The 85,372-nt window shown below is 53.9% G+C and carries 71 protein-coding genes, 12 tRNA genes and 1 pseudogene (1 of these 84 running past the window's edge); 33 read left to right on the forward strand and 51 right to left on the reverse strand.

Annotated features, from left to right (window positions below; genetic code table 11):
• The 3 genes and pseudogenes from F1728_RS32510 to F1728_RS05880 all read right to left on the reverse strand — a co-directional run.
• Positions 1 to 195: pseudogene (locus F1728_RS32510) on the reverse strand (DUF1501 domain-containing protein); it reaches 149 nt to the left of the window's first position.
• Positions 165 to 1,322, reverse strand: a complete 1,158-nt coding sequence (locus tag F1728_RS05875; RefSeq protein WP_315853516.1) for a DUF1501 domain-containing protein — start codon at positions 1,320 to 1,322, stop codon at positions 165 to 167. Before F1728_RS05875 ends, F1728_RS32510 begins: the two are co-directional and overlap by 31 nt.
• A gap of 78 nt (positions 1,323 to 1,400) precedes the next feature.
• Positions 1,401 to 4,538, reverse strand: a complete 3,138-nt coding sequence (locus F1728_RS05880) for a DUF1553 domain-containing protein (protein ID WP_155363322.1) — start codon at positions 4,536 to 4,538, stop codon at positions 1,401 to 1,403.
• Between the two features lie 317 nt (positions 4,539 to 4,855).
• On the opposite strand from F1728_RS05880, the gene F1728_RS05885 reads away from it, so the two are divergent.
• A complete protein-coding gene (locus F1728_RS05885; protein WP_149336473.1) occupies positions 4,856 to 5,752 on the forward strand; it encodes a LysR family transcriptional regulator in 897 nt (298 codons plus the stop codon).
• Positions 5,753 to 5,934: 182 nt separating this feature from the next.
• A complete protein-coding gene (locus tag F1728_RS05890; RefSeq protein ID WP_155363323.1) occupies positions 5,935 to 7,374 on the forward strand; it encodes a catalase in 1,440 nt (479 codons plus the stop codon).
• A 67-nt stretch (positions 7,375 to 7,441) separates the two neighbouring features.
• Here F1728_RS05890 and F1728_RS05895 read toward each other — a convergent pair whose 3' ends face one another.
• The 3 genes from F1728_RS05895 to F1728_RS05905 all read right to left on the reverse strand — a co-directional run bounded on the left by F1728_RS05895 (position 7,442) and on the right by F1728_RS05905 (position 10,772).
• A complete protein-coding gene (locus F1728_RS05895; RefSeq protein ID WP_155363324.1) occupies positions 7,442 to 8,332 on the reverse strand; it encodes a slipin family protein in 891 nt (296 codons plus the stop codon).
• A gap of 290 nt (positions 8,333 to 8,622) precedes the next feature.
• Positions 8,623 to 9,186 (reverse strand): 2OG-Fe(II) oxygenase, encoded by a 564-nt coding sequence (locus F1728_RS05900; protein ID WP_155363325.1) that lies wholly within the window; start codon positions 9,184 to 9,186, stop codon positions 8,623 to 8,625.
• A 422-nt stretch (positions 9,187 to 9,608) separates the two neighbouring features.
• Positions 9,609 to 10,772: an AraC family transcriptional regulator gene (locus tag F1728_RS05905; RefSeq protein WP_155363326.1), complete on the reverse strand. Its 1,164-nt coding sequence runs from the start codon at positions 10,770 to 10,772 to the stop codon at positions 9,609 to 9,611.
• 193 nt (positions 10,773 to 10,965) lie between these two features.
• Between F1728_RS05905 and F1728_RS05910 the strand changes: the two genes are divergently transcribed.
• Both F1728_RS05910 and F1728_RS05915 read left to right on the forward strand, forming a co-directional pair.
• Entirely contained in the window at positions 10,966 to 12,054 is a 1,089-nt protein-coding gene (locus F1728_RS05910; RefSeq protein WP_194242700.1) for a peptidyl-alpha-hydroxyglycine alpha-amidating lyase family protein, read from the forward strand.
• Between the two features lie 21 nt (positions 12,055 to 12,075).
• Positions 12,076 to 14,589, forward strand: a complete 2,514-nt coding sequence (locus F1728_RS05915; protein ID WP_155363328.1) for a hypothetical protein — start codon at positions 12,076 to 12,078, stop codon at positions 14,587 to 14,589.
• A 3-nt stretch (positions 14,590 to 14,592) separates the two neighbouring features.
• Here F1728_RS05915 and F1728_RS05920 read toward each other — a convergent pair.
• The 13 genes from F1728_RS05920 to F1728_RS05980 all read right to left on the reverse strand — a co-directional run bounded on the left by F1728_RS05920 (position 14,593) and on the right by F1728_RS05980 (position 16,993).
• Positions 14,593 to 14,675: transfer RNA gene (locus F1728_RS05920), tRNA-Leu, on the reverse strand.
• Positions 14,676 to 14,690: 15 nt separating this feature from the next.
• Positions 14,691 to 14,771 (reverse strand) — tRNA-Tyr (locus F1728_RS05925).
• A 17-nt stretch (positions 14,772 to 14,788) separates the two neighbouring features.
• Positions 14,789 to 14,866, reverse strand: a tRNA-Leu gene (locus F1728_RS05930).
• A gap of 11 nt (positions 14,867 to 14,877) precedes the next feature.
• A tRNA-Asp gene (locus tag F1728_RS05935) sits at positions 14,878 to 14,950 on the reverse strand.
• A gap of 15 nt (positions 14,951 to 14,965) precedes the next feature.
• A tRNA-Leu gene (locus tag F1728_RS05940) sits at positions 14,966 to 15,039 on the reverse strand.
• A 13-nt stretch (positions 15,040 to 15,052) separates the two neighbouring features.
• Positions 15,053 to 15,123 (reverse strand) — tRNA-Trp (locus F1728_RS05945).
• A 19-nt stretch (positions 15,124 to 15,142) separates the two neighbouring features.
• A tRNA-Asn gene (locus tag F1728_RS05950) sits at positions 15,143 to 15,217 on the reverse strand.
• Positions 15,218 to 15,256: 39 nt separating this feature from the next.
• Positions 15,257 to 15,331, reverse strand: a tRNA-Pro gene (locus F1728_RS05955).
• A gap of 14 nt (positions 15,332 to 15,345) precedes the next feature.
• Positions 15,346 to 15,416: transfer RNA gene (locus F1728_RS05960), tRNA-Gly, on the reverse strand.
• A 41-nt stretch (positions 15,417 to 15,457) separates the two neighbouring features.
• Positions 15,458 to 15,530: transfer RNA gene (locus tag F1728_RS05965), tRNA-Thr, on the reverse strand.
• Between the two features lie 20 nt (positions 15,531 to 15,550).
• Positions 15,551 to 15,622: transfer RNA gene (locus tag F1728_RS05970), tRNA-Lys, on the reverse strand.
• A gap of 74 nt (positions 15,623 to 15,696) precedes the next feature.
• A tRNA-Glu gene (locus F1728_RS05975) sits at positions 15,697 to 15,769 on the reverse strand.
• 477 nt (positions 15,770 to 16,246) lie between these two features.
• The gene (locus F1728_RS05980) at positions 16,247 to 16,993 is read right to left on the reverse strand and encodes a creatininase family protein (RefSeq protein WP_194242701.1); all 747 of its coding nucleotides are present in this window, start codon (positions 16,991 to 16,993) and stop codon (positions 16,247 to 16,249) included.
• A gap of 203 nt (positions 16,994 to 17,196) precedes the next feature.
• Between F1728_RS05980 and F1728_RS05985 the strand changes: the two genes are divergently transcribed.
• From F1728_RS05985 to F1728_RS05995, 3 genes are all read left to right on the forward strand, one after another.
• The gene (locus F1728_RS05985; protein WP_155363330.1) at positions 17,197 to 18,549 is read left to right on the forward strand and encodes a right-handed parallel beta-helix repeat-containing protein; all 1,353 of its coding nucleotides are present in this window, start codon (positions 17,197 to 17,199) and stop codon (positions 18,547 to 18,549) included.
• Positions 18,550 to 18,627: 78 nt separating this feature from the next.
• On the forward strand, positions 18,628 to 19,215 hold the full coding sequence (locus F1728_RS05990; RefSeq protein WP_155363331.1) for a hypothetical protein: 588 nt from the start codon (positions 18,628 to 18,630) through the stop codon (positions 19,213 to 19,215).
• Between the two features lie 22 nt (positions 19,216 to 19,237).
• Positions 19,238 to 19,735 carry a hypothetical protein gene (locus F1728_RS05995; RefSeq protein ID WP_155363332.1) on the forward strand — a complete coding sequence of 166 codons (498 nt, stop codon included), beginning with the start codon at positions 19,238 to 19,240 and terminating at the stop codon, positions 19,733 to 19,735.
• Positions 19,736 to 19,776: 41 nt separating this feature from the next.
• On the opposite strand, the gene F1728_RS06000 is transcribed toward F1728_RS05995, so the two are convergent.
• Positions 19,777 to 20,868, reverse strand: coding sequence for a prenyltransferase/squalene oxidase repeat-containing protein (locus F1728_RS06000; protein ID WP_155363333.1), 1,092 nt, complete (start codon positions 20,866 to 20,868; stop codon positions 19,777 to 19,779).
• Between the two features lie 190 nt (positions 20,869 to 21,058).
• On the opposite strand from F1728_RS06000, the gene F1728_RS06005 reads away from it, so the two are divergent.
• The 4 genes from F1728_RS06005 (at position 21,059) to F1728_RS06020 (ending at position 24,101) form a co-directional block, all read left to right on the forward strand.
• Positions 21,059 to 22,096, forward strand: a complete 1,038-nt coding sequence (locus tag F1728_RS06005; protein ID WP_155363334.1) for an NHL repeat-containing protein — start codon at positions 21,059 to 21,061, stop codon at positions 22,094 to 22,096.
• A 102-nt stretch (positions 22,097 to 22,198) separates the two neighbouring features.
• Positions 22,199 to 22,978, forward strand: coding sequence for a hypothetical protein (locus F1728_RS06010; protein ID WP_155363335.1), 780 nt, complete (start codon positions 22,199 to 22,201; stop codon positions 22,976 to 22,978).
• A 71-nt stretch (positions 22,979 to 23,049) separates the two neighbouring features.
• Positions 23,050 to 23,322: a S24 family peptidase gene (locus F1728_RS06015; protein WP_228030803.1), complete on the forward strand. Its 273-nt coding sequence runs from the start codon at positions 23,050 to 23,052 to the stop codon at positions 23,320 to 23,322.
• Positions 23,323 to 23,345: 23 nt separating this feature from the next.
• Positions 23,346 to 24,101 (forward strand): hypothetical protein, encoded by a 756-nt coding sequence (locus tag F1728_RS06020; protein ID WP_155363336.1) that lies wholly within the window; start codon positions 23,346 to 23,348, stop codon positions 24,099 to 24,101.
• A 22-nt stretch (positions 24,102 to 24,123) separates the two neighbouring features.
• Here the strand turns inward: F1728_RS06020 and F1728_RS06025 are convergent, their stop codons facing one another.
• A complete protein-coding gene (locus F1728_RS06025) occupies positions 24,124 to 25,500 on the reverse strand; it encodes an aspartate kinase (RefSeq protein WP_155363337.1) in 1,377 nt (458 codons plus the stop codon).
• A gap of 337 nt (positions 25,501 to 25,837) precedes the next feature.
• Here F1728_RS06025 and F1728_RS06030 point away from each other — a divergent pair, with 337 nt between their 5' ends.
• The 4 genes from F1728_RS06030 (at position 25,838) to F1728_RS06045 (ending at position 33,535) form a co-directional block, all read left to right on the forward strand.
• Positions 25,838 to 26,365 carry a DUF6790 family protein gene (locus F1728_RS06030; protein WP_155363338.1) on the forward strand — a complete coding sequence of 176 codons (528 nt, stop codon included), beginning with the start codon at positions 25,838 to 25,840 and terminating at the stop codon, positions 26,363 to 26,365.
• Entirely contained in the window at positions 26,366 to 26,701 is a 336-nt protein-coding gene (locus F1728_RS06035; protein ID WP_155363339.1) for a hypothetical protein, read from the forward strand.
• A gap of 48 nt (positions 26,702 to 26,749) precedes the next feature.
• Positions 26,750 to 29,128, forward strand: a complete 2,379-nt coding sequence (locus tag F1728_RS06040) for a hypothetical protein (RefSeq protein ID WP_155363340.1) — start codon at positions 26,750 to 26,752, stop codon at positions 29,126 to 29,128.
• A gap of 291 nt (positions 29,129 to 29,419) precedes the next feature.
• Positions 29,420 to 33,535 (forward strand): PAS domain S-box protein, encoded by a 4,116-nt coding sequence (locus tag F1728_RS06045; protein WP_155363341.1) that lies wholly within the window; start codon positions 29,420 to 29,422, stop codon positions 33,533 to 33,535.
• A 10-nt stretch (positions 33,536 to 33,545) separates the two neighbouring features.
• Here F1728_RS06045 and F1728_RS06050 read toward each other — a convergent pair whose 3' ends face one another.
• The 7 genes from F1728_RS06050 to F1728_RS06080 are packed head-to-tail and all read right to left on the reverse strand — an operon-like array spanning position 33,546 to position 40,187.
• A complete protein-coding gene (locus tag F1728_RS06050) occupies positions 33,546 to 34,655 on the reverse strand; it encodes an SAM-dependent methyltransferase (protein WP_228030527.1) in 1,110 nt (369 codons plus the stop codon).
• Positions 34,652 to 35,446: a DUF1295 domain-containing protein gene (locus F1728_RS06055; RefSeq protein ID WP_155363342.1), complete on the reverse strand. Its 795-nt coding sequence runs from the start codon at positions 35,444 to 35,446 to the stop codon at positions 34,652 to 34,654. Before F1728_RS06055 ends, F1728_RS06050 begins: the two co-directional genes overlap by 4 nt.
• Positions 35,443 to 36,753: an SAM-dependent methyltransferase gene (locus F1728_RS06060; RefSeq protein WP_155363343.1), complete on the reverse strand. Its 1,311-nt coding sequence runs from the start codon at positions 36,751 to 36,753 to the stop codon at positions 35,443 to 35,445. The genes F1728_RS06055 and F1728_RS06060 overlap by 4 nt, the downstream gene beginning before the upstream one ends.
• Positions 36,750 to 37,547, reverse strand: coding sequence for a DUF1365 domain-containing protein (locus tag F1728_RS06065; RefSeq protein ID WP_155363344.1), 798 nt, complete (start codon positions 37,545 to 37,547; stop codon positions 36,750 to 36,752). Before F1728_RS06065 ends, F1728_RS06060 begins: the two co-directional genes overlap by 4 nt.
• Positions 37,463 to 38,797, reverse strand: coding sequence for an NAD(P)/FAD-dependent oxidoreductase (locus tag F1728_RS06070; RefSeq protein WP_155363345.1), 1,335 nt, complete (start codon positions 38,795 to 38,797; stop codon positions 37,463 to 37,465). The genes F1728_RS06065 and F1728_RS06070 overlap by 85 nt, the downstream gene beginning before the upstream one ends.
• On the reverse strand, positions 38,794 to 39,204 hold the full coding sequence (locus F1728_RS06075; RefSeq protein WP_155363346.1) for a thiol-disulfide oxidoreductase DCC family protein: 411 nt from the start codon (positions 39,202 to 39,204) through the stop codon (positions 38,794 to 38,796). The genes F1728_RS06070 and F1728_RS06075 overlap by 4 nt, the downstream gene beginning before the upstream one ends.
• 35 nt (positions 39,205 to 39,239) lie before the next feature.
• Positions 39,240 to 40,187 (reverse strand): sigma-70 family RNA polymerase sigma factor, encoded by a 948-nt coding sequence (locus F1728_RS06080; protein WP_155363347.1) that lies wholly within the window; start codon positions 40,185 to 40,187, stop codon positions 39,240 to 39,242.
• Between the two features lie 248 nt (positions 40,188 to 40,435).
• Here F1728_RS06080 and F1728_RS06085 point away from each other — a divergent pair, with 248 nt between their 5' ends.
• Positions 40,436 to 41,314: a MerR family transcriptional regulator gene (locus F1728_RS06085; protein ID WP_155363348.1), complete on the forward strand. Its 879-nt coding sequence runs from the start codon at positions 40,436 to 40,438 to the stop codon at positions 41,312 to 41,314.
• Positions 41,315 to 41,324: 10 nt separating this feature from the next.
• Here F1728_RS06085 and F1728_RS06090 read toward each other — a convergent pair whose 3' ends face one another.
• Positions 41,325 to 43,133 carry an arylsulfatase gene (locus F1728_RS06090; protein WP_155363349.1) on the reverse strand — a complete coding sequence of 603 codons (1,809 nt, stop codon included), beginning with the start codon at positions 43,131 to 43,133 and terminating at the stop codon, positions 41,325 to 41,327.
• A 212-nt stretch (positions 43,134 to 43,345) separates the two neighbouring features.
• Between F1728_RS06090 and F1728_RS06095 the strand changes: the two genes are divergently transcribed.
• Positions 43,346 to 43,801: a VOC family protein gene (locus tag F1728_RS06095; RefSeq protein WP_155363350.1), complete on the forward strand. Its 456-nt coding sequence runs from the start codon at positions 43,346 to 43,348 to the stop codon at positions 43,799 to 43,801.
• A 96-nt stretch (positions 43,802 to 43,897) separates the two neighbouring features.
• On the opposite strand, the gene F1728_RS06100 is transcribed toward F1728_RS06095, so the two are convergent.
• Positions 43,898 to 44,179 (reverse strand): cupin domain-containing protein, encoded by a 282-nt coding sequence (locus tag F1728_RS06100; RefSeq protein WP_228030528.1) that lies wholly within the window; start codon positions 44,177 to 44,179, stop codon positions 43,898 to 43,900.
• A 174-nt stretch (positions 44,180 to 44,353) separates the two neighbouring features.
• On the opposite strand from F1728_RS06100, the gene F1728_RS06105 reads away from it, so the two are divergent.
• A complete protein-coding gene (locus F1728_RS06105) occupies positions 44,354 to 44,977 on the forward strand; it encodes an FMN-binding negative transcriptional regulator (RefSeq protein WP_155363351.1) in 624 nt (207 codons plus the stop codon).
• On the opposite strand, the gene rny is transcribed toward F1728_RS06105, so the two are convergent.
• On the reverse strand, positions 44,974 to 46,521 hold the full coding sequence (gene rny / locus F1728_RS06110) for a ribonuclease Y (protein ID WP_145038508.1): 1,548 nt from the start codon (positions 46,519 to 46,521) through the stop codon (positions 44,974 to 44,976). The genes F1728_RS06105 and rny overlap by 4 nt on opposite strands.
• Positions 46,522 to 47,526: 1,005 nt before the next feature.
• Between rny and tilS the strand changes: the two genes are divergently transcribed.
• The 6 genes from tilS to F1728_RS06140 all read left to right on the forward strand — a co-directional run bounded on the left by tilS (position 47,527) and on the right by F1728_RS06140 (position 55,377).
• Positions 47,527 to 48,600 carry a tRNA lysidine(34) synthetase TilS gene (tilS, locus tag F1728_RS06115; protein WP_155363352.1) on the forward strand — a complete coding sequence of 358 codons (1,074 nt, stop codon included), beginning with the start codon at positions 47,527 to 47,529 and terminating at the stop codon, positions 48,598 to 48,600.
• Positions 48,601 to 48,919: 319 nt separating this feature from the next.
• On the forward strand, positions 48,920 to 50,473 hold the full coding sequence (locus F1728_RS06120) for an MFS transporter (RefSeq protein WP_155363353.1): 1,554 nt from the start codon (positions 48,920 to 48,922) through the stop codon (positions 50,471 to 50,473).
• Positions 50,474 to 50,757: 284 nt separating this feature from the next.
• Entirely contained in the window at positions 50,758 to 51,987 is a 1,230-nt protein-coding gene (locus F1728_RS06125; RefSeq protein WP_145182114.1) for a threonine synthase, read from the forward strand.
• A gap of 38 nt (positions 51,988 to 52,025) precedes the next feature.
• Complete coding sequence (locus F1728_RS06130) at positions 52,026 to 52,976, forward strand: hydroxyacid dehydrogenase (RefSeq protein ID WP_155363354.1); 951 nt, start codon at positions 52,026 to 52,028, stop codon at positions 52,974 to 52,976.
• 18 nt (positions 52,977 to 52,994) lie between these two features.
• Complete coding sequence (locus F1728_RS06135; RefSeq protein ID WP_155363355.1) at positions 52,995 to 54,446, forward strand: MFS transporter; 1,452 nt, start codon at positions 52,995 to 52,997, stop codon at positions 54,444 to 54,446.
• A 79-nt stretch (positions 54,447 to 54,525) separates the two neighbouring features.
• The gene (locus F1728_RS06140; protein WP_155363356.1) at positions 54,526 to 55,377 is read left to right on the forward strand and encodes a sulfite exporter TauE/SafE family protein; all 852 of its coding nucleotides are present in this window, start codon (positions 54,526 to 54,528) and stop codon (positions 55,375 to 55,377) included.
• Here the strand turns inward: F1728_RS06140 and F1728_RS06145 are convergent.
• Positions 55,347 to 56,045: a TIGR04282 family arsenosugar biosynthesis glycosyltransferase gene (locus F1728_RS06145; RefSeq protein ID WP_155363357.1), complete on the reverse strand. Its 699-nt coding sequence runs from the start codon at positions 56,043 to 56,045 to the stop codon at positions 55,347 to 55,349. The two genes, F1728_RS06140 and F1728_RS06145, sit on opposite strands and share 31 nt — an antisense overlap.
• Positions 56,009 to 56,752, reverse strand: a complete 744-nt coding sequence (locus tag F1728_RS06150) for a TIGR04283 family arsenosugar biosynthesis glycosyltransferase (RefSeq protein ID WP_155363358.1) — start codon at positions 56,750 to 56,752, stop codon at positions 56,009 to 56,011. Before F1728_RS06150 ends, F1728_RS06145 begins: the two co-directional genes overlap by 37 nt.
• 235 nt (positions 56,753 to 56,987) lie before the next feature.
• Between F1728_RS06150 and F1728_RS06155 the strand changes: the two genes are divergently transcribed.
• The 4 genes from F1728_RS06155 to F1728_RS06170 all read left to right on the forward strand — a co-directional run bounded on the left by F1728_RS06155 (position 56,988) and on the right by F1728_RS06170 (position 60,999).
• A complete protein-coding gene (locus F1728_RS06155; RefSeq protein WP_155363359.1) occupies positions 56,988 to 58,166 on the forward strand; it encodes a methyltransferase domain-containing protein in 1,179 nt (392 codons plus the stop codon).
• A gap of 61 nt (positions 58,167 to 58,227) precedes the next feature.
• On the forward strand, positions 58,228 to 59,274 hold the full coding sequence (gene arsS / locus F1728_RS06160; RefSeq protein ID WP_155363360.1) for an arsenosugar biosynthesis radical SAM (seleno)protein ArsS: 1,047 nt from the start codon (positions 58,228 to 58,230) through the stop codon (positions 59,272 to 59,274).
• A gap of 472 nt (positions 59,275 to 59,746) precedes the next feature.
• Positions 59,747 to 60,025 (forward strand): hypothetical protein, encoded by a 279-nt coding sequence (locus F1728_RS06165; protein ID WP_155363361.1) that lies wholly within the window; start codon positions 59,747 to 59,749, stop codon positions 60,023 to 60,025.
• Between the two features lie 152 nt (positions 60,026 to 60,177).
• A complete protein-coding gene (locus F1728_RS06170) occupies positions 60,178 to 60,999 on the forward strand; it encodes a purine-nucleoside phosphorylase (protein ID WP_155363362.1) in 822 nt (273 codons plus the stop codon).
• A 44-nt stretch (positions 61,000 to 61,043) separates the two neighbouring features.
• On the opposite strand, the gene F1728_RS06175 is transcribed toward F1728_RS06170, so the two are convergent.
• The 14 genes from F1728_RS06175 to asnB form a co-directional block, all read right to left on the reverse strand.
• Positions 61,044 to 62,069 (reverse strand): NAD-dependent epimerase/dehydratase family protein, encoded by a 1,026-nt coding sequence (locus tag F1728_RS06175; protein ID WP_155363363.1) that lies wholly within the window; start codon positions 62,067 to 62,069, stop codon positions 61,044 to 61,046.
• On the reverse strand, positions 62,066 to 63,010 hold the full coding sequence (locus tag F1728_RS06180) for a UDP-glucuronic acid decarboxylase family protein (RefSeq protein WP_155363364.1): 945 nt from the start codon (positions 63,008 to 63,010) through the stop codon (positions 62,066 to 62,068). The genes F1728_RS06175 and F1728_RS06180 overlap by 4 nt, the downstream gene beginning before the upstream one ends.
• Before the next feature lie 139 nt (positions 63,011 to 63,149).
• On the reverse strand, positions 63,150 to 63,983 hold the full coding sequence (locus F1728_RS06185) for an aldolase/citrate lyase family protein (RefSeq protein WP_155363365.1): 834 nt from the start codon (positions 63,981 to 63,983) through the stop codon (positions 63,150 to 63,152).
• A complete protein-coding gene (gene murJ / locus F1728_RS06190; RefSeq protein WP_194242702.1) occupies positions 63,983 to 65,497 on the reverse strand; it encodes a murein biosynthesis integral membrane protein MurJ in 1,515 nt (504 codons plus the stop codon). Before murJ ends, F1728_RS06185 begins: the two co-directional genes overlap by 1 nt.
• A gap of 29 nt (positions 65,498 to 65,526) precedes the next feature.
• Entirely contained in the window at positions 65,527 to 66,528 is a 1,002-nt protein-coding gene (locus F1728_RS06195) for an SDR family NAD(P)-dependent oxidoreductase (RefSeq protein WP_155363367.1), read from the reverse strand.
• A 40-nt stretch (positions 66,529 to 66,568) separates the two neighbouring features.
• Entirely contained in the window at positions 66,569 to 67,693 is a 1,125-nt protein-coding gene (locus tag F1728_RS06200) for a nucleotidyltransferase family protein (RefSeq protein ID WP_194242703.1), read from the reverse strand.
• 76 nt (positions 67,694 to 67,769) lie between these two features.
• A complete protein-coding gene (gene neuC, locus F1728_RS06205) occupies positions 67,770 to 68,930 on the reverse strand; it encodes a UDP-N-acetylglucosamine 2-epimerase (RefSeq protein WP_155363369.1) in 1,161 nt (386 codons plus the stop codon).
• On the reverse strand, positions 68,927 to 69,934 hold the full coding sequence (neuB, locus tag F1728_RS06210; protein WP_155363370.1) for an N-acetylneuraminate synthase: 1,008 nt from the start codon (positions 69,932 to 69,934) through the stop codon (positions 68,927 to 68,929). The genes neuC and neuB overlap by 4 nt, the downstream gene beginning before the upstream one ends.
• The gene (locus F1728_RS06215) at positions 69,931 to 70,569 is read right to left on the reverse strand and encodes an acetyltransferase (protein WP_194242704.1); all 639 of its coding nucleotides are present in this window, start codon (positions 70,567 to 70,569) and stop codon (positions 69,931 to 69,933) included. Before F1728_RS06215 ends, neuB begins: the two co-directional genes overlap by 4 nt.
• Positions 70,566 to 71,717: a LegC family aminotransferase gene (locus tag F1728_RS06220; RefSeq protein ID WP_155363372.1), complete on the reverse strand. Its 1,152-nt coding sequence runs from the start codon at positions 71,715 to 71,717 to the stop codon at positions 70,566 to 70,568. The genes F1728_RS06215 and F1728_RS06220 overlap by 4 nt, the downstream gene beginning before the upstream one ends.
• A gap of 44 nt (positions 71,718 to 71,761) precedes the next feature.
• Positions 71,762 to 72,490: an acylneuraminate cytidylyltransferase family protein gene (locus F1728_RS06225; protein ID WP_155363373.1), complete on the reverse strand. Its 729-nt coding sequence runs from the start codon at positions 72,488 to 72,490 to the stop codon at positions 71,762 to 71,764.
• Positions 72,491 to 72,683: 193 nt separating this feature from the next.
• Positions 72,684 to 74,006: an O-antigen ligase family protein gene (locus F1728_RS06230; RefSeq protein ID WP_155363374.1), complete on the reverse strand. Its 1,323-nt coding sequence runs from the start codon at positions 74,004 to 74,006 to the stop codon at positions 72,684 to 72,686.
• 205 nt (positions 74,007 to 74,211) lie between these two features.
• On the reverse strand, positions 74,212 to 74,901 hold the full coding sequence (locus F1728_RS06235) for a sugar transferase (RefSeq protein WP_228030529.1): 690 nt from the start codon (positions 74,899 to 74,901) through the stop codon (positions 74,212 to 74,214).
• Between the two features lie 42 nt (positions 74,902 to 74,943).
• Entirely contained in the window at positions 74,944 to 76,782 is a 1,839-nt protein-coding gene (gene asnB, locus F1728_RS06240; protein ID WP_155363375.1) for an asparagine synthase (glutamine-hydrolyzing), read from the reverse strand.
• Positions 76,783 to 77,158: 376 nt separating this feature from the next.
• Between asnB and F1728_RS06245 the strand changes: the two genes are divergently transcribed.
• Genes F1728_RS06245 through F1728_RS06255 form a run of 3 tightly spaced genes read left to right on the forward strand, consistent with a single transcriptional unit; the run spans position 77,159 to position 80,202 of the window.
• Positions 77,159 to 78,424, forward strand: coding sequence for a hypothetical protein (locus F1728_RS06245; protein ID WP_155363376.1), 1,266 nt, complete (start codon positions 77,159 to 77,161; stop codon positions 78,422 to 78,424).
• A 45-nt stretch (positions 78,425 to 78,469) separates the two neighbouring features.
• A complete protein-coding gene (locus tag F1728_RS06250) occupies positions 78,470 to 79,411 on the forward strand; it encodes a polysaccharide deacetylase family protein (RefSeq protein ID WP_155363377.1) in 942 nt (313 codons plus the stop codon).
• Positions 79,408 to 80,202, forward strand: coding sequence for a formyltransferase family protein (locus F1728_RS06255; protein WP_155363378.1), 795 nt, complete (start codon positions 79,408 to 79,410; stop codon positions 80,200 to 80,202). The genes F1728_RS06250 and F1728_RS06255 overlap by 4 nt, the downstream gene beginning before the upstream one ends.
• Positions 80,203 to 80,244: 42 nt before the next feature.
• Here the strand turns inward: F1728_RS06255 and F1728_RS06260 are convergent, their stop codons facing one another.
• From F1728_RS06260 to F1728_RS06270, 3 genes are all read right to left on the reverse strand, one after another.
• Complete coding sequence (locus tag F1728_RS06260) at positions 80,245 to 80,982, reverse strand: creatininase family protein (RefSeq protein WP_155363379.1); 738 nt, start codon at positions 80,980 to 80,982, stop codon at positions 80,245 to 80,247.
• Between the two features lie 6 nt (positions 80,983 to 80,988).
• On the reverse strand, positions 80,989 to 82,641 hold the full coding sequence (locus tag F1728_RS06265; protein ID WP_155363380.1) for a sodium:solute symporter family transporter: 1,653 nt from the start codon (positions 82,639 to 82,641) through the stop codon (positions 80,989 to 80,991).
• Positions 82,642 to 82,736: 95 nt separating this feature from the next.
• Positions 82,737 to 83,672: a hypothetical protein gene (locus F1728_RS06270; protein WP_228030530.1), complete on the reverse strand. Its 936-nt coding sequence runs from the start codon at positions 83,670 to 83,672 to the stop codon at positions 82,737 to 82,739.
• A 205-nt stretch (positions 83,673 to 83,877) separates the two neighbouring features.
• Between F1728_RS06270 and F1728_RS06275 the strand changes: the two genes are divergently transcribed.
• Together F1728_RS06275 and F1728_RS06280 are read left to right on the forward strand one after the other, a co-directional pair.
• Complete coding sequence (locus F1728_RS06275; RefSeq protein ID WP_155363381.1) at positions 83,878 to 84,168, forward strand: hypothetical protein; 291 nt, start codon at positions 83,878 to 83,880, stop codon at positions 84,166 to 84,168.
• 73 nt (positions 84,169 to 84,241) lie between these two features.
• Positions 84,242 to 84,874 carry a CDP-alcohol phosphatidyltransferase family protein gene (locus F1728_RS06280; protein WP_155363382.1) on the forward strand — a complete coding sequence of 211 codons (633 nt, stop codon included), beginning with the start codon at positions 84,242 to 84,244 and terminating at the stop codon, positions 84,872 to 84,874.
• A gap of 43 nt (positions 84,875 to 84,917) precedes the next feature.
• Here F1728_RS06280 and F1728_RS06285 read toward each other — a convergent pair whose 3' ends face one another.
• On the reverse strand, positions 84,918 to 85,322 hold the full coding sequence (locus F1728_RS06285) for a carboxypeptidase-like regulatory domain-containing protein (protein WP_155363383.1): 405 nt from the start codon (positions 85,320 to 85,322) through the stop codon (positions 84,918 to 84,920).
• Positions 85,323 to 85,372 lie beyond the last annotated feature (50 nt).

Here is an 85,372-nt window from a genome sequence, read left to right on the forward strand (position 1 = left end):
CCTGGAAGTCGTTGGGGGTGACCACATTCTCGACTGCTTTGTGGCCGAATTCGTCGGTTTTGCCGAAAGTCATCCCTTGTTTGATTCCGCCCCCGCCAGCCAGATGCTGAAGCCCTGCCCGTTGTGATCGCGGCCCGCCTTCTTGGGATCGCCATGGTCCTGTGTTACAGGCAGACGACCAATTTCTCCCCCCAGTGGACCAGTGTGGAATCCAGCATCCCGCGCTGTTTGAGGTCTTTAACGAGTGCCGCCGCCGGTTGATCGGTGCGACCACAGATCGCAGGCAGCCCCGTAATGATACTGCTGTGATTGTCCCACGGCTGACCTCCCAGGAACAGCTGCACGAACCGGACGCCCCGCTCTACCAGTCGCCGGGCAATCAGACAGCGGGTACCGTAGTCGCGTGTCTTGGGATTGTTCAAGCCGTACATTTCCTGAGTCGCCTGCGTTTCCTGTGACAGGTCGAGTGCTTCGCGGGCTGCGGTCTGCATCCGCGCTGCAAGTTCGTAGCTGGCGATACGTGCTTCAAGGTCAGACTCGTGCGGATGCTGCTCATAATGTTTGCGGTTCAATGACTGCAGCAGTTCCAGGTTCTGTGCCTGAAGATCTCCCTGCAGATGCGCGGGTGCATCCAGGTTCAGAATCCGCGGCTCTTTGGGCCGCAGTACGGTTCCCTGGAACAGCGAAGGCATGAACCCGTTGGACCAGTTGGTCACGCCGTCCACAGGCAGTCCACCGGGATCGGTGAGTACCATGTACGCCGGCAGGTTCTGCGATTCCGATCCGAGACCGTAAACCAGCCAGGAACCGAGATTCGGTCGTCCGACAACGCCGGGAATGCCACCGTGAAAATAACGGATGGAAACTTCGTGACCGTTGGCCCCGGTGTGCATCGAACGGATCAGGCAGATATCGTCGGCGACCTCCCCGAGGTGCGGCAGCAGTTCTGAAAGCTCGGTGCCACATTCACCATGTTTGCGAAATTTCCAGGGACTGCCCAGCAGTTTCTTACTGGCTTCATTCACGAAGCTGTATTGAATGTCCCCTTTGAAATCGGTGCCGCTGTACTTGGACAGCTCCGGCTTGGGATCGGTCAGATCCATGTGCGCCGGTCCGCCGTGCTGGAACAGCGAGATCATCGCTTTGGCCTGCGGTACCAGCGGTGCAGGTTTTGGCTTCAGGTCGAAGTGTTCCTGTTCCGCGGTCACGCTTTTGGGGCGTGCCTGGGCCTGCTCCTGGTTCAACAGCCAGGCCAGGGCAACCGAGCCAATCCCCATCGCATTTTCTGCCAGAAACTGTCGTCTGCTGAAAAACTGTGTCATCAGTAACTCACCTGATTGAAAGGAGTATCTGCACTGGCATCGCACGAACATTCTACACCGCGATGCAGCAGCAATTTACTAATCGATGTATAAAAACTCGTTGGAACTCATTAGAGTCTGGCAGAGATTGGTCATCGTCTGCCGAACCGGGGTAACCCCCTTGGGCAACTGATCGGGATGCTGCTGCAGCCAGGCCAGCTGGTTTCCAATGAAGCGGATCACCATCTGCAATTCGTCGTCCGTTGGTTTGCGACAATAAGCCAGTTCAAACGCGTACGAGGCCTGAGCGGGCAGACTTTTCTGCGGTGGTTCCGGCCCGCGAAACTCGGCTGCCGAATCCCATTTGAAAGTCGGACCGCCTTCTGCCTTGAGCGTCAGCTGCAGGCCCCAGGAGAAAGAATCGAAGCCGGTATCACCATTGCAGCCCGTAATAAAATCAATCGTGTCTCCCTGTTGCACAGCCAGTGAAGCCACGTTTGTATCAGCGGCACCGTGATGCACTTTCCACTCACCAGCCAGACCGGAACGACTGGAAAGAACCAGCGCCTGGACGCCGTCCCCGTTTTCGTTTCCATGCTGCAGCTTGCCTGTGACAGACAGCGTGCCCGATGCGGGCGCGGTCCAGCGACGGACTGCGGCATATTTCGTAGCGGGATGTCCCCCGCCGGCATTCAGAGTGACCCAGCCCAGCTGAGGATCGGGCAGTTTAGGACCTCCCTGCCAGCTGGATCCGGTCCAGTGCGGCAGTGGTGTAAATTCACTGGCCAGCGATTTCGTGTCGGCCAGACTGCGATAGCCATAACTCCAGACGGGCTTCGCCGTCGCGGGGAGTGCTGGCAGCTGGGCCAGAGTTTCCGGTTTCAGTTCGGGTGCTTCACTGGCCAGTTTTTCTGCCAGCTTGCCGGATTGTGACAGGATAAAGCTCCCGTTCATCAGCATCAGCGACTGAGTCGCCACGGTCGAACTGGAGCGACGCTCACAGTTGGTTTCCATCACAGGCGCATCGAAGGTCTGCAGCATGCCGACCGGCTGACTGCGGCGGGCCATGACATACAGGCTGCGGCGATGCTGCTCGCCCGACACCACGATCTGGCCGAAGTCGTCTTCTTTAATACTGACCGGTGCACCATACAGCTGCTCGTCGAGTTGACCGGTCACCTTCAACATCCGGTCGCGGATCGTTTCCGCTTCGAGTCGCAGGATCGGCTTCCGCCAGTAGTAATGGTTGTCCGGATCAATCGATTCCTTACTGGGATCGGGGGCTCCCTCCTGACGATACGCAGTGGAGAGCATGATGGTTTTATGCAGTTTCTTCAGATCCCAGCCCTGTGCCATGAACTCAGCAGCCAGCCAGTCCAGCAGTTTTTCATGGGTGGGGCTCGCTCCCAGTTTTCCGAACTCACCCGGGGTCGCCACGATGGCCCGTCCAAAGTGATGCATCCAGAAACGGTTAACCAGAACGCGGGCCACCAGGGGATGTTCGCCGTTGGTCAACCAGCGGGCAAAGGCCAGCCGCCGACCCGTCGTCGGAAGAGACGCATCGTTTTCCGGGAACAGCTGCTGTTGATCCGGCGGGGAGACCACTTTCAAACCTCCCGGTTTGATCTCCTGCTGAGGCTGACGGTAATCGCCCCGATGAAACAGCTTTGTCACCGGTACATGATTGGGAGGCTCAACGGCGACCCGCAGAAATTCTTCGACCGGTTTCTTCTGGCGAATCTCTGCGATCTTCTTGTCGAACTCCTGCATCTCTTCTCGGGATTTCGGAATATACTGATACAACACGCCGGGCGTGATATTCACACTCGGGTGTTTCTTGAGCAGCTCATTCTGTTCTGCGGTCCGCTTGGCCTTGGGCGTGTCGTAGGCAGCCTTCAACTGTTCGCGGAGCGGTGATTCATATTTCTTGAGCTCCGTCTCCAGCGCCTGTGCCATATACTTGGCCTGTACTTCATTTTTCTCAGCCAGCACCTTCTGTGCTTCCGCTTCGACCTTGGCTGCCTCTGCACGATCAGCTGCGGTATAGAGCGAAATCCGTCGCTGCTGCGGCGTCTGCCATTTCTGCCAGTCAAAGGTGGGTTCAAAGATCGCCCGCAACGCGAAGTAATCGGACTGCGGAATGGGATCGTAGCGGTGATCGTGACACTGCGCACATGCTACACTCAACCCCAGCAGTGAAGAGCCCACAATTTTCATCGTGTCGGCGATCACCTGGTTGCGTGCTTCCGGGTTATTACTGCCACTCCCGGTTCCGTCGGCGGCCATCCGCAGAAATCCGGTCGCACTGAGCAGTTCGATCTGCTGCGGAGTCAGGTCCCCTTCTCGCTTGCCCGCCAGTTCGTCTCCCGCCAGCTGTTCGGTGATAAACTGATTGAAGGGTTTGTTTTCATTGAATGATTTTATGACATAGTCGCGGTACTTCCAGGCCCAGGGACGGACATCATCTTTAACCGTGTAGCCTTCCGAGTCTGCATAGCCGGCGACATCCAGCCAGTGACGCGCCCAGCGTTCCCCGTAGTGAGGCGAAGCGAGCAGTTCATCCAGCAGACGTTCATACCAGCCCTCCGATTGATCCGCGAGTGCTTTCTGCATCTCCGCGGGACTGGGGGGCAGTCCCAGCAAGTCAAAGTAAGCCCGTTTGATCAGCGTGCGTCGATCGGTATCCGGCGAGAAAGTGAGTCCCTCGGGCATCGCCTGCAAGAGCAAAGCATCGATGGGAGTCCGCACTCGGCGATTCTCTTTTACTTCCTGAGAGAGCTCGGGACGTTTAATCGGCTGGAAGGCCCAGTAGGCACGTTCTTCAGGTGTGATGCCTAACCCGACCCCAATCGATTCGGGTTCGGGACGCGCGGTCTTCGCACCGGCGGCGATCCAGCGTTTGAGGATTTCAATTTCGTGTTTCGGAACGCGGGCTTCGCCGGGAGGCATATCGCCACTTTCAATACGCTCCATCAGATAACTCTCATCCGGTTTCCCGGGGATGATCGATTCTCCCGAATCGCCACCTTTGATCAGGAAACGGACCAGCCGCAGATCGAGTCCCCCTTTGAGGTCCTTGGTCGCGCCGTGACAGTCATAACAGTGGGCGCGGAAGATGGGTCGAATATGTTCTTCGTACGTCAGCTGCTCCGGCTGCGTTGTCTCTGCAGAAACGGTCGTCGCCAGAGCCGTCAGTAGTGGCAGAATGAGACAGATGCGTTTCAATCCAGTAGTCATCAAAAACTCCGTTGGAGTGAGCATGGTGGGAACTCGCTTACGCAAGGTGGGATCTCTCTATTAATGGTAATTCACAGACGGATAACATGCAATGATCTTGATATGTTCATCTGCTGCAGACCATCCATTAATATCGACGAACTTCCCCAGTGGAATCGAACCTCAACACACTATTATACCATGATTTATGCAGTTCCGTCCGGAAAGTTCGCCCGGTTTACCAGCGATAAAGATCCAGCCGGTTCTCCATGCATTTCATTCATGGTCGACACACCATACAATGCGAATATCACATTAACGTGCGGAGACATGCATCAATGGAAGTCGATCAGTTACGCTATTTTCTGAGGGTCGCAGAGCGGGGAAACTTTACCCGGGCGGCGGAAGAACTGAATATTTCTCAGCCGGCCCTGAGCCGCTCGATCCAGAAACTGGAAGAAGAACTGGGCCAGCCGGTCTTCGAACGCAAGACCCGCTCGGTCGCCCTCACCGACGCCGGCACCCTGCTCCAGTCACGAGCGCAGCAGATTCTGGCTTTGATTGAAGATACCAAAGCCGAGATCTCGGATGATGGCCGCAGTGGCCAGATTCGCATCGGGGCAATCCCGACTATCGCCCCGTTCTTTCTACCGGACCTGCTGCGACAGTTTTCCACCGAATTCCCGGCGGCCTCGATTATCGTGCAGGAGGACACCACAGACCATTTACTGAAGCGGTGTACCCAGGGAGAAATCGACCTGGCCATCCTGGCGTTGCCAGTACCAGCGAAATATCTGGAGGTTGAAGAGCTGTTTCAGGAAGAACTGCTGCTGGTTCTACCGCCCGATCATCCACTGGTCAACAAACCGCAGATTCGTCTGAACGATATTAAAGCGCTCCCGTTCGTGTTGCTCGATGAAGCGCACTGCCTGTCTGATAATATTGTCTCGTTCTGCCGTCAGCGTTCGTTTCATCCGGTGGCCGTCGAACAGACGAGCCAGCTGGCAATGGTGCAGGAACTGGTCTCGCTTTCGCATGGCATTTCGATGGTCCCACAGATGGCACGCAAGCTGGATCAGAGTGACCGCCGCGTTTATCGTTCCATGAGCGGTATCAAACCGGTGCGTAAAATCGCGATGGTCTGGAATCCGTATCGCTTTCAAAGTCGCCTGCTGCAGGCATTCCAGGAACGTCTCAGAACATACGCCAGGCAACAGGATGCCTGTCCCAGTTGAAGTCAGACAAGGTATTCACCTCAGACAACAGATCATGCACGCCGGTTATCGCAACTATACGTAGATTGTATTAGACACGCTGATCACAGCCCAATATAGTTCAGTAATGAGAGTTCTATTGAATCACTTTCATATTTTTCAGCAGACAATTCGCTATTAAAATCCTTTCAAGGAGTGACACGATGAATCAGAAGCCGACGCTGACTACCACCGGCGGTGCCCCTGTTCCCGATAATCAGAATTCCCTCACCGCAGGCCCGCGCGGACCAGTGCTGCTGCAGGACTACCAGCTGCTTGAAAAGCTCGCGCACCAGAACCGGGAGCGGATCGCCGAACGCGTTGTGCATGCGAAAGGCTGGGGCGCGTATGGCACACTGACCATCGAAGGCGACATCAGCAAATACACGAAAGCCAAAGCACTGCAGCCCGGCACCAAAACTGAAATGCTGGCCCGCTTCTCCACCGTGGCCGGCGAAGCGGGTGCCGCAGATGCAGAACGGGACGTCCGCGGCTTCGCCCTCAAGTTCTACACCGAAGAGGGCAACTGGGATATGGTCGGCAATAACACGCCGGTTTTCTTTGTACGCGATGCCTACAAGTTTCCCGATTTCATCCACACCCAGAAACGGCATCCCAAAACAAACCTGCGCTCTCCCACTGCAATGTGGGATTTCTGGTCACTCTCACCCGAATCACTGCACCAGGTGACGATTCTGTTTTCAGACCGGGGCCTGCCCACTGACGTACGGCACATGAACGGTTACGGCAGCCACACTTACAGTTTCATCAACGAGAAAAACGAACGCTTCTGGGTCAAGTTCCACTTCAAAACGCAGCAGGGACACAGGCACTGGACCAACGAGGAAGCGGAAGAGGTAGTCGGCAAAACCCGTGAAAGTACGCAGGAAGATTTGTTCTATTCCATTGAACAGGGTGAGTTCCCCAAATGGAATTTTCAGGTACAGATCATGCCTGAGACCGATGCGGATGAAACGCCTTACAACCCGTTTGACCTGACAAAAGTCTGGCCGCACGGCGATTACCCGCTGATACATGTCGGCACGCTGGAACTGAACCGCAATCCCGAAAACTATTTCGCGGAGATCGAACAGGCGGCCTTCTCTCCGTCGAACGTGGTGCCCGGCATTGGCTACTCCCCAGACAAGATGCTGCAGGCCCGCGTCTTCTCCTATGCCGACGCCCACCGGCACCGCCTGGGCACGCATTATGAAGCCCTGCCCGTCAACGAGCCGCGGTGCCCCGTGCATCACTACCACAAAGACGGCGCAATGCACTTCAAATCGAACGGCTGCCCCGTGGACGCCTATTACGAACCGAACTCCTTCAACGGACCGGTCGAACGTCCCGATGTCGCTGAGCCGCCTCTGCAGATTTCGGGAGATGCAGACCGCTACGATCACCGCGAAGGCAACGACGATTACTCACAACCCCGTGCCCTGTTCAATCTGTTCGACGACGGACAGAAATCGCGACTGTTCTCCAACATCGCCGCCGCCATGCAGGGCGTACCCCAGGAAATTGTCGACCGCCAGCTCAAACACTTCGAACTGGTCGACCCGGCGTATGCTGCCGGCGTGCGGGACGCGTTGAACGCTTCCTGATTGAGAACTGTCTAAAAAACAGAAACTCTCCTCCCGATGGTTTCTCGTCAGGAGGGGAGTTTTCAATTCAGGAACTGATCTCCCTGGTTTCCGCCTGCTGATAACTCAGACCATGGCGGTCAAAACCTAGATAGAGTCGCGCGTTGGCATTGACTGCCAGATCGCGTAACGTTTCCAGTTCGGCCAGTCGCAGCAGCGCCGGATGTCCTTCCAGCGTTGCGGCTGCTGTTGCCCGTTCTTCATATGCCCGGGCTTCCGCTTCGGACTGAATCCGGAGTGCTTCGGCTTCCGCCTGCTCTTTGAGCTTACGGGCTTCTGCTGCCGCCTCCGCTTCCCGACGGGTCGCTTCCGCCATTGACTGTGACTGGATCTGCTCGACTTCCGCCCGCGTACGGGCATCGACAAGCTGTGCCTGGCTGTTACGTTCTGCAGCCAGTACGCGATTCATGATTTCCTGCAGATTCCCCGGAAAGAGCAGGTCTTTCACATCCGCCCGCTTGATGCTTACACCATAGCCGCCGGCAGACTCGCTGACATCAGACAGGATCTCTTCACTCAACTGATTTCGGTTCGTGAGGATCTCCTCCAGCGTCATCGAAGCCAGCGAACGGCGTGCCGCCAGTTGGACGTCGGTATAAATCCGGTCTTCGTAATTGTCGACTGTATGCACGGCCGCCTGGGGATCGTTCACCCGATACTGCACCAGGATACTCACACGAATAGCCACTTTATCAGCCGTCAGAATTTCCTGTCCCTTGATCGTCAGTTCGCGCTCACGCACATCGACCAGCAGACATTCCACGATCGGCTGCTTCGTTCCCCAAAAGCGTTTCGGCGGAATTTCATAACGGCCCGCTTCGAGCACCTTGGTGAGTTTACCGTCTTCGTACCACAGGCCGCGATGTGTGTTCTTGATAATGAACTCACGACCTGCTTCATTAAAATATACCTGAAACATGACTTCTTCCTTTTTTTACTGTTGTCATTTGTATCAAAAGCCCCGGAGCGGCACCGATGTGGAGAACGACCTTCCAGATCTGGCAAATCTGAGCGTCTAGTCCGAGAGGATACGCAGGAACCATATGATTGTTCGCTCCTGATACCGCCGAGGCGAAATAGCCTGCCCAGAAATTGAACCTGGTCCACCAGCTTCAGAGGCTGACATGCACCCATCACACCCACAGGCTAAAAATTATTTGTATAGAATGGAATAGGACCGGTGGGGAGCCGGTCCCTTTTCCACCTTTATCATTTGTCAGGCACGGCAAAGATGACATCCGAACGCAGCGCGTACTTGATGCCCGTCTGCACCATGTTACCTGAATGATAAAGTTCGTGCGGAAAGATCACGGCCAGTCCGGTTTCCGGTACGACCTGATTGTGATCAAACGTGGTTTCCCCACCCGTATACTCGTTGTTGAGATAAAACAGCACCGTGTAAAACGTCCGGCGGGTTTCGCTCCATTCGTAGGCAAAGTCTTCATGCCGACGGAACTGTTCGCCCGGCAGATATTTGTAACAGCGCAGCACTTCATTCAGTCCGCTCGGCTGGAACTCAGCCAGGGGTGAACTCAGATGCGGATACGGGGCGAATCCATCCGTATAAACGTCTGTCAAAGCGGGAACATGCTGCTGCAGACGCTGCCAGTAAGTGTCTGCCAGTTCCTGATCCGTGAAGACGCAACGGGCGCGGACCACGCGGTCTCGATCGCCGGAGAGCTGTTCTTTAAAGCCCTGCTGTTCCAGACGTTCGATGAGCGCAGCACATTCTGTCGCGCTGAGGAAGTTTCTTACCTGGATAATGCGTCTCATCGGTCTCTCTCATTTTGCTTTCTCGATCGGCGAATTAGCTCTGATTATTTTAAAAGAATGGACCGGAGGGGAATCGAACCCATCACATAGACTTTGCAAAAGTCCATCGCCGCCCTTGGTACATGCCAGCCCTGAAAATAGAAATAGCAGAGCCCGGAATCGAACCGGGTATTCCAACCTTATGAGAGTCGGCCGGGCACCTGCCCCTCTGCGTCAATGTGCGTGATCATGATGAATCAGTCTCGATGAAGATCGCAACTCGCCAGAAGAGGACAGGAATTCGGAAGCGTGTGGCTCTCAGACCCCACAACGAACAACAGGCTGAAAATCAAAACAACACGCGGGTTGTTCAGAATCCAGCAGAAAGACGCAGTGACACCCTTTCAGGTTCGCAGACAGCGGCCGATTTTCAGAATTAAATATCAATCAGCGTGGGAACGTGACTGACGCCGGTACTGTGTGGGAGTCTGATCCCGTTCGCGACGGAAGACCTGATTCATGACCTCGGTACTGGAGAATCCTGCAGCCCGGGCGATGCGAGGCATGGGCCAGTCGGTATCACGCAACAAATCCTGCACGCGTATCAGCCGAATACGCCGGATCTCAGCGGCAGGCGTGCGTCCCAGATGACGTTGAAAACGCTGCTCCAGTGCACGTCGTGAGACAGGCACTTTTTTGAGTACGTCGGACACATCAATGGGAGTCGTCGCGGATTCCCGGATATAACGGACCGCTGCGGCCAGCAGTGGATCGTCGAAGGCCACCGTATCCGTCGATCTGCGTTCGACCACACCCAGTGCTGGAACCAGCCGGACCGAACGAGAGACGTTTTTTCCACTCAATAACAGATCAAGCTGCTCCGCGGCTTCATACCCCACTCGTCGAGGATCGGCATCGATACAGGAGAGTGGTGGATTCGAAATCTCAGCCAGCAGCGGATCGTCTTCGCCACAGAGTACTGCTACCGATTCAGGCACATTAAAACCGCACGACCAGCAGGCATCGGTCACTGCGTAGGCACTTTCGATATCGGCTGCAAAAATCCCGACCGGCAGCGGCAGCGAATTGAGCCAGTGTTTCATTTCAGAAAACGTCGGCTGTTTGCGTGCACGTCCGCCTGCACTGAGTGTGTGCAACATGGCACAGGTGTGTCCGTGTGAATTCAAGCGTTCCCTGAATCCCAGACCACAGGTATCGGTGTAATGCGGTTGTGTCACCAGTCCCAGGTAGGCGAAATGATTGAAGCCGCGTTCCAGCAGATAATCCGCGGCCCAGCCACCGACCAGATGCTCATCCGCAACGACCTGAGAAAAAGGAAAACCGGAAACCACACTTCGCGAGACGTTAATCACAGGCACACCCAGTTTCTGCAATTCACGGGCCTGGGAACGCTGTGTCACCCGCGCAATCACGCCGTCCGGCTTCCAGTGCTGTGGAATCCGCCAGCGTTCCCGCACGCCGCGTGGCTGGACGAGCAGACTCCAGCGTTGATGCTCCTGCGCGTATTGCACCACGCCTCGAATCAACTGAGAGCTGAAACCGGTCGAAGTATTAATTTGCAATGCCACGCGGGGAGCCGCACTCATGTCGTCACCTGTTGCTGACTGCGCATATCCTAAAGACTTTTGCGCATTTTATCATAGAGAACAGACAGTGCCATAGGCTAGTGTGAATAAAACCAGAGTGCAGGACTTTTTGATGTCTGTTCCTCGCTCCTGCAGTTTCAGGACCACTGAGTCTGCATTGATTCTAATTGATGAGAAAGGACCTTCATTCGCCATGTTCCAGCTTCGTCCTCGAACCGGTTTGCACTTCTTTTTTCTGAGTACGTTCATCCTCTACCTCGCTGTTGTCAGTCAGTCTGAACTGTTCGCTCAGAATCCCGGCTTTGCCAAAGAGCCGGTGATTGTCGAATATGATGTCGATCCCGCCTGGCCGCATTACCCCGAGCATGTCAGCAAAAAAGGCTGGGTATCAGGGCTGGCTGTCGATGATCAGGATCAGGTCTGGTTCTTCAAGAAAGGTCCGGATCCGGTGCAGGTCTATACCGCCGACGGCAAGTTTGTACGAACCTGGGGCAAAGACAATTTCGTTAACCCGCATCAGTTGCGCATTGATCATGCAGGAAATATCTGGGTCACCGACTTCGGTCTGCACATCGTGCAGAAATATACTCCGGAAGGAAAACTGCTGATGACGCTGGGTGTGCGGGGCGAGAAGGGACAGGATGAAACGCACTTCAACATGCCGACCGATATGGCTATCACCAGGTCGGGCGACATTTTCGTAACGGACGGCTACGGCAACCGGCGGATCGTGCATCTGGACAAAAACGGGAAGTTCATCAAAGCCTGGGGAGAGTATGGATCCCAACCAGGGCAATTTATTCTGCCTCATGCGATCGTCGTTGACTCCCAGGGAAAACTGTATGTCGCCGATCGTAACAGCGGCCGTATCCAGATTTTCGATCAAAAGGGTCAATTCCTCGACCAGTGGAGTGGCCTATTGATGCCCTGGGGACTTTCAGTGACTGCGGATGACGATCTCTGGATCTGTGGTTCATCACCGCACTGGTGGAAACGACATGGCAAATACCCGGAGTACAAGGACCAGCTCTTCCTGAAACTCGCAAACGACGGACACGTGAAAAGCCTGTGGACGATTCCCCTGGGAGATATCGGCGAGGACAAAAACAATCCCAAAGTCTCACGGCTCAAGCCCGGCGAAGCAGTCGGGGTGCACTGCATCGCCCAGGATTCGAAAGGCAACGTCTACGTCGGAGACATTTATGGCGAACGGGCACAGAAATTCATTCCGATTACCAAACGCTCTGAAGAAGCAGACAGTACCGATCCTGGACCACAGTAACGAGAGATGGAGAATCAGAGAATGCGTATCGCTACTGAATTAGTCCTGAAACTGATCTGCCTGCTTCTACTGATTGCCCCAGTCACAAATGTGGAAGCGGGAAAATCGGCGGCGTGGCTCTCTGAGCGGAACACTGAAGCTCCCTTCTGTTACCGGCCCGGCGGCCAGCGTACATGGCCACTGATCTCAGGTAAGCTGACCGCGAATAATCAGATCCTGCTCAAGGCAGAACAGAAAGGCAAACTTCTGGCGAAAGGCCCCCAACTGGACTTCGAGGGGTATGCGATCTCGGTCTCCATGGATGGCAGACTCCATATCACATCTGCAAACAAAACAGACAGCGACTCATTTCAGCTCATCGTCATACTGAAACAACAAGAAAAGATCGTGCAGACGCAGACGCTTCAGGTCTACCCTGCTCCGCCCGATCGCCCCATCAGTTATCTGTCCGATCAGCTGGATGATCTGATTCGCATCTTCTGGGACAATGAGACGAGTCAGTGGAAACCTGTCGATAAAAGTGCCTTTGATCAATACTTCCGCCGCCTGCAGGCACACGGAGTCTCTCGGCTGATTGTCTGGCTGGGTGCTTACCCCGTCATTGAAAACCCTGACAATTATCGAGCCGCTAACTGGGAGCTGTATGCGAAACAGGCACGGGCCATCCTGAACAGTGAAGCGTTAAATCGGGTCATGTATGGACGCCGTGGGCATCGGGTGGCGTATCAATGGCACGGTTTCATCATGCAGTTTCGGCTGCATCCCGAGTGGGGAAACTGGTATGCCCAGAGCGCTGCGGACCACGGGATCTCCCTGACCGCTACCTTCAGGCCCTTTGAGCAGGGACTCATGAAATATCTGGTCATCCCTGCCTTCGATGAGCAGGGCGCGTTTCTCTGGAACTTTCTGCCCTACGCGACACCGAACGCCAATTTCAGTCCCAAGACAACGGCATTCGCGCATTACCGCAAACTGTTTGAAGCGGCAGGGAATGCGGACAAAACTGAAGTCGTGAGCCTGACCTTCGAAAGTGTTCCCGAATCGAAGCCGCAGGAATTGACTAAAGACGATTTGAAAATTTATGCGACTGACGCGCCGCCGATCGCGAACGATTCGTTTGTGCTCGTGCGGAATACGAAAGATGAATTTCAATTGCAGACCTACGCCACCATCGCTGAGCGGGTGACAGCGCAACGGCGGGAGCTCAAGGGTTGGACACTGAACGTATTAAAAGATGGTGCGATTCAGATCGACGGCCTTCAGCGACCGCCGAGCAGCCGCTACCTGGTGATTGAGTCGGGGAGTCCGTTTTCCGGAAAGGTCCAGTTACCGGCAGAGTTACCGATCTCGGCGCATGCGAAAGCAGGCAACCGCGTGGGTCGTTTCAATGCGTACTGGGCACTGGAGGAAACCAGTCCGGAAAACGCGACGACCCGCATTGCCGGTATCACTCCCGCGGGCGGGTACCGCACTGACTTCCAGACGATCGAGAACAGCTTTCGCATTGTGGGTAAGGGACCTGCGGTGCGTCCCCTGGGCCAGGATCAAATTATCATCGACTTTGGACCGGACTGGCTCCCCGAGATTATGGACCTGAACCAGAGTGCGACGCGGGCGATGTTCGTCAAGCAGCTGCAGACGATTCTCCAGCAACCCGCCTTTGACGAAATCATGCTCAATACCCGTTCGCACACGCATCTGGCCGGGACTTCAGGCGATGGTGAGTCTGGCGTGCAGACCACTGGACACTATCGGCGGAAAGGCAAGTCGTTCCGGCGGCTCACACTCGATCGCGCCTATGCTCCCGTCTCAGCAGCACAGCTGGATGTTTTGCAATCATTACTTAAATCGGATGATCCAAAACTGGTTGAAAAGATTACCACCTGGCCAGCCGGTGAATGGACAGAGACCTGTCAGAGTCCCGATACGGAATATGTCTGGCGGTACGCCCGGAACGTTACTGTCGCCAAAGGACTTCGTGCCCTGTTGCAGGATCTGGAAAACACGTTTCCAGAAACACGAATCCGTGCCGTGATGCCTCCCAGGGCTGCCGTTGAACAGCAGGTAACCTCTGCTCTCCCCGGACTGAAACAACCGGAAGGGGAAGCTTATGATGCGAGCTACTACCGCTATCTGACCAGCGGGCTGAATCAGATCCCTTCCATTACAGAAGGTACTGCGCTGCTCGATTTACGTGGTTTGCGCGTAGAGCCGGCCCTGCTGGGATTTCGGCTGTTGCCTGACTCGGGGCCTGCGAAGCTGCAACTGGAGACGTATCTGGCAGATCAGTCCGACAATCATGGATCGACCTATCGGGGACCAAAGAGTTTTTTCTACGAAGCACAGGAATCGTTGCGTGCCCGGGATAAAACACAGGCCACACGTCGACGGGAAGAGATCATCGACGATTTACTCAAGCAGGAATCGATTAAAGAAGTGATTCTTTATGAAGCGGCCGACTGGATCTATTACCTGCCGGCTTATGATCCTCATCGTTACCTGAACTCGGATAAAGTGACGTCAGCAGAAAAGTAAAAGTGGCCAGAGCGAGAGTCGAACTCGCACTCCTTGAAGGAACGACTTTCTGAGAGTCGCGCGTCTACCAGTTCCGCCACCTGGCCGGGTGGTTCAATAAGTGCGTTGGGACGGAGTCGAACCGCCACAGCGAGAAGCGGGTGGGTTACAGCCACTTGGGCTCACCAATGCCCAGCCAACGCGTGTGTCTTCTATCCAGTAGCACGGGCGGGAGTCGAACCCGCAGACAATCACGAAATTTTAAGTTTCGTTGCTTTACCAGTTTGCATACCGTGCCTTGACTTAGGCCTCCCCGATGGGATTTGAACCCACGATCTCCTGCGTGACAGGCAGGTGAGCACTCCGGACTGCTCCGCGAGGACGTAATGAATTTCAGTAGCTCGGGTGGGATTCGAACCCACAGCATCTCTGGTTCTAAGCCAAAGTGGTCTGCCAGTTGCCTACCGAGCCAGATTGAATGAAGCACGCCCCCAGGGATTTGAACCCCGATCGACCGGGTTGGAACCGGTCATGCTGCCGTTACACCAGAGGCGTGAATGGTTGTGGTTTCAAGCTGCGGTGGCAGGAATCGAACCTGCGTCAAAGCGATTAACAGTCGCCCACCCGTACCAACACGAGTACCACCGCAGTAAATCAGTTTTCTAACACTGTGCCGCTCAAAGCGGAGTCAGGGTGACTGGATTCGAACCAGTGATCTCGTGCTTCCAAGGCACGCGGGTTAACCAGACTTCCCCACACCCTGTTCTGTTTTAAAAGAGCACCCAGCGGGAATCGAACCCGCACTTCCGCCATGGCAAGACAGTAGGCTACCGTTACATCATGGGCGCAAATTGGTGGTTGTTTCTGTTACTGTGATTTCCGTTCTGAGAGCACCAGGTGGGATTTGAACCCACATCACCGCGTTACAAAGGCAGCGTCTTGCCAGGTTAGACGACCGGTGCGTTTCATAATTCATTACTAATGGGGCCGGAGGGATTCGAACCCCCACCTGCAAGGTTAAAAGCCAGCAATGCAACCGTTACACCACGACCCCGGAAAGAAACAGGGGCCGTGCGTTTAGAACGAGTTAAACTCACCATGATGAAAGCTCCTTCAATATTAGATAAATGACCCGTGTGGGATTCGAACCCGACCTACCCGGTTAGAAAGACCGGTAACCTCACCAGAAGTTGAACGGGCCAAAGTAAAGTGCGTACCCTGAGCGCGAGGCCAACAGGACGGCACCTGACTGCAGTAAATTAATCATTGGATTTGGTGAAGACACAAAAAAAACCGCTGCCTGACGACACCGGGTGATTTCAGAGACCTGAGGATCAACCAGATGTCAACAGCGCAAATTCAGCGCGAGCGTATCTTCAGCCGGGAGGCCGGCTTCGAGATTGCCTGCGGGTTTGCCTTTGAAACTGATTGTCCACAAATAAGAAACCATCGGAGTAAATTTCCGTTTTTGAATGTGATTAATAATATGCCAACGTGTCTGTCAGTTGAACTGACTGTTAACTAAGAGACGTTTCCCTAAAAACGGTTCGCAGTTTTTTGAGAAATCTCTATATCTTTTCAGATGCGCCAGGAAAGAGATTTATTTCTTCTAATTATGAACTTTTTGAAATCATTTTGATTTTTTGAGAAATGTGACAAAGTCGAAGATCGATATCAATCAATACCCCGGATACTGCTGCGAAAGTTCCAGTAACTCCTGCAGATACTGCACCGAGTTATCAATAACCGCCTGCTTGAATATCTCCCCCTTAGCTGCAGTCGCCTGAGTCGGATGCCCTGTATGCCCTTCTCCGCCGGAAAGCGTTTTCATCGACCACATATCCTGCAACGGTGCCTTGAAGTGGGGTGTCGGATTATCCACCCGCTCTGCTTTGACTTGCTCCGGACAGAGCGCGAGCATTAACGATGTTTCCACATCGCCGCAGTGCACTTCGAAACCGTGTGCAAACTGATCGTAAATGGCAGCGGGTACCTGTTCCCAGGGATTGAGATAAAACAGGTGGCACTGCTGTTTCTCACAATTCAATTCCCGGATGATGGGTTTGAGAATAAAATTGCCGCCATGCCAGGGGCAGACAATCAACTTCTGAATGCCGACCCGTGTAAGTGAATCCCAGATATCTCGCACAATACTCCGCATGGTCAACGGGGTGAAACTGATGGTCCCGCGATAGCCGGTATTTTCTTCGGATGAAGAGACAGGCAATGTCGGCAGCAGGAAGACATGTCCGGGCCAGTTGAGCTGTTCCAGGATGGCCGTCGAAAGCTGATCGGCGAGGATCGTATCCGTGGCGAGCGGGAGGTGCCTTGAATGTTGTTCTGTCGCCCCGATGGGAAGAAACGCGATCTCCGGCTGGTGTGCTTCCAGTTCAAAAGCCGTGTGCTGATCAGATAATATTTTCATCGAGCGTGTTCTCGTATCAAGGAATGACGATGCCCCGGTCAAAAGTCTCACAGACACGTTTATCATACAGCATACCAGAACACCCCGGGCGTACAATTCAGGAACAGTTGATCGATTATTTGTTTGTATTCCTGACAAGGGGAGACTAATCTGAGAGTAAAGCCGTCACCCTCGCTGATTCCCTTCTCACAACAGGTTCTGCCGTGTATTCATTCGCTCGCTTACCGTCGATTGCCATCCTGCTGTTGATGCTGTCTGCCGGAAAGCTGACTGCTGCCGAATATTATGTCGCGCCAAATGGCATTGATCAGAACCCCGGCACGCTGAATCAGCCTTTTCGCAGTATCGCCCGTGGTCTGAACACTGCCCGCCAACCGGGGGACACTCTGATTCTCCGCGCAGGCAACTATCCGCAGTCCCGCCCTTTAAATCTGATTTCATCCGGGACTCAGAGGAACCCGATCACGGTGCGTGCGATGCAGGGTGAAACGGCAGTGATTGACGGTCGCGGTACTCCCGCTGACTCCAGTTTGATCAATGTCTTAGCGCATCATGTGCGGATTCAGGGACTGACAATCCGGAATGCACAGAAAATCGGTATCTCAATCTGGGGGCCAGGGAGCCGGATTCACCACGTCACAGTCTCGGGCAACCAGATTCAGAACTGTCAAAGCAGTGGGATCTACGCCGGTTATAACCGCCTGGATGATCCCGTTCATGATCTGCTGTTTGAAGACAACACCATCACCGATTGTGTGCTGTCGAATCAAAGAGAACCGCATCAGCGATGGAGTTTCGGCGTTGGTGCCGGGCTGTCGAAGAATGTGACGATCAGAAACAACACCGTTTCCCGCTGTTATGGAGAAGGCATCGGTCTTTATCTATCAGATATAGGGACCATTGAGGGGAACACCGTCTCAGACAATTTTTCTGTTAACGTCTATCTGGATAACACAACGCATACGCTCGTCAGTCGCAACCTGGTCTATTCTACCGGTAAGCGGGAATTTTATCGGTTCAATCAGCCTGCGTCTGGAATCCAGATCGCCAATGAAAATTATGGTGGTTATCAAAATCCCAGTGCTGATAATACCATCGTCGGCAATATCCTGGTGAATAATTACTATGCCATTTATTCCGGCAACTATCAGCGGGGAGGTGGACTGAAGCAGACCCTGATTGCCCACAACACGGCCTGTGGTTCGACCGGTCCCCTGCTCCACATTGATGCCGACAGCGGACATCGGCAGTCTCGAATTGTCAATAACATCTTTCAGCAGACCGGACGTGCCTCACTGACAGACGTCGCAGGCCCGGTGGACCAGATCGAGTTCGATCACAATCTCTGGTACGGCGGCGTTCCTGAACCAGCGGTCCGGGGAACGGGGGATATTCGTGCGAACCCGCAGTTCAAGAATGCAGGCCGGTTGCAGAGACAGGACTATGATCTGCGTCCGCTTTCCCCCGCAAACAATACGGGCATCAGACTGAATGAGTTAACCTCGTTTTATTCTGACCGGTCTTCCTCTTCGCCGGTGAATCTGGGCGCCCGCTAACTGTGGGCGGGAACCTTCTGGCTCCATGCACTGTCCTGAAATAAAAATCTACTTACCACTCTCTTAAAAAAGCCAAGCATGAATTCGAACCACTCGATGACACCGAATGAACTGAACGCGATCATTTCCCGACTGGCCGAGCACCTGCTCACGCAGGGAATCGATGACCGGTTTCGCGAACTGGCCCGCGAGGAGTCACAACAAGTCTTTGTTGCTCAACTAGATCAGCTCAGAACAATGTTTCATGATCCACCGCCACAGTCTGATGCCTACGACGTACAACAGCATGGCCTGGGTGGCTGGTTAAGTGCTTGTCAGTTCGCGATTTTCGAATTGATCTATAACCTGGGTGCAGACGCCCTTCCCTTCATTAGAGAAATCGCCTGGGGCGAATATGACTGGACGCAGGGAAATGCGATCGAACTCCTGCTCCGCTTTGCCGCAGAGGGCATCCGGACCGAAGAAATTCTCGCAGAAATCAAAACCAACTTCCCTCAGATCCGCTACGAGGCACAACTGTATTGCATGCAGCCCCTGCTACCCGAACTGGAACAGAATGCACAGCTCAAATCTATTTTTGACCAGTTGCGGAATAAGATCGAAGAGTTCCAGGAAGCGTATGCGGAGCTCACGGAGGAAGCGGAAGACGGCGATTCTCTCAATTGATTTTTTCCCAGCCTGACTGACCATGATCATCATCCAACACATCACGACTCTCTGGACGAAAAAATCGCGAGGGATGCCTGCCGCGGCGAAAAGGAACGCCGTTCCGCACAGGCTGCTCTTACCTGCTGAGCCGCGTCCCCTGCCCTCGATATTCGTGCATCAAGTCAGCGCTGAAGAACAAACTGACTTTCAATTGCAACAGACAACGCTGATCCCCACCTCAGAGGCCCAGTACTGGTCATTCCAGTTTCAACAGCAGGCGGATCAGCTGGAGGTCTGGTTTACTTTCAGCTGGACCGAGCATGGTGCGCCTGACCGGGGATCCTACACACGCCCGTTGTTTAATCTGAAGCAGAACCAGACCGGAGCGTTCTCAATCAATGGCCGCTTTTCTTCAGATCAGGGCCAGCATTATGCATCCCATTCTGTCAATCTGGGATTCGTCGATCGCTTTCACGATAACCTGTTTCTGACCCAGGCTCCGGAGCACAGCGTCAATCTGGGTGCCCATCTCTTTTAAAGATGGTTTCCTTTCGCACTGTGATCTCGAAATATTGTCATTCAGCGCATCGCCAGTAATGGAACATTACCAAAGGGGAACTGCAGTACGATCAGCGCCATCGCGGTCGCGTATTCATCGCCGATGTTGGCGTCGTGCCAGGCGCCGCTCGTTGACTGCTGCATGAGCAGCTCGTCGCGGACTGTGGGGTACCAGCGATCCCATTCCTTTTGTCCTACCTGCCAGGCGGCGTGCGTCGCGTAGAAACGTCCATAGAAATGGTATTCTGCCAGTTTCCCCGGGGAGAGTTCCAGCGGCGGATGCGGATGCTGTAAGTATTCCCGTCCGCGCTGCACCAGGGGATCCTGTCCCAGGCCGGCACAGGTGAGTGCCACCACCGCGGCCGCCGAGCGGGGGAACAGTGATTCCGGAGGATCGTCCAGGCGATATCGGAAACCGCCGTCCTCGTTCTGGGCCCGCCTGAGAAAATCGACGCTCCGCTCAATCGCTTCCCGAGGCACGCCGATACCCGCCTGTCGGGCCGAGAACAAAGCCAGCAACTGGCAGGTCGAGATCGAAACATCCGCGTCTTTGGGGTCGGACGTATAACACCAGCCCCCCTGCTCATTCTGTAGATTCAGAATCAGCTCTGTCGCCGCTTTCAACGTTTCGCGGACTCGTGGATCATATGATTCGCCGAAGACCTGTCCCAGGAACATGGTTGCGAATCCGTGACCATACAGCGTCGCATGCGTGCGGATCTCCGCTTCGACGATGAATCCATTCTCCTGTGCCCTTGCGAGCAGATAACGGATGCACTCCTGAATCGCGCGACGATACGGGCCGGTCATGCCGCGATGTGCCAGAAATGCGGTCCCCGCCAGTGCGCAGACTCCCACGTTCCGCGCATAGGAACCCCGGCTGCCAAATCCACCATCTGCCACCTGCCGGGAAGCGAGCCATTTCAAGCCGCCTTCAATGGCTACCTGTGTCTGCGGGGTGACATGCTCCGGGGCGGCAGGCAGCCCCGCGTGTAGCGGAGTTCCATGCCACCAGTGGCGCAACACCGCCATGGCGCTGCCCAGTGCTGCCCCCAGCACTCCGCGACGGGACCATTCGGATTCGGACGGTGATTCAGGTTCGCGCGTTGCCATTCGTGATGCTTACTTTCATGGAAATTCAGGTCTGTCTCTATTCTATACCAGCAGGCCACCTCGCTGCACAATTATTTGCAGGATATTCAGCAGTCCCCGAATCTCTTTGCCTGAGATCAGCAAGTCGGCTATGATCGAGTCCTGCCCCATCCCTTTCCTGATCTAAAAGGAATGTGAATTACCTGATTCAATGAAAAATCATGTTTTGAGAAACGGCCTGCTCTGTTGCCTGTGTCTTCTGGCAGCGCACGCTCTGATACATCCACCGATTATCAACGCCGCAGAACCCACTCCCATTCAGTTTCTGAAAACCTGGGGGCAGCAGGGAGACCAGCCGGGCGAGTTCCATTTTCCGATCGATATTGCGATCAATGCCAGCGATGAAATTTATGTGACCGATCACCTGAATGACCGCGTGCAGAAATTCGATCGCGCAGGCAAGCTGCTGGGGCAGTTTTCTGTACTTCCCAATCCGGGTGGGCTCGCGTTCGACAAGCAGGGGAATCTGGTGATCTCGCACATCGTAGCTTCGGGATCGAGCAAGCATAAAATCGGCGATCGGATTTCGATCTATTCTCCCCAGAGGAAGCTCATTCGCCAATGGGGGAAGCAGGGGAAAGGACCGGGAGAATTCAACTGCCCGGGAGGCATCGCGGTGGCGGACAACGGCCGCATCTATGTCGCCGACCAGACCAACCACCGGGTGCAGGTCTTTGATCCGACGGGCCAGTTCCTGTTTGAGTGGGGCAAGCACGGCAGTCAGCCGGGCGAATTCGGAGGCAAAGCGAATCCCAACTCACGGGTCGGCGGTCCGCAGTTCCTGGCCTTCGATTCTGAGGGGAACCTCTGGACGACCGAAGGCGCCAACTGCCGCGTCCAGCAGTTTACAGCGGAAGGAAAGCTGCTCCAGCACTGGGCGACCGACGCCGACACCCCGGGTGGACTGGGCGGTTATTTCAGCGGCTTTGGAGGTCAGCCGGTAAAAAGTCTCACCGGACCGATTGCGGTCTGTATTGATCAGAAAGATCGTCTTTGGATCTCCGCCGTCAGCGGCCGCGTGCAACAGTTTTCGTCAGCAGGAAAGTATCTCCGCGGCTGCGGCGAAAAACAGGGAACGGCTGCAGGCGAATTCTACGCCCCCCACGGGATGGCGTTTGACAGTCAGGGCAACCTGTATGTGGTCGATGCTTATAACCACCGCATTCAGAAGTTTGCCGTCGCACCGTGAAATGAGCCCGTAATTGCGTTGGTGGTATCAATTTGAATCATAAGCTGTATAATCAAAAACGTGCAGGCACATCGCACTCCTCTTTATAACAGGTTTAGTCCCATGAAACTGATGCTTTTCGTATTTATGTGCCTGATTCCCGTAACGGTCCCTGCAGCGGACTGGCAGCCCCCGCAGAATCCCAATCCGCAGGAGATTCTGCAAAGCATCCGCAGCGATGTGCGGGCGAAAGACTACCAGACCGCTCTCGCCAAACACGTCTGGTTCCATGAGAACGCTCTCAAATATAATTCCGCGCTCACAGGGGTTCGGCTCTCTTTTGCTCTGGCCTACTGGGATCAATTGGCTCAGATCTATCCCCCCGCACTGGAAAAACTGAAAGAGATACGTGACCAGACCACAAAACAGGTGCTGGATGGAAAGGATGTTGCGACTTCATTCCAGGAACTGGAAGCTCTGAACCGCACGCTCGACCAAAACAACATGACGGTCGATACGTTTTTACTGCTCCACAAAGAGCATCCCGAAAAGGCAAAACTTGCATACAGGCTGGCTCAGCCGGCGCTGCTCAAAGCGAAAGAATACAAAATCTGTGGCGAGTATCTGGAACCGGAAAAATCTTACCAGCTACTGGTTCGCACAAGAGAAGCCAATCAGCAGTTAGCTAAAAACCCACAGATCGGCCCTGGCATTCTGGAGTTCTCCGATAAGCATTTCTCGAACCAGACCGCCATCCTGATCGCCCTGCTGGTTGTCAATGACCGTCAGGAAGAAGCGCGGAGCATCGCAGACAAGGCCCGCAAAGAGTGGGATAATGCAGACTTCCATAAAGCCCTTGATTCCGCCCTGGCCGGAACAGTGCCACCTTCCTGGCCGTATTAATTTCCTTATTGCCAATCAATGCTGTATAGAACGAATCTCCCATCGGCTGGGCCACACACTACATTGAACAACTGCAGGCAGGTGAGACCGTCTCTTTCCGTCCACGGGGTAATTCCATGAAAGGGAAAATCGAATCCGGGCAGCTCTGCACGGTCGCCCCCGTTGAGGAAGATGAACTCCAGAAGGGAGACATTGTGCTCTGTAAAGTGAATGGCAGTCAGTACCTGCATCTGATCAAAGCCATCCAGGGCAAACGCTTTCAGATCGGCAATAACATCGGCCGGATCAACGGCTGGATTACGTTTCAGTCCATTTATGGTAAACTGATTCAGGTAGAACCCTGACCTGTATTGCGAGGAACTTGCTCATGTCTGATGCTTCCGCAGATGATTTCGAGAACTGGCAGCCTCCCGACGATTGGTCGTCGCGGGATGTTCTCAGGGAAGCCCAGGCAGACCGGCGTGCGGGTCGCTATGCGGCAGCACTGGCCAAGCATGTCTGGTATCATCAGAATGAATCGTTACCTGAGATTCGTCGATCATCCGTATTGAGAAAATGGATGGAACTCGGAGCCGAATATCCCCCTGCTCTGCAGAAGCTCAAGGATTTCCGTGATCTGGCAAAAGCAAAACTGCTGAACGGAGAGGGTGACGTTCACGAGTTTGCTGAGTTTAGCAATATCAATCAAAAGCTGGAGGAGGAGCAACAAACGGCCTCCCTGTTTCTCACGCTGGATGAGCAAGACCCGGATCTGGCTTTCAAATGTTATCCGGATGCCGAATCGTCTTTGATTCGTGCAGGTGAGTATCAGGTATGCGGGAAATATATTGATCCTGAACATACTCTGGAAATCCATTTATCAGCTCTGAATTTCCTGCACCAGCGGCCCTCTCATACGAATCTGCCTCAGCATCTTCGTCAACACTCCCGCTTCTGGTATAACAGCGACTTCAATCAATCCTTCTATCAGCACGCCGCTGTCCTGATCGCCCTGTTAATTCACAACGATCGCAGTCCCGAAGCGCGGGCGTTTGCAGGTCGTGTGCGCTACGAGTTTAACGATCAGGTGCTGAATGAACTGGTAGCGGAAGCCCTGGAGGGACAGTTCCCTCCGGGATATTGAAGCAGGCAGACCGCCCTCAGCCTCAGGCGCGGGTGTCGTTAATCAGGACCCGATACAGAATGTTTAAGGCATCGTCGGCGACGGCCTGACTGACGCCGATATGGAAACAGATCTGTGAGGGACTCTGATCGATCATTTCGATCGGAATATGGTGCTCACCCAGCGCGTTGATCGCATCGACCAGCGGATAGGAGTTGCGTTTGAGTCCCAGGCCGACCGGTGTGATGACTGACAGATTGTAGACCACGTCCATAAAATCGGGCTTGAGCTGTTTTTCAATGGCCCGCCGCAGGTCGTTGATGCTCCCTTTGAGGTCATCCTGCTTGACCAGAACGGCGATGTCGTCTTTATCGGTTGGATAATGGTAGGTGTTGATCCCGTAGCTCTGGAAGATCTTTAACAATGTCGCGGTGAAGCCAACCTCTTCGCAGAGCATGTCCTTTTCCAGGTAGATATAAGCCATGTTGTCCAGCCGGGCGATGCCGACCACGCCCTCTTCCGGTACGCGCTCGTTGAGAATCTGCGTACCGGCGGCTTCGGGGTGATTTGTATTGCGGACATGAATCGGAATTTTGCGTTTCCGGCAGTTGAGCATCGCGTCGAGGTGAAAGACATTCACTCCTTTGGAGGAGAGCAGACGGATCTCTTTGAACGTCAGCCGGGGAATCGCCCGGGCGGCAGAGATGATGCGGGGGTCGGATTCGAGCACACCGCTCACGTCGGTCCAGTTCTCGTACTTGTCGCCGTCGATCGCATAGGCAATCTCGCCTCCGGTCAGATCGGAACCGCCACGGGAAAAGACGGCGATCTCTCCCTGTGCGGTCACGCCGTAGAAACCGGGAATGACGGTGACCATGTCGGTCTCTTCCTCGTCCAGGACCGCAATGTTATCGTAGGCGGGCTCTTCGACTTTGGCATCGAGGTAACTGTCAGTGACCAGGAAGCCGAATTCTTCCGGCAGACACGCGCGGGCTTCCATGCCTTTTCTCTGAAAATACCGCGCGATGATCCGGGCATTGTAGTGCTCGCCCCGCGAAGCAAGGAATGCGATCCGTTTATCGCCATCCAGGTTGGGCTCCAGATCGGTTTTCAGCGACTCGATCAGGTCGTTGCCTTCGATCTCCAGGTCGGAGATGATGCCGCTGAAGCGATTGATGACCGCCTGTTTGCTCTCGGTTGCGGAGATCGACTTGCGGGAGTCGCGAAAGTGCTGCCCCCGGGTCGCAATGTTGAGCAGATGATCGGTGATCTTTTCTTCGTTTTTCTGGACTCGCCCCGGAGCCGAGACCACCACAAACCGTCGTTGGGGATTGTCGGCGACAATGCGACGGACTTTTTCGATTTGAGTAGCGTTCGCTACGGAACTTCCACCAAATTTACAGACTACACTGTTTGTCATATTGTATATTCCCCCCTGTTTTATGAGTTCTCACCCGGCGGGCTTCAATGCAGCCTGCACGCGGTTAACAAACTCGGGGGGCTTCCTCGTGGCTTCCTCTTCGTTTTTCAATCAGATTGAATAAATATTTCTTAAGTAACTGTGATCTTTATGCTTAGTTCGCATTATCAGTTACATTCCTCACTGCCTGATTCCTGTGAAATCGCTTTTGATTTCTCAAAAAACAAGCTGATGCTTAGCAACCCTAATAGAATAGCCGATAGATAACAACTGTATAAATGCTGAGACGATGTAAACTAATGTGATTATCACAACTTTCTCCAACAGAGAGTGACCTATGGGTAAGCTGATTCAATTTGTCATGGAAAATTTTACTCTCACCTTTCTGATCCTGGGACTGATCGTTTCCGGATTTTCTCTCTTGAGAAAACCGCGACCATTGTCACGAGCGAACATTGTTGAGTCCCTGTTTGCCTGGTTACTATTCTTTTCCATAGGCTGTTCTTTCTTCTATAACTTCATCATGCATTCGTTTTTTGGCGAGATGGCAGCCAGTTTCATCGGCTGGTCCCAGAGTCCGTTTCAGTTTGAAGTGGGGACCGCCAGTCTGGGTTATGCTGTGGTGGGCTTTCTGGCATTCCGTGGCAGTCTGGGCATGCGGGCCGCAGCGGTGGTTGGGCCGTCGATGTTTCTTCTGGGCGCTGCAGGCGGACACGTCTACCAGATGATCACAGCCCATAACTTTGCTCCCGGGAATGCCGGGCTGATCTTTTACACGGACATCGTGCTGCCCATCATCGGTTTTGTCCTGCTGGGCATGCAGTATCGATATCAGCGCAGGGAACAGACTGAAGTCCGGACTTAAATGGACTCTTCCAGGAAGGATGAAGCGATCCGAATGGAAATCGACATTGAACAGGAACTGGCCGGAAAGAACCCGGCACGACTGGCACCACAGGTCCGGAAGCAGATTCGCATTCAGCAACTACGCGTCCGCAGTCACCTGATCATGGCATTCGTGTCTGCAGGAATCTTCAGCCTGCATCTGTTTCCGGGTTGGGTTCCACTCTGGATGGCCGTCTGTGCTCTGATTGTGTTTCCCATTTCACTGCTCTGTCTGTATGGCGATGGACGTTTACTCAAATACCAGCAGCAGAAACTGACATTGATTGAAGAAATCCTGAAATCACGGGGAAAATAGTAAGAACCCGTTGATCCATTCTGCTATAACAGACGTTTGTCATTCCATATGCCAAGCGATTCAGTGGTAACAGACCGGCAAGGAAAATCAAAGTGGCCCCGGCTGATCTTGTGCCTGGTCATCGTGGTGCTCGGCCTGCGCCTGGTTATTGTCGTCAGCGGGTCCCCTTCAGGTTGGCATTCGCTGTGGCATGACTGGAAAGCGGAAGCCTGGCGTCTGCTGGGGCAAACGACGTCGGTCAGCGAGGAACTTCCCGAGGAACAGGCGCAATACTGGTTGCAGCAGGTTGAGCAAATCCCCGCAACCCGGACCGACGCCCAGGTCGCGCTGGGGGCAGCCTGGATGCTCACCGAGCCGCAGTATGAGTTTCTCAAGCGGGACATCTTAACGACTGAAGACGCGAGGGAACTTTCTGGAAACCTGTTTGAACTCAGAGATCGGGCAGAAGCAGAGTATCAGGCTCTGTGTCGCGCTGCCTGTCTGAAACAGGCAGCGATCACCACGCAACTTGCCCCGGAAGATGTCGATTTCTGGAGACAGCGCGCGTTACTGCTGTTTGTGCTGAGCGATGAATCAGAGTGGGAACCGTCCACCGAGGACTGGCTGTCGCTGCTGGATGAGTGTGCGGCCCATGATCCGGAGAATGCATTCTACGACTACCTGGCAGCGATCAGGTTCTATCAGCAGTCCGCCGAACCGGTCTGGGATGACGAATATCGTCTGACTCTGAAAATCACGAATCCCCCAATCTATGCACAGGCTGAGCAACGACTGGAGGCGGGACAGAAAAAACCAACCCTGGATATGGGGGCGATTACCTGGTCGGCGACCCTGGCCTTTTTAGAACAGACATCACTCCCGCGGGGCGAGCAGATCAAAGCTGCAGAAGGGCGGAATGCCATTTATCCCGCTGAAATGATTGTCATTCGACTGCTACGCTGGTTGGACAATTCCTGCAAATCCGATCTGCTGCAAAAAAAGTACGCCGCAGTGATACGGAATGCAGACCGTGAATTGCGAATCGTAGAGCAGTTGCAGGGCCGTGACAATCTGTATGAACTGACATTCTTTAAATACAGCTTCCGCACTTTGGGACTGGGACATTCATTCCAGGTGTTGCAGACACATCCGGAGTCTTTCACTCCTGAGGAAGCTGTTCAACTGAAGCAGGATCTGCATCAGGCCTGGCTGCAGCGGAAGCTCTTTATGGAAGCCCTGAACCGTTATCATGCTCAGCAGGACGCACAACCCGCATTTGAGGCGCCCCTCGCAACAACGCTGACTGAACTCAGCCAACCTTTTATTCTCTTGTTGTTTCTACTCTCACTGTTGCTGGTGTTGACTGCTCGTTGGGCTGGCTGGTGTGAAACAGGTACCGCGTCTCGACCGGGCTGGTGGCGAACCCTGGTTGCCTGGTTTTCTGGAGTGAGCCTGAGCCTGTTTCTCTGGGGAGTAATCCCGGCGGATGCCCTTCCGGAACGTGTCTGGAACATCCTGCTGCTGACTCTCGGTTGGGTCAGTCTGATTCTGATATTAACCTTTTCTCTGCGAATGATCCGTAAGCGAGGAAATATTACCTGGATCCCATTAATTTCGCTGCTGCTGGTTCTCTTGATTCCTGTCCTGATCTGTTTTCAATATAGACCCCTGCAGACAATTGTGGAACAGTCCTGGCTACACGCTTCCCTGGCATTGTTCATCCCGGTTTCACTGCTGCTCGCCGTTCTTTATGGAACGGCGGTCTTCATCGTGATTCGTTTTTTATGTTCCCCCGGGTGGTCTGCACGCCGCAAGCTGACTGTCTGGGGCCTCGTTTTCCTGGTCACTCTATTGATCGTTCCCACCGGTTCTATGGTCTTTCGAGGCTCACTGAATCCAGCAGAAATACAAACCTGGTTCGGCGGTGATATTTCCGTGGCTGATGAGAATCCATTTCTCGCGCTGGCCGCCCAGAACCGGCAACCGCAAAAACAGATCCCCACATGGATCTGGATTTATCCGCAGTGGACGTCACATCATGGAGAAGGACTCGCCGTCCTGCTGTCTCTGTCAATTCTACTCAGTTGGTCTCTCCTGCGCCGGTCACGTTCGTCGAATGCCTTGGATTCGCAGATCTGGCAAGAGGGAGTTCTCCTGCTGAGGCGTTCCAGCCTGGTCGTTCTGCTGGTTGTGACAATGGTTTACCTGGCTGCCCTGCCCTCTGTGATCAAGGCGGAAAACAAGGATTACCAGAAACGATCTCAGGCTCTACTCAACCTGCTGGAACCCCTGCAGGAAGTGGATCGTATCCAAGCGGAGATCAAAGAGGAACCAGAACAAATGCAGTCATTTGAGCTGCGCATCAAAGAGATTGAACAGCAGTTGATTGACGAGGTCGACCGCACTGTAAATCCGTCTCCACGAGGGGAGTTGAAACCACTCGAATAACAGCATTACTACTTGATCTCTGCTTTGATGTGACCGCTCAGGAACGAACCTTCTTTTTCTTATGGCTCATATCTCATTCAACGGTCATAAGGATTCTACCGCCTTCCACAGCGTGAGGAATATCCCTGCAACTTGTGGGAAGCCTGCGGTTTTTCACTCACCTGCAAACTTCCTGACCTAGATTTCAATGGTCGTTGATGCGTCCCGTGGGGATCCGATCACCTGCCTGCAGCGATTTTGTCTGGCACTTTAGAATCGCCGGCTCTTCTCTTTCCAGTATGAGATTAGATTATGCGTCTGGATACTGTACTCAAAGTTCGCGCCAGAAAACTCTGGACTATCTGCCTGTTGTGTGCACTGCTGCCGGGGATGATGGCCTCTGCAATCGCTGCCGAAACATCCGCACCCGCGACTGCAAAAAGTTGTGCTGGCGGTCATTGTGCGCAAGCAGCTGCCAAACCAGAGCTGCAAGCCGAAGGGCCGGTTACGTTTTTCTCGAAACTGTTCGACACCAACGATTACCCGCAGCGCTGGTATTGTGGTACCTGGTCGAGTGATGTGGGCTGGCTGCATATCCTGTCTGACATTGCCATCTTCGGTGCCTATTTCACCATTCCGGTGATGCTGCTCTACTTCCTGTTACAGCGCAAAGATCTCCCCTTCCCGCGAATTATCTGGCTGTTTGCCGCTTTCATTCTGTTCTGCGGTTTTGGACATCTGATTGAAGCGGGCATCTTCTGGTGGCCCGTTTACCGTTTTTCCGGGTTGATTAAGGCCAGTACCGCGATCGTCTCCTGGATTACGGTCTTCGTATTAATCCGTCTGATTCCCGAGGCACTCAAACTTCCTTCCGCGGCGCTGTTAGGTACGAAGCTGCAGGAGAGCCAGGAACGGTTGGATTATGCGCTGGAAGCTGGACAGATCGGCGTCTGGGAGCTCGATCTGAAAACCAACCTGCTCAACTGGGACCGGCAGACGCGGGAGATGTTCGATGTACCTGCCGAGGAAACGGAACTGCACTACGAAGATTTCAGCAAGCGACTGCATCCCGCTGACAGGGAACGTGTCGAAACCTGTTTCAATAACAGCGTCGATACCGGCACTCCTTACAGTTGTGAATATCGCGTGATTTACCGGGATGGCTCGGTACATTACATCTATGCTCAGGGGCATGCGGTCTTTGATGATATTGGTGAGCCGAAACTGTTTGTCGGCGTCTACCATGATTTCACAGAACAACAGATCCAGAGAAATGCCCTTTCCGAAAGTGAGCAGAACTATCGCAGCACCTTTGAGCAGGTTGCGATGGGAATCGCCCACGTGTCTCCCGATGGTCGCTGGCTGCGGTTCAATCAAGGGTTGTGCGATCTGCTGGGCTACACGGATCAGGAGCTGCTGGATCAGAACTGGCAGGACCTCACTCACCCGGACGATCTGGATGCAGACCTCGTCCAGGTCTCGAAATTACTGGCAGGTGAAATCGATTCCTACTCGGTTGAAAAACGATACCTTACACAGGATCAAGCGGTTGTCTGGACTAACATGACTGTTTCACTGGTCCGTCTGCCAACCGGAGAACCACGGCACTTCATCTTCCTGATCGAGAATATCCAGGGGCGCAAAGAAGCCGAAAAAGCATTACAGATGTATCACCAGAAAGTCAAAAAACTGTCCCTGGTCGCCAGTAAAACCAAGCATTCGGTTATCATCTCCGACGCCCGGGGTTATATAGAATGGGTTAATGATGCCTTTACCACGCTGAGTGGTTACACACTCAACGAGGTGATGGAACAGCACCTCTGTGATATATTACGGGGTCCGGAAGCAAACTCAGATACGATTGCCAGCATCAGAGACAGCCTGCAGAAAAAAGAGAGCATCGCGACGGAAATCGTGAATTATGATCGCGACGGACGTGAGTACTGGATCGAGCTCAAGATCGATCCAGTGTTTGATGACGATGACATCCTGCTGAACTTCATCGCCACCCAGGTCGATGTGACGGCCCGCAAACAGTCGGAGTTGGCCCTGCGCATGGCCAACTCACAGTTCAGTAAATTGCGACAGGCCGACATCCTGGGAATCATGACCTGTCGCTTTGACGGCAGTGTCGAACAGGCGAATGACGAACTGCTCCGCATTCTCGGCTATACGACCAACGACCTGGAAGCCGGGTTAATCAACTGCCAGGAGCTGACGCCGACAGAGTGGCAGCAGCGCGATCAGGAAGTGTTGCAGGAAATGCTGGAAACCGGCGCAGCAAAACCGATCGAAAAAGAATACTACCGTAAAGATGGCAGCCGCGTTCCCGTTGTACTGGGCATGACGCGCCTGGATGAAGCGGAGGACCTCTGTCTCTGTTTCGTACTGGATGCCACCGCGCAGAAAGAGACCGAAGAAAAACTGAAAGACGCCAAACAGGTCGCGGAAGAAGCGAGCCGGGCCAAGAGTGATTTCCTGGCCAATATGAGCCACGAACTGCGTACGCCACTCAATGGAGTGATCGGCATGACAGAATTACTGGCCGGTACAAACCTGAACCGACAGCAGCAGGACTTCGTCGATGCCTGCCGGAACAGTGGTGAATCGCTGCTGGGCCTGATCAATGATATTCTCGACTTCTCCAAAATCGAAGCCGGCAAACTGGACCTGGACCTGCATCAATTTGACATAGAAAAACTGCTGATGGACACCATGAGCACTATGGTCTGGCGAGCTGCTGAGAAAGATCTGGAGCTTCCCTGTTCTATTGATCCAGCCACGCGACTGATTCTTAAGGGAGACAGTTATCGACTGCGGCAGGTATTGGTGAACCTCGTCGGCAACGCGATTAAGTTTACCGAAACGGGTGAAGTTTCCGTGCGTGCGGAAGCCATCGAACAGGAGACCGATCAGATCACGATCCGCTTCACTGTGAGTGATACGGGCATTGGTATCTCTGAAGACAAACTGGACCGCTTGTTCCAGTCATTTACTCAAGTTGATGCTTCGACCACACGCAATTATGGAGGCAGCGGACTGGGGCTGGTCATCTCCCGGAACCTGGTCGAATTAATGGGGGGATCGATTGGTATCGAGAGCAAGGAGGGCGCAGGTTCGACCTTCTGGTTTGAGATTCCATTTGAAATCATCTCTCCCACTTCGGTGGCACTCCCGATCCGCTCACCGCTGGCTGGGAAACGGGCCCTGATTGTCGACGACAATCAGAAGTGTCTGCAGATCCTGCACGATTTCGCCAAAGAATGGGGACTGAAAACAGACCTCGCCGTATCTGTCGCGGAAGCCCTTTCGATTCTGGAACGGGCACACGACAACCAGGAGATCATTGACCTGGTGCTGACCGATCTGGAACTGCCGGACCTGAGTGGAAGGGTTCTGGCCCACGAACTCAAGGACGCAGATCCCAAGGTCATTCTGATCTCCCGTTCGCCTGAAACACATCTGAGCCAGAGCGAACTGCAGGAGAGTGGCGCTGCTGCCCTGTTGCATAAACCGCTGAATCGACACAAGCTGTATGAGGTGCTCTGCAACCTGTTTCAACAGGAGTCCAGCCTGCCTCGCATACAGGATCTCGATGCGTATCAGGAGGATGAAGAACACGCATTTCTGTCGGCAACGACGGTTCTGCTGGCAGAGGATAATAACATCAACCAGATGTACGTTACCGAGTTGATGAAACAGTTCGGCTGCATTTGTCATACAGCGGTCAATGGACTGGAGGCCATCGAAGCGGTTAAACGACACAATTACGATCTGGTACTGATGGACTGTCAGATGCCGGAACTGGACGGGCTGGAAGCCACCCGGCAGATTCGTGAACTGGAACAGACAGGGGAACTTGAGGGACATCTCCACATTGTGGCACTCACTGCGAATGCGATCAAAGGAGATCGGGAGCGCTGCCTGGAAGCCGGCATGGATGACTATATCAGTAAACCCGTACAGAAAGTGCAGATCAAAAAGCTGCTCGACCAGTTCCATGCCCGGAAAGCATCTCGCCAGCAATCAGTTTCTGTAAAAACAGAAACTGTCGTTTGCACAGATCGTACGATAGACACGGCTGCATTGATGGAGCTTTGTTGCGGTAATCTGGAACTTATTGAATCGCTGCTGGATGAACTGGAAAGCTCAGGCGAAACGCGTGTGGCACATATTCGCGAACATGCAGATCAGGGCAATGCCCGAGGGGTTGCTGAAGTAGCGCATTCACTCAAGGGAGCTACCAGTATTCTGTGTGCAGCCTCCCTGCAACAGTTATCACAGGAAATTGAGCAAACCGGCACTGAGGACCACTTGGAAACCATTGATGCATTGATCGATGAACTCTCTACCGAAATGCAACGTTGTCTGCGGGAACTTCCCCAAGTCAGAGAAGATCTGCAGGGTATGTCCGAAGAGGGCGAATAATCTCCCGGTTTTAATGCAGAGAGTGTTCCGTCACTTTGTCAGGAAGTGACGGGGCATCATGCTTCACTGTTGTTTTACTCAACAAATAGTGTGAGACGTACCACTCTTCCCCGGACTGGTAACCGAACAGTTCCGCGACCGCGAGGAAAAACAGACGCCAGCGCATCCACCAGCGGTGGGCCTGCTGTGTCCCATAAGTTTCTGCCAGGATCGGCAGGACTTGAGCGCTACGCTGGTCTAGATTATTCAGCCAGGCCTCGGACGTCAGCTGATAGTGACGACCGTTCCAGCGCCACTGCTGTTCGACCTGCATGTGTTGCTGGAAGTGTGAAAACCAGTTATCCGCGGGCATGATCCCCCCGGTAAAGAAATGCCGGGCCATCCAGTCGTCTGCATTTTGATCGCTGAATTCGTAGACATAGTTACGATGGCAGAAAATATGAACGAAGAGTTTCCCGTCGTCAACCAGCCAGTCGGAAATGCGATTTAACAGGCGGGCATAATTCCGCATGTGTTCGAACATTTCCACAGAGACCACGCGATCGAATTTTTGCTCGGGTTCGAAATCGTTCATGTCTGCAGTAATCACATTGACGCGGTCAGCATAGCCGCGTTCACGCGCCATTTGTTCGATCGCTGCCCGTTGAGAATGAGAGTTGGAAACAGCAGTGATGTGACATTGAGGATACTGTTCGGCGATCCAGAGCGTCAACGAGCCCCAGCCGCAGCCCAGTTCCAGGATCTGCATGCCATCTTCAAGTTGTGCATGCAGGCAGCTCTCTTTTAAAGCAGCGACTTCTGCATCGTCGAGTGTAGTCACCCCCTCCGGCCAGTAACAGCAGCTATACTTCCGCTGCGATCCAAGTACCTGCTCATAAAAAGCGGCAGGTACTTCGTAATGCTGTTCGTTGGCCTTCTCCGGAACCAGGGCAATCGGGCTCTTAAGGGCAGCCTCGACGAATGCACGTCGATTTTCAGCATCCGCGGCAGGACTCCCCCCATCCAGGCTATCGAGTCGTTTGCTACAGAGCCTGCGAATGGCACGCCGGACCAGACTGTCGGGGACCCAGCCCCGCTCCACACATTCAATGGCCAGATTCACCAGCATGTCAGTTTTCATGTTGTCACCTGTTTTGATTTAGGAGGCCAGGGAAAGAAGGCACTCGTGGTCCGCTGATATTCGCGATAGGCTTCGCCCCGGCTCTTGATGGCCTGGGCTTCCGTAGGAGGAATTCCCGTCACATTGAGGATGAAATGCAGCATCAGGAGCGGGCCGAGAATTGTCAGCCAACCCCAGGGAGCCTGGATGGCCAGACAGACGTAGGCCCACCAGTGCAGCCATTCAAAAAAGTAATTGGGGTGCCGTGAATAGTGCCAGAGTCCGCGTTGACAGACCTGCCCCGTCTGGTGCGGATCTGAACGAAATCGGGAGAGTTGCTGATCGGCGATCAGTTCCCCAGAGATAGCAGCAAACCAGATTGCGATTCCGAGATAATCAAGAAACCCCAGCGGTGCCGTACTTCGAGCTGCCAGCAACATCGGCAGAGCAAAGAGCAGACTTCCCACCGCCTGAAGCTGATAGAACCAGAAGAGTTTCCCCTGGGCGGCGGTGCCCCATTTTTCTTTGAGGGTCTGATAACGCCCGTCTTCGGGCATGGTCAATACGCGATAGAGAATGTAACCACTGAGTCTTAGAGACCAGAGCAGAGCCAACGTCGCGACGATGATCCGCCTGGTCAAATCGCCTTCCACACTTCCCCAGGCGAAAAACAGACTGAGCAAGCCGACTCCCATGCCCCAGGCAACATCAACAATGCCTGCATCCCCGGTCCGTTTCTGGAGCAACCAGAGCAGTCCCATGACAGCCGACATGCCTGCGCCGCCGATCAGAATCATCCACCAGGGATTCAAGCTATCACCTCCTCAGCCTGTTTGGTCAAGTCGCGAAGTGCATTGTGACGTACGAGATCGAAGCGACACGCCGGCCTGGCGAGCAGCATCTGCACCGTGTTACACTGCCGCTCCTCGAAAGCGGCTTCGCAGTAACAGAAATAATAATCCCACATGCGAATGAATGACTCGGAATAGCCTTGCGCGCGGACCGCGTCGATCCGCTCATGAAAGGCTTCCCGCCAGCAACGGAGTGTCTGGGCATAGTGGGGAGCGATGTCTTCCAGTTGCAGGAGGCGGAAATCGGTCACCCGTGACGTAGTTTCCAGGATCGCGGCCACCGAAGGGAGGCAGCCTCCCGGGAAGATGTAGCGGCGGATGAAATCCACGCTTTTGAGATATTCCTTGAAGCGCTGATCCTTGATTACGATTCCCTGCAGCAACATCATGCCGTCCGGCTTGAGCAGGTCTGAGCACTTCTGAAAGTAAGTCTCGAAGAATTCGGCTCCGACCGCTTCAATCATTTCGATCGAAACCAGTTTATCGTACTGTCCTTCCAGATCGCGGTAGTCTTTCAGCAGGAGTGTCACACGATCGGTCAGTCCGGCGGCGTCCACACGCTCGGCAGCCAGGTTGTATTGCTCCTGCGAAATGGTAGTGGTCGTCACCCGACAACCATAAAACTGGGCGGCATGCACGGCCAGCCCTCCCCAACCCGTGCCGATCTCCAGCAGATGATCGCCCGGTTTCAGATTGAGATTCCGGCAGACGCGGTCCAGCTTATTCAAAGAGGCTTCCTGCATGGTGTCGGTCTCCTGTTCGAAGACGCCGCAGGAATAGCTCATGGTTTCATCCAGGAAGAGGCGGTAAAAATCGTTCCCCAGATCATAGTGTGCATGAATGTTGCGGGCAGCGCCGAGGCGTGTATTCCGTCTGAGCCAGTGTCCGAGACGAGCGGCGCACTGTCGGAACCAGGCCATGCCCCCTTCAAAGCGATCGGTGACTTCCAGGTTGCGAATGAAGATCCGCACCAGTGCCGTCAGATTATGACAGGACCAGTCACCATCGATCAGTGATTGAGCAATGCCTAAGCCTCCCTCGAGGACAGCCCGACGGTAGAAGCGGGGATTCTGCACCAGGACAACGGCGCGTAAGCCGGCATCCGGATCGCCGAAATGCTGCTCCTGTTCTCCATCGATGAGGGTTATCCGACCGTGCTGCATCGACTGTAATTTCTTCAGTAACAGTTTGCGGCAGGTCGTGTCCATGAGACCGGCAGACGCAGTTGCGTTCCAGGTCAGCTCGGGGGATTCGTTGATGGTACTCATGAGGTCCTCGCGTTGGGCTCTGTGCCTGTAATTTGATTATCTGTGGTCGAGAGATGACTGGGATGGGGATAGAAGGGAACCTTCTTCCACCATAGGCGTAGTGCCTGCCAGTAGATCGCCGCGAACACGTACCAGGTCATCAGCGGATAAGTCAGCAGGACCTGCCACAGGTTGCGGGTTGTGATCTCCCGACGTTCCAGTTGCATCGTAACGTCAAATACTTTTTCACTTTCACGATAGTTATCGATATGCACGGTCAGCTTTTGATGGAGCTCTGTCAGTTTCCAGCCATACTGCATATCCAGAGGCATGAAAGGCGAAACATGAAAGACCTTCTGCATCAATTGATCGTCCCCGTTTGTTTCCAGTTGTTTCCGTGAAATCACATAACAGTGCCGTTCTCCCCAGGGCGTGTTGTTCACTTCCGCGACGACGGTTTCCCAGTCTGTGCCTGCACGATTAAAACAGTAGTAGAAAGAAACCGGGTTCATCACAAATCCAAAATACCGCAGATGCGTGAGCAGCCGAATCGGCCCCTCGGGTCGGGGATAGCCCTGCTCTACCACAAAGTCGCGAACGCATTCTCCCAGTGGTTGTCCCGGATCGCCCAGATGATCTGCTCTGCGAAACCGGGCCAGAGCCGGACGACGGGTAGACCAGCACCAGCGTCCCTCGAACACGGAATCGAGTTCATCCAGATCGAGGTACATCAGGTAGATTCGATTGCGAAAGCTGTGTTCGACGGGTTTAAGTCGTCTGTGTCGAACCCAGCCGGTGTAGATTCCGCTTTCCATATATCTTCAGTTTCCAGTAAATTTCGGCAGACCGCCAGGGCACTGTTAACACCATCCTCGTGAAATCCATTGCCCCAATAGGCACCACAAAACGAGGTTTTTCTCTGATTGATCACTTCCGCGTGACGCCGCTGAGTCTCAGCCCGCTCGATCGTAAAAATGGGATGGGCATATTCGATACGACGAATGACCTTGGAAGGATCGACCCGCTCCTCACCATTGAGTGTCACACAGAACGTATGCTGTGAGTCGAGGCTCTGCAGCTGATTCATGTTGTAAGTAATGGTCGCTTTGCGATTCTCTCCCCTGGGCATGAAGTAATTCCAGCAGGCCCAGGCACGTTCACTGCGTGGCAAAACGCCCGTGTCGGTATGCAGCTGGGCGATATTCGGTTCATAGGGGAATGCGGAGAGCAGTTCGCGTTCGACCGGGTGTACGTCGCTACCGAGAATTCTCAAAGCCTGATCGCTGTGACAGGCAAAAATCACGTGATCGAACTCTTCAGGAGCAGCATTGACCGGAGCCACTTCCACACCTTCCGTGAGACGCCTGACAGCTTTAATGGGGGTCTGCAGACGGATTGACTCTCGAAAGTCGGCGGTGATCGCTTTCACATACTGCTGTGAGCCGCCACAAACCACACGCCACTCAGGCAGTTCCCGGATCGCCAGGATGCCATGGTTGCGGTAGAACTCCACGATGAAGCGAATGGGAAACTGTTCGAAAGTGCCTACCGGGCAGGACCAGATCGCCGACCCCATGGGGAGAAAATACTGATCGATGAATTCGCGGGAGTAGTTCTCACGCTTGAGGTATTCGCCGACCGTCAGGGTATCGTTATCTGATTCCAGCAGGGCCAGCGAATGTTTGTTGAAACGAAAAATATCACTCAGGAGCTTGTAGAAGCGAGGGTTGAACAGATTCTTGCGTTGAGCGAAAAACCCATTCAGATCGGCACCCCGGTATTCCAGCCCGGTTCGTTCACACTTCATGCTGAAACTCATCCGGGTCGGCTGTGATGTGATTCCCAGTCGGTCCAGCATGCGGGTGAAGTTCGGGTAGGTCTGGTGGTTAAAAACGATGAACCCGGTGTCGACAGGATGTTGTTCGCCGTCCAGATTGACCTCTATCGTGTTGGTATGCCCGCCGATGTAATTATTTGCTTCGAAGATTGTGACGTCGTGCTTTCGGTGTAGAAACCAGGCAGCTGTCAGACCGGAAATGCCGCTACCAATGATGGCAATTTTCATGTATGTACCTTATCTTGAGGCGGCTTCACTGTACACTGCCCCTGCTGACAGCGCCCCGTCAATCTTAACCTGTGACGGGCAAAATGTCTGTAAAAATAATCGAGACTGTGTGAAATACCGGGCAGGCGGGTGGGAATCACGAGCCAACGGAGACCAATCGCAGAATAGAGTCGACGAAATACTTCCACACCGCTGACCCAGGAACCGTCGGGGAGACGCCCCTGCATCTCTTCCATAAATTCTGCCTGTGTTTTGCCATAGACCTCTGGATCAAAGTCTTGCGCGGCAATATCGGTGAAATGAATCTTGTGGCGGCGATCGAATCGCTTCAGCAGGTTGACCTCCCGCCGACAAAGCGGGCAGTCGCCATCATAGAAGGCTTCGATTTCGCAGTATTCACGATCCATACTTCACCGTTCTTGTCGTTAAATAAACGTTAAATTCAGCCGCCGACGAGTTCGCGAATCGCATCGAGACGCGATCCTTCTGCGAGTGCTCTCAGTTTGGCTACGGCCCGCTGTTCGAGCTGACGCACTCGTTCTTTGGAGATGCCGAGTTCGTCGGCCAGTTTCTGAAAGGTCTGAATCTTGCGATGTTTGCCGAGAGCAAAGCGGCTGCGAACAATAAACTGTTCCCGCTGATCGAGGGTGTCAATCGTCTGCTTGAGCAGGTCGGAGAGTTCATCCCAGACCGCGCGGACCATCATCGGATTCTTCTGCTCCTGTAACTCTTCCAGGGTGCGCTCTTCGCCCAGCTGCTTGAACTTATTGCGTTCCTTGCGGCGATTGGCAATTTTGCGATACGCGTAATTCGAAATGGAGTGGTATGCGTACGTACTGAAACGGAATCCCCGTGCATAATCGAACTTTTCGATGGCATTCATCAGCGTGAGGCAGCCATCACTCAGTAGCTCGTCAAAGCTCACGCCAGGAGTCACACATTTCTTGACGATCGAGACCACCAGTCGCATATTACTGCGAAAGATCTGGTCGCGAACCTGTTCTGCCTGCTGGAGCAGATTTTCGATTCGCTCCAGCTCGCAGGGCTCGACCTCCTCCGGGTCTAGTTTGCAACGATGCATATTGGCTTTGAACTTGAGGTAGTTCATCCTGCGGAACAGATCCTGCTCGTCAGCTGCAGACAGTACTTCTGAGCGGCAGAGACGGGCGATTTGAGTCGAGAGTGCCCGGCTGCCCGGTTTCGTGAAGGCAGCAGTTGGAATCTCTGATTTACTCTCAGGCAAGGGTTGCCCCAGAATTAGTTCGTCTGCGTCTGAATCCTGAAAGCTGGGATTCGGGATGAAGTCGATTTCAGCCTGCAGGATCTTACGAGCACGTTCTGCCAGCTGATGTGATGACTGCTTACAATGATCTTTTGAACATACTATCATTTTCGTATTCCTGAAAATCGAAATTCGTTCATTTCGTCTACATCATTTATACACATGCAGGAAAACAAAAACAACCACAAATTCGTTCAAAACGTTCATTTCGGAGAAACTAAATGTATCCTGTTACCATTGACCAACTTATAATTATGTGACTTGTCAGATTACACTTTCCAAACTAAGATAAGTCAACTCAATGTTTTTGTTCTTTTTCGATAACGACCATATCGTCCACATCAGAATCAAGTCTAATGCACGAATTTCTGACTTCTAAACAGGTAGCCCGCGCCATTCAGGCCAGTGAATCTTCCGTCAAACGCTGGTGCGACAAAGGAGTGATCCCCACCCAGTACACGGCTGGGGGACACCGTCGGATCGCCCTGCCAGATCTGATCGAATTTTTACGTTCCAGTAAGTACGACCTGGTACGTCCCGAAGTGCTGGGGCTCCCTGCCACGACTGGACAGACTAGTCGGGTCATTGACCGTGCTGAAGAGCAGCTGACCGAAGCGTTGTTAAAGGGTGAAGAAGATCTCTGCCGTAAGGTCGTGCTGGACCTTTACCTGGCGGAACACAGTATCAGCGCCATCTGCGATCTGGTAATCGCACGCTCCTTTATGACCATTGGTGATCGGTGGGAATGTGGAAACGCTGAGGTGTACCAGGAACGACGAGGTTGCGAGTTGGCCCTCCGCCTGCTGCATGAGTTACGGACACTGATTCCTAATCCCCCACTTGATGCTCCCGTGGCCTTCGGTGGTGCGGTGGAAGGGGATCTCTACAGCCTGGCGACCACTATGGTTGAACTGGTGCTTCGTGACATTAAGTGGAATGCGTCATCACTGGGAACCAACCTCCCCTTCTCCACTCTGGCCGCGGCAATTGAGCAACAGCGGCCGCGGATGTTCTGGCTAAGTGTGAGCTACATCCGTAACGAACAGGAATTCCTGCAGAACTACGCCGAACTCTACGATGAATTCGGTATGGATGTGGCCTTCGTCGTCGGCGGACGGGCTCTCAAAGAACCAATCCGGCAGCAGATGCAGTATGCCGCCTTCTGTGACAATATCCGCCACCTGGAATCATTTGCTCAAACACTGCTCAATGCCTCGGAAAAAGAGCCGAAGTAAGCACTCGCGTTTATTTCCGGTTCACATAGACATAGTAGGCACCACAGATTTCCCGCCCCTGCTCATCCAGTAGCCAGGTTGTGAGTTCCATTTGTCCGGGCTTCAAGGGAGTCTCAATCGTAATCGACTCCCCATCAGCATCCGGTTTGGCCGTCGCTTCGAAACTGCCAATCTTGAGACGGCCTTTCGCGACTGGCAGCGCCACTCCTTCGGCGAGCTGGCCATCGGTTACTTTGACAGCCGGCGTCCCCTCGTTCAGCTTCAACCCACTTTCGCGGGGCCAGCGGCGCAATTCGAATTCATAGTTGCCCGCCTCGGCAATCGACAACTGCCAGGTCCCGTTGCGGCGGATTCCACGACGCACCTGCCCCTGCTGATCGACAAAGACGTCCAGCCATTCACAGGCGGTGAGCATTGAAGGGTTCTCCGCCGCATGGCCAATAATCACGCGCTGCGGCTCGGCTACATGCGGTTGCAGTTCCTGCCACCATTGATCGAGGTGTGCCTGCATCCGGGCGACGACTTCCGGATGCTGCTCTGCCACGTTCTGTTTCTGCAGCGGATCGCTGGTGAGATCATACAGTTCCCGGTTCTCCAGCCAGCGCCAGCGTTTCCAGAGGACGGCGGCTCCTTCTTTTCGAGGCTTCGCGAGGAACATGTTTTTCTTATTGCCGACGATGGGCATGCGGCTGTAGTTGACGACCAGCATTCGGTCCGGCAGCGATTTGACTTCTCCCCGCAGACGCGGCGCCAGACTGATCCCGTCCAGTCGCTGCTCAGGCAGAGGGAGTTCACAAAGCTCGGCCAGGGTGGGGAGCAGATCCTGAACGTGGGCCAGATCATTCAGGTCACGTGCCGGGCCCAGGTTACCGTGTGGCCAGCGAATGAAACAGGGCACACGATGGCCTCCCTCCCAGAGCGTCACCTTTCTGCCACGCATGCCAGCGTTATAGTAATCAGGTCCCATCGTACTGCCGTTATCGGTGAGAAAAATGACGATCGTATCGTCGCGCAGTTTCGATTCGCTCAGAAACTGTTCCAGCTTGCCGATGTTTTCATCAATGTTAGCGCACATCGCGAGGTAACTGATGAGTGCTTTTTTACGCTGGGGTTTGAGATGTTGCACGACCTCGGGATGCTCCCGGAGTGCTGCTTCGACTGGTCGCCGATACTGATCGGGAACATACAGTGGTCCGTGGGGGGCATTCAAAGGCAGGTAGGCAAAAAACGGCTGGGACTCATCACGGGTACGGATCCAGTTCTGCATTTCACGAAAAAAGACATCCGTGCAATAACCGGTCTGCTTGACCCGGTGTCCGTTGTGCAGATAAGTATCATCAAAATAATCGTTGATCCAGTAGTCGGGCACCGCGCTGATGTGTGATGAGGGGAACCAGAGTGTCTCCTGAAAGCCACGATCCTGCGGACGATAGGGATAATTGTCTCCCAGATGCCATTTCCCGAACATGCCGGTGCGATAACCGGCCGCCTGAAACTGGTCGGCCATGGTCTGGAGTTCGGGTCTGAGCAGCGTCCGCCCGCTGCTGACATTCATGGCGGCATTGCGAAACGCGTCCTGCCCGGTCATCAGTTGCCCCCGGGTCGGGGTGCACATCGGGGCGACGTGAAAGTCGGTCAGACGGACACTCTCAGCGGCCAGCTGATCGAGGTGGGGAGTTTTGAGCAGGGGATTTCCGTGACAGGAAAGTTCACCGTAACCCTGGTCATCGCTCATAATCAGGATCACATTGGGTTGACCGGCAGCCAGAACCGGATTGAGCCCAGAAAACAGTAACAGAGTAATGAGCAGCAGTCGCATCGGATTTTCCCCGAAATTTCGCGTGAAGGTAAGAGTCCAACTGATAAAAAACGCTAGTTTTCAAGTGTTTCTGACAGGGGGAAAATAGTTTACATGAATTGCTATTCCTGAAACAGATTCCATTGTATAATGGTCACATAATCAGTTCAAATATGGTTTGTATTGCGGGTCCTGTTTCGCCTCCAGTCCCCAGCATTTCAGGAGAAATCAAGATGGCCCCCCACTACACCCCCGATGGCTACCACGCAGTCACTCCCTATCTGCTGGTAGAAGGGGCAGCGAGACTGATTGAATTTGTAACATTCGTCTTCGATGCGACAACTGAGTTAATCTCATACCACGATGACAAGATCGGCCATGCGACACTGAGAATCGGCGATTCCATGATTGAGCTGGCCGATGCCTGCGAGGAATGGGGGCCCACCTCCGCAGCTTTACACGTTTATGTACCGGATGTCGATTTCACCTATCAGAGAGCCCTGGAAGCCGGCGCCTTAAGCCAGCGGGGGCCGGCAGACCAGTTTTACGGTGAGCGGAGCGCCTCGGTGAAGGATCCTTTTGGAATCCAATGGCATATCGCAACCCAGACGGAAGTACTCTCCAAAGAACAGTTGCTCCGCAGGGCTGACGAATTCAAACAGCTGCAAAGCCAGCAGCAACACCAATAGAAAACTGACGCGATCAGTTTTCGTCTGACTCTGTCGGGATGTACTTGTTATACAGCTCCGCGTAGTCTTCGCGGACCGGGCTGAATACATCCAGGACTACCGCAGGCCCATCGACGGCAACCGCCTGATGCGGAGTGTTGGGGGAATAATGAACATCGCCCCTGCTTCGACAGTTCGCACTTCGTCCCCCATCGTCAGTTCCAGCCGGCCTTTGAGGAGCATTCCGCCCTGCTCGTGTGGATGATGGTGCATGGGCACAATGGCCCCTTCCTCCATTTCCAGGTAAGACAGCATCAGATTCTCCCCGAATGGGGTCCGCATTTTACAGCCAGGCAGGACTTCCAGGGGCTTGACGGAATCGATATCAATAAAGGGCATTATTTCGGAACTCCTTTGCATCAGAGTGGTTTCCGCCTCACGATGATGGCAGTCACTTCAAGTTAAAGAAATGATCTGAGAATTGATAGTCTGACGAACCTGCGAACCGAAACCGCTGTCAGAACTGAATGTACATTCCGCCCCCTGCTCTCTTCCCGAGGACCAGTTGATTCCATGTATGTCCCAGCCGCTTTTGCCGAAACCGACGTCAGCCGACTGCCCCCGTTCATCGAGCAACACAGCTTTGCCACACTGGTGAGCAATCAGGGAGAGGAGCCGTTTGCTTCCCACCTGCCTTTACTTTTGCAGCATGGGGTGGGACAGAATGGGTGCCTGCTGGGGCACTTTGCCCGAGCGAATCCGCAAGCGGAGACTCCAGACAATCAGAATGTGCTGGCTATCTTTCATGGTCCGCACGCTTACATCTCACCCACCTGGTATGCCTCACAAAATACAGTCCCCACCTGGAACTATCAGGCGGTGCATGTATACGGTCAGTATTCCCGGATCACTGATGACGCGGAGTTGAAAGCGATCATCGCAGAAACCGTGCGGTTTTATGAAGCCTCGCAGCCTGTGCCCTGGTCAATGCAGACTCCGGAAGCCGAGTTCACCGAGGGACTGCTCAAGGGAATCGTCGGCTTTCGGATTGAGATCGAACGCATCGAAGGGAAATTCAAACTGAGCCAGAACCATCCCGAAGAGCGGCGGAAGAAAGTGATCGATGCCTTAAAAAAACAGAGCAGCGACGACGCTCAGGCCATCGCTGCTCTGATGGAAGCAGATCTTCCCGCTTAGCGGGCGTATTCGACCGTGCGTGCCTCGCGCATCACGGTCACCCGGATTTCGCCCGGGTAGGTCAGGGTTTCTTCAATCGCCTTGGCGATGTCTTTGCACATCTTGGCTGCTTCGCGGTCGTTGACCTGATCGGAATCGACGATCACGCGAACTTCACGACCGGCCTGAATCGCATAGGTATGATCGACACCCGGGAAGCCGCAAACCAGCGTTTCCAGTTCTTCGAGGCGACGCACATATTTTTCCAGCGTATCGCGGCGGGCACCAGGACGCGAAGCAGAACAGGCGTCCGCTGCAGCAACCAGAACCGTGTAGATGTAATCGGGGCGGATGTCGTCGTGATGACCGGCGGCGGCATGCACGACTTCCTGACATTCGCCGTACCGCTTCAGCAATTGGGCACCGACAGCAGGGTGGCCCCCTTCCATTTCGTGGTCGGCTGCTTTACCGATGTCATGGAACAGACCACAGCGACGGGCAAGTGTCCCGTCCAGGCCGAGCTGTTCTGCCATGATGCCGGTCAGAGCGGAAACTTCGATTGAGTGCCGCAATACATTCTGACTGTAACTGGTGCGGAAATGCAGACGGCCCAGCAGGTCGATCAGCTTGGGATGCACCCCGGAAATATTGACTTCCTGACAGGCATTCTGCCCCATGGTCTGGATGTATTCTTCGAGTTCCTTCTGCGTCTCTTCGACGACTTCCTCGATGCGGGCCGGATGAATGCGCCCGTCGTTGACGAGTTTCTGCAGGGACATTTTACCGATCTGCCGACGCACGTTATCGAAGGCCGAGACGACAACCACTCCGGGTGTGTCGTCTACGATCACATCGACGCCGGTCGCTTTTTCGAAGGCGCGGATGTTACGACCTTCCCGACCGATGATCCGCCCTTTCATTTCTTCTTCGGGCAGTTCCACGGTGGAGACGGTGGTTTCAGCCACGTGTCCGGAGGCGAACCGTTGGACGGCCATGCCGATGGTTTCGCGGGCCAGCTTATCACAAGACTGCTTCAGTTCGTTCTGATACTTCAGGATCAGGGCACCGGTCTCACTCTTGAGATCGTTTTCCAGCCGGTCGAGCAGCATCTGGGATGCGGTTTCGCGATCCAGGCCACTGATTTTGAACAGCTCTTCCTGCTGCTTCTTCAGAGCCCGCTCCAGTTCCTGTTCGCGGGCTTCGACCGCTTTGGTGCGGGAGGCCAGCTTGGACTGGGTGGCCTGAATCATGGATTCCTTTTTGAGGAAATCGGCCTGCTGATCTTCGAGCGCGTTCTCACGCTTGCTGAGCTTTTTCTCAACGGACCAGAGCTCTTCGCGCTGCTTGTTGACTTCTTCTTCCAGAGATTCGCGGCGTTTGAGCAGCTCTTCTTTGGCTTCCAGCTTCTGGCTTTTGAGCAGGTTTTCGGCATCGAGTTCGGCCTGTTTCAGGATCTGCTGATAAGACTGATAGGCAGATCCACGGCGAATCCGGTCAATGAAATAACCGATGAAGGCCCCGACAATGAGCGCCAGAGTAGCTCCAATAGCGACTTCTGTTAACATATTCCAGGTGCTTCCTATGCGCCTTTGGTGAAAAGTCCCTTTCCTGCAGAATGCTATTTGGCGTTAACATACAACAGAGACAATACCGTACAAATCCTCAATCTCCAGTCCTGGAGATCAGGCCGGAAGTGTACGATGCAGGTTGTCAGGAATTTCTCAGAATGACAGGAGCGTCCGGGAGTTTCTGATCGATCTAAAGATGTCTGAATAAAGATATGAAATTCAAATAACAGCTTTAACTCAGCAGTAGTCTGGAACTTGGTGAATTTGAACAACAAACAGATGGCCCGTGCAGGTGCCTGCTAACGCCGTCGAAAGTATCTCCGGTCTGTGCGCACCGGGACGGGTACCTTCGACCGTAATTCGATCCCCAGATAAGACAGAATTTGACGCACCCACTCCTGCTGCCCCGTCAGTTGAGTCTGAACATGTGCAGGGGAAGAGCTTTCTTCCGTCCAGGAAGAGGATTTCCGTGAACGAATCAGCGTCGGCAATCGTTTCGCCACTTTTGTGAACAGAACATAAATTGCAAGGATTGTCTCATTGAGAATGCCAAACATTGTTGATTCTCCAATTCAACTGTACCTGATACTACTTTAGAAACTCGTACTGCACAGAGATTGTTTTGACACAGCAGCTGAAGCTCAGTTTCCGTGTCGTAAACAGTTCTGTGACAATGCTCCCGATCAAGCCAGGAAATGCCGAAAGGAAACTTAAAAATAAAATACAATGAAACTATTATGAAAAGCTCACTCCAGAACATCCAGAAAAAAACGGGAAACATCAGCCGATTCCCAAAGTTCGTTCCTTTTGGAATCGAAGAGATGAATCTGTCTGTAACTCGAATGACAGAGGAAACTTCTCGCAAATTTCCCAATTCATGGTAACAAGAGATTTCCGGATGCGATAGTATATTGCGAGAAATATTGGTTCAATTTCCCATCTCGCTCTCATGCGTCAGATCTGCCTGCGTGTCTCCCGTCAGTGAAAGAAACGATTGCCCTTATGAATGAGTTTGTCTCAGCAGTGAATCGCGGCTGGCGCGCCTGCGAGCAGCGGATTGCAGCCGAGCAAACGCATATACCAGACAAGAGTCCACCTGCAACACAAGCCGAGAGAACCCTGGTTGCGGTCTCAGGTGGTGCAGACAGCGTCGCGTTGCTGCGCGCCCTGATGGAACTGGTCTCAGCGACAGAGCACGACTGCCGCCCCGGTTCTCTGGTCGTAGCCCACCTGAATCACGGCCTGCGGGGCGCAGATTCCGACGCGGACGCAGACTGGCTGACCGAGACCTGCCGGGCATTGAATCTGCCTCTCGTATTGGAAAAACAGGAACTGGCACCGCAACAGACGGGACCCTCGACGGGCCTGGAAGAACTGAGTCGGTCCGCCCGCTATGAATTTCTGATCCGGACTGCGAACGCAGAACACTGCACGCGGATTGCGGTCGCGCACACGCGCGACGATCAGGCGGAAACCGTGTTGCATCACATCATCCGCGGCACTGGAATCTCCGGCCTGAAAGGCATCCCCCGTGTTCGTTTACTGGCGGAAAACCTCTATCTCGTACGTCCCTTGCTGGATCTCGGTCGTGAAGACGTCGTGCGATATCTGCAGGAGTGCGGCCAGGAATTTCGCACCGATGCGTCGAACACAGATCTGCGTTTTACCCGTAATCGCATTCGTCATCAGTTACTCCCCTACCTGAAAACAGAGTTCAATCCCGCTGTCGTGCAGGCCTTACAACGGCTCTCGCAACAGGCGGAAGAAGTCACTGAAGTGATTTCGGCAGATGTGACACAGATTCTAAATCGTGCGACCCTCGATCGGAACCGGGAGACCTGGCGGCTGGACTGTGATCAACTGTTCGATACTCCCGATTATCTGGTCAAACAGTGCTTTCTCAAGATCTGGCAGGAGATGCACTGGTCGCGGAAGCGGATGGGCTTCGATCACTGGCAGCGACTGCTCGAACTGACGCGGGAGGGCCAGAAAATTCACCTGCCCGACCAGATTGAAGCGGAACGGCGGGAACGCCTGCTGATTTTACGCAGGCTGCCTGACCGCACGGAGACTTAAGATTCAGGAATCTGACAAACATTCGCATTCCTGCATACGTCAGGAATCTGACAAACATTCGCATTCCTGCATACGTATTGTGGAAATCTCAATCGGGGTTGGTTAGAATCTGGCGTTGCTGATCAACCTGCAACCAGCGTCCGCTCGAAACATTGCCTTTCCGGCAGCCGGTTGTGCTAAGTCGTCGTCGTGTGCTCAAGACCTTTCGAAGTATCCATTCCTGATCAGCATCTTCCAGTTTCGCTTTGAAACGTTTGATACTTGAACCACACCTTGCACTTAATATTCTCGCCCTCAATCAAACAAAGAAGTCGCAACCATGAACAATAACAAACCGCTGTTTATTGCGAGTTTTATGACTCTCATCGCCGCCGGCGTCGGATTCGCCATCCGCGGCGGGATCCTCGCAGACTGGGGTGCCCAGTACGGATTCACCAAGTTCGACCTGGGAACGATTACCGGAGGCGGCCTCGTCGGTTTCGGTGTCGTGATTCTGCTGGCCAGTCTGATCACCGACAATGTCGGCTACAAACCGATCCTGCTGCTGGCATTCATTCTGCATGTGCTGTCAGCCCTGGTCACCTTTGCTGCGACACCCATCTTCAACAGCATGGGTAAAGATGCGACCTACTGGTGTCTCTACATCGGGATGTTCATGTTTGCAGTGGCGAACGGCTTGTGTGAAGCGGTCATCAATCCGCTGGTTGCGACACTTTATCCTCGACAGAAAACGCACTACCTCAACATTCTGCACGCCGGCTGGCCGGGCGGGCTGATTATCGGCGGGATCATCGCTACGATCTACACGAGCATCAAAGGCAATGTTGCCGGAATGCGATGGGAAATTCCAATGGCGGTCTTTCTCGTGCCGACCCTGATCTACGGTTTCATCGTGATCAAGCAGAAGTTTCCGCAATCGGAAGCCAAGTCGGCTGGTGTCAGCTTTGGCCAGATGTTGATGACGTTTGCCAGCCCGCTGTTGTTGTTCCTGCTCCTGCTGCATGCCTGTGTCGGTTATGTAGAACTGGGTACGGACAGCTGGATTGCCAACATCACAGAGTCCATCGTTACGGGACAGGGACTGTATCTGTTCATCTACGCTTCAGCGATCATGTTCGTCCTGCGTTTCTTCGCCGGTCCGATTGTAGAAAAAATCAATCCGCTGGGTCTGCTCTTCATGAGTGCCTGCTTCGGTTCCATCGGTCTGTACATGATCGGTTCTTCACAGGGAGTCGTCTGGGTCTGGATCGCCGTGACTGTTTACGGCCTGGGTAAAACCTTCCTCTGGCCGACCATGCTGGGTGTGGTTGGCGAACTGTTCCCCAAAGGGGGCGCGATCACCATGGGCGCCATGGGAGGCATCGGTATGCTCTCAGCCGGTCTGTTGGGTGGCCCCGGCATCGGTTACAACCAGGATTACTATGCGACTGAAAAGCTCGAGGAAATTGCTCCTCAAACTTACGAACGCTATTCCGTTGCGGAAGCGAACGGCTTCCTGTTTCTCCCCAAGATTAAAGGTCTCGATGGTTCGAAGGTCAGTGTCTTGAACAATGATGGCCAGGATCTGGAGAAAAAAGTAGAACAGCTTGATAAAGAGGGAAAATCGGATGCATACATTTCCAACCTCAATACCTGGTGGCAGGGAGCGGAAGCGTTTGCCCCTGAAGATATCGGCCCGGTAGAAGAAGCCGGCATCTACGGAGGTCGGATGGCACTGAAGTGCACGGCCCTGGTTCCGCTGGTCATGGCCATTGGTTACCTGATTCTGGTGATCTACTTCTACATGAAGGGTGGCTACAAGGCAGAAGTTCTGCACGGCGAAGAACCGGACGGCGAACACTACACCGGTGGTGTTGAAGGTCCCGTTGAGTAAGGCTTGCCCGGTGTCTGTTGAAGTTCACGAACGACCACTCATTAGGGGTGGTCGTTCTTTTTTTGGGTACCAGAAAGTTTCTCTCGGCAGGAACGTCGGAGTGGTACCAGACTTCATGCTTAGCCAGTGCTGTCAAGTGATCGCCAAAAAAACATTCAACAGTGCCGATGGGTTGACATTTTGACTGATAGCTGGATAACAGAACTATAAATACGCGTATTCCCCGCCTTGAAATCTAATACATCGTCTTACCGATTCTTCTTTCAAATAGCAGGTACGTCCCCATGCAAGACGCTTTCCCCGAGTCTCCCACGTTTGTCACCCACCTTGAATGTGGCATGGAGCATGATCACTACGAAGCCGACCAGTTACACGGCCTGTCCAAAGCGGGCAAGCCCCTGCTGGTGAAATACGATCTGGACGGCATCAAGCAGTCGGTCAGTAAGGCAGACCTGGCAGCCCGCCCCGCGACTCTCTGGCGGTATCGCGAATTTCTGCCGGTTCGCAAATCGGAAAACATCGTCAGCCTGGGCGAAATTCATACACCACTGATTCCCGTACCACGTCTGCAGGGAGGACAGGGTCAGGTCTGGATCAAAGATGAAGGTCGTCTGCCCACGGGTTCGTTCAAAGCCCGCGGTCTGTGCATGGCAGTCTCGATGGCCAAAGAACTGGGCGTCACCAAAGTCGCGATGCCCACTAACGGGAATGCAGGTGCCGCACTGGCCGCCTATGGTACCCGGGCCGGCATGAAGTCTTACATCTTCTGTCCCGGTGATACTCCAGAAATCAATGTCCGTGAAATCGCCGCCCAGGGAGCGAACGTCTGGCGGGTAAATGGACTGATCAACGACTGCGGAAAAATTGTGGGTGAAGGGAAAGAGAAAGTCGGCTGGTTCGACTTCTCCACACTCAAAGAACCGTACCGCATCGAAGGTAAAAAAACGATGGGCCTGGAACTGGCCGATCAGATGGGTTGGGAAGTCCCCGATGTCATCTTCTACCCGACCGGCGGTGGTACCGGTTTGATCGGCATGTGGAAAGCCTTTAACGAACTCAAAGAGATGGGCTGGCTCACCGGTAAACTGCCTCGCATGGTGGCTGTCCAGGCATCCGGCTGTGCCCCGATGGTGAAAGCCTATGAAGCGGGTGAAGAACACGCCCCACTCTGGGAGAATGCCCATACAATCGCTGCAGGAATCCGGGTTCCCATCGCCGTTGGTGACTTCCTGATTCTGCGTGCAGTCCGGGAAAGCAACGGGTTTGCGACTGCCGTCGATGATGACAAAATCTCGGCCGCCCTGGATGAATGTTCGCAGAAGGAAGGTTTCCTGATGTGTCCCGAAGGGGCCGCGACCTATGCCGCCTACAAACAGGAACTGGCATCGGGTCGTGTCAGCCCGGATGAGAGTGCAGTCCTGTTTAACTGTGCGACCGGATTGAAATACCCACTGCCTCCCGCAGACCAGTCAATCGATATCAACGAGCCCGTTGACTACTCGATGTTTGACTAATACCCACGCCACGAACTGAGAGCAGCAGGAAGTAAGCCATGAGCAATGTGCTGGTGACCGAAAATATTCAAGGGGCATCCATGAACGATCTGATGAAAGATCTGGATGTCGAGTTTGACGCCTACCTCTGGCAGAACGTCAATCTGCTGAAGCAGAAGCTTGCAGATGCCCAGGCACTGATTGTCAGGAATCAGACGAAAGTCAACCAGGAACTGATTGATGCAGCTCCCAACCTGAAAATCATTGCCCGCGCCGGTGCGGGTCTGGACAACGTCGATACCGCTTACGCGAAAGAGAAAGGCATCGTCGTCAGTTACACGCCCGATGCGAACTCACTCTCTGTGGCAGAGTTGACGCTGGGACTGATGCTGGCCCTGCTCCGCAAGATTCCCGAAGCACGACAGGACACACTGACCGGCGGCTGGAACCGCATTAAATTCACCGGCACCGAATTGAATGGCAAAACACTGGGCCTGATTGGCATGGGACGGATCGGTACACTGACCGCAACCCGAGCCCGGGCCTTCGGTATGAACATCATCGCCGCCGACCCGTATCTTGCTGCCGACGCACCGCATTTGAAAGAGCTCAACGGCAAACTGGTTTCGCTGGATGATCTGCTGGCACAGGCAGATGTGATTACCTGTCACAGCCCGCTGACACCGGACACGCGCGGGATGCTGACCTATCAGCATTTCAGCAAAATGAAACCGACGGCCTGTTTCATCAACACCTCGCGGGGAGAAGTCGTCGACGAACGGGGACTGACCCAGGCGTTGCTGGAACATAAGCTGGCCGGTGCTGCCCTGGACGTGCGGGAAGTCGAACCTCCTCACCAGAGCGCCCTGAATCAACTGGAGAACGTGATCTTAACACCGCATATCGCCGCCTTTACCCTGGAAGCCCAGGAGCGGGTGGTAGACGCGGTCTGCGAAGACGTCCGACTCGTGCTGAGCGGCAAACCGGCCGTCAATGTTTTTCAATCTTAAACTGAGAGTACCAGCCTGATGCAAGACGAACTCAAAGAAGACAAATGGTATCACGGCATTTCCCGTTACCAGTGGCTGGTGTTGATTATTGCCTCGCTGGGCTGGGTCTTCGATGTGTTCGAAGGCCAGATCTTCGTCGCCAGCATGAACGAGGCAATGCCTTCACTGATCCGGGTTGAGCCGCTGAGTGAGGAGGAACTCCAGAATCCCCAGAAAGTAGAGGCACACGAGAAAGAGATCTCGGGACGCAAGGCACTCTATAACAATATCGCACTCGGCGCCTTCCTGATCGGTGGTGCGCTGGGGGGGATTGCCTTTGGCGCTTTGAGCGACCGCATCGGCCGTAAAAAGACGATGTCGCTGACGATTCTATTCTATTCGTTCTTTACCTGTCTCTCGGCGTTGTCACAGGAATGGTGGCAGTTGGCCGGGTTCCGCTTTCTGGTGGCCCTCGGTGTGGGGGGCGAGTGGGCGGTGGCGAGTACCCTCGTTGCGGAAACCTTTCCCCCGAAAGCACGCGCCCGTGTGGGGAGTATCTTTCACGCCTCCAGTGTGCTGGGAACCTACCTCGCGATTCTGGCGGGGGCCTTTATCATCGGGAATGAAAGTATTCAGGCCTATGCCAAAGAAGCCGGCATGGAAAGCATGCCCTGGCGGATTGGCTTTGCACTCGGGGTCGTGCCTTCATTCCTGATCATCTGGATCCGTCGTTCGATGCACGAGCCGGAATCCTGGCAACAGGCCCAGGAGGCTTCCCGCGAAGGTGGTGGCAAAAAGATGGGCTCCATCACGGACCTGATGTTGCCCGAGTATGTTAAGGGAACCTGCATCGGCGTGTTACTGGCAGCGATCGGACTGGCTACATTCTGGGGCGTCCACATCTATGGAAAGAATGCATTTTTGAATGCCGTTCAGGCGGACTACCTGGCCGAACAGTTCCCCGGACAGGCCGAGGTCTCTCCCGATGAAAGTAAGGCGTACCTGGAAACGATCAAGGCCCCCCTCAAACGCTGGGAGATGCTGGGAATGTTCCTGGCCACCACCGGCGGTGGACTGGGGTTGCTGGCATTCGGACCGATCTGCGAATGGGTCGGACGCCGGGGGGCATTTTTTCTGTTTCACGTGGGGGGGCTGATCAGTTCCTTACTGCTGTTCCAGGTATTTCATAATGCAACCGTGATCGGCTGCTTTCTGCCCTTGTTTGGTTTTCTGACACTTGGCATGCACGCCGGTTATGCGATTTACTTCCCCGAACTTTATCCCACCCGTATGCGGGGCACCGGTACCGGCTTCTGCTTTAATGCCGGTCGTATCCTGGCTGCACCGATCCTGTTCATCGGGGGCTGGATGCAGAAGGACTGGGGCTATTCACTGGCACAGACAGCAACGATTCTGAGCATGCTGTATATCGTCGGTGCGATTCTGCCCTACTTTGCCCGTGAAACCAAAGGCAGCGAGCTGATGGAATAGTTCCGCTCGCTCCCTTGCGCTCACTCTTGCCTGACAGAGACATGCCGCCGGTGTGGCTCATTGATACGTGTATATAACAATGATGTTTTCTGATCCACAGTTGTGGTTATTCGTCCTCCTTGCTGTTTTCTGTTCTGCGTTGATCCAGGGAATTATCGGCTTCGGTTATGCCATCGTAGCGATGGCGGTGCTGCCTCTGTTACTCAATTTTCGCGAAGCCAATCTGCTCGTGGCATACAGCATTGTGCTGCCGGTAATCTGGACGTTCTGGGCTTACCGCAGGCATTCGAACCTGAAACTGCTGGCGGGAGCCATCATCGGTTCGCTGGTGGGACTCCCCCTGGGGCTGCTGACGTTCACCCTGATCGATCTGGATTACCTGGTACGGGGCACCGGGCTGGTGATCCTGCTGATCGTCGTCGACGGCTTCTTTCAGAAGCCGGTACATGTTGACGAAGGGCCGCAGAAAGCCTCTTCGGTGTGGAGCACATTCGCCGGGTTCTGCAGCGGCTTCCTGGCGGGATCGACGAGTATCGCGGGGCCGCCGATCGTGATCTATGCGATTCGCCAGCCCTGGACGCAGGAACAATACAAGGGCTTCATCTTCGGGTTCTTCATCATGATTTCCATTTCGCGGGCCATCGGTCTGGCTCTGATGGGCTTCGCCACACTCCCCGTGATGGTGACGACCGCGGTGATTGTTCCCTTTGTCTTTCTGGGAACCAAACTGGGCCTGATGCTGGGCCCTAAAATCAATCCGATATTGTTTAAGCGATGCCTGCTCTTGCTGCTGGCGGTCAGTTCGCTGTATATGCTGATCCAGGGCAAGCCGGCGGTTCCTACAGAAAATGAACCTCCGATGGTGGAAATCATCGAACCGGGCGATGGCCAACCGAAGATTCAGACCTTCCCGGAAAAATCATCTCCCTGAAGCCACTCCAGCAGCTGCTGCTGGGCAGGCAACCGGGTTTCCAGCTGCAGAAGTTCCTGAATGAGCGCAGGCAGGTCTGTAATCGTATCTACATCGGTCAACCGGGGCAGTTGATGCACGGCTCCCCAGGATTGCAGCCGTTCACAAAGAACTGACGCGGTCTCGCTTACACTGTAAGGCACACTGTTCCAGAGTTGTTTGTCCAGGCAAACACGCGTCCCAAACAGATAGAAGCCCCCATCTGCAGCAGGTCCCAGGACGAAACGGGGAGGTTTTCCAGGCTGGTCGAGAATCTCAATTGCTTCCAGCAGGATCTCGCGCGACAACTGCGGCGCATCTGCACCGAGAAAAATCACGAACGCGTGCTGTTCCAGTAATTGCTGATTGACGTGGGCCAGTCTGTCTCCGAGTCCCCCTGCTCCCTGCGGGATGGTTGTAAAATCGTTCCAGAGGGGCGCGTCGCAAGCCATCGGTTCCGCGACCGCCCAGTAGGGAACGACCTGTCTCTCCTTTGAGACGGCTGCTACCACTGCCTGCACCGCCGGGGCAGAACGTGTATGAAACTGCTCGGCTGACTGCTGTCCAATGTCGGCCGCCAGTCTTGTTTTTAACGGGGAATACCCCGGGGTCTTTACAAAGACGGCGATTGCGCCTTGCCGTGAAACCATACTCGAATCCGTGCTTTCATCAGTAAATAGAATTGGGGTGTCGCCTGGCAGGCCGTGAGCCAGAGGTGCTGGAGTGTGACCTTGAGCCAGCCCCGCTCCCGATATTTACGGGCGCTCGTGGCAATGTCTGCCCCCGTGCATTTCAGTCGCAGTCCCGCCTGACGGGCTTTCCAGACCAGCAGATGATCTTCGCCGTAAGCCGCTGATTCGTCAAATCCGCCCAGCGAATGAAAGGCATCCTTCTCCAGACAGAGCCCCTGATCTCCAAAGGGCATGCCCAGGAGATGCGAGCGAAGCCAGACACCCCAGCGATTGACGTGCATCAGAAAAAAACTCTGCTCTTCAAACCGCAGATTAAAATAATGCAGTGCCGCTGGGTCCGTTTGCAGGGACTCGAACAGTCTGGAAACGCTGTGTGCAGGCAGACGTGAATCGGCGTGCAGAAACAAAATAAAATGCTGCTGGGCCAGCACGGCTCCCTCGTTCATCTGCACTGCCCGGCCGATCGCAGTCTGCTGCCAGCGACATTGCTGCCGCAGCGGGGATGTCTGCAGCAGCGTCTCCCAGTCAGCGGGCGGAGGTCCGTTTGAGACGAACAGAAACTCGGTTGAATCCGGGAACGCACTCAAATCGGGCAGCAGTTTCATCCAGGATGCATCCCCCTGGAGGATCGGGATCACGACGGAGAGCGCTGCTGCAGAATCCATGGTGTGGAAGGAACTCTTTTTTGAAGAGGGAATCGGAAAATGTGAGGTGCTTCACAGCCTGGAACGTCATCATAGTCCATGCTGTAAACATCCAGAAGTCGCCTGTTGAGGGGAAAGGGAATGTTTATCGATTTCCCGCCGTCGATTATACTGTAGGAACCTGAGAAACAGGTACACCCCCTGATTGGAACTTCCTCTCGCTGTTTCAGCGAACCGGAAAGGAAAACGTAACGCTATGAACTCAGTCAATACACGACAGCAGTCAACCGAAGAGGCCTCGGTCTACAATCGCTATGCCAGTGCGGCACAGGAACGCGAGCAATCACTCTGCTGTCCGGTACAATACAACCCCGCCTACCTGTCGATCATCCCGGAAGAAATTCTCGAAAAAGATTACGGCTGCGGAGATCCGTCACCCTACATTTCTCCGGGAGACACGGTCCTCGACCTGGGATCGGGGGGCGGTAAGATCTGTTATATCGCTTCCCAGATTGTCGGCCCGGAGGGACGGGTGATCGGCGTGGACTGCAATGCAGAAATGCTGGCGCTGGCGAGAAAGTATCAGCAGCCGGTCGCTGAAGAACTGGGATATGCAAACGTGGAATTTCGCTGTGGTCTGATTCAGGATCTGCAGCTGGATCTCGACCTGCTCAACCAGGAACTGGCCCACAGCCCCATCGACAGTCAGGCACGCTGGCTGGAACTGCGTGACCTGGAACAGCGACTGCGCAGTGAATCGCCCCTGATCGCGGACGAGAGCGTCGACTGCGTCGTCTCCAACTGCGTGTTGAACCTGGTGCGGGAAGCGGACCGGGCGCAGTTGCTGCAGGAAGTCTTTCGGGTATTGAAGCGGGGCGGGAAAGCGGTCATCAGCGATATCGTCTGCGATGAAGATGTGCCCCAGGAGATGCGCGATGATCCGACGCTCTGGTCGGGTTGTATCTCGGGCGCGTTTCGCGAAGATGCGTTCCTGTCGGCTTTCGAAGCGGCCGGCTTCCACGGGATGGAAATTCTCAAACGCGAAGAGCAGCCCTGGCAGACCGTTAACGGGATTGAGTTCCGTTCGGTCACCGTCTCTGCTTACAAGGGGAAACAGGGACCCTGCCTGGAACGCAACCAGGCTTTGATTTATCGTGGTCCGTTCAAAAAAGTGGAAGACGACGACGGTCACCTCTACTTCCGCGGGCAGCGGATCGCGGTCTGTGACAAAACATTCAACCTGCTGCAGCAGGCCCCTTATGCGGGACAGTTCCTGCCGGTGGAACCGTACCAGGATATTCCACTTAAACAGGCGACCGAGATGGACTGTCGTCGGAATGCGATTCGAGATCCCCGGGAAACCAAGGGCAAGGGCTTTGATCTGACCACCCAGATTCTGGACTCCTGCTGTACCCCGGACGGTGGCTGCTGCTGACCTGATGACTTGTCCGCAGGCGATTTAACCCAAAGACGACAACGGAAGATCGGGAACGTTTATGCCTTCACTCACACTGCTGCGACAACAGAGCAAACTGGCTGATCCACGCGAGCAGTTAAAGATTCTCGCTGCTCAGGACCAGGTGCCGACGTTTGATGCGCAGCTTGAATCGCATCAACTCCCGCTGTTGCAGGCCCAGACACTGGAAACGCTGCAGGTCAACCTCGGGCGATTGTGCAACATGACGTGCGAGCACTGCCATGTGGACGCCGGTCCGGACCGCAGGGAGATTATGCAGATTGAGAACGTCGAGCACTGTCTGCGCGCCCTGGCCCATCCCGGCTTCCAGACTCTCGATCTGACGGGAGGCGCCCCGGAGATGAATCCCCATTTTCGGCTGATGGTCAGACGTGGTCGCGAGATGGGCAAAAAGATCATCGATCGCTGCAATCTGACCATTCTACTCGCTCCGGGCTATCGGGATCTGCCGGAATTCCTGGCGGAGCACGAAGTCGAGATTGTTGCCTCCCTGCCCTGCTACCTGGAAGAGAATACTGACGCCCAGCGGGGCGATGGTGCGTTTCAGAAATCGATCCAGGCCCTGAAACGACTCAATGAAGTGGGTTACGGGGCTCCCGAATCCCCCCTGAAACTCACGCTGGTCTATAACCCGGTCGGGCACTCCCTGCCCCCCGATCAGGGACAGCTCGAATCTGCCTATCGAGAGCAACTGCGATCGCGGTTTGGCATCGAGTTTACGAACCTGATTACGATCACCAACATGCCCATCAGCCGTTATTTAAGTGATCTGGTTGCGCAGAAGCGACTGGAAGAGTATATGTCTCGTCTGGTACAGGCATTTAACCCGGAGACAGTCCCGGGGGTCATGTGCCGCTCGCTGATCTCGGTCGACTGGGAGGGGTATCTCTACGACTGCGATTTCAACCAGATGCTCGCGCTCCCCGTCTCACAGCCCCGACAGAGACATATCCGTGATTTTGATTATGGATCCCTGCAGGAACGCCCCATCGTGACTCAGCGGCACTGTTTTGGCTGTACGGCCGGGGCGGGATCGAGCTGTGGCGGGGCTCTGAATCCGGGCTGAAACGGGGTTCTTCGAGACCTCCCCCGACCGATTTTGCCTGGCGAAAGCATGCGTTGAAACGGGTATGAAATTCATTTGAAGATTCAATGAATCCCGGCCCCCCTGACTGAGGGGCATCTCCTCCCGCTATTCATGTTATCACTACAGATTCCCCGCCCGGAAACTGGCAGTGTCCGGGCCATTTTTTTTAGTCTGAAGGTGCAAATCGATGATTTTTTCCTCATGTGATTCCACCACTCAGACGGAAATAATTCTATATATTTTCAGTTCATTTTTTTCGCACTTGACAAAGCAAAATAAATAAAATAAAGGGAATATTTGCGGCCGGCAGATTTCGTAGAATCGATGCCAGGTCAGCACTTCCGTGTGTTGACTTGCTCCCTGCGGGGGTAACTCACAACGGACCCCCAACCGTTAAATAATCGTTTAGAGACCTGGAAAGCACATACAACGAAATCACGAGGATGTAACTGTGTTATTAGCTGATTCCCTTCATACCGAATCCCCTGAAGAGCTTGAAACGTTCTCGGATAAGCTCCCCATCGTTTTCTTTTCGCTAGACGATGATGAAGAAAACATTGGCTTTGATGACCTCGAAGATATCGACGACGATGATTTCGATGACGATGATGAATTCGACGACGACGATGAAGAAGAGGAAGACGACGACTTCGATGATGAAGAAGACGATGATTTCGATGACGACGACTTCGAAGACGATGATTTCGATGATGACGATGATATGTTCTAAGTCGTTTCTGAATCAGCTGGGAGGCTCGTGGTTGATCCGCGAGCCTGGCTCTGCTACCTTCCAGAGAGCGGCACGCATTTGACTCTTCTATCAGCCTGCGAGTTTCGTCGCTTCAATCGGCCTCCTCAAGACCTTCACCGAAAGAACATGACATGCAGGGATTGGTTGAACAAGTCAACGATGCCATCGAATTTCTCAATACCCGGATCAATCAACAACCACGCATCGGTCTGATTCTGGGGACCGGCCTGGGCGACTTCACCAAACAGATCGAACAGGACGTCACCATTCCTTACCAGGAAATCCCACACTTCCCGCGTTCGACAGTTGAATCGCATGCCGGGCAGCTGGTGTTTGGAAGCCTGGATGGAAAACCGCTGGTGGCGATGGAAGGCCGCTTTCATTTCTATGAAGGCTACTCGATGAAGGAAGTCACCTTCCCGGTGCGCGTGATGCAGGCTCTGGGAGTGGACACACTGATCGTGACCAACGCATCCGGCGGAATGAATCCTCAGTACCGGCTGGCTGACATCATGATCATCGAAGATCAGATCAATCTGATGGGTGACAATCCTCTGCGGGGCGTGAACGACGACCGGCTGGGCATTCGCTTTCCGGACATGTCTGCCCCCTACGATCAGGAATTGATCAAGCTCGCCGAGCAGACAGCACTGGAACTACAGATCCGTACGCAGACCGGCGTCTTTGTCGCTGTCGCGGGGCCGAACCTGGAAACGCGGGCTGAATACCGGATGCTGCGGTTGATGGGAGCGGACTGTGTCGGCATGTCAACCGTACCGGAATGCATCGTGGCTAATCACGCATCGATGCGGGTACTGGGATTGTCCGTTGTAACAGACCTGTGTCTGCCCGATGCCCTGGAGCCGGTCGACATCAGCAAGATTCTGGCTGTGGCTGCCGAGGGTGGCGCAAAACTCGCCCGACTGATTCCACGGATTATCGAACAGATCTAGACTGACGCGAAGCGTCTATCTGTCACTGATCGCCCGGTAAACTGCTATCCCTGTGGAGTGCCATAGTAGGACAGGTACCATTCCACGAAGCAATCGATGCCTGCTTCAATGGAAGTCGCAGGGGCGAAACCGGTTGCCTGCTGCAGCTCAGAAATATCAGCGTAGGTCTCCAGAACATCGCCAGGCTGCATCGGGTAATTTTCACGAATCGCCGGTTTCCCTACACGCTGCTCAATCACTTCGATGAGTCGCGACAGGTCGACCGGCTGGTGATTACCAATGTTATACAGTCGGTAAGGGGCTTCGATCTGCCGGTCCCGTTCCTCGGGAGTGAGCTCCGCTGCAAAAGTGCTGCGTTCCGGAATCTGTTCGAGCACACCCAGGACACCGGCCACGATATCATCAACATAGGTGAAATCGCGTTTCAGGTTCCCGTGATTGAAAACCTTGATCGGTGTGCCTTCCAGAATGGCTTTCGTGAAAATGTGCACTGCCATGTCGGGACGGCCCCAGGGTCCGTAAACGGTGAAGAACCGCAGGCCGGTTGTGGGCAGATCATACAGATGACTGTAACTGTGAGCGATGAGTTCATCAGCCCGCTTGGTAGCGGCATACAGACTGACCGGATGGTCGACCGGATCGTGCGTGGCATAGGGCGTCTTTTTATTCGCACCATAGACCGAGCTGGACGAGGCATAGACCAGGTGCTGCACCTGACATTTTCGACAGTGCTCGAGCAGATTCACAAACCCGACTACATTACTCTGAACATACTCCAGCGGTTTGAGCAGGGAATTACGGACTCCTACTTCTGCCGCCAGGTGAATCACCTTATCAAACTGCTGCTGCTCAAACAGTTGATCAAAGGCGGCAACGTCAACCAGGTCAATTTCTGCGAACTCGAACTGATCGGACTTCTGTAAGACCTGGAGACGGTCCTGCTTCAACTGCACTGAATAGTGACTGTTGAGGTTATCAATGCCCGTAACGTGATGGCCCTGCTCGAGCAGTTGAGACGTGACATGGAATCCAATGAATCCAGCCGCACCTGTCACCAGAATCTGACTCATGCTGATTCCTGATCCATCAGTTGCCGATAATATTCGACGGTTTTACCCAGGCCTTCTTTCAAAGAAACCTGTGGTTCCCATTTCAGAAACGATTTGGCTTTTGTGATATCAGGACAGCGCTGCTTGGGATCATCCTGAGGCAGTGGTTCATGGATCAGTTCGGATGAAGAATCCACATGCTCCAGGACCGCTTCGGCCAGTTCGAGCATTGTGTTCTCTACCGGATTACCGAGGTTCACCGGGCCGGTAGTTTCTTCCTGCTCCATCATCTTCAGAAAACCGCTGATCAGGTCATCGACGTAACAGAAGGAACGGGTCTGCTGACCGTCACCATAGATTGTGATCGGTTCGCCCCGTAAGGCCTGGTTGATAAAGTTGGAGATCACGCGACCGTCATTGGGATCCATCCGCGGTCCATAAGTATTGAAAATCCGGACGAGGCGAATCGGAACCTTGTGGGCGTGATGGTAGTTGACACACAGGGATTCCGCGATGCGTTTCCCTTCGTCATAACAGCTGCGTGGCCCAAGGGGATTCACATTGCCCCAGTACTCTTCCACCTGGGGATGGACTGTTGGATCACCGTAGACTTCAGACGTGGAAGCGTGCAGGACTTTGGCCCGGCAGCGTTTTGCCAGACCGAGCACGTTCACCATACCGACGGTTGAGGTCTTGATTGTTTTGATGGGGTTATACTGATAGGCAACCGGAGAAGCGGGGCAGGCGAGATTGTAAATCTCATTCACTTCGAGGTAGATCGGATGCACGATATCGTGGCGAATCACTTCAAATCGGGGATGGCCGATCAGATGAGCGATGTTCCGTTTATTCCCCGTGAAGAAATTATCCACACAAATAACATTCTTCCCCTGCTCGATCAGCCGGTCACAGAGGTGGCTTCCCAGAAAGCCGGCACCGCCGGTTACTAATACGGAATTCATCAGCCGCTATCATCCTTCAGCTTGAATGGGAATTGCTTTAGAGAACCTGAAGGTTCACAGATTTTTTGAAACCCCGGCTGGGGCGACATTTTGCTGCACGTGACATTTTCAACTCGCGGAGCACGCGAGTGAGTCTCTCTCAGGAGGCGTTTCGCTCGGACAGTTCATCGCGTGCCACCTGATTGATCGCATGGTAAAGTGTCTGTTTATCCTGTTCAATTTCAAAATCAGACCGCTTGAGCAGCTCTGCAAAATGCTGATCAACTTTCTCCAGTTCCAGAGGCAGGTCGATCTTTTCCTGAAGTTCCTGCAGGCTGTGCGCCAGTTGATGAAACGATCGAGACAGAATCACCCACTCTGAACCCAGGCGGGCATGTTCGGATAATACCAGGCGGCCGGAAACCAGGCCGGTGTCCATGGTCGAAATCCCACCAATTCCAAAGGGAACATTCGCCTCGCGACAGATGGCTGCCATTTCTTCCACCATGCCGTTGGACATCAGCTCAAACATGAAATTGAGCTCCAGGTCGAGGTGCAGATCATTCAGACCGATGTGTACCTGAGAGACTCCCGGCAATTGTACGATCTGATCGAGCTGGTCCATCGCACCAACGGTCTCCACGAGTGGCACAACCTGAGCCCGTGAATTGACGCGATCACAGAACCACTCGATTTCTTCTACCGAGCGGAACATGGGCAGCATCAGGGCATCGGCGCCCTGCTCGATGACCTGCTCGATCTCCTCGGCAGAATTGGGATTCAATGGATTGACCCGGACCAAAACTTCCGCCTGATTTACCACCTGTTTTACGCGAGAGATATTTTCCACGCGATGATGTGAAATGACAGTATCTCTGTCTCCCTGTCGATCGACCTTGCCGAGCAGTTCCAGGTCAATGAATATACGACCCACCCCGCACTGATCTACGTACTTTGCGATCTCAGGGCAATCGGTGATATATAGATACTTCATTATAAAGACAGCTTCCTGTGGAAACGCGGGAGGTGATTCTTCAGGATCACCAACACGGCCCCAAAGCAGAATAATCCCACGAATCCCGAATAGATAACCAGCATTACCGGTTCCGTAATCACTCTTAACATCATAGCGGAAAAGGTGATTCCTGAGAATGTCAGCAGAACCAATGCGGCACAATGTTTCAAATTGACCCCTTCAATGACAGAAACCCGCATTTTCAGATACAGCCCGACGGTCAGCATCAGAAAATGAAACCAGCTGGTCAGCACAAACGCGAGCATGACGCCGGAAATCCCCATAAAAGTACGTAAAATCAGCGAAAATACCACCAGACATACCAGAGAAATCAGGCTGAACCGGAAAGGAATCATGGTTTCGTGACGGGCATAGAAAACATCCATCGTCAAAATAGACATGATCAGGGCCGGCATCGCTAAAATTGCGATCTGCAATAATTCTGCTGTCCGTGCGACATCATATGCGGAAAACTGACCACGCTGAAACAGAAAAGAGATCATCGGTTCAGCGCAGCCGTAAATCACTACTGTCACTGGAATTGAGATCAGCAGGATCAGACCCGAGGCCTGGCTGATCATGCGGGAACCGTCGGCTGACTTCCCTTCAGCAAAAGCATGGCTTAATCGTGGGAAAATGACCATTGTCAGAATTGCTCCCAGCAGTCCCCGCGGTAATTCCACCAGTTTCTGGGCATATTCGAACAGGCTGATTCCCCCCGTGTAGGCAGAAGCGAAGGAGCGTGAAACGACGGGGAACGCGATCACCAGACCGATGGCGGTCAGCGCCTGAAAATATTTGACCAGCAGTCGCCGATCGAGCGTTTCGAATTTCAGTAAATTCTGTAACCCGCCCCGCAGGGTGCCCTGGAACAGACAGGGAACCATTTGTGTCACCAGGCGGAACACGGCCGCGGCCACCACCGCCCAGGCCAGGATCTGAAGCTGATCCGCGTTGACCCAGAATAGAATCGCCAGAATGACGATCAGGTTAAAAAACAGATTGCCATACGCGGGTACCAGTGGTTTATGTTGAGACTGCAAAACTGCGCCGGTAACCGCCGTAACCGCCGAGATCGGGAAGGCCCACAAGACGACCACAATCAGTGGGCTGGCCTGACTGATCTGCGCTACCGAAAATCCGGATGCGAGCCCCTGGGTAAACCAGGGAGCCAGTGCTGCCAGAATCAACGCCAGGATTCCAGAAATAGCAGCAACAACGACCATTGTCTGTACAATCAACTGGCTGGCTGTCTGACCGGAGTCCGCCTGATTTCGACGATGAATTTCAGGAACGAGAACCGCTGCCATCGCCCCGCCAATCAGCATGGAATTCAAAAAGTCTGGTACGGAAATAATTAACACGGCCAGGTCGTTGGCATAGGAAACCCCCAGAACCGTGGCCAGTCCCAGCACGCGCAGCAGGCCGGTCAACCGCCCGAGAATCATGGCGATGGCGACAAACAGTGCTGAGATGGAAACAGAACGTGACATAGTCTTCTTATCTGAAAGAGGTGAATTACTTAAATGGAATAACGTTCCGCATTGAAATATTGTAAGTTGCGTCCGATCCATTCTGCGGTCGCGGCCAGACCGTCTTTAAATGAGACCTGCGATTGCCAGCCGGTCAGTTTTTGAATTTTAGAGTTGTCTGCCAGCAGGCGATTGACTTCACTTTTTTCGGGGCGAATCCGATCTTCGTCACAGATGATGGGGACTTCTTTCCCCGTGACTTCCATCAGCATTTGCGCGGTCTCTTCAATCGACCACTCTTCGCCACTGCCGATATTCACAACCTCTCCTTCTGCCTGCGGACAGAGGGCCAGCGAGATCATGCCGGCCGCGGTATCAGTTGCGAAGTTGAAATCACGGGTGGGTGTCAGGGCGCCCAGTTTTAATTCACTGCAACCGGCCTGCAACTGGCTGGCGATCGTCGGAATCACAGCGCGGGCAGTCTGCCGGGGACCAAAGGTATTAAAAGGTCGGGCGGTCACCACGGGCAGTTCGAAGGAGAGATAAAAACTCTCGGCCATTTTGTCCGCACCAATTTTACTGGCGGAATAAGGAGACTGTCCCACCAGGGGATGCTGCTCATCAATGGGAACGGTCTGAGCGGTCCCGTAGACCTCGGAAGTCGAGACATGCACGAGTCGTGTGAGCCTGTCTGAATTACGACAGGCCTGCAGCACATTCAAGGCACCGGTGATATTCGTATCCACATACGACCGCGCGGCAACGTAGCTGTAAGGAATCGCAATCAGGCTCGAGAGGTGAAACACATATTCACAGTCTGCGACCGCCAGTTGAATCCGTTCAGCGTCGCGAATATCGCCCTGAATAATTTCCACATTTTTCAGGACCTCGGGAGCGACATCGTTCAACCAGCCTATCTGATTCCAGGAATTGTAATACACGAGCGCACGCACACGGGCTCCCGCCTGGACGAGCTGCTCAACCAGATGGCTTCCAATAAAGCCATCTGCGCCGGTGACCAGCGTTTGTTTTCCTGATAACGACTCTGACATTGATTTGTTTCTTTTGATGTTTAAAACGATTGGGTAATGTTCAAGCGGCCCGGCGCTGATTCAACAGCAGATGAACGGCACTCTCGTCATCCTGGTCCAGCCCATCCAGGGTTTCGCGGGCCAGTTTGAGTTCAGTACGTGCCTTGTCCAGCTCGGCATGAGTTCCGATGTCCGACCAGTATTCGTGGACCGGAAACACGGCGACCCCCGGTTGACTGTTGAGATTCGACTCGATCAGGTCGGTCATGTTATAGGGCTGATTTCGCGGGACCTGACTGACGGCCTCCGGGGAGAGGGCATAAATCCCCGCATTACACAGAAACTGTTGTGATGGTTTTTCTTCCAGGCGGACTGCGAACGGTCCTTCTGTCTTAATCACGCCATAAGGGATTTCAACGTGATAATCGATGGCAGCGACCGTGAGCAGTGACTCATGTTTCAGATGAAAGTCGAGCAGCGACTGATAATTGATCGATGTAAAGACATCGCCATTCATCAGCAGCAAAGGTCCTTCGGGAGTCTCTTCAATCAGAGACAGGGCTCCCGCGGTTCCCAGCTTTTCCCGCTCGCGTAAAAATACGATCTCGGTTCCGAATCGGCTGCCATCCCCGAGATGCGATTCGATCATTTCGGCAAGGTAGTTCACAGCGATATAAATTCGCTCCACTCCCGCGGTTGCCAGACGACGCACCTGCCGTTCGATCAATGGCATCCCACCAACTTCTACCAGAGGCTTAGGAAGATTTTCTGTGAGTGGTAACAGTCGCCGCCCTTCTCCTCCTGCCATGATGAGGGCACAGCTGTATCCCGTCGCCTGTCCGGTGTCGGTCCGACGGGTCAGCTCGGAAGAGAGTACGACTTTGACGACGCGATTCTCGGCATCGACCAGCGGCATTGCTTCCAGGCCGCTGGAGTCGAGCAGTTCCACGAGTGATGACTGGGGCATAGCCACATCGGCCCTGGTCGGCCGGCAGTTCATTATCTGGGTCACCGAATCCTGCAGGCGGAGACCAGCCAGCAATCCACGACGCACATCACCATCGGTAATGACACCCTGCAGCTTTTGCGCGGGATCGACAACCACGGCGATCCCCTTCTTGCCAGCCTCGATGGCGCGAATTGCTTCTTTGATATCTGCAGATGCGCTGATCAGACAATCATTCATAAAGTCCATCCCTGGCCCACTTTATCCGAACAGGGATTCCATCTCCCTGATTGATTCCAGCTTCTCGATGTCGGGCTTAATCCAGATCATAAAAGGATTTCTGAGTCGTCCGACGGGGAAAATGCTCCTTGAGAATACTGATAATTTGCGACGTCGTCTTCCCTGCTCCATAAGGGTTCCTTGCCTGCGAACGCCGCTTCTGGAAGTCGGAAGAATACAATGTTTTAAAAGCCGACGCTATACCTGTTTCCGTGGGCTCACAATCGATGACCAGTTCCGATTTGATCCGCCCTGTCTGACGGTTGCCAATGTTAATCGTACCGATTCGAAATCCAGGTGCCTCGATGATGCCGCTCGACGAATTCCCCACGACCGCATCCACAAACTGCATCATCGACAAATAACGTAGTTGCCCCAGACTAACATAGGAATGGAACCGTTCCGGGTTTTTCGCTGCAAAATCATCGATCATCTGATTGATGATCCGCCCATCGGTGTCCGCATTTGTTTTTGTGAAAATGACGCTTGTATCCACCTGCTGCTCCAGCACGTTTAACAGGCTCTGGATCTGCTGCTCAGACGAATTGTGCTCCAGGGTCACGGGGTGAAATGTGCATAACAGATTATGAGTATTAAACTTAAACCCCAGCTGCTGCTCCAGATCTTCGCGTGAGAGCAAAGGGAGTCGACGCAGGTTATCCAATCCGATCGCCCCCACATTGAAGACCCTCTCGGGGGCTTCTCCCAGTTGAATCACCCGCTGACGGTAGGCGTCCGTGGAGGTGAAATGCAGTTGGCTCATCTTGGTGATCGAATGCCGCAGCGCGTCGTCAAAAGCTCCCTCGGTCACTTCTCCTCCGTGCAGATGAGCGACGGGAATACGACTGATGTGTGCAGCTGAGACCGCGCTGAATATTTCATAACGATCACCGAGCACCAGAATCAGATCGGGAGTCAGGCGGGTATATGCTTCCGCAAAACTGATCAGTCCCAGGCCCATCGATTTACAGATGCCGACCGGGGTATCGGAACTGAGCACAACTTCGACTTTTTCGTCGATCGTATAACCGTCTGCTTCGATCTCGCGATAGGTCAGTCCGAATTCGGGAGACAGATGCGATCCGGTCACCAGCAGTTGCAACTCGAAACTCTCATCAGCGCGCAGCGCTTCCAGCAGAGGGCTTAACAGACCGTATTCGGCCCGTGATCCGGTGACAACGCAGACACGGTTACTCATAACTCAATGATTTCGTCTTCGACATAATCTCGCCGGGCCACCTGGTTGATGACCTGATCCCACTGCATCGGACTGATCCCGGTTCCCGGTCGTTTCACGCAGAGGTTCTCTTCTGTGAACACGTCTCCCTGCTTGATATCCCCGGCAGCGACGATACTTTTACGGACTACAGGTTTATTCTTGGACTCAGAGGCGGAAGGTCGTTTGAGCGGACTGCCCAGCGATTTTTCCGTATTCCGGATACCGCGTACGAGCATCAGCAGTTCGTCCGGTTCCAAAGACGCGGCATGATCCGGGCCTTCCATGTTTTTATCGAGCGTGAAGTGTTTCTCAATCACGGTGGCACCGAGGGCCGTTGCGGCAATCGAGACTTCGATGCCCAGTGTATGATCCGAATAACCAACTTTCACACCAAAGGCATCGCGGATGGTGAGCATTGCCCGCAGGTTAACATCCTGAATGGGAGTCGGATACTCGGTATTGCAGTGCAGTACGGTAATGTTTTCACGGGAGACACCGTTGTTGATCAGAATATTGAGAGCGTCTTCAATCTCTCCCAGATCGGCCATGCCGGTTGAGAGGACCACCTGGTTAAAAGTCTGGGCGACTTTTTTCAGGTAGGGATAATTCGTGATCTCGCCTGAAGGGACCTTGATCAACTGCAGTCCCAGCGATTTCAGCAGATCGATGCTGTCCAGATCGAAGGGGGTCGAAATGAAAACGATGCCGGACTGCTCGCAGTAATCGTACAGTTCGCGGTGCGTCTCCTGATTGATCTCCAGTTTTTTGAGCAGGGTAAACTGGGTCTCTGATTCCCCATTCAGGCTGTTTTTCATCTGGTATTCAGCCTGGGGCGTTGATTTGCAGACCAGCTTTTCCGTTTTGAAAGTCTGGAATTTGATTGCATCGGCGCCGGCCTGCACAGCGGCATCGATCATTTTCTTCGCGATTTCGACACTGCCATTATGGTTTACGCCTGCTTCGGCGATGATGAATACGCTCATTTCGCGGGTACTCCTTTTACTAAGGCTCCATCCTCAACATCCCGGACCACGACGGCTCCTGCGGCGATGACCGCATTGTTACCGATGTGCGTGCCCTGAATTACCACGGCACCGGCTCCCAGGAATGCATTCTCGCCGACAGTGACGCCACCACTGAGGATGACGCCCGGGGCGAGAAACGCATGTTGTTTGATTTCACAATCGTGATCGATGCGGGCTCCCGTATTGACCACGGCCCCGGCTCCAATCCGGGTCTCTGTTTGAATTATCGCACCGGCCATCACCTGCGCTCCCTCGTCTAAAATCACAGACGGTGAGAGAATCGCACTGGAATGAACCAGCGGTGGTTGTTCGAATCCGAGTTCGCGGAGTTGACCGTACAGCTTCCGCCGCAAGTTGGTCGAGCGGGTGCTGCCGACCGCCACGACGGCATGCTGGATCCCCTGCTCTTGCTGAGCACGAAGTTCCTCGTCGGTTCCCAGCACCGGGACTCCCTTGACCTGACTTCCCACCGCGAGTTCCGGATCCAGAATACCTGCCGGCATATAGTTGTCCCATTCCAGAAGGAGATCGATGAGGACCCTGGCATGTCCTCCACCTCCAAGCAGAATGAGTGGTGTGCGGTTCTGGTTCATGACGACTCGAAATAAGCTTTGATGCATTCTACGACATACCGAATGTCGGCTTCGCTAAGCTGCACACTGGAGGGAATCGAGATGCAGCGGGCGTAGGCCGCTTCGGTCTCTTCCAGCTGGTATGTCTGACAATGCTGATACATGGACAGGGTATGCATCAGCTTCCAGGCTGGCCGGACCTGCACCTGACGTTCGAGTAAAAACTCCATCAGCGGCCCTCGATCCGCGGGAGGCACGAGCAGCGCACAAAGCCAGAAGTTGCTTCGCGCCCAGGTCTCTTCCCAGGCCAGTTCCGCCTGGGGAATTTCTGCCAGCAGTTCACGGTAGAGACAGGCGTTACGACGTTTGACATCCAGAAAGCCATCGAGCTGCTCCAACTGGGCAACTCCGAGTGCCGCCTGAATATTGGTGAGGCGATAATTGAAACCGACTTCATCGTGTTCGTATTCAAAGGGCCTGCGGTTGGCCTGGGTACTCAAGTGCCGAATGTGACTGGCGAGTGCTTCATCGCTGGTAGTGACCATCCCTCCCCCGCCACAGGTAATAATTTTGTTGCCGTTAAAAGAAAAACAGCCGACCTTCGCGAGTCCGCCCGTTCTGCGTTCGCGATAGTCTGATCCCAGGCTTTCGGAGGCGTCTTCAATGACAGGCAGTTGAAACTCCGCTGCAATTGCATTCAGCGGGCCCATGTCGACCGGATGACCGAAAATGTGCACCGGTAGAATCGCACTGACTCTGCGACCGGTACGACGGTTCAAAACAACGTCTGCCTCGCGAGTACATTCTTCAGTCAGGAATTGCCGCACTTTTTCGGGATCGAGATTGAAGGTGGCGGGATCCGACCCAATAAAAACCGGCTCGGCCCCACAGTAATGAATGGCATTGACGGGTGCGATAAAAGTGAAGCTGGGGGCCAGCACTTCATCACCGCGTTGAACGCCACATGCCAGCAGTGACAGATGCAGGGCCGCCGTGCCATTCACCGTGGCGACGCCGAACTGCGTTCCGACGTACTCACTGACCGACTGTTCGAAACGATCCACATAGGAGCCGACTGAAGAGACCCAGCCTGTGTCCAGGCAGTCTTTCAGGTAGTTCCATTCATTGCCGGTGAGGCTCGGTACCGATAACGGAATCGTTTCGCGCATGACTCGCACAATTCATAAAAAAGCAACAGCGAGGAGAACAGAATTCAGGCCGCTTTAGACCGGGGTGCCACCTGCAGCTGATTTTTCATCAACAGGCTGGCGACGAGGAATTCCCACTCCGTATCAATTTCCCACGATCGTTCGGTCGGCATCAGGTAACCGTAGGTCTCACCTTCCGGCCGAAAGGTTTTTGATTCACGAAACGCTTCCGTCTGGATGACGTAGACCGCGCCATTAAATGCATAGACGTCTTCCAGCAACTGCCTGCGGAGCTGTGACTCGTCCCGTTGTTCGGTCAGTTCGACCAGCAGTCCGTCCTCAGTCATCCCCCGCATACAGATCGGGTGACTGGGAGCGTGCATCATTCCAATTACGGATTTTGCATTTTTCTGCCGGGCGAAGTCGAGTGCCCCGTCAATGTCGGCTGCGATGCGAAAGGGAGACGTCGGCTGCAGCATGACCACATATTCCGCGACGAACTGGTCGTGCTCTTCGAGCCAGTCAATCGCATGCAAGACCACATCGGCGTGGCTGGAATCATCGAGAGCCAGTCTGAGCGGTCGCAGAAACGGAACTTCGGCTCCATACTGCCGCGCGATGGAGGCGATCTCTTTATCATCTGTCGAGACCACAACCCGATCCAGCTCCCGACTGGCCAGCGCCGCCTCGATCGTCCAGGCGATCAATGGCTTGCCTGCCAGTTCCTTGATATTTTTGTGGGGGACTCCCTTGGAGCCCCCTCGAGCCGTGATTAAGCCAACTGCACCGGCCATCCCTGGCCCCCCTTCCTGATTAGCGCTTCAAGTCAGAGCAGTCGCGGTATTTTGCATCCATTCCACGGCTCTGACAATCTGAAAATTCCTGCGAATTCATTGCGCGGGGATCATATTTCAACCTGTTTTTTGTGTAAAGGTGGAAACGATCCCGGCTTGAGACGTGAGTCACGTAGATGGGTTTTACCGGGAATCAGGCCGCATTTTGCAGGTTTTCAGCCTGACTGTCCGGGGCTTCGGCATCTGTTTCAACGTATGGCGAACCCAGGCTGGCTCCTGTCGCGGAGACCCCGGCTGCACAGGTCAGGCCCATCAGATAACCGAACAGCCCTCCCTCGGTGGTATCCAGCATCAGCGAATTTACCAGACAGACAATCATGTACACTCCCACAACCGCCTGAGCGAACGCTGGTTCCAGCCCGGAGATGCCTCGGGTAGAACGCCAGCAGAACCAGAACAACAGCAGGAACAAACCGACTCCTATCGCTCCATTCTGGACCAGCAGCATCACATACTCATTGTGCGGGTTCGCTGTCACCATCTGCCCCTTCTGCACCATCAACTGGTCGTAACGCATAGCGAAACTCCCCGTCCCGGAACCAAAGATCGGGCTGGACTGCGCGAGTTCGAGGCCATTTAACAGGAACTCTATCCGCAGGTTAACGCCACTGGCATGATCCTGTGTCTGGTGGTAATTTCTGATCTCGGAAATCACCAGATCGATGCGTCTCTGAAAGCGGTCCGAAGACTGATAACAGATCATGCCAATGACCAGTACGCAGGCGCCCGCGGGAAGAATCCCCTTGTATCCCAGCTTCTGATACATCAATACGCCAATCAGCACGCCGACCGCCAGATAGCCCGAACGGCCTGGTACGATTAACAGAACATTTACGGTCGCGATCAGCAGGATAGCGCCCCAGAACCAGTTTTTGCGAGGTTTCTCCAGAAATCGCCAGGCAGACAGATAGACCAGAAAGGACATTAAAATGTTCTGGGTGATCCGGTTTTTGAAGATCGCATGATCGTGCGAAGGGACATCCCATTCGATGCCGAACATCCAGCAGAACATGGAGACGGCCAGTGTCAGCAGCAGGGCCAACTCAAACATGCGAATGCCGCGCAGGCGTACTCGACTGTCGAGAAAGAAGGAAAGGTAGATGGGAATCATCAGAAACTGTCGGTATTTAAACAGGTTCCTGGTAGCCAGCGAGAGGGTCTGGGGCGTGTAGAGCAAACCTGCCGCCAGGGTGCAGAACAGGATCAGTGAAACCGTGGCGACCCGGTATGTTCGGAGCAGATGGAAGGTTACCCGATACTGTCCCGAAAGAAACCAGCAGATTAAAACTCCCACGCTGAACGCTGAGGTCAGACTGGTAGAGATCGGAATCGCAAAGCCGACGCCCAGCGCGAACCAGAGCCCGGTGCGAAATGAGAGCTCCTGGAACGTAGAGCGCTTCAGCTGCATCACAGGACTGGAGTCCAACTGGCTTGGAAGACCCTCAAAAATATGCATAATTTCAGATTCCGTCAGACTGCTTCTATTAATTTCGTATCAGGAACAATCACACCAGAAGTCCAGAGAGGTAATAGTCTGCAGCAGTTCAGGCACATCAATAGCAGGAATGTAATTTCCATGCGATACTAATTTTCCACGCCTGAACAGCAGATAACTTCCTCTCGGCATCCTGCTCTTCTCAGTAATCAACGTTTTACGAGTCTCAATTAGTTCCTTCACAGCGAATCACTTTGCGAATCGTCTGGATCAGGATCTGAATATCAAACTTGAGGCTGCACTGCTCCACGTATTGCAGGTCATAATTAATGACCGTCTGTTGAGACAGGCTGCTGCGCCCGGAGACCTGCGCCAGCCCTGAGACTCCGGGACGGACACTGGCCCGTTTGCGGCGTTCATCAGGTGTGGCGTTTTCCAGTTCAAATCCGATATAAGGACGCGGGCCGATGAGGCTCATCTCCCCGCGAAAGATATTGATTAATTGAGGCAGTTCGTCGAGGCTGGTTTTGCGAATCAGCTTACCGATCCCCGTCACACGGGCATCGTTGGCAGAGGTAAACTGGGCTCCCGTCCTATCAGAGCCGGCACGCATCGAGCGAAACTTGAAAATCGAGAATGGTCGTTCATTGAGTCCCAGTCGCTGCTGACGGAAAAAGACCGGACCGGGAGAAGTGAGTTTAATCAGCAAAGAGATCACCAGAAACAGCGGGGCCAATGCCACCAGGGCCAGGCCACTCAGCATGAAATCTGCGGGGCGTTTCCAGAAATAACCCGTGTGAACCTCGTGAGAAACCACGGTCGGTTCTGCAGGCATGTTTCGGGGATCAAAGTGAGGACCTCCTGACTGGCGGGCAGCAGAGTGACTCGTTGATTGTGATAGGCGTTGCTCATCCATGAGTCTGACCTGTTCCGAAATAATGTTGTTTATATACGAAAATCAAGCGGCCTGTTTGGGTACCGCCTCCAGCTCGACCGAACTCTGGATACCCAGTTCTGCATACGTTGGTGCATGATCGAACATGGTATCAATAAAGGTGCGCTGCCAGATTTCGAACGCGAGCAGCGCCCGCAGCGTGCGCGTGTGATTCATCCGCCCCGACTGGTGATCGCGGATCATTTCGCCGACGCGATCCGGCTGAAAGATTCCCCGCTCCAGCGAACGTGGCGAGAGCAGAACTTCATTCACAAAGGGGGCCAGTTCCCGTTTAAACCATTCGCCGATGGGAACTGTAAACATCTGTTTTTTACGGTAAATAATGCTCTGGGGCAGTATTTTTTCGCAGGCTTTTTTCAGGATTGATTTGGTTATTCCGTTGCGGAGCTTCAAGGCACCGGGAATCCGGAAGGCGAGGTTGACCATCCGATAATCGAGGTATGGTGCCCGCGGTTCGAGCGAGACCGCCATCGCCATTTTGTCGGGTTTAACCAGGTTGTTTCCGGGCAGCAGCAGTTTGGTATCGAGGGCCAGTGCCTGGCTGATGGGATCCAGATGACGGAACTCGGCCAGATGCGTGCGGGCGTACTGTGAGGCATCGGCGGAGGCGAGCTTCTGACTTGTTTCACTGGTATACAGAGACCGTTTTTCTGAAGGTCGAAACAGGCTGATCGCACTGATATACGCATTTTCGATCTGTTCGCGAGGAAGTGTGAGATCCTGTCCTGAAAAGAAATTGCGATGCACGTCGTAACCGGCGAACAATTCATCGCTGCCATCTCCGGTCAAAACCACTTTAACCGACCGGCGGGCGAGTGAACTGACGCGGTGTGTCGGCATAAAGGAGACATCGCCGTGCGGCTGGTCATTATGATAGACGGTCAACGGCCAGCTGGCGGTCAGGTTGGGGTTCAACACTTCACAGGTATGACTGGTACCGCAGAGTTCTGCGACTTCTCTAGCATAAACGGATTCATCAAAACGGGGATCGTTAAAGCCGATACAGAAAGTCTGTACGGGGTGAGGCAGTTCGCGACTCATTAACGAGACGACTGAAGAGCTGTCGATGCCGCCCGAGAGAAATGCACCGAGAGGCACATCGGCCCGCAGGCGAATCTGTACCGCCGACCGTAAGGTTTCAATAATTTCTTCGCACCACGATTCTTCCGTGCGACACTCAACGGGGCTGTCAGCCAGGTTCCACCAGCAACTCTGTTCGGTTCCCTGCGGGCTGATCTTGAGCATCTGCCCAGGCATGAGGTGGGTGATGTTCTGGTAGAGTGTGATCGGCGGCGGCACGAAATTGTAGGTCAGGTAGGCATCGAAACCTTCCCAGTTCATCTCGGCTTTAACGCCCATCGCAAACAGGGATTTGATTTCCGAGGCAAACATCAGTCGCTTGCCATCGTCATATAAATAGAGTGGTTTCTGCCCGATGCGGTCCCGGTAGAGCAACAGGGTCTGTTTGCGGAGATCGAGGATGGCAATCGAGAACATGCCGTTCAGCTGTTTGACGAAAGCTTCCCCGTCCCGTTCGTAGAGGCGCAGAATGACTTCGGTATCGCAGGTGGTTTTGCAGTTCAGTCCCTGGGCCAGCTCTTTGAAATTATAGATCTCGCCATTCTGCACGACGACGATCTGCCGGTCGTCGGAAAACATGGGCTGGTGTCCGCCCGCGAGATCGAGGATCGAGAGGCGCTGATTGCCGACGAGCATGCCCTCTGCTTCGAACCAGCCCCGATCATCGGGGCCGCGGTGCCGCATCCGTTCACATGCCTGTTCCGCTAATGCAGTTCCGAATGGGCGTCGCTCACGATCATACCCACCGATAATCCCACACATTACGAATCCTTTCGTCTGCTGCTACTGACTACATACTTCCCTGTAAAAATGATAGTCAGGTATTTTCGATATTGTGGCGTTTCAGCGAAAGATCAATTTTCCACTAATAAGCGAATATCGGACTGATTATCGAAGATATCAGGCATTTTTCATGAGAAGTAAATGTACCAGGTAGAATGCTTCCCTTGAAAATATTCATCCGCACAGTATAAGCTCCCCATTTGGGCTCCCCGTAAATCCGTCTCATTCCTGATTTTGAACACACGCATCCCTGATCTCGTCTTGACAAAAATCGCTATTTCTCAGTTAATCCGGGCCTGTTCCGGTATCCATTGTCTGCCAACCTGACTGATCTCTTCTCGCGACAGAATGAACCATGAATCTCTCCCCTCCTCAACGAAAACGGATCTTGGCCGTCTGCTATGGAGGCGGTCATGTGCTGATGCTGATCCCGGTGCTCAAACTGCTGGAAGCACAGGGCTTCGACGTGAAGATCGCAGGCCTGACCACGGCCGCGGCATCGTTGCGCAAAGCCGGTTTTGAACCTCTGGGCTTTCGAGACCTGATCCGTGAGGAAGATACCCGAGCACAGGAACACGGCACCCGACTGGCAACAGAGATGCACCAGGGGAGCAAGGTCAATTCCCTGGAAGAATCGATTGCTTACCTCGGACTCTCTTATGCTGACCTGGAAGATCAGCATGGAGCGGGAGGAGCGGCACAGGCTTTTAACGAGCAAGGGAGACAGGCCTTCCTCCCCCTGGGACCTGTGCGACGACTATTTGATCTGGTTCAACCGGATGTGCTGCTGACGACAAATTCACCTCGTGCCGAACTGGCCTCGATCCGAGTTGCCGCTGAACGGGGCATTCCTTCGGTCGGTGTGCTCGACCTGTTCGGCCTGCAACCTTATAACGATATTCCAGCAGACCGGGTCTGCGTCCCTTTTCATCAGGCGACTTCGATTCTCGTAGACCGGGGATTAAAACCCGAAGCACTCACAGTATCCGGTAACCCGAATTTTGACTGGATCCACGAACTGATCGGCGGCGCAGACCTGTCCGCTGACTGGCGGAGTCGGCATGGCGTGCAGCCAGGTGACCTGCTGGTGCTGTATGGGATGAAACCCCACTGGGATCAGCACGAAGAGTTGATCGTCCAGTGCCTGGAACAATTGCTTCCCAGGCGTCCGCACTGGAAAGTAGTCGTTCGCCCGCATCCCAATAGTGACGCGGTCCTCGCGCAGAATGTGATTCAGAGACTGGGGCCGGAGATCGCATTCCTGAATGAAAACACACCATTGTCAGAGGCACTGACTGCCTGCGATGCTCTGATCACTCACAAGTCAACGGTATCAGTGGAGGCGGCGCTGTTGGGTAAACAGGTCGCGCTGGTGCATTCGAACCACGATTACCCGACGCACGGAATCCCTTTACACCTGTTTGGCTGGGGAACGTTTTCGATCTCCGTGCCAGAGGCAATCGAAGCATTGTCCCGCTGGAAAAAGGAAGCTCCGGAGCGGGAAGCCGAGCGCGGTGCGAAAGTACGCGCTGCCTGGAACTGCGATGGCCAGTCCCACGTGCGGATCGCTGCCGTTGTCGCGCAAGCCCTTGCAGAGGGGCAGCAGCACCACGCTGCCTGATATCGGTCATATTTATTCTACTCATTATTGAATTATGGGAAACCTTTGAAGACTTCAGATCTCCGACCACACGGCATCATGTTTCATCATTTTCATAATGAAAAACATATTCAGGGACAGGGGGCAATCTCTGCCGACGAACTAGCTCAGATCATCGAATATTACCAGCAGTCACATCGGATCCTGCCTGCACGTGAATGGCTGGAAAAAGCAAATCAGGGTACGCTGGATGATCACGAAGCCTGCCTGACGTTTGATGATGCCCTGCTCTGCCAGTACGAAGTCGCTTTGCCCGTATTACAGCATTTTAACCTGACGGCTTTCTGGTTTGTATACTCATCTGTGATTACCGGCGGCAATGAAAAGCTGGAGATCTATCGTAAATTCCGCACGGTCTGTTTCGAAACGATCAATGATTTCTATCGGTGTTTTTACAAGACCATTAGCGAGTCACCTTACCAGTCAGCAGTCGCGACGGCACTCAAAGGATTTATTCCCGAAGAGTATCTCAAGCAGTTCCCCTTCTATACCGAACCTGATCGGCAGTTTCGCTTTGTACGGGACCAGGTTCTGGGCCCGAATATTTACACTGAAGTGCTGGATCTGATGATGCAGGCGGAGAAGATTGATCTGCCGGAATTCACCAGCGACCTGTGGATGAATGAGCAACAGGTGATCGACCTGCACGCGCAGCAGCATGTGATCGGACTGCACTCACATACGCATCCAACCGCACTGTCGGCGCTGGACGCGGATGGGCAGCGGGTGGAGTACCAGACGAACTTTGAAACACTGAACCGGATCCTGAGAGTAGCGCCGGACACCGTGTCACATCCCTGTAATTCCTACAACGCAGAAACACTTAAGATTCTCAGGGACCTGCAGATCAAAGTCGGTTTCCGTTCGAACATGGCTGAGCAACAGATTTCGCAGCTTGAATTTCCCCGCGAAGATCACGCCAATATCATGGAAAAGATGGCAGCATGAAAATCACGGTTTTCACCAGTAACCAGCCCCGACACCTTTCGCTGATCGCCGGCCTGGCTTCGATTGCAGATGAAGTCTTTGCCATCCAGGAATGCAACACGATTTTCCCGGGACAGGTGGCGGACTTTTTCCGACGTTCCGAAGTGATGCAGGAATACTTCAGCCATGTTATCGCCGCCGAGAAGGAGATTTTCGGACTGCCCCGTTTTTCACCAGCCAACGTGCGATCGCTGTCCATGAAACTGGGCGACCTGAACCGCCTGGAAATGTCCACCCTGCAGCCGGCGCTGGAGAGCGATTATTACGTGGTGTTTGGCAGTAGTTTTATCAAAGGGGATCTGATCGATTTTCTGGTCAATCACCGTGCTTTAAATATTCACATGGGTGTTTCGCCTTACTACCGAGGCAGCAGTTGTAATTTCTGGGCACTGCAGGAAGGGCACCCCGATTACGTGGGCGCCACGATTCACATGCTGTCCAAGGGGCTCGACTCGGGACCGATGCTGTTTCATGCCCTGCCGGCGCCCCAGGAAATCGAAGCGTTTCCACTGGGCATGCAGGCCGTCAAAGCCGCGCATACCGGACTGATTGAATATCTCCAGGCGGGCAAGATTTTCGATTTCGAGCCAGTCGTGCAGGACAAATCGCTGGAGCTCAAATATACGCGGAACAGTGATTTCACCGACGAAGTGGCAGCAGCCTATCTACAGGCTGCCCCCTCGGCAGCAGACATAGCGCATGCGTTGGCAGCGCGGGATCTGGAACGTTTTCTACACCCGTACCTGTTCTGAACGTCAGCCATCAGGTTATATAATCTGCTTACAGATTCCCGGTTAATGCACCTCGGTGAGGGAAGCGATTACCTCAGTCACCCGCGCGACGATTCCGGAAAACATCTGGGCTCCCTTTTCCGGAGTGGCCAGATCCGGTCGGCCGGTGGCCCCGGCGCTGGTTCGCTGATACATATCGCGACAATGATAGACGCCGTCTACCATGTCTAGTTCGTAATCGCTGAAATTCTCAATTTTGGACGTATGCACGAGTTCGGGACGCAGATGCATGATCAGCGACGTTTCCGCTTCGCAGGCATGTCCGACTGTTTTGCATTCCCCTTCCATGAGCGCTGCAATTTCCTGTTCGGCGATAGACCAGTAGGAAGCCGCGAGTAACTGGCAATTCGGGTAATGAACCTGGAGACGACGCAGAGCGGTCTGCATCGGTCCGATATTTCCGCCATGGCCGTTGAGAATCAGAATGCGCTGGAAGCCGTCATTCAGTACCGACTCGCAAATCTCGTAGAGCAGCGTTTCGTAATTTTCCACGCGAGGTGTCAGTGTTGCGCCCCAGCGAAGATGATGCTGACTGGCCCCCAGCCATTGTGTCGGCAGGAGCAGCAGCGATTCAGGCAGGTTCTGTTCTACCGCTTCCGCGACCGCGGTGCAGATAAAGTGATCGGTGCCGGTCGGCATGTGGGGGCCGTGCTGTTCGACGGCGGCGATCGGAAGCACCACCAGTGTGTCTTCGCGGGGCACGTTCTTGAGTTCGACGGCAGTCATTTCTATAAATTTCATGGCAGATTACTCGCTGGATTCCTGAGAAAGCGTCTGTTGGCCTCGCACAACATTCCAAAAAGTGAGCGGCTCCTCTTCCGAGTCCCTGCTGGAAGGAGATCCGTGAATCAGGTTGGAGACCAGGCTCACACCCAGGCCGATGACCAGACTCAAGCCAAAACCGATGGGCCAGTACCAGACCGAAAACCAGTCCGAGTAAAGATACATCAGGGCAATGGTAATGACCGCGCCCACGAAGGTTCCCACCCAGACGCCGGCGGTCGTCGTATTCTTGAAAAACAGGGCCAACACGAAGACCGCCAGTAAGGGTCCCCCAAAACCGGCAGTCATTTTTTTGCCGATCGCAAACACGTCTCCCATCTCACCGACATTACAGGCGAGGAATACCGAGAGAATTCCGATCAGGACGACCAGCGCCCGGTCCTGCAGGACTTCGATTTTATTGTTCTCCGGTTTCCAGTGTGGCATGTGGCGATCGCGGAAATCAACCATCAGCGCGGTTGTTACAGAGTGAATGCCCGAGTCGATACTCGACATCACGGCTGCCATCAAAGCTACCAGAAACAGACCGATGACCCCGGGAGGAAAATGCAGGCGGACATATTGCGGCAGTGCCTGGTCCTGCTTATTCAGGGCCCGAATGTCCTCGGCCACATATTCGGGATACGACTGATAGTATTCGGGGACCGACACACCAGGGGCGGCGTCCGTGCGCCAGTCGGGCAGTTGTCCATTCAGTTCGGTGGCAAGCACCGAAACCATCTCTTCAGGGAAGTGCTGGTAGTGCGAGTACAGGCCGATCCCGATGGCCAGCAGACCGGGGACCACGGTCCACATGCCGAGAATGTTGATCATGAAACCGATCTGGGACGTCCGTTCGGAACGGGCAGCGATATAGCGCTGGACGGCAACCTGGTCTGCACCAAATGCGGAGAGCCCTTCCAGAAACAGACCGATGAGCAGCGCCCAACTGCCGTATTCCAGAGTCATTGAAGGGGTGAAATCGATCAGGACATTGCTGCGTCCCTCGAAGTAAGTCGAAATGACACCCGAGACGCCCCCCTCGGTCTGGCTTAAAATCAGGCCGAGTGTCAGCAGAATCGTGAGACTGAAAATGAAGAACTGCATCACGTCGGTCCACATCACAGCCCGCAGACCGCCGAGCATCGTATAAAAAATGGAGACGATGCCGAGGACGACGATGACCATGGTCTGATCGACCTGCATCACGTTGGCCAGGACGACCGAGGCGGCATAGGTTGCGGAAGCCATCCAGCCGATTCTGAGAAAAATAAAGAGTCCGCTGGCCAGGGAACGGACCGACACATGGTAGCGGCGTTCCAGGTACTCATAAGCGGTCTGACATTTGAGGCGGGCATAAATGGGAATGAAGACCCAGAGCACCAGCGGCGCCATCAGTGAAATCGAAATCAGAAACAGGCTGATCCGCAGACCGCTGCCATATGCGATGGAGGGGTACATCACGAAACTATTGGCGGAAAACAGCGTCGCCATCACACTCAGACCGACGGGCAGCCAGCCCATCGAATTTCCGGCGGCAAAAAATTCCTGCCGGGTCTGATTGCGACCGAAATAGATCCCCAGGCCCACGGAGACCAGCAGGTAGGCTAGAATAACACCATAATCAAGCGTATGCATCTTGCAGACTGTCCAGAAAAATCAGGAAGGAGGGCCGCGATTCGTTTCGCTGCCTGGAGGTTGCCAGTCAGGATTCCGCCGTCTCATCAACGAAATCAGTGAGTGGCATTTTCATCAAAGCGAAATTCCGACTTGCCGGTAAACGTGGTCGAGGGAATCGTCGGACAGATTTTTTTCTCAATATGTTCCACGACCAGTTCGGTTCCCCGGAAATGACTGATGGGAGGATCATTCTGCTGGAAAAGCGAATCGGTGAGATCCCGGCAGAGAACCGCATTTTTTCCCTGGTAGACCATCTGTCTTAATCCAAAGGGGCGGCCGCAGACACACAGATTGGTGTGCACTCCCATCAGAACCACATTCTTAATTCCCCGCTGTTCGAGCAGATTAAAAACTTCCTGGCCGTTATCGCTGATGGCATCCTGGTCAGCGATATCAATGGTCGCGATCTGACGGGTCCAGGGAATTTTTTCTCCCTTCCAGTGACGCAGACCGGTTTCATCGGGTACCCAGCCTTTGCAGGGCACTTTACAACCACAGCCCCCTGCCCGGACGAAGTCGAGCGGCTGCCCTTCTTTTTCGTCATTCCAGTATTTCCATTTGAAATCCAGAGGTGCCTGCGCAAAGGGTGCGTCGATGGCGCGTTGTCGCTGAGGGGTATCGGCATAAAAATTCATGCGCCCGCTGGGAGCATGAATGATGAAGACTCCCTTATCCCGGGCTGCTTTGAGTGTTTCGTTCATCGCGGGCGCCATTTCGGCAACCCGTTTGGCGGCCTGTTTACAGGTATGATCGTCCCACATGTCACAGACGATGATCGCGGTCTCTTCCGGTTTCCAGTAGAAGGTTTCTTTGACAGGACGATATTTTCCCGCGTCATCGGCAACGCGTTTCTGGAGAACAACGGGAAACGGTTTGGTTTCCGTCTTTTTCTCAGCCCGCCCCTGTCCTGCAGGAACGAAAATGAGTGTCAGCAGCAGAGCCGCTGCGATCAGACGTTTTCCCCGATTTTGAAACGAGTGCGGATCCATGGTTCCCTCTCAATTTAAATTAAAAAAATATCAATCTCTGCGCGCTTCAAACGAATCTATCATATCAAACGCGGACCATATAAAAAGGAAACTTAATAAATCTCAGGAGAATTCTGTCTGAACTTTGTTATACTAGACGCTCCCCTGGCATCCCAACGCGTTCCCTGAATTCAATTTTCAGCAGAGAAACCCTGAGGTCTCCTCCATGACAAAAGCTGTCTGCTTTCAATGCGGCCATATCAAATTTGGCTCGTTCATGCCCTGCGACCAATGTCAGGCCCGGCCCCGGACGGATGATGAAATGATTGTGTCCCTGGCCATGAGCGATCATTACTTTGCGGATCCGACACTGGAGCAGATGAGCCAGTACATTCAGGAACATAACAAGCCTCCACAGTTGGATCCGGAATCTGAAAAAGTATTTCGACGTAATTTTGAAGAGGTCAAAGCATCCGGCGCTCTGGATCAACTGTTCGAAGAAGGCGAGGAGACCTGAAACACCGGGAATCGAATCGCGCGAACAGAATCCAGAGGGGGGTGTTGTCGACCTGGTCAGGAAGCCCACAGAGATGATTTCTCAAAAAAATGTCCCCCAGCCTCGCGTCTCCGTCTATGCCAGCGGTGAACAATCGATGATGGACGCGTCCCAGGCACGCCGGCATCGTTTTTTTCTGCCGATTTTGAAGCTGTTTGTCCGCTCCGGGATCACGCCGAACCTGCTGACCGGCCTCTCACTGCTGTGTGGCATCGGGTTCTGCTTTACCTTTGGGCAAAGCTGGGAAGGAGCGCCGCTGGTTGCGCTGGGACTGCTGTTTTTGCATGTGCTGCTGGACGGCATTGATGGTCCCCTGGCCCGTTTCATGGGAACGGCGGGGAATCGCGGTTCATTTACCGATACGACAGCAGACCAGTTAGTCGTTGCTTTTACGACGATTACACTGATTCATTTTGATGTGGTCCATGCCACGGTCGGGGGCTTATATCTGCTGTTTTATACGCTGGTCGTGGTCTTCGCGATGATTCGCAGTTCGCTGGCCATTCCCTACAGCTGGCTGGTTCGTCCCCGGTTTATGGTCTATGCATGGATTCCCATTGATGTTTACTTCCTGCCGGGCACGCTGAATTATCTGCTCTGGTTATGCGTGCTCCCCCTGGCCTGGAAGTCGACCACCGGCTTTTACAAAATCCGGAAACAACTCTGACGAGTTGAATCCGGATCTGTAAAAAATAGAAACGCGAATCTGATTATTTGGTTTTCAGATCAAACTGAAAATCGTTTTCCTGATCGGCTTTGACATCGGCAGTCAGTGTTGTCTGCTCATTGTATTTGGCCGGAAGCAGTTCATTGCCGGGTTCTTCCGGATTTTTTTCTTTCGAAATTTTGACGGTATAATTTCCAGGAGTTGCTCCAGTGACATCCTGGTTATACATCAGTTCGAATTTTCCGTTTTCATCGGTCATCGCGAAGGCCGTTTTTCCCTGCTGGGGCTGGAAAAGTACATTGGCCGCCGGCAGTGGATTGCCATCCAGGCTCACGGTTCCCGTTACTGTAGCCAGTTCGGGCAGCGATTCGCCGCCGGAACAAGCCGTCAATGCTACGACTGCCAGCAGGCAGCCGACGATTTTTTTCTCAAACGCTCTGTGTTTCATGACTTTCATCTGTCTTTCAGTGAATATACTCCCCGTTCGTTAACGGATCG

This window comes from Gimesia benthica, from assembly GCF_009720525.1.
GTDB lineage: Bacteria > Planctomycetota > Planctomycetia > Planctomycetales > Planctomycetaceae > Gimesia > Gimesia benthica.

Excerpts from the sequence above, each read along its gene's own strand:
- F1728_RS05875 (WP_315853516.1), bottom strand. The coding sequence starts at position 1,322 with ATGACACAGTTTTTCAGCAGACGACAGTTTCTGGCAGAAAATGCGATG.
- F1728_RS05880 (WP_155363322.1), bottom strand. The coding sequence starts at position 4,538 with ATGACTACTGGATTGAAACGCATCTGTCTCATTCTGCCACTACTGACG.
- F1728_RS05885 (WP_149336473.1), top strand. The coding sequence starts at position 4,856 with ATGGAAGTCGATCAGTTACGCTATTTTCTGAGGGTCGCAGAGCGGGGA.
- F1728_RS05890 (WP_155363323.1), top strand. The coding sequence starts at position 5,935 with ATGAATCAGAAGCCGACGCTGACTACCACCGGCGGTGCCCCTGTTCCC.
- F1728_RS05895 (WP_155363324.1), bottom strand. The coding sequence starts at position 8,332 with ATGTTTCAGGTATATTTTAATGAAGCAGGTCGTGAGTTCATTATCAAG.
- F1728_RS05900 (WP_155363325.1), bottom strand. The coding sequence starts at position 9,186 with ATGAGACGCATTATCCAGGTAAGAAACTTCCTCAGCGCGACAGAATGT.
- F1728_RS05905 (WP_155363326.1), bottom strand. The coding sequence starts at position 10,772 with ATGAGTGCGGCTCCCCGCGTGGCATTGCAAATTAATACTTCGACCGGT.
- F1728_RS05910 (WP_194242700.1), top strand. The coding sequence starts at position 10,966 with ATGTTCCAGCTTCGTCCTCGAACCGGTTTGCACTTCTTTTTTCTGAGT.
- F1728_RS05915 (WP_155363328.1), top strand. The coding sequence starts at position 12,076 with ATGCGTATCGCTACTGAATTAGTCCTGAAACTGATCTGCCTGCTTCTA.
- F1728_RS05980 (WP_194242701.1), bottom strand. The coding sequence starts at position 16,993 with ATGAAAATATTATCTGATCAGCACACGGCTTTTGAACTGGAAGCACAC.
- F1728_RS05990 (WP_155363331.1), top strand. The coding sequence starts at position 18,628 with ATGAATTCGAACCACTCGATGACACCGAATGAACTGAACGCGATCATT.
- F1728_RS05995 (WP_155363332.1), top strand. The coding sequence starts at position 19,238 with ATGATCATCATCCAACACATCACGACTCTCTGGACGAAAAAATCGCGA.
- F1728_RS06000 (WP_155363333.1), bottom strand. The coding sequence starts at position 20,868 with ATGGCAACGCGCGAACCTGAATCACCGTCCGAATCCGAATGGTCCCGT.
- F1728_RS06005 (WP_155363334.1), top strand. The coding sequence starts at position 21,059 with ATGAAAAATCATGTTTTGAGAAACGGCCTGCTCTGTTGCCTGTGTCTT.
- F1728_RS06010 (WP_155363335.1), top strand. The coding sequence starts at position 22,199 with ATGAAACTGATGCTTTTCGTATTTATGTGCCTGATTCCCGTAACGGTC.
- F1728_RS06020 (WP_155363336.1), top strand. The coding sequence starts at position 23,346 with ATGTCTGATGCTTCCGCAGATGATTTCGAGAACTGGCAGCCTCCCGAC.
- F1728_RS06025 (WP_155363337.1), bottom strand. The coding sequence starts at position 25,500 with ATGACAAACAGTGTAGTCTGTAAATTTGGTGGAAGTTCCGTAGCGAAC.
- F1728_RS06030 (WP_155363338.1), top strand. The coding sequence starts at position 25,838 with ATGGGTAAGCTGATTCAATTTGTCATGGAAAATTTTACTCTCACCTTT.
- F1728_RS06035 (WP_155363339.1), top strand. The coding sequence starts at position 26,366 with ATGGACTCTTCCAGGAAGGATGAAGCGATCCGAATGGAAATCGACATT.
- F1728_RS06040 (WP_155363340.1), top strand. The coding sequence starts at position 26,750 with ATGCCAAGCGATTCAGTGGTAACAGACCGGCAAGGAAAATCAAAGTGG.
- F1728_RS06045 (WP_155363341.1), top strand. The coding sequence starts at position 29,420 with ATGCGTCTGGATACTGTACTCAAAGTTCGCGCCAGAAAACTCTGGACT.
- F1728_RS06050 (WP_228030527.1), bottom strand. The coding sequence starts at position 34,655 with ATGAAAACTGACATGCTGGTGAATCTGGCCATTGAATGTGTGGAGCGG.
- F1728_RS06060 (WP_155363343.1), bottom strand. The coding sequence starts at position 36,753 with ATGAGTACCATCAACGAATCCCCCGAGCTGACCTGGAACGCAACTGCG.
- F1728_RS06065 (WP_155363344.1), bottom strand. The coding sequence starts at position 37,547 with ATGGAAAGCGGAATCTACACCGGCTGGGTTCGACACAGACGACTTAAA.
- F1728_RS06070 (WP_155363345.1), bottom strand. The coding sequence starts at position 38,797 with ATGAAAATTGCCATCATTGGTAGCGGCATTTCCGGTCTGACAGCTGCC.
- F1728_RS06075 (WP_155363346.1), bottom strand. The coding sequence starts at position 39,204 with ATGGATCGTGAATACTGCGAAATCGAAGCCTTCTATGATGGCGACTGC.
- F1728_RS06080 (WP_155363347.1), bottom strand. The coding sequence starts at position 40,187 with ATGATAGTATGTTCAAAAGATCATTGTAAGCAGTCATCACATCAGCTG.
- F1728_RS06085 (WP_155363348.1), top strand. The coding sequence starts at position 40,436 with ATGCACGAATTTCTGACTTCTAAACAGGTAGCCCGCGCCATTCAGGCC.
- F1728_RS06090 (WP_155363349.1), bottom strand. The coding sequence starts at position 43,133 with ATGCGACTGCTGCTCATTACTCTGTTACTGTTTTCTGGGCTCAATCCG.
- F1728_RS06095 (WP_155363350.1), top strand. The coding sequence starts at position 43,346 with ATGGCCCCCCACTACACCCCCGATGGCTACCACGCAGTCACTCCCTAT.
- F1728_RS06100 (WP_228030528.1), bottom strand. The coding sequence starts at position 44,179 with ATGCCCTTTATTGATATCGATTCCGTCAAGCCCCTGGAAGTCCTGCCT.
- F1728_RS06105 (WP_155363351.1), top strand. The coding sequence starts at position 44,354 with ATGTATGTCCCAGCCGCTTTTGCCGAAACCGACGTCAGCCGACTGCCC.
- rny (WP_145038508.1), bottom strand. The coding sequence starts at position 46,521 with ATGTTAACAGAAGTCGCTATTGGAGCTACTCTGGCGCTCATTGTCGGG.
- tilS (WP_155363352.1), top strand. The coding sequence starts at position 47,527 with ATGAATGAGTTTGTCTCAGCAGTGAATCGCGGCTGGCGCGCCTGCGAG.
- F1728_RS06120 (WP_155363353.1), top strand. The coding sequence starts at position 48,920 with ATGAACAATAACAAACCGCTGTTTATTGCGAGTTTTATGACTCTCATC.
- F1728_RS06125 (WP_145182114.1), top strand. The coding sequence starts at position 50,758 with ATGCAAGACGCTTTCCCCGAGTCTCCCACGTTTGTCACCCACCTTGAA.
- F1728_RS06130 (WP_155363354.1), top strand. The coding sequence starts at position 52,026 with ATGAGCAATGTGCTGGTGACCGAAAATATTCAAGGGGCATCCATGAAC.
- F1728_RS06135 (WP_155363355.1), top strand. The coding sequence starts at position 52,995 with ATGCAAGACGAACTCAAAGAAGACAAATGGTATCACGGCATTTCCCGT.
- F1728_RS06140 (WP_155363356.1), top strand. The coding sequence starts at position 54,526 with ATGATGTTTTCTGATCCACAGTTGTGGTTATTCGTCCTCCTTGCTGTT.
- F1728_RS06145 (WP_155363357.1), bottom strand. The coding sequence starts at position 56,045 with ATGGTTTCACGGCAAGGCGCAATCGCCGTCTTTGTAAAGACCCCGGGG.
- F1728_RS06150 (WP_155363358.1), bottom strand. The coding sequence starts at position 56,752 with ATGGATTCTGCAGCAGCGCTCTCCGTCGTGATCCCGATCCTCCAGGGG.
- F1728_RS06155 (WP_155363359.1), top strand. The coding sequence starts at position 56,988 with ATGAACTCAGTCAATACACGACAGCAGTCAACCGAAGAGGCCTCGGTC.
- arsS (WP_155363360.1), top strand. The coding sequence starts at position 58,228 with ATGCCTTCACTCACACTGCTGCGACAACAGAGCAAACTGGCTGATCCA.
- F1728_RS06170 (WP_155363362.1), top strand. The coding sequence starts at position 60,178 with ATGCAGGGATTGGTTGAACAAGTCAACGATGCCATCGAATTTCTCAAT.
- F1728_RS06175 (WP_155363363.1), bottom strand. The coding sequence starts at position 62,069 with ATGAGTCAGATTCTGGTGACAGGTGCGGCTGGATTCATTGGATTCCAT.
- F1728_RS06180 (WP_155363364.1), bottom strand. The coding sequence starts at position 63,010 with ATGAATTCCGTATTAGTAACCGGCGGTGCCGGCTTTCTGGGAAGCCAC.
- F1728_RS06185 (WP_155363365.1), bottom strand. The coding sequence starts at position 63,983 with ATGAAGTATCTATATATCACCGATTGCCCTGAGATCGCAAAGTACGTA.
- murJ (WP_194242702.1), bottom strand. The coding sequence starts at position 65,497 with ATGTCACGTTCTGTTTCCATCTCAGCACTGTTTGTCGCCATCGCCATG.
- F1728_RS06195 (WP_155363367.1), bottom strand. The coding sequence starts at position 66,528 with ATGTCAGAGTCGTTATCAGGAAAACAAACGCTGGTCACCGGCGCAGAT.
- F1728_RS06200 (WP_194242703.1), bottom strand. The coding sequence starts at position 67,693 with ATGAATGATTGTCTGATCAGCGCATCTGCAGATATCAAAGAAGCAATT.
- neuC (WP_155363369.1), bottom strand. The coding sequence starts at position 68,930 with ATGAGTAACCGTGTCTGCGTTGTCACCGGATCACGGGCCGAATACGGT.
- neuB (WP_155363370.1), bottom strand. The coding sequence starts at position 69,934 with ATGAGCGTATTCATCATCGCCGAAGCAGGCGTAAACCATAATGGCAGT.
- F1728_RS06215 (WP_194242704.1), bottom strand. The coding sequence starts at position 70,569 with ATGAACCAGAACCGCACACCACTCATTCTGCTTGGAGGTGGAGGACAT.
- F1728_RS06220 (WP_155363372.1), bottom strand. The coding sequence starts at position 71,717 with ATGCGCGAAACGATTCCGTTATCGGTACCGAGCCTCACCGGCAATGAA.
- F1728_RS06225 (WP_155363373.1), bottom strand. The coding sequence starts at position 72,490 with ATGGCCGGTGCAGTTGGCTTAATCACGGCTCGAGGGGGCTCCAAGGGA.
- F1728_RS06230 (WP_155363374.1), bottom strand. The coding sequence starts at position 74,006 with ATGCATATTTTTGAGGGTCTTCCAAGCCAGTTGGACTCCAGTCCTGTG.
- F1728_RS06235 (WP_228030529.1), bottom strand. The coding sequence starts at position 74,901 with ATGGATGAGCAACGCCTATCACAATCAACGAGTCACTCTGCTGCCCGC.
- asnB (WP_155363375.1), bottom strand. The coding sequence starts at position 76,782 with ATGTGTGGGATTATCGGTGGGTATGATCGTGAGCGACGCCCATTCGGA.
- F1728_RS06245 (WP_155363376.1), top strand. The coding sequence starts at position 77,159 with ATGAATCTCTCCCCTCCTCAACGAAAACGGATCTTGGCCGTCTGCTAT.
- F1728_RS06255 (WP_155363378.1), top strand. The coding sequence starts at position 79,408 with ATGAAAATCACGGTTTTCACCAGTAACCAGCCCCGACACCTTTCGCTG.
- F1728_RS06260 (WP_155363379.1), bottom strand. The coding sequence starts at position 80,982 with ATGAAATTTATAGAAATGACTGCCGTCGAACTCAAGAACGTGCCCCGC.
- F1728_RS06265 (WP_155363380.1), bottom strand. The coding sequence starts at position 82,641 with ATGCATACGCTTGATTATGGTGTTATTCTAGCCTACCTGCTGGTCTCC.
- F1728_RS06270 (WP_228030530.1), bottom strand. The coding sequence starts at position 83,672 with ATGGATCCGCACTCGTTTCAAAATCGGGGAAAACGTCTGATCGCAGCG.
- F1728_RS06275 (WP_155363381.1), top strand. The coding sequence starts at position 83,878 with ATGACAAAAGCTGTCTGCTTTCAATGCGGCCATATCAAATTTGGCTCG.
- F1728_RS06280 (WP_155363382.1), top strand. The coding sequence starts at position 84,242 with ATGATTTCTCAAAAAAATGTCCCCCAGCCTCGCGTCTCCGTCTATGCC.
- F1728_RS06285 (WP_155363383.1), bottom strand. The coding sequence starts at position 85,322 with ATGAAACACAGAGCGTTTGAGAAAAAAATCGTCGGCTGCCTGCTGGCA.